This is a genomic window from Kitasatospora sp. NPDC048662 (assembly GCF_055587065.1).
In genome coordinates, this window is record NZ_JBVJHA010000003.1 from 183,582 (window position 1) to 294,823 (window position 111,242).

Below are 111,242 nucleotides of genomic sequence, written 5' to 3' on the forward strand. Positions count from 1 at the left end.
GCCGTCCTCGCGCTGCGGTTCCTGGTCACCGCGGTGGCCATGCTGCCGCTCGCCATGCGCAGACTGCGTGGTGCCGGCCGGGACGAGATCGTCACCGGAACGCTCCTCGGCGTCATCCTCGCGGTGATCTTCCTGTTCGAGACCTTCGGCATCGCCCACACCACCGCGACCAACGCCGGGCTCATCATCAGCCTGACCATTGTGATGACCCCGCTGCTGGAGAGCGCCATGAGCCGCTCGTGGCTGCCCGCCGGGTTTTTTCTGGCCGCGGCCATGGCGGTGGCCGGTGTCGCCCTGCTGGCCTCGCGCAGCGGTCTGCACGCCCCGACGCTCGGCGACTGGCTGATCCTGGCCGCGGCGGCCGTCCGGGCCGTGCACATCACCGTGATGCACCGACGGTCGGCCCGGAAGGCCTACGACTCGTTCAACCTGACCTTCCTCCAGATGGCGACGGCCGCAGTGCTGTTCTGCCTGGCGGGCCCGCTGGCCGGCGACTCCGCCTTCGCGCTGGCCGCGCGGCTCGGACCCGTGCAGTGGGTCGACCTGCTCTACCTCGCGCTGATCTGCACGGTGTTCGCGTTCTTCGTCCAGATGTGGGCGGTCCGCACCACGTCGCCGTCCCGGGTCAGCCTGCTGCTCGGCACCGAACCCGTGTGGGCACTCCTGGTGGGCGTCCTCCTGGGCGGGGACCACATCGGACCCTACGGGGCCGCAGGCGCGGCTCTGATCATCATCGGCGCGAGTTGGGGGCAGCGCATCGAACGCCGACACCGGGAAGGCGAACAGGGCCACCCCGCAACGGATTCCGGGTCGCCGGACCACGACTGCGCCGACCGGCAGTTCGCGCATCCGGCCTGACCTGCGAGCTCCGCCAACAGGCCGATGCGCCCGGCCGGTTGGTGTGAGCGCGGAGGGGAATTCAGGCCGAGGGCTGCACGAAGACCTGCTCGCCCTCCCCGTGCGGTTCCTCGAAGCCGGACAGGTAGCGGTCGAACAGCGGCTCGTCCACGGTGACGCAGTTGGCACCCTGCTCGGCGTTGCGAACTGCCAGGCGGCGCTTCAGGGTTGCCGGCGACGGTGCCAGCCGCGAGGGTTCGGGCCCGGGTCCTGTCGAACGGTGGACAACCCTGCCGCGCACGACGGGGCGCGAGCTGCGTGACGCGGCCCGCCGGCCCGACCTGACCTGCGTCCAGCGCCAGGATGCGCGAGGACCGGGGCCTGCCCGAGGACCGGTGCGAGGGGAGAGGACGGAGGAGGCCTTCAACGCGCGCTTCGAATCGTCCCGGGGCGAAACTGCCGCGCCTGCGGCCTGCTCGCGCTCCCGGTGAGCTCTTCTGACCGGAGATCAGCCGACCGCAAGCCCGATCGCGAGGCCGATGCCGACCAGGATCAGCACGCACGCGAGGAGGCTCACCATCAGCGCCGACTTCACCACCCGCGGAATGGTGCGCGGGTCCTTCTTCTCGAGCGTGTTCCGGGCCCTGAGCCGGACGTACCAGGTGAACCAGCGGAGCCACCGCTTGTCGTCCTTCTGCAGGGCCTTCGATTTGGTGGCGACAAGGGGGCGGGTGACGGCGAGCACCTTGCGCCAGAGTGGGCTGTCGGCCGCCGAGGCCGGTTTGCCCTTGTCGGTGTTGCCCAGCAGCGCGATTGCCGAGCAGATGACGGCCCTCAGGCCGGCCTTGCCCTGGTCGGTTTTGAGAATCCGCCCCAGCAGCTCCGTGTCCGTTGTGGTCCGGAGCTCCTCGAGATTGTGCTCCAGCTGGTCCTTGACGGAGACCTCGGCCGCCCGATCCTGGGCCTCTGCTTCCTGGTCCTCGGTCTGCGCTTCGGTCTGCGCTTCGGTCTCCGCTTCGAGGATGGCGAGGTGGAGCCGCTCCTCCCAGTCCAGGCGTTCCTCGCGGGAGGGGACGAGCAGGGAGAGCAGGTGGTGGGCGGCGTCGAGCCGGCCCCAGACGAAGTCGGAGCGGCGCCATTTGTGGTTGATGAAGGCGCCGAAGTGCTGGAAGCGGATGCCGTAGAGCTTCCGGTCGCCGAGATCGGCGAACCGGTCGACGTTGAACACCGGACTCATGTTGTCCGGGCCGAGCCGCAGGAATTCGAATGCCGGCGTGAGCGGCCCGGCGGCCTTCGACGGGGGTGCGTACATCCTGGTGACCACTTCGACCGCCAGACAGTCGTGCACGACGTCCTCGGGACCTTCCCAGTGGCCGAGGCCGGCCTGCCCGGTCACATAGGCGAACCGTCTGCACGCCTGCAAGACGAGTGCGCCGACCGTGGCCGGGACGTTCAGCTCGTCGAAGACACGGCCGAGGAGCTCGCTCAGTTCCAGGTTCGACAGCTCCAGCCCCGGCCGGTATTCGTCCCGGATCCGGTTTCTGGCGGCCTTTGTGACGGCGAGCGCGCGGCGCTGTTGCTGGCTGATGTCGGTCGCGCCGACGAGCAGTGCGCGCTGTCCGTCGGGATCCGCGCGCAGCTCCTCGGAGTCGAGGCACTGCTGGAGGTAGCCGCCGAGGGTCTCGAAGAGCCGTTCGGCGGTGATGATTCCCCAGGGCCATTTGGACATGTCGGGGTTGTTGATGTCCTGGCTCGGCCACCGCGGGCTCCAGTTGGGGTTCTCCCCGAGGATCCGACCGAGCTCGTCGGAGTCCGCCTCCGGTACGGTGACGAGCGAGGTCACCGTGCCCACCTCGGCGAGCCGCTGGCGGGTCTCCCAGAGCGCTGCGCTGGCCCGGCTCAGCCGGTACTCGCCGAGCATCGTCTCGGCCGCTTCCCGCACGTAGTCGCGGAGAGCCGGGTCCCTGCTCATCCGGTTGAACAGATTCAGCTGTGTGCCGCGAACGCTTGTCCCGAGCCGGGTCGACAGCTCCTGCGTCCCGGACCGGAAGTCCGCCTCCCGCGGGTACTGCAGCGCGTTGAAGGCCGAGGTGACGAAGGAGACGTCACCGCAGGGCGACTGTCCCGCCGTCTTCACCGACTCCAGGCCGACCGAAGGGGTCACGTAGACGACCACCCGGCGCACCCGCTGGTCCCGTCGACGTTCGGTGATCGCCTCGAGAACCGGGCCGAACGGGGCGTTGTTGAGCACACCGCCGTCGATCACGCAGCTCGCCGGAGCCTCGGAGACGCGAGCGGGGAGCTCGCGGAAGTGGACCATCGGCGTCTCGTCGACCGGCGGGAAGGCCACCGGATAGCCGGCGCTCGCCCGCGCCGCCTGAACCAGCGCGTCGTTGTTCACCGAGCGGAAGTCACAACGGCTGTCGGGGGCGAAGCCCATCGTGCCGTCGTCCAGCTTCCGGAAGACTCCCGCGTCCTTGTCGTGCTGGAACCGGTACACGCGCCGGTGGTCACGGACGTCGAACTGGCTGCCGAAGCCGTCCTTGAAGGTGCGCGCCCGGCCGTCCAGCGAGGTGGCCGTCATGAAGAGGGCGATCGGCTGATCGTCCGCTTCGCCCCCGGGCATTGCCTTCAGCTGCGTTTTGATCTTCTCCTCGAAGAAGGTGCCGTCGAGCAGGCTCTGCGGGGAGGGCGATTTCACCAGCTCCGGCAGCGAGGCGGCCTCCTCCCACACCTTGCGCAGCGAGCCCAGGTCCGTACTACGGCCGATCGCGGTGGCCAGCAGGAGCCCGTTGAGGCCGCCGGCCGAGGTGCCCGAGACGATGTCGATCACCACCCGGGCATTCGCCCTCGCCGCGTCGGTGATCTGCTGCCAGATCTCGGCCACCTTCCGGTCGGGCGGGGAGATCGATTCATCGGGTTCGTCGGCAGAAGCGCGGCGCAGCAGGTCGAGCTCGTGCGTGACACCGCCCATCCAAACCGCGAGGCTGACGCCGCCGTTCATCACCAGGGCCAGCCGGACCTCTTCCTTCAGCGCCATGTCTCGCACCGTAGATCGGCGGCCTCCGGGCCGCTCCCGCAGCGCCGGCCGGTTGGTCCACCCGGTCCAGCGCGCGGGCACGGTGAAGACTCACCTCACCTCACCTCGGGCGGCTGCCGGCCAAGCTCGCGGCCCACGACCGGGCCCAACTGGTCGTCGCCGCCCACGAGTCGGGGCCGGTGCAGGCGCGGGCCGTCAGAGTGCCGCGCCGAGGCGGGCCGCGACGGACTGCATCAGGGGGACCAGGCCGGCGGGGCCGGACTGGGCTTCGAGGGAGTGGATGCGGGCCTCGGGGCCGGAGACGGAGAGCGCGGTGGGGGTGGGGGCGCCCGGGACGGCCACGGCGAGGCAGCGGACGCCGATCTCCTGCTCCTGGTCGTCCACCACGTAGCCGGACTCGCGGGCGGTGGCGAGGTGGGCGAGCAGGACGGCGGGGTCGGTGATGGTGTGCGGGGTGTGGGCCTGGAGCGGGCCGGGGCCGAGCAGGGCGCGGGCCTCGTCCTCGGGGAGCTGGGCGAGCAGTGCCTTGCCGACGCCGGTGCAGTGCGGCTGGGCGCGGCGGCCGACCTCGGTGAACATCCGCATGGAGCGCCGGGACTGGACCTGGCCGACGTAGACCACCTCGCAGCCCTCCAGGACGGCGAGGTTGGCGGTTTCGCCGGTGGCTTCCATGAGTTCGGCGAGGAACGGGCGGGCCCAGGAGCCGAGCAGGCGGTTCGCGGTCTCGCCGAGCCGGATCAGGCGCGGGCCGAGGGTGTAGCGGCGGGCGGAGTCCTGGCGGACGTAGCCCTGGGCGAGCAGGGTGCGGACCAGGCGGTGGATGGTCGGCATCGGCAGGCCGGAGGCGGCGGAGAGCTCGCTGAGGGTGGCGATGCCGCCGGTGTCGGCGAGGGCTTCGAGGAGCAGGAAGGCGCGTTCGACGGACTGCACCGAGCCGGTGGTGCGTTCGGTGGGGCTGCTGGCCACGGGGCGGTTCCTTCGTCGGTGGACTTCGCGCGACCTCTCAACGGAGCGTTGAAATTCTGCATCGCGGAAACTAATCTCCACTCTACAGAATGGAACAGCGCACCGGCCCGAGGGGAGTGCCACCCATGGCAGCAGATCAGGGTTCCACTGTTCCGGGAACGGTGGTCGCGGGCCCGCCGGTGGAGCGCGCCGAGGAGGTGCTCACCCCGCAGGCGCTGGCGTTCGTCGCGGGCCTGCACCGCGCGTTCGACGGCCGGCGCCGGGAGCTGCTGGCCGCACGTGCGGCGCGCCGGGCCGAGATCGCCCGCACCGGCACCCTCGGCTTCCGGCCGGAGACGGCGGCGATCCGCGCCGCCGAGTGGCAGGTCGCGACCGCGCCGCGCGCCCTGACGGACCGCCGGGTGGAGATCACCGGCCCGACCGACCGCAAGATGACCATCAACGCGCTGAACTCCGGCGCCCAGGTGTGGCTCGCCGACTTCCGGTGAAGGTCCGGGCCGACAAGGAGCGGGAGGCGGGCGGCGGCTTCGACGGCTCGTGGGTCGCCCACCCCGACCTGGTGCCGGTGGCGCGCGAGTGCTTCGACGCGGTGCTCGGCGAGCGGCCGCACCAGAAGGAGAATCCCGGTCCGGTGGCGGAGGTGACGGCGCAGGAGCTGCTCAACGTGGCCGGAGCGGGCGGCAGTTGTACGTCCACGGGGCTGTGCAACGCCGTTCAGGTCGGCCTCCGGTACATCGAGTCGTGGCTGCGCGGAACGGGCGCGGTCGCCATCTTCCAGCTGATGGAGGATGCCGCCACCGCCGAGATCTCCCGCTCGCAGATCTGGCAGTGGATCCACAACGGCGTGGTGCTCGCCGACACGGGCGAGAAAGTGACGGCCGAGCAGGTGCGACGGCTGCTGGCGGAGGAACTCGCCGGGTTGCGGGCGGAGGCGGTCGCCGGGCGGCGGTGGGAGGAGGCCGCCGCGCTGTTCGAACAGGTGGCGCTCGGTGAGGAGTTCCCGGAATTCCTCACGCTGCCGGCCCTCGCCCTGCTCGACTGAGCCCAGGCCGATGCGGCGGCGGAAAACCCAGGTGCGGGCGGGGGCGGCGGACGGCTAAGGTCGTTCTCGTCCAGGTGCGCAGGCAGGGGTTACTTCCACTTGTAATGGGCAGGTCGCGGGTTCGAGTCCCGCCGCCGGCTTTCGGGCCGGTGTAGCTCAGTCGGTAGAGCAGCTAATGTCACCTCCGCCGCTTCTGTTCTCTGGACACCGAACTTCAGAACGACTGCCACCTCCCGGTGCGCAGACGCCGGTTACTTCCTCCAAAGAACTCCACCGGCGCCACCTTTGATCTCGGGAGGGCAACCGCGCCGGGGCGTCCGGTGCGCAGGCGGGGGTTACTTCCGGATCCGGAGGTTCCGGGTTCGAGTCCCGGCCGACCGTGCGCGAGCACGGCCGGTAGCTCAAGGGAAAGAGCACCGGACTGCTACCTCCGCCGAGGCCGGTCCGCGCGACCGGCAATTCTCGGACGCCCCGGTTCGGCCTGCCCGCCCGCAGGAGGAGTCCGCCATGTCCCGCTTCAACTTTCGCCGTTCGAAGAAGACCGCCCCCGTCGGCCCGAGCTCGCCCGTCGCCACGACCGGGCAGCTCACCGTCAACCACCAGGGCGGGCCGGGACACCTGCGCGACGAGAAGTCCGAACTCTTCCTGCTGGCGGTCGCCAACCTGGTCGGCCAGGACACCTTCTACGAGCACGGCGGCGACCGCGACGACCGCTACACCGCCCTGGTGCGCTCGCTCGCCGTCAGCGACCCCGAGTGGACGCTCGGCCTGCTGCGCTGGCTGCGCCACGGCGCCGCGATGCGCACCGCCTCGCTGGTCGGCGCCGCCGAGTTCACCCGCGCCCGGCTGGACGCGAAGCTCCCCGGCCACTCCCGGCAGGTGATCGACGCCGTCCTGCAGCGCCCCGACGAGCCCGGCGAACTGCTCGCCTACTGGACGTCCCGGTACGGGCGCGCGCTGCCCAAGCCCGTCAAGCGCGGCGTCGCGGACGCCGTCGGCCGGCTCTACAACGGGCGGGCGCTGCTCAAGTACGACACCGCCACCAAGGGCTTCCGGTTCGGCGACGTACTGGAGCTCACCCACCCGGCGCCGCACCCCCAAAAGCCGTGGCAGAGCGAGCTGTTCCGGTACGCGCTGGACCGGCGGCACCGCCCCGAGAGCGCCGTCCCGCCGGCCGGTGACGCCCTGCTGACCGCGCACCACGCACTGATGGCCGTGCCCGTCGCCGAGCGCCGCGCGCTGGTCACCGGCCCCGACGGCGCGCAGCGCCTGGCCGAGGCCGGCCTGACCTGGGAGGCGCTGGCCGGCTGGCTCCAGGGCCCGCTGGACGCCGCCGTCTGGGAGGCCGTCATCCCGTCCATGGGGGCGATGGCGCTGGTGCGCAACCTGCGCAACTTCGACCAGGCCGGGGTGTCGGACGAGGTCGCCGAGCAGGTCGCCCGGCGGATCTCCGACCGGGGCGAGGTCAAGCGTTCGCGCCAGTTCCCGTTCCGCTACCTGGCCGCGTACCGGCACGCGCCGTCGCTGCGCTGGGGCCATGCGCTGGAGACGGCGCTGAAGCACTCGCTGGCCAACGTCCCCGCGCTGCCCGGTCGTTCGCTGATCCTGGTGGACCGCTCCGTCTCGATGTTCGACCGCCCGAGCGCGCAGACCCAGCTCAACCGGGCCGACACCGCCGCCGTGTTCGGCACCGCCCTCGCCCTGCGGGCGGCCGACGCGGACCTGGTCGAGTTCGGGACGGGCAGCCGGGCGATCCCGCTGAAGGCCGGGGACGCGGTGCTCAAGGTGCTGGACCGGTTCGGCAACCTCGGCGGCACCGACACCGCCGGCGCCGTTCGCCAGCACTACCGCGGCCACGACCGGGTGGTGATCGTCACCGACGAGCAGGCGTACGGGAGTTACTCGCACGACCCGCTGGAGTCCGTCCCCGCGCACATCCCCGCCTACACCTGGAACCTGGCCGGCTACCGCCCCGGTCAGGCGCCGTCCGGCGCCGCGAACCGCCACACCTTCGGCGGCCTCACCGACGCCGCGTTCCGGCTCGTCCCGCTGCTGGAGGCCGGGCAGGACGCCGGCTGGCCGTGGGAATGACCACCCCTCACTCCGCGCGCCGGCGCCGGTAGTACGCGAAGGTCAGCGCCAGGAGAAGCGGACCCCACAGCGTCAAGGGGAGCGTGGCCACTGCCGCAAGCGCCTTCCACCAGCCGTTGGAGTACTCGACGAGAGGGACTCCGCCGAGATGGAGGAAGGCCAGCGGCAGCGGGTCCCACAGCACGACCAGGCCCAGCCCGCCCAAGGCGGCCGGGACGATCGCCGCGAACGGCGGGACGCGCCGGCCGCCGATCAACGGGAGCCAGGCCGGGGCCACTTCACCCCACCTGGCCACCAGGCCGAAGGAGAGGTAGGCGAGCCCCTCGGAGAGGACGCTGAGCCCGAAGACGTACAGGATCACCCACCAGTGCCAGGTCTGGTGGACCTCGTAGACCTGGCCCATCTCGAAGTCGAACGCGAACGGCAGCCGCCAGATGCACGACGGCAGCACGGCCAGCGGTATCAACCGGGCCGAGCGGACGGCCCATGGGGGCACCGGCCGGGCGGTGCCACCAAGCCTGGGGGACGGGTGAAGCAGCTCGAATCGCATGCCTCGATCCTCCCGGCCCGGTCGGTGCCGGGGATCGGCCCGAGGGAGTGTCGGATGCTCGCCCGCGCGAGGGAGATCGAGTCCTCCGCCAGGTGGACGGCCGCAGCGCCTTCTCGGCCTCAGGAACCAGCCCTGCTGGCGGTGGCCGGTCCGGGGGTGCCTTCGGCGGCGGTCCGTCAGTCTCCCGAGAAGCCGAACACGCCGAAGTGGGAGGTCTCCTCGCCGGTGTAGAGCACCACGAACCGCCCCGTCCACCGCATGCCCGCCTCCGCGGGCAGCTCGGTGCCCTCCATCGCCCGCCGGTACTGCTCGACACTCGGCCGGTCGGTACCGAAGTGGTGCAGCAACCGCGCATGCGGCAGCGGCCGGACCGTCCCCAGGTCGTCGTACCCCGCCGGTTCGTCGCTGACCAGCACCGCCTTGGGAATGTCCAGGATCGAGTGAGTGCCCTCCTCACCCATGAACTCCTCGTCCTCCCACAGCTCCTCGATCGACTCGTACTCCCCGGCCCCGACCCACCCGCTCCCCGCGAACACCTCCTCGTGCAGCGCGTTCAAGGTCTTCTGCGGAGTCCCCCGGTAGGCCGTCAGGTACTCCCAGCTGCTGGCGCCCATCTGCATGCTCCTCAACTCGTCACAGGCTCCGAACGGCCCGGACGCTACCGCAGGCGACCGACAGGCCGGGGCAGTGCCCGGCCCGGCGACCGGGAATCGGTGGGAGTTACGAGTAGCGCTCGAAGAGGGCCAGGAGGTACTCCTCCAACCGGCTCGCCAGCAGGGCAGGGGTCAGATCCGGGCGGCCGAGCTCCCGCCAGGGGAGGGCGACCTTCTCGGCGTCCGGGGCGAAGGCCAGGGCGTCGATCAGCCGCCAGTACAGATGCGCCGCCCGGTCCTCGTCGAGCCGTCCTCCGGCGGCGGCGTACCGGTCCGCGAAGCTCATTCCCAGCGGGACACCGTGGAGCAGCGCCAGCGCCGTCGAGCAGTGGGCGACGTCCAGGTCGGCCGGGCCCCAGGACGTCTCCACCCAGTCCACGACACCGCTGATGCGGGCATCCTCGCCGACACCTTCGAACAGGACGTTGCCCGGGTGGAAGTCCCGGTGCAGAAAACACGGCCGGTGGGCCGGCGGATCCTGCCGGATGACCTCGACGGCCCGCTGCCAGAGCTCCGGCCGCGCCGAAGACTCGGGCAACCGCACCCGGTCCGGGGCGGTCCACGCCTGCCAGGTCCGCGGCCTCGTCTCCGGCGAGACCTCGACCCGGTGGATGCGCAGCAACTGCTCGGCCAACAAGTCGGCACGGTGCTCGGCGCCCTGGTCGTCCACCGTGACGGCTCCCGGCAGCAGCGACATCAGCAGCGACGGGTGGTCGCAGGAGGCCGCCGTCGAATCCGCGTCCACCAGCGCCGCCGCAGGGACGTCCGTGCCGTCGAGCAGGCGGAGGATCGTGGCCTCGCGCGACAGCAGGCCGTCCGCGTGCTGGACGAAGAACGGCTTGACGAACGAACGCAGCACCAGCGCCCGCCGACCTTGCGGTCCGACGATGCTCAGTCGGCGCATCTCCGAGGTCCAGCCGCCGCGCAGGCGTGCGACACCTTCGATCCGCTCCCCGGCGCCGAGCCGCTGCTCCACCCACGACCTGGTGAGGGCCCAGCCGTGCTCCTCAAGACCGCCACCGACCCGCTCCGCGCCCGCACTCGTGACCATGCGTCGAGGCTATCGGCATCGCGGTCCTCCGGTGTCGATCTCGGGATATCCCGTCAAGGGCAGGCGAGTTGACCGGAAGGGCTCGGGCGGCCCCACCGGCGGGCCGACGGCGTCAGCGGGCTCGTGGACCGCCTCCACGGGAGGCGAGGTCGCGGGCCGCGGCGGCGCAGGTGCGGGCGAGGTGGGTCTCGTCGGCGGTGGTGAGGTGGTCGTGTTCGACGACGGGGGCGCCGTTGACGAGGAGGGTGGTGAGTGGGGGGAGGGCGCCGAGGACGAGGGCGGCGACGGGGTCGGCGATGCTGGAGTGGAGAAGGCCGTCGATCTTCCAGAGGGCGAGGTCGGCGAGTTTGCCCGGTTCGATGGAGCCGATCTCGTGCTGGCGGCCGAGGACTCTCGCGCCGCCCATGGTGGCCAGGCGCAGGGACTGGCGGACGGTCAGGGCGTCGGGGCGGCCGGCGAGGCGGTTGATCAGGAGGGCGTTGCGCAGTTCGGTGCCGAGCTGGCCGGATTCGTTGGAGGCGGTGCCGTCCACGCCGAGGCCGACCGGAACGCCGGCCGCGAGCATGTCGGGGACCCGGGCGATCCCGGCGGCCAGGCGGGCGTTGGAGGACGGGCAGTGGGCGACGCCGGTGCCGGTCTCGGCGAACTTGGCGAGGTCGGAGTCGGTCAGGTGGACGCAGTGCGCCATCCAGACGTCCTCGCCGAGCCAGCCCGTGGACTCGAAGTAGTCGGTGGGGCCCATGCCGAAGAGCTGCCGGCAGAAGCGCGCCTCCTCGGCGGTCTCGGAGCCGTGGGTGTGCAGCCGCACGCCCTTGCGGCGGGCCAACTCGGCGGAGCGGGACATGAGTTCGGTGGAGACGGAGAAGGGCGAACAGGGCGCCAGGGCGATCTGCAGCATCGAGCCGAAGCCCGCGTCGTGCCACCGGTCGATCGCGGCCTCGGAGGCGGCGAGGATCTCGTCGGTGTCCTCCACCGCGTGGTCGGGCGGCAGGCCGCCGTCCTTCCGGCTGCGGTCCATCGACCCGCGCAACGCCGTGAAGCGGAGGCCGAGTTGCCGGACGGCCTCGATGGACGCGCCGAGCAGGTCGCCGGCGCCGCGCGGGAAGACGTAGTGGTGATCGGCGGCCGTGGTGCAGCCCGACTTGAGCAGCGCCGCCGCCGAACCCAGGGTCGCGGCGTGCATCAACTCGGCGTCGATCCGCGCCCAGGTCGGGTACAACGCCACCAGCCAGTCGAACAGGATGTCGTTCTGGGCCAGCCCGCGGGTGAGCCACTGGTAGAAGTGGTGATGGGTGTTGACCAGCCCCGGGGTGAGCAGGTGCCCCTCGCCGTCGATCCGCCGCGCCACGTCGGCGAGCCCGCCCGGCGCGGGCCCGTCGCCGACCGACTCGACGGTGTTGCCGAGGACGACGACGTGCCCGCGCGCGTACTCGGTGCCGTCGGCATCGACGGTGGCGATCGCGGCGTTCTCGATCACGATCCGCCGGTCTGCTGCGCCCGGGGGCCGCACAGGCATGAGAACTCCAGGAGAGAGTCGGCGAGTTGTCAGGAGACGGGGATGACCGGGGTGACGCCCTCGCGGTGCACGGTGCCCTCGATCAGGCCGTACATCCGGTCGGCGGCGAAGTAGACCTCGTTCTCGTTCTTGAGCCCGAACGGCGCCAGATCGACCAGGAAATGGTGCTTGTTGGGCAGCTCCAGCCGGACCTCGTCCACCTCGGCCCGATGGTCCAGCACCCTGGTGCCCATCGCGTGCAACGTCTGCTGCAAGGAGTACGAGTAGGTGTCGGCGAACGCCTCCAGCAGATGCCGCCTGACCTCCTGGTACGAGTCGTTCCACCCCGGCTGCTCCTGCCCGTCGCGGCCGTCGAAGCCGAACGCCCACCGGGCCGTCACCTGGGTGGCCAGGATCCGGTCGTAGGCCTCCTGGAGGGTGGTGTAGCGGTCCTTGAGGTACCCCCAGAACTCCGAGTCGGTGGTGTTCATCACCACCAGGTCCCTGAGCCCGGAGATCACCCGGAACCGCTCGCCGTCGTACACCACCTCGGTGGTGCGCACCTCCTGCCCGGCGCGGACGAAGGAGTGGCCGGACTCCGCCGAACTACCGGACGCGGAAGGGGAGTTGGCGACCGGGATCCGGTTCCAGGCGTACTCCTCGATCCGGATCCGGGCGCTGCGCACCACGCCGCGTTCGGTGTTCTCCACGAAGTGCCGGGCCAGCAGGGCGGCGAAACCCTCGGCGGACTCGATGCCGTGCTGCTTGGCGAACGCGTACACGGTGTTCTTGGTGCTGTCGGTGGGCAGGCAGTTGGCGTTCGAGCCGGTCCGGTGGACGTCCTCGAAATCGCCGCGCAGCGAGACCGAGACGTTCAGGTCCTTGATCTCGTGGCGGGTGGAGTCGCGGCGGACCCGGACGATGCGGTTCTCCGCCTTGCCGTACTGGTTCTGCCCGAGCACGTGGGTCATGACGTGTCTCCTCAGTGGTGGGCCCGGCCCAGGGCGCTGTCCGGCCGGACAGGCCCTAGCTGCCGCGGTAGACCGAGTAGCCGAAGGGGTTCAGCAACAGCGGTACGTGATAGTGGAGTTGGTCGGGTGCGACGATGAAGACGACCGAGACCTCGGGGAAGAACGGCTGCTGTCCCGACCCGGCCCGGTACGTCGCGGTGTCGAACAGCAGCCGGGCGACCGAGCCGCCCGCCACGGCCGGCAGGTCCGCGGCCCGGCCGTCGGCGTCGGTGGCGCAGGCGCCGAGCAGCTGCCAGCCGTCCTCGGTGCGTACGGCCAGTTCGACCGGAACGCCCCCGGCCGGGCGGCCGAGGCTGGTGTCGAGCACGTGGGTGGAGATGCCGGCCATGGACACATCCTTATGGGCAGCGGGTATGCGGCGGGTAGGCGGCGGGTGTCAGGTGGAGAGCAGCCGGTCGAGGCGGAGCTCGTTGATCTCGCGCAGTTCCCGGCGGACGGTCCCGGCCTCGGTGACGGCGTCGTGCGGCAGCCGCTCGCGCAGGGCGGCGAGCAGGTCGGCCGCCGTGCGTCCGCTGGCGCGGATCAGGAAGAGGTGGCCGAACTTCGCCTCGTACGCGGCGCCCGCGGCCGCCAACTCCGCCAGTACGGACGGCTCGGCGCCCCGGACGCCGGACTGCTCGCGCGCGGACGCGGCGTCGCCGGCCCCGGGCGCGCCGATCCGGGCGTGGCCGGCCAGCGCCGCGTGCAGCTCGGCCACCGACAGCTGCGCCGTGGCCTTCGCGTTGGCGGCCAGCAGCTCCGCGCGGTCGGACCAGGGGCGGGAGGCGGCGACGGCGGCGGCCCAGGCCGGGCTGGGACAGATCTCCAGCAGGGTACTTCGCAGTTCGGCGGGATCGAGGGAAGCCAGTGCGGCCAGTGCGGCGGGTGGCTCGGTCACGGAGGGGCCTCCTGGATTCGGTGCCACCCCGACAAGCTAGAGCGAGCCCCGAGGGCCGTCAACGCTTTGTTGAACTGTTGCTGTGGCGGCGGTGGGCGGCGGTGCCTGACGGATCAGGACTTCTCTTGCCGGTTCAGGTAGTTGTACACGGTGAACCGGCTGACACCGAGCGCCGACGCGACGGTCTCCACCCCATGGCGGACGGTGAACGCGCCGCGTTCCTCCAGCAGGGCGACCACCCGCTGCTTCTCCACGCGGTCCAGCTCGGCCAGCGGGCGGCCGTCGAACTGGCGGGCCATCTCGGCCAACAGCCGCTCCAGCGCGCTGCCCAGGTGCGGCAGCCGTACCGCGACGGCCGGTGCGCCGTCCCACTCCAGGACGAGGTCCTCGGCCCGCGCCTCGGCGAGCTCGACGGCGGTGGCGCCGACCGCCTCCAGCAGCGGCTTCAGGGCCGCGGTGAGCGGGTGGTCGGGGGCGTCGTTCACGGCGTGCTTCCTTCGTCGGGCGTCCTCGGTGGGCCGGGTGCGGCCGGGGCCGGGTCGTCGGCCAGCACGCTGACCTGGAGCGAGATCCGGCTCGCGCCGACCGCGAGGGTCTCCCGCAGCAGCCGGGTGACGGCGGCCAGCGCCTGCTCGGCGTCCCCCTCGGCGCTGGTGCCGAACGGCCCCACCGAGACGGCCAGGCCGGCCTCTTCGGCCGCCCGGCGGGCGGTGGCGGCGTGCTCGGGGAAGCCGTCCAGTTGGAACGGTTCGGTCGTGAACTCCACCATCAGTCGCACGTGTTCACCTTATCGAGCGAGCGTCCGGCCGATGGTCGGACGAGACGATTGGATGGAGGTTCAGTGGCGTTCAGCTTTCGGATGGTGGAATTCCGGTGGCGAACTCGGGGTGCTGCCGCTGTTGGCGTGGGCGGACCATGACGGTGAGCCGGGGCGAGCCGGGCGTGGGCGACTGGCCGTTGACCGCCCGACAGCCCCAAGTCTCCTACAGGGAGCGGACCTTGTCGGCCGCGCCGCATTGACGGTCGATCGGGCCGGTCCTACGCTCCCAGAACTCTGCCGACGCTCGGAGGCCCCTGATGCCCCTCGGTGATGATCTGCTGATCCGCTCGCGGCGGGTGGTGCTGCCGGAGGGGGAGCGGGCCGCCGATGTGCTGGTGCGCGGCGGGCGGATAGAGCGGGTCGCCGCGTACCGGACGCTGCCGGCGGGCGGCCGGGAGATGTCCGACCTCGGTGAACTCGCGCTGCTGCCGGGCTTGGTAGACACCCACGTGCACATCAATGAGCCGGGGCGGACCGAGTGGGAGGGCTTCGCCTCCGCGACCAGGGCCGCGGCGGCCGGTGGGGTCACCACGCTGATCGACATGCCGCTGAACTCCGTCCCGCCGACCACCACGGTCGAGGGCCTGGCCGTCAAGCGGAAGGCCGCCGAGGGCAGCATCTGGGTGGACGCGGGGTTCTGGGGCGGGGCGGTGCCCGGCAACACCAGTGGGCTCGAATTGCTGTACCGGGAAGGGGTGTTCGGGTTCAAGTCCTTCCTCGCCCCGTCCGGCGTGGCGGAGTTCCCGCACCTGGCCACGCCCGCCGACCTCGCGGCCGCCCTCACCGAACAGGCCCGGCTCGGCGCCCTGGCCATCGTCCACGCCGAGGACCCGGCGGTGCTGGACGCCGCCCCGCACGTCCCCGGCGTCCGCTACCGCGACTTCCTGGCCTCCCGGCCCGAGCGAGCCGAGACCGCCGCCGTCGCCGCGCTGCTGGCGTGCGCCCGCCGCACCGGCGCCCGGGTGCACCTGCTGCACGTCTCCTCCGCCGCCGTACTGCCACTGCTGCGCCGGGCCCGCGCGGACGGGGTGCAGGTCACCGCCGAGACCTGCCCGCACTACCTGACGCTGGCCGCCGAGCAGGTCCCCGACGGGGGCACCGCGTTCAAGTGCTGCCCGCCGATCCGGGGCGCGGCCAACCGGGAACTGCTCTGGCAGGCGCTCGCGGACGGGGAGTTCGCCGCCGTGGTCTCCGACCACTCGCCGTCCACGCCGGAGCTGAAACTGCCGGGCGGGAGTGGGGACTTCGCGTCCGCGTGGGGTGGCATCGCATCCCTCCAGCTGGGCCTGCCCGCCGTGTGGACGCAGTCCCGGCGGCGCGGGCACTCGCTGGCGGACGTGGTGCGCTGGATGGCCGCCGGCCCCGCCGCGCTGGTCGGTCTGAGCGGCACCAAGGGCGCCATCGCGCCCGGCTGCGACGCCGACCTGGTGGCCTTCGACCCGGATGCCGAGTTCACCGTCCACCCCGAACGGCTGCACCACAAGAACCCCGTCACCCCGTACGCGGGCCGTCCCCTCGTCGGGCAGGTCCGCCGCACCTGGCTGCGCGGGCGGCCGGTCGATCCCGCCGGAGCGCCGCACGGCCGGCAGCTCGTTCGTGGTTGAACTCGCCTGGGAGGAGAGTCGGTTGAGCACGGATCGGCAGTTCACCGAGTTGCTCGACCTGGCCTCCCGGCCGCTCGGCGCGGGCGTGATCGCCACCAACGAGGACACCTTCGCCGACGCCGAGAACCTGCTGGTCACCGCATCCCCCGAGTTCCGTCCGCACACCTTCGGGCACAAGGGCCAGATCATGGACGGCTGGGAGTCCCGCCGCCGACGCGGCGTCAGCGCCGAACAGCCGCACCCCGGCGAGGAGGACCACGACTGGGTGATCGTCCGGCTGGGCGCGGCGGGCGTGGTGCGGGGCGTGGTCGTGGACACCACGCACTTCACCGGAAACCACCCCGAGACGGCGTCCGTGCAGGCCGCGTCCGTCCCCGGCCACCCCTCGCCCGCGGAGGTCGCCGCCGCGCGGTGGACCGAGATCGTCCCGCGCACGCCGCTGCGCGGCGACACCGCGCACGCGTTCCCGGTCGCCGATCCCGTGCGCTACACCCACGTCCGGCTGAACATCTGGCCCGACGGCGGCGTCGCCCGGCTCCGGGTGCACGGCGAAGTCCTGCCCGACCCACGGGAGTTGACCGGTCTGACCTTCGACCTGGCCGCGCAGGAGTACGGCGGCGCCGCCGAGGACGCCTCCGACCGGTACTACTCCTCCCCGCACCACCTGAACGCCCCCGGCCGCCCCGCCGTGATGGGCGACGGGTGGGAGACCCGGCGACGCCGGGACAAGGGCCACGACTGGGTACGGATCGCCCTGGCCGGGGCGGGCCAGGTACTGGCGGCGGAGGTGGACACCTCCTGCTTCCTCGCCAATGCCCCCGGATGGGTGGAACTGGTGGGGCTGGCAGGCGGGTTGGAGACGGTGCTGCTGCCCAGGACCCGCTTGCAGCCCGACACGCGGCACCGCTACCGGCTTCCGGCGGCCGCCGCCGTGACGCACGTACGCGTCAATGTGTATCCCGACGGGGGCTTGGCGCGGGTCCGGCTCGTCGGACGGCTCACCCGGGCCGGGCAGGAGACGATGGCGCTCCGGTGGTTCAACGCCCTGCCGGCGGAGGAGGCCAGGGCGCTGCTCGGGCAGGAGGTGGCGCGGGCGCGGCCGTTGCGGGACGCGGAGGCGATCAGGGCGCTGTACGGCGCGTGACGCGGCAGCGGCATATGCCTGTCAAGGGGAAGTGGCTCTGGCGGGGGAATATCCGCTGAGCGGATGATGGGGTCCCGGCTTGCTGGTTACGCTGGACGGACGGTGGGGTGAGAGGAAAGGGGGGCAGGGGAATGACGATTGTGAGCCGGGGGCGGAGTGATCTGCTGGGGCCGGGTGGTGGCGGGGCGGGGCCGTTCGGGGTGCTGCGCCGGGCGTTGCGGTTGCTCGAGGCCGTGGACCGGTATCCGGACGGGTGCACGACGGGGGAGTTGGCGCGGACGCTGAGCATGCCGGAGACGGCGGTGCGGCTGTTCGCGGAGGAGCTGGAGACCGAGGGGTACCTGCTGCACCTGGACGGGCTGTGGACCCTCGGCGGCGCGTTCACCCTGCTCGGGGCGCAGCACCGGGAGCCGCTGGTGAGAGCCAGACTGCACCACCGACTGGAGGACCTGCGGGACGAACTCGGCGCCGCCGTCTACTTCAGCCGCTACCAGGACGGCGAACTGCTGGTGGAGGCCGTGTGCGACGGCGAGCACGCCCCGGCGGTGCACGAGTGGGTGGACTTCAGGGCCACCGCGCACGCGTCCGCGATCGGCAAGTGCCTGCTCGCCCAACTCGACCACGCGGCACGGCTCGACCACTTCGCCCGGCACCCGGTGGCCCGCCTCACCGCCCGGACCATCACCGAGACGGACCGCCTGCTGCACCGGCTCGACCGGCAGCCCGCCACCGTCCCCGTGCTGGACCTGCAGGAGTACTCGATGGACACGGTCTGCGCCGCCGTCCCGATAGTGGCCGGGAACACGGTGGGCTGCCTGGCCACCTCGCTGCCCGTCGAGCAGGCCCACCGGCTGCGCGAGGCCGCCGAGTTGCTCACCGCCCGAGCCACTCCGCTGATGCTCGCCATGGCGGTGTGAGCCGCGAAGAGCCAGCCGCGTCGTACCCGGCCGCTACCCTCGCGGACGCCGATCGAACCAAAGGGACGACGCGATGCCCCTGTTCACGAACCGCAAACTCCACCGGGCCGGAGAGCTGCTGACGGCCACTCAACACGCCCACCAGGAAGGCCGGTTCGGCGCGGCCGAAGAGCCGGCGCGGGAGGCCGCGAAGCTGTACGCCGGGGCGGGGCGACCGGGCCTGGAGGGCGCGGTGGCAAGCCGGGCGGCCCTCGGCCGGGCGCTCAGGGAGCAGGGCCGCGCCGCCGAGGCGGAGAACGAGCTGCGGACGGCGCTGGCCAGGCCGGGTGTGGCGGGCGCGGCCGAGGCAGTGCTGCGCCTCGAACTGGTCGAGGCCCTGGGGGCGGGCCGGCGGGACGAGGAGGCGCTGGACGAGATCGGACGGGCCGTGGCGGTGAGCGGACCGGACGACCTGCGGCTGACGGCGGGTCACGCGCGGGCGCTGCTGCTGGGCGAGCTGGGCCGGCACCGGGAGGCCGTCTCGGCGCTCGCCGAACTCGCCGACACGGCCCACCGACTCGTCCCGCCGCAGCCGGAGTTCGCGCTCGTGGTGGACAGTGACCGGCTGGCGCAGCTCGCCTGGCTCGGCGAGCACGACGAGGCCGACATCGTCGCGCTGCGGGTGCGGGCGGCCGCCGTCACGGTGGCCGAGCCGGTCGCCGGGCCGATCCGGCGGTGGGTCGGCCACAACCTGGCGGTGAGCCTGTCGCTGCGCGGCCGCCACACCGAGGCCGAGGGCCTGCTGCGGAAGGCGCTGGCGGAGACGGTCGGCACGGACCGGCTGGTGTTCCTGCTCCGCCTCGGCCTGTCCCGGGCCCTGCTCGGCCAGGGCGGGATCGCCGCCGCCCGGGAGGCCGTCGAAACCGCCGGAACGATCGCCGACACCCTGCCCGGCATCACCGAACAGGACCTCTCCCTCTTCGGCCTGGCCGCCGCCACCGTGCACCTCGCCCTCGGCCAGGCGGACGCGGCCGAACGCGAGGCCCAGCAGGCACTGACCCGCTGCGCCGACGCCCCGTCCCACCGGGTGCTGGAGCTGCGCACCGCCCTCGGCATCGCGGAACTGCGGCAGGGCCGGGGCACCGGCCCGCCGGCCGCCGCGGCCGAGGACTGGCGGGCACACTTCGGCGAGCAGCCGGCCGCCGCCCGGCAGGCCCTCGCGGGGTAGCGAACAGGCCCTCGCGGGGCAGCGAACAGAACGGGGGCCGTCGCGCGGATCCGGCGATCCGTTGCGACAGCCCCCATCGGTTTCGACGCGTCCCCCCGCCCCCGGACCGGCGGCCTGGCCGCCGGATCGAAGCAACGTCGAAGGTTCCAGCCCGCCCCCGGAACGGGCTTCCCCCGGTGGCTCCACCGTAGGCCGGGTCGGGCCGCGCGGGTTTGGCAACGGGTGCCCGGCCGCTTGGCGAGGCGTCGCCTCCCGGGAACTGCCTACGGGCAGGCGCGGCGGCGGTGCTCGCGCGGGGCGAGGCCGTACGCGGTGCGGAAGGCGCGGCTGAAGTCGTCGGGGCGGGGGATGCCGCAGCGGGCCGCGATGGTGCCGATCGGGACGGTGCGCAGGGCGGGGTCGGCGAGGTCGCGGTGGGCCTTCTCCAGGCGCAGGCGGCGGATCCAGGCCGCCACGGTGTCGCCGTCGGTGTGCAGGGCGAACAGGCGGTGCAGGTGGCCGACCGAGATATGGTGGGCGGCGGCGATGGTGGCCGGGGACAGCTCCGGGTCGTGCAGGTGGCGGCGGACGAAGGCGCGGACCTGTTCGACGGTGGCGCGCTGCCGGGCGGTCTCGGGCAGGTCGGCCTCGTCCGCCAACTCGTCGGCCAGCCAGGCGGCGACCAGGTCCACCGCGATCGGGCCGAGCCGGTCGGCGACCGCCGGGCCGAGGGTGGGGGCCTGCCGGTCCACGCTGAGCAGGAAGTCCGCGAGCACCGCCGCCGACCCCTCGGACGCCCGGATGCCCCGCCCGAGCAGCGGGCGCAGCCGGTGCGGCGGGATCGGCAGCAGCGCCATCGGGAAGTCGATGCCGACACCCTGGATGCGCGGCGCGCCGTCCGGCCCGGTGCGTTCGCCGAGCGCGCGCAGCTCGTACGGGCGGGAGCTGTCCAGCATGGTCAGCTCGCCGGGCCGGAAGAGTTGGCTCGGTTCGCCGTCGCGCGACAGCGCCAGCGCCCCGTGCTGAACGAAGGTCAGGTGGAACACCCCGGGGTCGGAGCGCCGCACCCGGGCGTCGGTGCGCCGGAACCGGGCGGACGGGAAGGAGGTGCCGAGGAAGGTCACCGGCCCGAGCTCGGAGCGGCGCAGGTCGGCGTCGAAGCGGTCGGTGTCGGGGGTGGTGGCGTCGCAGTCCCTGGTCAGTCCGATCAGCTCGCGCCAGAGCTCGAACCGCTCCTGCGGCCGGAGTTCCGCGAACGGGCCGACGCCCTCCGTCGCCGTGGCCATGCCGTGCCCCACCTTCCGTTGCCCGCCGGCCACTCGCCGTGTCGGCCCCAAGCATCGCAGGTCAGGCACGGTATCCGGGAAGCCCCCCGACAACAGAAGAGGCAGGGAGCCGATGCTCTCCTGCCGCTTCCCAACTTATATCGGACGGGGGGCCTTGCGGCAAGGCCCCCCGTCCGGCGCACAATCGCTGACTGAATCGGGGAACCCGCGCAAACAGCACAAACGGGGCGAAACGCGCGAAGCACCCGGCAGGGGATCGGAGAAGCACCACATGAGCCAGCAGACGACCAGCGCCTTCGAGTTGCCCGAGCGGCTCGCCGCCAAGGCGGACCCCGCCCTGATCGCCGAGGACGAACGGCACTTCGCCGCCGTCGCCGCGACCCTGGAGCAGGACATCGCCGAACTGACCGCCCGCCTCGACCAGGCCCGCCGCCGCCCCGGCGGAGCCGGCCGCGCCGCCCTGGACCGCGACAACGAGGTGCACCAACTCTCCACCCGGCTGCGCACCTTGAGCCGGTTCGGCACCGACCTGTGCCTCGGCCGGATCGTCCACGCGGAAAGCGCCGAGCCGGTGTACATCGGCCGCCTCGGCCTCGCCGACGCCGACGGCCGGCGCCTGCTGATCGACTGGCGATCGCCCGCCGCCGAACCGTTCTTCGCCGCCACCCACGCCAACCCGATGGGCCTCAGCAGCCGCCGCCGCTACCGCTGGCAGCGCGGCAGGATCGGCGACTACTGGGACGAGGTCTTCGCCGCCGAGGCGCTCGATGGTCACGCCGCCCTCGACGACCAGTCCGCGTTCATCGCCAGCCTCGGCTCCGCCCGGTCCGAGCGGATGCGCGACGTCCTCGCCACCATCCAGGCCGACCAGGACGCCATCATCCGGGCCGGCTCGCGCGGCGCCCTGGTCGTAGACGGCGGCCCCGGCACCGGCAAGACCGTGGTCGCCCTGCACCGCACCGCCCACCTGCTGTACTCCGACCCACGCCTCGGCCACCGCAAGGGCGGCGTGCTGTTCGTCGGCCCCCACCAGCCGTACCTGGCCTACGTCGCCGACGTGCTGCCCAGCCTCGGCGAGGAAGGCGTCCAGACCTGCACGCTGCGCGACCTGCTCCCCGAGGGCGCGGCGGTCGCGGAGGAACGGGATCCCGAGGTGGCCAGGCTGAAGTCCGCCGCCGGAATGGTCGGCGCGATCGAACAGGCCGTCCGGATCTACGAGGAACCGCCCACCGAGGCCTGCAAACTCTCCATCGAGTGGTACGAGTTGTCGGTCCAGCCCGAGGACTGGTCCGAAGCCTTCGCCGCCGTCGGCCCCGGCACCCCGCACAACGAGGCCCGCGAGACGATCCTCGACGAACTCATCACCATCCTGATCGACCGGAACGCCGACGCCCTCGACGACGAGGAGCACGGCATCTCGCCCGAGATGCTCGCCCGCGAACTGCGCCGCGACCGCGAACTGCTCGGCGCGCTGCGCCGGGCCTGGCCGATCCTCGAACCCACCGACCTGGTCGGCGACCTGTGGACCGTCCCCGCATACCTGCGGCTGTGCGCGCCCTGGCTGAGCCGCGAGGAGATCCGCACCCTGCAGCGCACCGACCCCGCCGCCTGGACGCTCTCCGACCTGCCGCTGCTGGACGCCGCCCGCCGCCGCCTCGGCGACACCGACGCCGACCGCCGCCAGCGCGCCCAGCGGGCCCGCCTGGCCGCCGAACGCGAACTGATGGACGGCGTCGTCGACCACCTGCTGAACGCCGACGACGACGGCGAGGGCGCGATCACCATGCTGCGCGGCGCCGACCTGCGCGAGGCGCTGATCGACCACGCCGACCCCGAACCGCTCGACCCCGACCTGCTGGCCGGCCCGTTCGCACACATCGTGGTGGACGAGGCGCAGGAACTCACCGACGCCGAATGGCAGATGCTGATCGCCCGCTGCCCGTCGCGCTCCTTCACCATCGTCGGCGACCGCGCCCAGGCCCGGCACGGCTTCACCGAATCCTGGACCGAACGCCTGGAACGGGCCGGCCTGGACCGCGTCACCCTCACCTCGCTGAGCGTCAACTACCGCACCCCCGAGGAGGTCATGGCCGAGGCCGCGCCCGTCATCCGGGCCGCCCTGCCCGACGCCAACGTCCCCACCTCGATCCGCCGCAACGGCCTCCCCGTCCTGCACGGCACCCCCGCCCTGCGGGACGAGCTGCTGAAGCGCTGGCTGGCCAAACACCCCGAGGGCACCGCCTGCGTCATCGGCGACCCGGCCTTCCCCGGCCTGCCCCGGGTCCGCTCGCTCAGCCCCCAGCTGGCCAAGGGCCTGGAGTTCGACCTGGTGGTGCTGGTCGATCCCGAGTCCTTCGGCGAGGGCATCGAGGGCGCGGTGGACCGCTACGTCGCCATGACCCGCGCCACCGGGCAGCTCGCGATCCTGCGCTGACGGCTAGTCGGCGGTGTTCGGGCCGAGCACCCGGTAGCGCAGGTGGGTGACCGTTTCGGAGGGGATCACCTCGACGGGTTCCAGGGCGATCCGGAGGCCGTCGAGGAGGCGCTCGCCGATGCCCAGGGTGACGGGGACCAGGTGCAGGACGAGTTCGTCGAGGAGCCCGGCCCGGAGGTACTGGCGGACGGTGGCGGCGCCGCCGGCGATCTCCACGTCCTGTTCGCCGGCGGCGGCGCGGGCCCGGTCGAGGGCGGCCTCGATGCCGTCGGTGACGAACTCGAAGGTGGTGCCGCCGGCCATCGGGAGCGGCTCGCGCGGGTGGTGGGTGAGCACGAACACCGGTGCGTGGTACGGCGGTTCGGGCCCCCACCAGCCCGTCCAGCTCTCGTCCCAGGCGCCCCGGCCCGGGGTGAACATGTTCCGCCCCATGATGTGCGCGCCGGTGTTCGCGTGCAGCACGCCGAGCAGGTGCGCGTCCTGCTCCCGCCCCGGCCGGTCGGTCTCGAACATCCAGGAGGTCAGGGCCTCCCTGGCGCCGGTGCCGAACGGATGGTCCAGGCTCTGGTGCGGCCCGGCGGTGAAACCGTCCAGCGAGATGGCCATGTTTGCGGTGACGAGTCCCACGAGGGCTCCCGGTGGTTCGACGGCGGTGTTCCCCCGGCGATGCTAGGCAGCGGGGCGGCCGATCAGCGGGAGCCGCGGGGCGGAGTGTCCTGCGGGGTGTCGTCCGGCAGGTCCGGGAGCTCGGGCGGGTCGAGGCTGACGCGGCGGTCGCTCGGATTGTCCTCCAGGTAGCGGACGGTGGCCTTCGCGCCGAGCCGCGGCGGCAGGTGCACCGGGAACTCGTACCTGGCGCGGAAGTCGGGTCCTCCGTCCGCCGTGTCGGTGTAACGCAGCGTCAGCGTGGTGGCCGTCCGGCCCCAGTTGTCGATCTCGTCGAGCGTCTTGCTGATCCCGACCACGACGGCCCGGCGGCTCACCGCCTCGGCGGCGAACCGGCGTTCGTGCAGAGCGCGCTCACGCGGCTGGTTCAGGGAGAACAGCCGCCGCTTGCGGTCCTTCCGGGCGGTGAACACCACCCCGACCGCGGCGGCCACCGCCACCGGCAGCGGTCGGATGTCGGCCATCCCGACGGCCCGACCGACCGACATGGTGATCGCGGCGGCCAGGGTGGCCGTCCACGGCCCGAACACCGGATGGATGTGCTCCAGGGTGTCCAAACCGGCCATCGCGAGGAACATGAACACCCCGTACGTGGCCGCCGCGATCACCAGCGCGGCCCACTGCTGCCGGTGGTTCGCTCCGGTCAGCCATCCGCCGCCCAGCCCGACCGCCAGTGCGATCGCCAGGATCACCCAGCGCGGCCAGAACAGTCGCGGCCACTTCCCCGCCGGGGGTATCGAAGGTTGGTAGTCCATGGGCCGGATGGTAACTGCTCTCCTGCCGAGGGCCGTTGGCGTTCTGCGAGGGTCCTCTGCCAGGTCCGGCCGGCGGTCAGATGTCGCGCAGCATGCAGGTCAGGCGGCAGCTGCTGATGCGCTTTCCGGTGTCGTCGGTGATGGCGATCTCGTAGGTGGCAGCGGTCCGGCCCCGGAAGACGGCGGTCGCGATGCCGGTGACGTGGCCGGAGACGGCCGGGCGGTGGTGGGTGGCGTTGAGGTCGACGCCGACCGCGTACCGGCCGGTCCCGGCGTGGAGGGCCGCGCCGATCGAACCGAGCGACTCCGCGAGCGCGGCCGAGGCGCCGCCGTGCAGCAGGCCGTACGGCTGCTGGTTGCCCTCGACCGGCATGGTGCCCACGACCCGGTCCGGGGTGGCTTCCAGGATGCGGACGCCGAGCCGTTCGGCGAGGTTGCCGATCGGGATGAGGGAGGGGTCCACACCGGATTCGGCGAGCTGCTGGTCGAGGCGGTCGAGGAGGTCCTGGGGCGGGCTGAGCGGGGGTGCCTGGTGCGTCATGGTGTTCCTGTCCTGCGGGGTGTCTTGCGGGGTGAGCGTGGAGCAATTGCTTCAGGACTGTAGCTACAGATGTGTAGCTTTCACAAGATAGGCTGGCGTCATGGCCCGACCCCCCGTACCCGCGAAGCGCCCGTACGCCCCGCGGATGGCCCCTGCCGAGCGGCGGGAGCAACTCCTGGACGCGGCACTGGAGATCATCAACTGCGACGGTGTGGCAGCCGTCTCGGTGGATGCCGTCGCCAAGGCCGCCGGGGTCACCCGGCCCGTGGTCTACGGGCAGTTCACCGACGCGGACCACCTGCTGCGCGCCCTGCTCGAACGCGAAGGGGAGCGGGCCCAGGCCCAACTGGCGGCCACGCTGCCGGGCGACCTCGACGGAGCGGACCCGGTCGAGGTCTTCACCGGCGTCGCCCGCGGCTACTACGACGCGGTGGTCACCGCCCCGAGCCGCTGGCGCGCCATCCTGCTCCCGGTGGACGGCTCACCGCCCGCCGTGCGCAAGTACAAGGAACGCAGCGACGCGCTGATCCGGGAGCAGTTCGCCCAAGTCGTCCGCTGGTTCCTCCGCGACGCCGACGACGCCGCCGAGCTCGACATCGAGCTGCTGATCCGCGTGCTGCTGGCGGCACTTGAGGAAGGCGGCCGGCTTGTCCTCAACGCCCCCGACGAGTACCCGCCCGAGCGCCTCACCGCGATGGCCCGGTTCCTCGCCGAGACCTTCTTCCACCGCTACCCGTACACCGCTCCCTGAGTCGGCGGACGTTCTTCCCGGGACGGGGCGGCTCGTCCAGGTGGGGGAGTCGAACCGCATCGACCTGATGGCGTAGCGCTGCCACTCGTTGGGGGACTCCGCAGGCCGTCCCGGCTGCCCGTGCCGCTGAGCCGTGCGGACCTGGTCGATGATCGCATGCACCGCCCCTGGACCTCGCCCCTGGAGGCCCCGATGACCACCAGCCGTTCGCCCAGGCGCATTCTCGTCGTCTGCCTCGGCAACTACTGCCGCAGCCCGTTCGCCGCCCGGGTGCTCGCGGACCTGGGCGGCGAGGCGGTGGAGGTGCGCTCCGCCGGGCTGATCGGCAAGTGGCAGGAGGCGCACCCGGAGATGGTCGCCGTGGCGGGCTTCCTCGGCTACGACCTGACCGGCCACCGGCCCACCCGCGTCACGGCGGAGCTGATCGAGTGGGCCGACCTGGTGCTCGCCATGGACCACGCCGTGCTGGACCGGCTCTACGCCCTGGTCGGCCCCCACAGCACCACCGAGATGCGCCTCTACCTCGACCACGACCGCGACGTCCCCGACCCGATGGGCCGCTCCGCCGTCGAGTTCGTCTACTGCGCGCTGCTGATCGAGGCGGGCGCGGCCAACCACCTGCCCTGACGGGACGTCAATGCCGGGAGCCGCTAGGTTTCTCCCTCACTGCCGTCGAACGATCACCGGGGGGTGGTTCTGCACATGATGTACAACATTCTCGTGGCGGGGTCGGTGGGCCTGGAACAGCTGAAGCCGGCGCTGGCCGAAGAGTTCACCGTGCCGACCGAGAACATCGACGTGGTTCATTCCGAGGAGACGGAGGCACGCAACTGGGACGCGCAGGTGATCTGCGAGTTCCGCCCGACGAACGGCGACACCAGCCTGGTGCTCGACATTCACGTTGTCGACAGCATCCAGGGTCAACCCGCCGAGCCCGACCTCGCGATCTCCCTTGCCCGGCGGCTTCAGCAGCCCATCCTGTTCCCCGATCCGGACATCGACCCGAGCGCGTACTGGGTCGCCGACCCGCTGGGAAACACGGCGCGTGCGCGCCTGTACGCACCCGACGAGGAGGGCGGGGACCATGTCATCGACGCCGTCGATGCGCCGATTGCGGGCCTGCCGGGTATTCCCGTGCAGAATTTCCCGGAAGCGATCCACATGTTCCGGACGGATACTCCTGTCGCCGAGGAATTCAAGGCCGCTCTCGCGCATCGGGGAGTGAATTTCGCAGAACGGAACGCGTATTTCGACAAGAATCGACTCATCGCGTCGGACATGTGGAGTTGGGAGAATCTCTCTGCGCTGATGGAGCAGGGCTGGCCGCCCTACTCGTGGTTTCCGGCCTCCCTCTACGAGGAAAGCCTGAGCCTGCGCGACCGTCTGGACGACACGGTGAGTACAGCTGATTCGGAGGCTGCCGAGGCGGCACCCGAATTCATTGCGCGAATCGACGAGACATATCGTCGGCTCACCGTCGACGACGGCGGTGCTGCCCTGAGTGCGGCGCTCGGTCTGCCGCAATCCGCCATCGCGGGGCGCAATTGGTGGTGGCACCGTCGTCCGGCCGAAATCCCCTGGGAGGAACAGGCCGGATGAGCCCGGTCAGCCGTCCAGCGGCGAGAGGTGCGGCGCGAGGTGCGGCGAGAGGTGCGGCGAGAGGTGCGCGGACAGGGCGCGCAGGAAGTCCGGGGCGTCGAAGATCGCGCCTGCGGAGGCGACGCCGGTGGTCCTGGTGCGGCCGGTGAGGATGCGGTTGACGGCCTCCACCGCGAGCGGGGCGGTGACGGCGTAGATGTCCTGGCCGGCGACGGACACGCGGCGTTCGGTGCCGCCGGAGCGGACCAGGACGTCGACCACGAAGGTCTGTGCGGAGCGGCCGCGTTCGTCCACGGCGGTCGGCGCCGAGGGGACGGGGGCGGACAGGTCCGCGGCCGCGTTCGCCGTCATGTAGGTGCGCACCTCCGGGACGGCCAGGTGGCTGGGGACGGTGACGACGTCGGCCATGGTGAACTCGCCGAGGACGCGCTGCGGGCCGAGCGGGGCCGGGAAGTGCCAGTCGAGGGTCGGCAGGGCGTCGTCGTGGTACTCCAGCCGTCCGTTGGTCCAGCGGACCCGGCGGCCGGCGCGGCGCTGCGCCGAGACCGCGCCCGCGGCGAGCGTTCCGGCCGTGGGGTGCCAACTGCTCAGCCCGTAGGGGATGTGCGCCTCGTCGGCCGCCGTCCAGTCGCCCATCGCGGCCGTCACCAGCAGGTCGCCGAGGCCGCCGTAGAAGGCCATCGCCGGTACCACCGCAGTGCCGGCGGCGCGGGCGCGGTCCGCGAACCGCGCGAAGGTGTCGAGGTTCGCCTCGATCTCGGCCGCCACATCGACGTACGGGAGGCCGGCCCGCAGCGCCGCCTCGATCAGCGGGGCGGCGGTGGTGGCGAAGGGCCCGGCGCAGTTGATCACGGCGGCGGCGCCGCGCAGGGCGCGGTCGAGCGCGGCCGGATCGTCCACCGAGGCCTGCCGCGCCTCGCAGCCCGGTGGAACCAGCGCCGCCAGCTTGTCCCGGTCGCGGCCGACGGGCAGCGGGACGTACCCGCGCTCGCGCAACTCCGCGACCACGAACCGCCCGGTGTGCCCGTAGGCCCCGTACACCGCCACGATGTTCCCGCCCGACACCATCCGTCTGCTCCCGCGTGCTCGAAGTGACCCACCGGGAAGATCCTGTCCGGTTCGGTGATCGGCGCCCAGTGTCCGGAACGACACGACCCGTACAATTTCCGACATGGGTTCTGCCGCGCGCTCCGTCGCGATCGCCGCCACGGACGGCATGCTGCACTTCGAACTCGCCCTCGCCCAAGAGGTGTTCGGCTCGTGCCCGGACGCGGTGCCGGGCCCCTGGTACGACGTCAGGGTGTGCGGCCCGCAGGCCGTCCGGGTCGGCCGGTTCCTGCTGGAGCCGGACTGCGGACTCGACCGGCTGGCGGACGCCGACACCGTGATCGTCCCCGCCCTGGCGGACGTCGAGCAGGACCCGCCGGCCGAACTGGTCGAGGCGGTGCGCGCGGCCCACGCGGTGGGGGCGCGGATGGTCTCGCTGTGCACCGGCGTGTTCGCGCTCGCCGCCGCCGGAGTGCTGGACGGGCTGCGCGCCACCACGCACTGGGCGCACACCGGCGAACTGGCCAGGCGCTACCCCCGGGTGGAGGTGGACCCGGACGTGCTCTACGTCGACAACGGCCAAGTGCTCACCTCCGCCGGGAAGAGCGCGGCGATGGACCTGTGCCTGCACCTGGTCCGCCGCGACCACGGCTCGGCGATCGCCAACGTGACCGCCCGCCGCCTGGTCGTCCCGCCCCACCGGGCAGGCGGCCAGGCCCAGTTCGTCACCACACCGGTGCCCGCGCAGGACGACCACCCCATGGCCGAGCTGCTCCCGTGGGCGATGCGGCGGCTGGACCGGCCACTCACCGTGGAGGACCTGGCCCGGCGGGCGAACTTGAGCTCGCGCCACCTGGCCCGCCAGTTCCGCTCGGTGACCGGAACCACCCCGCTGCGGTGGCTGCTGACCCAGCGGATCCGGCGCGCGCAGGAACTGCTGGAGACCACGGACGACAGCATCGACACCATCGCCGCGGCCTCGGGCCTGGGCACCTCGACCACCCTGCGCCGCCACTTCCACCGCACGCTCGGCGTGCCGCCGGACACCTACCGCCGCACCTTCCGGGCGTGAGGCCGCGGGGCTGCCGCCGCACGTGCCGGGCGTGAGGCCGACTATTCGCGGCGGGCCACCGACAGCACGACGTCCACCAGCCGCTCCGCCGCGTCCGGGCGGCCGTGCTCGCGGGCCCGCGCGGCCATCGCGGCCCGCCGGGCGTCGTCCTCCAGCAGGGGGCCGAGCGCTGCGCGGAGGTCGTCCGGCGTGACGGTGCCGAGCAGGGCGACGGCCGCTCCGGCCTGCTCCAAGTGGGCGGCGTTGTGGGCCTGTTCGTTGCCCGCCGCCGACGCCAGCGGGACGAACACCGCCGCCTTGCCCAGTGCCGTCAGCTCCGCGAGGGTGCCCGCGCCGCTGCGGCTGACCACCACGTCCGCCAGGGCCAGCACGTCCGGCAGTTCGGCGCCCATGAAGCCGGTGAGGAAATAGCGGCCCATCAGGTGGGCGGGCAGCCGCGCCGCCCGGGCATGCAGGTCGGCCTCGTTCGCCGGGCCGCACTGGTGGACGACGTTCGCCCGTTCCAGCAGCCACGGGAGGATGCCGGACACCAGGTCGTTGATCTGCGCCGAACCCTGCGCGCCGCCCGTCACGTACACCGTCGGCAGCGAACGGTCGAAGCCGTGCAGCCCGAGCGCCGTCACCGCCTTGTCCGGGTGGCCCGTCAGGACCGCCGGGCGGACCGGGTTGCCCGTCACCACGGCGGTGCTGCGGGCGGATTCCGGCAGCAGCGGGAGCGTCGATTCCGAGGAGACCGCGACCCGGGTCGCCGCCCGGGCCAGCACCTTGTTCGCCAGCCCCAGCCGCACCGTCTGCTCGTGCACCACCAGCGGGGCCCGGCAGGAGCGGGCGGCCAGGCCCACCGGCACCGCGACGTACCCGCCGGTGGCCAGCACCACGTCCGGCCCGAACTTCCGGATCAGCGACCGGGCCTGGACGGCGCCCCACGGCACCCGCAGCATGTCCCGCACGTTCGCCGGGGACAGCAGCTTCAGCGGATTGCTCGACCGCCGGACCTTGCCCGTGGCGACCGGCTCGAACCTGATCCCCTCCGCGGGCGCGATCCGCGCCTCCAGGCCCTTCGCGGTGCCCACCCACAGCACGTCCACGCCGCGGTGCTCGGCCGCCAGCCGCTGCTGCAGGGCCCGCACCGCCGTCAGCGCCGGGTACGTGTGCCCGCCGGTGCCGCCGCCCGTCACCACCAGCCTGAGCGCCCTCTGTTCGCCGGCCATCCTCGTCCTCCTCCAGCTCGGTTCTGTGCTGTGCTCCAGGGTGCACGCTTACCTGGTGGGTCGTCACATTCCGTGGCGGATCGATGAGAAGGGTGGGGAACGGGTGCGCGAGGCGTACATGGATCGTGAGGTGGCGGCGGCCGTGGCGGCCCGGGGCGGGGTCCCGGCGCCGTTGACGCCGGAGCGGCTGCGGGAGTGGCAGCGGGCGGACGCGGCGGTCCGGCCACGGCCCGGGCTGCGGGAGTTGACGGACGGGGGCCGGTACGAGGCGGGCGTCGGCGAGGGGGTGGTGTGGGCGCGGCCGACCGGGCTTCGCGGGCGGCTGCCGGTGCTGTGCTACCTGCACGGGGGCGGGCTGATCGGCGGCAACGCGTACTCCGTACTGCCGCGCGTGCTACGGGAGTTGGCGCAGCCGTTGGGCCTCGCGGTGGTGTCGGTCGAGTACCCGCTCGCACCGGACGCCACGTACCCGCAGCCGCTGCACGCCTGCCGGGAGGCGCTGCGCTGGACGGTCGCCAACGCCGACGTGCTGGGGATCGACCCCTCGCGGGTGGTCCTCGCCGGCAAGAGCGCAGGCGGCGGCCTCGCTGCCGCGCTCGCACTGCTGCTGCGCGACGAGGGCGGGCCGGTGACGATCGGTCAACTCCTGCTCAGCCCGATGCTCGACGACCGCGGCGACACCGCGTCCGCCCGCCAACTGGCCGGCCACGACACCTGGGACGCCACCTCCAACGCCACCGCCTGGCAGGCGGCCCTCGGCCCCCGCTACGGCACCCCCGACGTCCCGCCGTACGCGGCGCCCGCCCGCGCCACCTCGCTGGCAGGGCTGCCACCCGCGTACCTGGAGGTCGGCTCGGCGGAAACCTTCCGCGACGAGGTGGTGGCCTACGCGAACGCCCTCTGGCAGTGCGGCGGCAGCGCCGAACTGCACGTCTGGCCGGGCGCCTGCCACGGCTTCGACACCCTCGCCCCGCACGCGGCCGTCAGCCGCACGGCGGCGGCGGCCCGGCGGGAGTGGCTGCGGCGGCTGCTGGCGGAGTGACGGGGCGTCGGACGGCAGGTGGGTGCCGTCAGTCCGCTCGCAGGATGCGTGAGACGTAGATCCGCGGTGGGTCCGTGTCATCGTTCACCACGTACTCCACCAGCCCGAGATCACGGCGCAGCGGTGCCGAGTGCATCCCGGGCCGTCCAGGCACCGGCATGCTCAGGTGGGGGCAGGGGTTCTCGCGCAGGTCGACCAGGAACGCCACCACGGCGGAGAACACGTCGGCCGGCGTGCCCGGATCGTCGAGCGACTCCTCGACGGCCGGAGAGAGGATGAGCGGATCGTCCTCGAACTCGCTGTGGTCGCTCACCGGGCGTCGAGGCGGCGCAGCACCGCGGACGCCGGGGCGCCGGGTGCGGTGCCGGCCTGCACGGCGGCGTGGATGCGGTCGCCCTCCGGGTCACGGTAGAGCTCGGCCCGCAGCCACCACCGCCGCAGAACGCCGCCGATCGTCGTGTCGTCGGCCTCGCCCATCTCCCGGTAGAACTCCATCCGCTGTGCCGGAGGCAGCGCGGCGGCGACGGCGTCCTGCGTGCGCGGGATGGGCTGGGTGCCGTCGTGGTGGCCGTGCAGGGATGCGGCGCTCACCGTGTCCTCCGGGAGTCTCGAGCGGGCGGGACCACCACCAGTGTGCTCTCCCCGCGGCACCGGTCGGAACTCGGGGCGCGGGCTTGGCAGGTCAGCCCGGGATGTCGGTGGGGGTCCAGCCGGTGGAGGTCCAGCCGGTGGCGGTGCGGGAGAAGCGCAGACGGAGGTGGTGGCGGTCCGGGCCTGCCTGCCAGAACTCGGCGGTGGTGGCGTGCAGGGCGTAGCAGTGCAGGGCGGGGGAGGGGGTGGTGCGGTCCGGTGCGGGGTGGACGGGGCCGCGGAGGCGGACCTGGCGGCCGGGGCGGGGCCAGTAGACGGTGAGGGCGGCGTCCGGGTGGGCGGTGAACTGGCGGGCCTTCGGGGAGTCGGGCTCGGTCCAGAAGTGCCAGGCGCCGGCGGCCGGGTCGATGTCGCGCAGGACGAGCACCCGGGCGTCCGGGTGGCCCTCGGCATCGACGGTGGAGAGCGTCATCACCTGCGCGTCGGGTACGCCTGCCGCGAGGGCGTCCAGCAGCCAGGCGGTGAACAGGGTGGCCGGGTCGGCAGGGGCGGCCGGGTCCGGGGCCGGGTAGGCGGTGGCGGCGAGGACCGGATGGGCGATCAGGGCCCGGACCAGCGGGCCGGGTGCGGTGCGGTCGGTCAAGGCGTCTCCCCGGGGTGGCTTCGGGCCACCCTATCGAGCGGCTTATTAGACTCAATGTTGATAAGAACGGCCGAACCTCTTGTCGGGCCCGCTACCCGCGAGTAGTTTGCCCCTGTGCCCAACGGGCCCACGGGCCCCACCGGAACTCCGCCGGAGGCCGGCCCGCCGCCCGCTCACCCCCGGTCGCAGTCCAGCCGCAGGTCCAGTCGCAGGTCCCGCCGTACGTCCAGTCGCAGGTACAGGAGGCACCCCCATGCCGCGCCCCACCCCCTCCCGCAGCCTTCGGCCCGGGCAGCCCGCGTCCGTGCACGACAACCTCGTCCTCGAACCGCGTGACGTCCACTTCGACTGGTCGCAGCTGCCCCTGCACTGGATCCCCGACGAGCCGATGGCCACCCACACCATCAACGTCCTGCACCTGCTGCTCCCCGAGGGCGAACGGTGGTTCGTCAAGGTGTTCAAGGAGGCGCTGCCGCTGATCCGGGACGACCAACTGCGCGAAGAGGTACTCGGGTTCATCGGCCAGGAGGCGATCCACGCCGAGGCCCACCAGGAAGTCCTCGACCACCTGCTCGGGCAGGGCCTCGACCCGCGACCGTACGTCCGGCAGATCAGCTGGCTGTTCCGCCGCGTCCTCGGCGACAAGCCCGGACTGACCGCGCGCCAGCGCCGCGAGAACATCATCGAACGAGTCGCCTTCATCGCCGCGATCGAACACTTCACCGCCTTCCTCGGCAACTGGGCCCTCAACTCGCCCGGCCTCGACCGCGCCAAGGCCGACCCCACCATGGTCGACCTGCTGCGCTGGCACGGCGCGGAGGAAGTCGAACACCGCAGCGTCGCCTACGACTTGATGCGGCACCTCGACCCCGGCTACCTGCGACGCATCCGCGGCATGGCCGTCTCCGGGCCGCTGCTGGTGCACCTGTGGATCCGTGGCGCCCGGTTCATGCTCGCCGCCGACCCCTCGCTCAACGGCAGCGTGGTGCCGACCTGGCGGGAGGCCCAGAAGGCCGCGAGGCGGGGACTGCTCCCCGAACCGGGCCGGTTCGTCCGCTCGGCCCTGCGGTACTTCGGCCCCGGGTACCACCCGACGAACGAGGGCAGCTCCTCGCAGGCGCTCGCGTACCTGGCCAAGTCGCCCGCGGCGAGAGCTGCCGCGGCGCGGTGACAGGGGGCGAACGCAGGCGAGCGCGAAATCAGGGGCGCGGGGAACTGCGCGACAAGCGCGAAGCCCGTCCGCAAGGTCGCGATCAAGTGCAAGTCACTGTCCTGCGTCGCGATCTTGCGGTTGGGTGCGTTCCCCTTCGCGCAGTTCCCCGCGCCCCTGTCTTCGCGCCCACCCGCGTCTCGCACTCTCCCGCGCTTTCCCTTCCCGAAAACGGAGCCGTACCCCCATGGATCTCGAAACCCCGCCCCCCGACCTGTACGGCCGCCCCCGGGCCGACCGGATGTTTGCCCGGCTGACCGCGTTCGGGGATTGGTACAGCCCGGCGCTGGGGCGGCCGGGGTTGCGGCGGAGTCCGAGGCGGGGGGATTCGCGGGGGGTGCCGCCGTTGTCCTTGGTGGTGACCTCGCATCAGCTCATCGCCGACGACGTGGTCGAGTTGCGGCTGGCCGACCCCTCGGGCGGGACGCTGCCGCAGTGGCAGCCGGGTGCGCGGGTGCTGGTGACGCTGCCCTCGGGGCGGGAGCGTCACTACTCCTTGTGCGGGGATCCGGCCGATCGGCACGGGTACCGGGTCGCGGTGCGGCGGATCGCCGAGGGTGGTGGCGGGTCGGTGGAGGTCCACGACGAGTTGCACGTGGGGTTGCGGCTGCGGGTGCGCAGGCCCCGGAACGGGTTCGCGTTCTGTGGGGAGCCGCAGGTGCTGTTCCTGGCCGGCGGGATCGGGATCACGCCGCTGCTGCCGATGGCCCGGGCCGCCCAACACGCGGGAATCGACTGGAGGTTGATCCACACCGGCCGCACGGCCGGCGCACTCCCGTTCACCGCGGAACTGAAGGCGCTCGACCCGAACCGGGTGGAGCTGCGCACCGACGAGGTGCACGGAGTGCCGGACGCGGCCGAACTGCTCTCGCACGCCTCGCGGGGCGCCGCCGTGTACGTGTGCGGACCGGCGCCGATGCTCGGCGCGGTGCAGCGGGCGCTCGACGCCTCACCGGCGGCGTCCTTGCACTTCGAGCGGTTCGGCGCCGCGCCGATCCTGGACGGCCGGCCGTTCGCGATCCGGCTGGGGGAGGGCGGGGAGCAGGCGACCGTCCCGGCGGACCGCTCCGCGCTGGACGTGGCACGGGAGTTGAAGCCGGACCTGGCGTACTCCTGCAAGCAGGGTTTCTGCGGGACGTGCGTGCTGAAGGTGACCTCCGGGACGCCCGAGCACCGTGACCGCAGGCTGACCGAGGAGCAGCGGGCCGAGGGCCTGATGCTGCCGTGCGTGTCCCGAGCCGCCGAGGGCGAGACCCTCGTCCTGGAGGTGTGAGCGATGAAGCAGCGCGGGCAGTTGCCCCGGTTCCCGTTCGACGAACGGGACTTGGCGAAGTTCCGGGAGGTGCAGCAGCTGGCGTACCACTGCGCGGAGCAGGTCGCGGCGTGGATGGAGCCCGGCGTCACCGAGCGTCAGGCGACCGCGAAGCTGCGGCGCAGCCTGGTGCAGGCCGGGGTGCAGGACTTCTTCCACGTACCGTTCGCCTGGTTCGGCGACCGCACCGCGTTCCGGCACTTCCACACCCCGCTGCAGTTCTTCGCCGGCTCACGGGTGCTGAAGGAGGGCATGCCGTACGTGCTGGACTGCGCGCCGGTGGTGGACGGGTACACGGCCGACATCGGGTACGGCGGCAAGGTCGGCGAGAACCCGGTGTGGGACAAGCTCGCGCAGGACCTGCGGGTGTACCGGGAGCTGATCCTGCGCGAGGTGAAGGCACGCAGGACGCTCGACCAGGTGTACGCGGCGGTGGACGCGCAGATCGCCGAGCACGGCTACGACAACCGGCACCAGGTGTACCCGGGTCGGGTGATCGGCCACCAGGTGACCAGGACGACCGCCCGCGGCCCGGCCGGGGTCAACCTGTTCGGCTTCGGCGTGCGCACGCTCCAGACCCTCGGGCGGGAACTGGTGAAGGAACGCCTGGAGGGGCGCTCCCCGCTGTGGGCCGGCGGCCGCGCCTCCCGGCACGCCCCGACGCCCGGACTGTGGGCGGTGGAACCGCACATCGGTTTCCGCGAGGTGGGCATCAAGTTCGAGGAACTCCTCGTGGTCACCGACGAGGACGCGTACTGGCTCGACGACGACCTGCCGCACGTGCGGCGCTGGGCACTCCAGGAGGGCACCGTATGACCGGCCGCAGCACCGAGATCCGTCGCCGCACCGTCGACTCCGGCGGGCTGAAGCTCGCCGTGTACGAGCAGGGCGACCCGGCGAACCCCACCGTGCTGATGGTGCACGGCTACCCGGACGACCACAGCGTCTGGGACGACGTGGCCGCCGACCTGGCCGCCGACCACCACGTGGTGCGGTACGACACCCGCGGCGCCGGCGCGTCCGGGGTGCCGGCCCGGCGGGAGGACTACCGGCTGGAACTGCTCGGGCAGGACCTGTTCGCCGTCGCCGACGCCGTCAGCCCCGACCGGCCGGTGCACGTGGTGGCGCACGACTGGGGCAGCGTGCAGTCCTGGGAGGCGATCACCGCCCCCGGCTCGTACCGGCGGATCGCCAGCTACACCACCATGTCCGGCCCGTGCCTGGACCACATGGGCCACTGGATCCGGCACCGGCTGCGCCGCCCGACGCCCCGGCACCTCTCCCAACTGCTGCGCCAGGGCCTGCACTCCTGGTACATCGGCCTGTTCCACCTGCCGGTGCTCGCGCCCGCCGCGTGGAAGCTCGGCCTGGCCCGGCTGTGGCCCCGGGTGCTGAACGACCTGGAGGCCGTCCGCCCGCGGCCCGGCCACCCGCAGCGGACCCTCGCCAAGGACGCCGTGCACGGCATAGAGCTGTACCGGGCCAACATGCGCCCCTCGGTCGCCCGGCCGCGCGAGCGCCACACCGAGGTGCCCGTCCAGCTGATCACCCTGCAACGCGACAACTACGTCTCGGAGTTCCTCTCCGAGGGCCTGGAGCAGTGGGTGCCCCGGCTGACCCGCCGCACCCTGAACGCCACCCACTGGTCGGCGCTGCTGGAGAAGGGCCCGGCGGTCGCCGCGCTGGTCCGCGAGTTCGCCGCCCGCGACCACGGCGCGCTGCGCCAGGAGCCGTCCGGGAGCGGCGAGTTGGTGGTCGTCACCGGCGGCGGCAGCGGCATCGGCCGGGCCACCGCGCTGGCCTTCGCCGACCAGGGCGCCCGGGTGGTGGTCTGCGACCGCGACCTGCCCGCCGCGCAGCGCACCGCCGAACTGTGCGCGCTGTCCGGCGTCAAGTCCGGCGCGTACCAGGTGGACGTGAGCGACGGCGCGGCCGTGGACGCGTTCGCCAAGCAGGTCGCCGCCGACTTCGGAGTGCCCGACGTGGTGGTCAACAACGCCGGCATCGGCCACTCCGGGACGTTCCTGGAGACGACCGAGGAGGAGTGGCGGCGCGTCCTGGACGTCAACCTGTGGGGCGTCATCCACGGCTGCCGCGCCTTCGGGCAGCTGATGGTCGACCACCGTCAGGGCGGACACCTCGTCAACCTGGCCTCCGCCGCCGCCTATCTGCCGTCCAAGGTGCTGGCCGCGTACGCCACCTCCAAGTCGGCGGTGTACATGCTGTCCGACTGCCTGCGGGCCGAACTCGCCCCGCACCGGATCGGCGTGTCCACCATCTGCCCCGGCATCGTCAACACCAACATCACCCGCACCACCACCTTCTCCGGTCTCGGCGCGGACGAACAGGCCGCCAAGCAGGCCAAGGTGTCCAAGATGTACGCCCGCCGGGGCTTCCCGCCCGAGAAGGTCGCCGCCGAGATCGTCCGCGCCGTCCGCACCGGCCGGGCCGTCGTCCCCGTCACGGTCGAGGCCAAGGCCGCCCGGCTGCTCGGCCGGCTCAGCCCCGGCCTGCTCCGCCGGGCCGCCAGGATCAACGCGGGCTGACCGCAGCGCAGTTGGGCTTCGTGGCCGAACAGTGCGGCGCGGCCGGTGACGAGAACCGGCCGCGCCGCACGCGCGTGCCCGGGGAAAACCGGCTGCGCCGCGCTCGCGGTGGGCGGGAGACTGCCGTCCATGGACACACCCGAAGCCCGAGCCCTGCGGCACGTCGCCGCCCGCAGCAGCGGCGACCCGCTGCCCGCCGGGATCGACATCACCCTCAACTTCCACCCCGACCGCGAGCTCGACGGGGTGCCGATCCTGGAGTCGCTGGCCCGGGACGGCGTGTACCGCTCCCAGTTCTCCACCGGCACCAGCAACGGCGGACTCACCGCCCACCCCGGCGGCGACCGGTGGACGTGGGAGAGCCGGATCTTCGGCGGCGCCTACGACGACGCCCCCGCCGAGCGCCGCCCCGTCTACGGCGCGCTCAACCACCTCCGCAGCCCCTACGGCGGCGCACCCCGCTTCGGCTCCGCACACTTCCGCCTCGCGCCCGAGGCGCTGCACCGGGCCACGTTCTGCTACCCCGACAGCGTCTTCGAACCCGAACACTTCGGCACCGCCGAGGCCATGGCCCTGCTCACCCTTCTTGAAGCCGACGAACAGGACCTGCTGGACGCCTACATCGAAGCCCAACTGCACGGCACAGTACGGCTGTTGGACCACCTTGACGCGCTCGTCCTGGACCCCTGCTACCGGGGCACCGCCGTCGAGACCGCCGCCCGCGCCCTGCCCTGCCGCCTCGAATGGCACCCCGGCCACCGGCTCGCCGCACAGGAGTTGGAACAGTACGCCGACTACCGGGGCCCGCACATCACCGCCCTCGGAGCGAAGATCGCCCACGACGGCGTCCTCGACCCCGCCGTCATCGGCGCCGCCGTCCGCAGCGGGCAGTACGACCCGCAGGAGCTGAAGAAGGTCTGGCACTGCCTGGCCCGATTCGGCCGGCCCGTAGACTGACATCCCATGGACCTGACTCCGATGGCCACCCCCCTCGCCTCCTTCGCCCTGGTCGTGGGCCTGCTCACCCTCACCCCCGGCCTCGACACCGCCCTCATCCTGCGCACCGCCGCCCTCGGCCGGCGCCGGCAGGCCTGGGGCGTCGTCCTCGGCATCCAGACCGGCACCATGATCTGGGGCACCGCCTCCGCCGCCGGCCTCAGCGTGCTGCTCACCGCCTCCCGCCTCGCGTACGAGACGCTGCGCTGGGCCGGCGTCTGCTACCTGCTGTGGATGGGCGTGCAGCTGTTCCGCAACCGCCACCAGGACTCGCCGGACGAGCCGGAGGCGGCGGACAACTCCGGTGGCCTGTGGGCCGGTTGGCGGCGCGGCACGGTCACCAACCTGCTCAACCCGAAGGTCGGCGTGTTCTACGTCGCCGTGCTGCCCCCGTTCATCCCCGCCGGAGTCCCGCACCTGCCCGCCGGCGTGCTGCTCACCTCCGTGCACGTGGCCGAGGGCATCCTGTGGTCCGCCGTCCTGATCGGCTTCGCCCACACCCTGCGCACCTGGCTGCGCCGCCCCGCCGCACGCCGGGCGCTCGACCGGGTCACCGGGGCCGCCGTGGTCGGCTTCGGCGTCAAGCTCGCGCTGACCGACTGAGGTCCTGGAAGACTGCCGCACGGACCTCTCCTGCTTCCACGACGTGATCACGGGTTCGATCAAGGCCCACTGATCATCCGTCAGACCACCGGATACGCCCTCTGAGGCCCGGCCCCGGCGTGGTGGTACTGGGTTCACCATGGATGCGGATACAAGAGCCATGGCAGGCCCGTGTTGAGGTGCTCTAACGTCGAGCCATGACGATTCCACCCCGGTTGGGGCTCCTGGCACGGCGGGCGCGGCGGGACACCGGCTTCCTGGCCACGGGTGTCCCGCTGCACCTGGCGCTGGTGCCCGTGTGGGCCTGGGCCGCGACGACCACTGCCAGGACGGGGAACTGGGCGCTCACGCTCGCGGTGTCTGTCGCCCTGGTCCTGAGCGGCGTCCCGGTGCTGACGGCGGTTCAGCGGTACCGGCACCGGGCGCTGCTCGGGGTGGACATCCGCCGCTCGGCGCCCGTGCCGCAGCGATGGTCGCCGACCACGGCCCTGCGGTGGCTCTGCTCGGTGCGCGCCTGGCGGCAGGTCGGGTACCACCTGGTGCTGGGCCCGCTGGCGGCCCTGTCGGAGCTGTTGGTGCTGATGGCGGCGGTGGCGGGTCTGGCGGGCGCCACCGGGTACGGCTGGGTGTGGGCGCTGCCGGTCGGGGTGCGGCACGACTGGTTCGGCTGGGCGACGCTGATGCCGTGCTACACCGTGCTCGGCCTCTTTCTGCTGTCCCTCCTGCCCTGGCTCGCCGGGGTGGTGGCCCGGGCGGAGTCGCGCTCCGCCGCGGCGCTGCTCGGACCGAGCCGGGCCGATCGGCTCCAGGAGCGGGTCGCGTACCTGGCGGGCAGCCGTACCGGCCTGATCGAGGCGGTCGATGCCGAGCGCCGCCGAATCGAGCGCGACCTGCACGACGGCACCCAGCAGCGGCTGGTCTCGCTGGCGGTCAACCTGGGACTGGCCATGGCCACCCGCCCCGACCTGTCGGGCGAGGCCCGTGAGGTGCTGGCAGAAGCACACCTGGAGGCGAAGGCGGCGATCGCCGAACTCGCCGATCTGCTACGCGGGTTGCACCCTGCGGTGCTCGAGGACCGGGGCCTGGACGCGGCGTTGTCCGGACTGGCCGCCCGAGTTCCGCTGCCGGTGCGCCTGCGGGTCGAGCTGCCGGAACGGGCGGCGCCCGCCGTGGAGTCGGTTGCGTACTTCGTGATCTCCGAGGCGCTGGCGAACGTGACCAAGCACGCCGGCGCCTCGCGGGTCGAGGTGACGGTCCGACGGGTCGGGACGGTCCTGCGGGTGAACGTCACCGACGACGGGCTGGGCGGCGCCGACCCCTCCGGTGGTACGGGGTTGAGCGGGCTGGCCAAGCGGGTGGGCTCCGTCGACGGCAGCTTCCGGCTCAGCAGCCCCGTCGGGGGACCGACGACCGTGACGGTGGAGCTGCCGTGCGTGCGGTGATCGCCGAGGATTCGGTGCTGTTGCGGGTCGGCCTGGTCAAGGTGCTGGAGATGGGCGGCTTCCAGGTCGTCGCGGAAGTCGGCGATGCGGAAGCGCTGTTGGCCGCCGTCGAGGAGCACCAGCCCGAACTCGCTCTGGTGGACGTCCGGATGCCGCCCACCTTCACCGACGAGGGCGTGCGGGCGGCCGCGGTGATCCGCCGCGACCGGCCGCGCACGGCGGTGGTCCTGCTCTCGCAGTACGTGGAGGAGCGCTACGCCGCCGACCTGTTGGCGACCAACACGAGCGGAGTGGGCTACCTGCTCAAGCAACGCGTGGCCGATGTCCAGGACTTCGCAGCAGCGGTACGGCGGGTGGCCGAGGGGGGAACGGCGCTGGACCCCCAGGTCGTCGCCCAACTTCTGCTCCGCCGCAGCGACCCCCTGGCCGCCCTGACCCCGCGCGAGCGGGAGGTGCTGGCCCTGATGGCGGAGGGCCGGTCCAACGCCGGCATCGCCGAGGCACTGACGGTCAGTGAGAGCGCGGTGGCCAAGCACATCAACAACATCCTCGCCAAACTCGACCTGCCGGTGGCCGATGCGGACCACCGCCGGGTGCTCGCCGTGCTGCGCTTCCTGGGCGCGTCCAGGGGCTGAACCCAGGGGGGCCACGCCTGCCGTCATCACGGCGACGGGCCCGGCGCCGGCCCACGCTGCGCCGCGTCCGGGGGGCGCGGGGACGCCGACCGCGGTGGCGTTGGCGTCCCGGCTGCCGTTGGAGGCGTTTCCCGAGGCGGGCCGACCAGCAACTCCACCTGGCCGTCGACGGACTTGGCCGACGGTTCGGCCGGGCGGGAACCGCCCGAGCGGCGTCAGGCGTCGATCGGACGCAGCACCGCGTAGTACGCGAACGGCGGACCGTACAGCCGGGCGACCCGCAGCCCGGCTCCCTCCGCCAGGCTGATCAGCGAGGCCGGCCGGATCTGATGCCGGTCGAAGAACTCGCCGACCACCAGCCGCCCGAACGGCTTCAGCGCCCGGCGCAGCTCGGCCAGCGTACGTGCCGGATCCGGGATCTCGCCCAGCGCCGTCACCAGGTAAGCCGCATCGAACGAGCCATCCGCAAAAGGAAGTTCATGTGCGTCGACGCAGTTCGGCACGATGTTGTCGATGCCCTGCTCCTTGGCCCGGCGGCCCACGTGGTCGAGCATCTCCTGCTGGATGTCCACGATGTCCAGCCGGCCGTTCGGGCCCAGCTGCGGTGCGACGTGCAGCGACTGCAGGCCGGTTCCGGGGCCTATCTCCAGGATCCTCTCGCCCTCCCGGGCCTGCAGCACGTGGTCCAGACGCTTCAGCGTCAGGAACGGCAGCGGCAGGTCGAGCAGCCAGCGCTGAGAGTACGGGTACGGCGCGGTGTCGGTGAACCACCAGGTGGCGACGGCGGCGGCAGCGCCCGCGCCGATCAATGCCCGCGAATTCCTCATAATTCCTCCCCAAATGTCCGATTGGGCCATCGAGGCTTGTCCGATGGTCAATCAGTGGTGTTTGTGTGCAATCTGTTTGTGTCGCCGCCGACTCTGTCGGCAATCGACCCGAGCGGGCCGAACGAAGCGCCCGTGGACCGCCGTTGCGGCAGGCCGGGGACTTCCCGAAACGGACCGGACCGCAAGCGCCGATCACGTCACGAGCATTTCCGCTCAGCGGCCCGGCCGAGGGAAGGTCCGGGTCGCGAGAACCGCGCAGGCCACCGCCAGTGGCAACTCGGCGAAGACGGCCATCAGCACCGCCGGCTCGAGGTCCGAACCCGGGGCAGCCGTCATGGTGTCGAACCAGGCATCCACCAGCAGCAGGGTCGAGGTCGCGGCGGAGGTCAGGCAGGCCCGGCGGTCGCCGCGCCTGAGGAGCAGTCCGGTGGAGAGCAGGCCGAGCGCCTCAAAGCTGTCCAGACCCGTCCACGTCCAGGCCCAGTGCGAGGCCTGAGCGGTGGCCGGCAGCCCGGTGTGCAGGAAGACCAGCCAGGGAATCATCGCCAGCCCGAGCACGGTGAGGACCGTGGCCGCCCGGCGAAGCAGCAGCGGGAACGTCGAAGCGGCCGCGGCCTTCGGAAGGATCCGCGGGACACCGGGGCCCGAAGCGGCGTCCACGCGGACCAGGCTGAGCGAATGAACGCCGGTCAGCCGAGTGCTCGCCATGACACCTGACTCCCTCCCGTGCCCGCCCCTCGGGCACAACATCAGCATGTCGTTCGCGCGCGCCCGAGGCAGTAGCGCTCCCATCCGACTTGATGGTGGTGCCAGGTACACCTTCCGCGTCCGGCGACACTGCGAGGAGATCCGGCCTGCCTCCGCCGGAGCCAGTTCCGGCCGGCCTTCGTCGCCATCGGCTGCACGCGCGGCCCGGTCCTGCTGCCGGCCGCTCCACCGCTCGCCGCCGTCGTGACCCGGGAACGCAGCGCCGATGTCCTGCGATTGACCGTGATCGACGACGGATCAAGGACTCAGGACACTAGGGTCCCGCCACGGCGGCGGCCAGCCGGGCCGCTGCCGTGGCCACCGCCGACCGCAGCTCCGGGCCGCCCAGCACCCGGAAGTCGAACGGGACGGCGGCCAGCCACTGGGCGTACATCGCCGGGTTGCGGGTGCTGCCGAGCAGGACGCAGCGCTCACCCGCCGCCTCCAGCCGGCCCATCGGGGCGCCGATCCACGGCGCGGCCTGCGCGAGCGGGGCGTCGAACTCCACCTGCGTCGGGAAGGCCCAGCCCGAGCCGAGATGCGCCTCCAGCAGGGCCACCGGGTCGAGGTCCGCGGGCATCCGGAAGCCCGTCGTGGTCTCCTCGGCCGCCTGCACCCGGTCGATCCGGTAGGTGCGCATCGCGCCCGCCCGATGCGCATGGCACAGCAGGTACCAGCGGGCCCGGCGCACCACCACCGCCCACGGATCCACCTCCGCCCGCCACTCGTTGCCCGCCTCGCTCCGGTACGTGATCACCACGCGCCGCCGCGCCGCCACCGCCTCCACCAGCGTGTTCGTCACCGCCGGATCCGGGTACACGGCCCCCGGGTCCGGTGCGGCCGCCGCATGCTCGCGCAGCGCCGCCGCCTGCCGCCCGACCTCCTCCGGCAGCACCCGGACCACCTTGTCCAGCGCCGCCCCCACCGGGTCACCCGGCTCGCCCGCCGCCGGCCGCCCGTCCAGCACCGCCATCACCAGCCCCAGCGCCTCCGCCTGCGTGAACGCCACCGGCGCCAGCCGCGTCCCGCGCCGCAACCGGTAGCCACCGTGCGGGCCGCGCTCCGACTCCACCGGGATCCCCGCCTCCCGCAGGATCGCCACATAGCGCCGCGCCGCGCGATCCGTCACCCCCAGCTTCTGCGCCAACTCCTCGGAGGTGGTGCCCGGCCGGGCCCGCAGGATCTCCAGGGTGCGCAGTGCGCGGGCGGTGGGGCTGGTTCCGGTCGACATGTCGGCCAGCGTATGCGGATGCCGCGACAACCAGGAAGCAGATCGTCCTGAACCGCCCCTAGCCTGGGGACACGCCCGCTTTTCCGCCTCTATTTTTCGGGAGCACCCCCGTGGACATCCTGCTCATCGGCGGCCTCTGGCTGGACGGCACCGCCTGGAACGCGGTGACCCCCACCCTCCGCGAACTCGGCCACCACCCCCGGCCGTTGACCCTGCCCGCCACGCCCAGCACGACCCTGGACGAGCAACTCGCCGCCGTCCTCGCCGCGGTGGACTCCGCTGCCGATCCGGTCATGCTGGTCGCCCACTCCGCCAACTGCACCCTCGGCTGGCTGGCCGCCGACGCCAGGCCCGAGCGGATCGCCGCACTCGTCCTGATCGGCGGCTTCCCGGAGCAGGACGGCCGGCCCTACGCCGACCTGTTCGACATCCGCGACGGCGTCATGCCGTTCCCCGGCTGGGCGCCGTTCGAAGGCCCCGTCAGCGCCGACCTGGACGAGAGCATGCGGCAGCAGATCGCCACCAACGCCATCCCCGTCCCCGAACGCGTCGCCCGGGCCCTCGTCCGCCTGACCGACGACCGTCGCTACGACGTCCCGATCGCCATGGTCTCCCCCGAGTACACCCCGGACCAGGTGCGCGCCTGGGTCGCCCAGGGCCAGGCCCCCGAACTCGCCCACGCCAAGCACGTCGAGTACCTGGACTTCGACTCCGGCCACTGGCCGATGTTCACCAAGCCCACCGAACTCGCCCGCCTCCTGGACACCCTGGCCTGACGGGCAACCAGCGCTTTGGTGGCCCCCTGCCGGACGACGCGGCAGGGGGCTTCGACCTTCCGTCGCCGGCAGGCCCACGCCGCGCGTACCCGTCCCGGGTGCGCTCATCGCGGCCAGAGATGACAGTTGTCGTCGATCATCGCAGCCGGACGGGAAGCGCGAGCCGGACCCCGGGCGCTCACACCTGTGCGCTGCGATCGTCGCAGCCGCCGAACGCGACCACCCCGGAAGGCAGCCATGGCCACTTCACCGAGCACCGGCCCGACCATCACCACCACCCCGACGACACCGGACGGCATACCGGGCCGGCTCGTCGCCCTGCTCGCCGTCTCCACCGGCATGACGGCCGCCAACCTGTACTACGCGCAGCCGCTGCTGGCGAAGCTGGCCGAGGTGTTCCAGGTCGGGACGACCACGGCGGGTGCGCTGGTGACGGTCACCCAGATCGGTTACGTGCTCGGGATGCTGTTTCTGGTGCCGCTCGGCGACCGGATCGAGAAGCGGCGGCTGGTGGCGCTGCTGCAGGCGGTCATCACCGTCTCGCTGGCGGTGGCCGGTACGGCGAGCAGCTTCGCGGTGCTGCTGGTCGCTTCGCTGGTCAGCGGTGCGACCTCGGTGGTGGCGCAGATCCTGGTGCCGTTCGCGGCGAGCCTGGCCCCGGACCACGCGCGCGGCCGGATCGTCGGCCGGGTGATGGCCGGGCTGCTCACCGGGATCCTGCTCTCCCGCACCCTGAGCAGCCTGGTGGCGGGCGCCGCCGGCTGGCGGGTGGTGTACCTCGGCTCCGCCGTTCTGACCGCGCTGCTCGCCGTCGCCCTGTACCGGGCGCTGCCGGCGCACGCGGCCACCACCGATCTGCCGTACCGCCAGGTGCTGCGCTCCACCGTGCAGTTGGTGCGCACCCACCCGGCGCTGCTGAAGCGCGGGTTGTACCAGGCGGCGGTGTTCGGGTCGTTCAGCGCGTTCTGGACGGCGGTCTCGTTCCAGCTCACCGGCCCGGCGTTCGGGTACTCGGAGGCGGGCGTCGGGATCTTCGCGCTGGTGGGCGCCGCGGGCGCGCTGGTCGCCCCGCTGGCGGGACGGTGGGCGGACCGAGGACTCGGACGGCGGCTGACCGGGGCGGCCCTGCTGGTGGCGTCCGGAAGCGCGGTGCTCGCGGGTCTGGGAGGGCACCGCATCGTGCTGCTGGCGCTGGCCGCGATCGTGCTCGACGTCGCCGTGCAGACCACGCTGATCCTCGGTCAGCACGTGGTCTACCAGCTCGACCCGGGCGCCCGGGCCCGGCTGAACAGCGTCTTCATCGCCACTTTCTTCCTGGGCGGCGCACTGGGTTCGGAGTTCGGCACCGTCGCGTACCACGCGGGTGGCTGGTGGGCGGTCGCCGGGCTCGCCGCGGTGCTGCCGCTGCTGCCGCTGGCGCACTGGGCGGCCGACCGGAAGGCCGTGGCGGGCTGAGGCCCCGTCAGCCGAGGTGGCGCAGCAGCGCGGCCACGGCCGGCGCGGGCTCCCCGGCGGGGCAGACCACCGCCACCTCCCACCGGGGCTGCCCGCGGGTGAACCGGCGCAGGGCGAGGTCGGGGAAGTGGGCGGCGATCGACTCGGGCAGGACGCACACCCCCAGGTCGTGGCGGACCAGTTCGGCGGCGGCCACGATGTCGTTCACCTCGAAGACCGCCGCCCGCTCGACGCCGGCGGTCCGGAACGCCCGGTCCACCGCGGAGCGGACCGCCCAGCCCGGGGCGAAGTCGACGAACGGCAGCCCGGGGAGCTCCTCGAAGCGCACCCGGTCCGGGTGGGCGAAGGCGCGGCCCGGCGCGGCGGCCAGCACCATCGGCTCGCAGGCCAGCGAACGCACCGTCAGACCGCGCTGCTGCTGCCGGTCGAACGCGACGATCGCGGCGTCCACGGTGCCGTCCCGCAGCCCGGCGCGGATGTCCACGGCCGCCGCCTGGCGCAGCCGGATCGTCAACCCCGGGTGTTCGGCGCGCAGTTCGCCGAGCACCCGGTCGAGGCCGAGCCAGACGCCCTGCATGGTGCCGATGGTCAGCACACCCCGCAGCACCCCGCGCGACTCGTCCGCCGCCGCCCGGGCCAGCTCCGCCGCCCGCAGCGCGGCCCGGGCCGCCGGTACGAACGCCGCACCGGCAGAGGTCAGGCCGACCCGGTGCGTGGTGCGCTCGAACAGCTGGACGCCGAGCTCCTTCTCCAAGGTCCTGACCGTGCCGGACACCGCCGACTGCACGAGGTGCAGCCGCCGGGCCGCCGCAGTGAAACCGCCTTCCTCGGCCACCGCGACGACGACCTCCAGCTGCCGCAGTTCCATCCCGCCCCATCCCGTCGTCGCAGCTCGGCCCGCCTTCCGGGGCCTGTTCGAGGTCAAGGCTAGGCCGCCGGGAAAGGCCCGGGCCCGCGACAGGTGTGCACGGACCGTGCGGGGCGGGTGCGTCGTCGGGCAAGTGGGGGTGCGTGGCGTTCCTAGGGTGGGGCGAGATCCAAGCCCAACTTCGAGGGAGCGCGCCGTGACCGACACGAACGCGGTCGGCCGGCGGCCGGTCCTGGAACCGCAGGCGCAGGCTTTCGCGGAGGCGACGGCGAACCCGCCGTACCTGTTCCAGCTGACGCCGGCCGAGGGCCGCCGGGTGGTGGACGAGGTCCAGTCCGGGGAGATCGCCAAGCCGGCGGTGGACGAGGAGTGGCTCACCGTCCCGGGCGGCCCGACCGGCGCCGTCGAGGTGCGCGTCGTCAGACCCGCCGGGGCGAGCGGCCCGCTGCCCGTCGTGCTGTACCTCCACGGCGCGGGCTGGGTGTTCGGCAACGCGCACACCCACGACCGGCTGGTCCGCGAACTCGCCGTCGGCGCCCACGCCGCCGTGGTCTTCCCCGAGTACGCCCGCTCGCCCGAGGCCCGCTACCCCGTCGCGATCGAGCAGAGCTGGACGGTGGCCCGCTGGGTGGTCACGGACGGCCGCGGCAAGGGGCTGGACGCCGAGCGGATCGCCGTCGCGGGCGACAGCGCGGGCGGCAACCTGGCCGCCGCGCTGACCCTGATGGCGAAGAAGCGCGGCGGCGTCCCGCTGGTGCACCAGGTGCTGTTCCACCCCGTCACCGACGCGTCGTTCGACACCCCGTCGTACCGCGGCTTCGCGACCGGGTACTTCCTGCGCCGCGACGCCATGCAGTGGTTCTGGGACCAGTACACCGCCGACCTCACCCAGCGCGCCGAGATCACCGCCTCCCCGCTGCGCGCCACCGTCGAGGACCTGAAGGGCCTGCCGCCCGCGCTGGTCGTCACCGCCGAGGCCGACGTGCTGCGCGACGAGGGCGAGGCGTACGCGGCGAAACTCCGCGAGGCGGGCGTCCAGGTCACGGCGGTGCGGTTCCAAGGCGTCATCCACGACTTCGTGATGCTGAACGCGCTGCGCCCGACCCGGGCCGCCGGGGCCGCGATCGGGCTGGCCGTGCAGGTCCTGCGCGACGCCCTGCACCAGGGGTGAGGCCGCGATGAAGCCGCCGATCACCGCGCCGCTGCTGAGCGAGTGGGGCTGGCAGGCCCGGGCGGCCTGCCGGGGCATGGACACCGCCGTGTTCTTCTCGCCCTGCGGCGAACAGGGCGAGGCCCGCCGCAGTCGCGAGCGCCGGGCCCGGTCCGTCTGCGGCGCCTGCCCCGTCCGCCCGGCCTGCGCGTCCTTCGCCGTCCGCACCCGCCAGGACTTCGGCATCTGGGGCGGACTCACCGAGGCCGACCGGCAGGTGACCAGGACAGGTTGAGATCACCCGCTCCGGCGCGGGTCAGGCGGCGCCGCTGTCGGGCAGGGCGGCGAGCCGGCCGCGCCGGCTGCGCCACTCGCTCGGGGTGACACCGTACGCGGCCCGGAAGGCGCGGCTGAAGTGCGAGGCGCTGGCGAAGCCGTGCCGCCGGGCCACCTCGGCGAGGGTCGGGCCGTACGGGCCGTGCCGTTCCAGGGCCCGCGCGCAGGCCTCGACGCGGCGCTGCTGGATCAGCCGGGTGACGGTCAACTCCTCGTCCTCGAACAGGCGGTGGAGGTAGCGGACGGAGATCCGCAGCGCCCGGGCCACCGACTCCGGGCCCAGGTCCGGCCGGCCGAGGTGGGCATCGACGTGGGCCAGCGCCCGGGCCACCAGGAGTTCGCGGGCGGTGGCCGGTTCCCGTTCCTCGTCGAAGGCGATCGCGTCCACCAGGTCCGCGACGTGCCCGGCCAGCCGTGCGGCCGCGGTCGGACCGAACTGCGCGGCGTCGCTCAGCACATGGGTCAGCAGCAGGCCGAGCATCGTCACCGCCCCGTCGTCCGGCCGGAGCGTCGAGCCCGCCAGCCGCGACAGCGTCCGCGGGCCGCTGAGGGTGCGCTGCGGCAGGTGGATCAGGTGGAGCCGGAACGGCTCGGGGAAGTGGAGGGCGAACGGCCGGGCCAGGTCCACCACCATGATCTCCTCCGGCCCGGGCCGCAGCGAGGGCCCGGACTGCGAGAAGACCGCCTCGCCCCGCAGGCACAGGGCCAGTGCGAAGCGCTCGGCGGGTTCCGGGCGGCACAGGCTCGGCGGGCGGCTGATCCGCTGCGGACCGGCGTCCAGCGACACGGTGCGCAGGTGGCCCAGGCGATGGGAGCGGACCCGGCCGCGCGGCCCGCCCGGCGCGCCGGCCGTCACCCTGACCGGGACGAGCGCGCGGGACAGCGCCTCGCTCCACACCTCGTGGCGGGTGTCCTCGGGGAAATCGCGGGTGTCCAGGACGAGGGTCATGGGTGTCCCCACCTTCCGTCGTTGCCTGACCGGACGCCCACGGCTGCGGGGCGCGGTCCTCGTTCGCCACCCAGCGTCCCCCGGCCGATCCGCCCGCCCGGCCGTCGCGGGTCCGGCCGGGCACGGCGTGCACGGTGCTGTGCGCGCTCAGGCATGCGGGCGGTGGCGGTCTCGACCGCCCGTGGCCGCCCGCCGACGGAGGGTCACCCCGAGAGGGCGTCCCGGAGTTGGGCCCGGGACTTGATGCCCAGCTTCGGGAAGATCTTGTGCAGGTGGTAGCCGACGGTGCGCGGCGAGAGGTACAGCCGGGAGGCGATGTCCCGGTTGGTGAGCCCCTGCGCCGCCAGCTCCGCTATCTGGAACTCCTGCGGCGTCAGTTCGGCCTTCGCCGCAGGCTCCGGGCCCTGCGGGACGGCGGCGCCCGCCGCGCGCAGCTCCGCCGCGGCGCGCTCGGTCCACGGCCGGGCGTCGAGCCGCCGGAACGTCTCCAGCGCGGTGATCAGCAGCCCGCGGGCCTCGGCCGAGCGCCGCCGGCGGCGCAGCCACTCGCCGAAGTCGAGCTGGGCGAGGGCCCGTTCGAAGGGCCACCGGCCGCCGGCGGGATCGGCCAGCGCGGAACGGAAGTGCCGCTCGGCGGCCTCGTCGCTCTCCCCGACCAGGGCCGCCGCGCGCTGCGTGACGGCGTGCAGGCGCGGCGAGATTCCGTCGCCGAGGGTGCGCTCCGCCGCGGCCAGCACATCCCGGGCGTCCTCGGTCCGCCCCGCGCGGACAGCGGCGGCGGCGAGGTCGGCCAGGTAGTAGAGCGAGGTGTGGTAGTGCACCGGGGCGGGCCGGTAGTCGTGGGTGAAGGTGTTGCGGAGCTCCACGTAGGCGCTCTCGTGGTCGCCCTCGACCACCTTCGCCATGCCCAGCGCGTAGTGGTAACGGGCCCGCAGGCTGCGGGAGTTGCGCAGATCCACCCCGCACAGGGCTTCCTGCGCGCGGGCGCAGGCGCCCTGGTGGTCGCCCCGGAACGCGCCGAGGGTGGCCTGGAGGATCAGCGAGCCGAAGGTGACGTTGTCCGCCCCGGCCTCGGCGGCCATCCAGTACGCGTCCTCGGCCGCGGCCTGCGCCGCCGCCCAGGCCCCCGACTCGCCCTCGGCGAGGGCCAGCGCCTGGGTGAACGTGGCGTTCGAGCCGGCCGTACCGGCCCGGCGCAGCAGGTCCGTCGCGTGGCACAGGATCCGGACCGCCTCGTCCGTCTCGTCCAGCACCCAGGCCGTGGCACCGAGGAAACCCAGATCGGCGAGCGAGTCCGGGGCCGCCAGCGCCAAGGCGCGACGGAACTGCCAAAGCGCCTGCCGGCGGTCGCCGAACGGCCGCACGGCGGTCGCCGACCAGACCCGCTCGGCCGGGTTCGCCTCCTGCGGGATCAGCCGGCCGATCCGCAGCAGCTCGTTGCCGTAGAACGGGTCGCCCGTGTTGTACGCCGAGGTCGCGGCGGTGGCCAGGGCGCCGACGCCGAGCGACGGCTCCAGTTCGACCATCGACTCGGCGACGTGCAGCGACGCCGCCAGCGACTCCTGGTGGCGCAGCGTCAGACCCAGCGCCCACCCCCGCATCAGCTCGCCCTCGGCCCGGGCGACCGGGTCCGCGGTCAGGCCGCCGATCCGGGCGGTGAGGTCGCCCGCCCACTGCGGGTGCCCCGCGAGCATCGCCGCGGTACCCGCGGCCAGCAGGCGCCGCGCGTGCAGCTCCGGGTCCGGGGTGAGCTCGGCGGCCCGCTCCAGCGCGGCCGCCGCGGCCGCGAAGCCGCCCCGGGCACGGGCCCGCTCGGCGGTCTCGGCGAGCGCCTGCGCCACGGCCGCGTCCTGGCCGACCGTCCCGGCGGCCAGGTGCCAGGCCCGCCGGTCGGGCTCGGCGCCGGCCGCGTCGGCCAGCGCCAGGTGCGCCGCCCGGCGCTCGGCGAAGCTCGCCGCCTGGTAGACGGCGGAGCGCACCAGCGGATGACGCAGCAGCACCTGCCCGCCTTCCAGCCGCAGCAGCCCCGCCTCCTCGGCGGGCAGCAGCGCCCCGACCACGTCGCTCCCGGCGGACGCGTTCACGATGTCCCCGAGCCCGGTGGTTCCGGCGGCCGCGACCAGCAGCAGCGCGGCGCGGGTCTTCGGCGGCAGGCCGGGGAGCTCGGCGGCGAACAGGTCCTCCAGCCGGCGGGTCAGCGGTAGGGTCTGCGCCGCCCCCGGCCGGCCCGCCCCCCGGGCGACGGCCCGGGACAGCTCGATCAGCGCCAGCGGGTTGCCCGCCGCCTCCTGGAGCACCTGCGCCCGGGCCCGCCCGGTCGGCGGGACAGGCTGGGCGTTCAGCAGCAGCCCCGCGTCCGCCCTGGCCAGCGGACCGGCCGTCAGGTGCGGGAAGTCGCGGTCGAACCGACCCGGCACGCCCGCCTCGCGCGCGGCCAGCAGCATCACCGCGGCCTCCCCGTCCAAGCGGCGGGCGACGAACGCCAGGATGTCCAGCGAGCCGAGGTCCAGCCACTGGAGGTCGTCCACCAGCAGCAGCAGCGGCTGCCGGGCGGCCGCCTCGGTGATCAGCGTGGTCACCCCCACGCACAGGTGCAGCGGATCGGCGGGCGCCGCGTCCTCGCCGGCCAGCCCGAACGCGCACCGCAGCGCCGCACGCTGACGCTCCGGCAGGTCGTCCAGACCCGCCAGCAGCGGACGGAGCAGCTGGTGCAGTCCCGCCAGCGCCAGCCCGTTTTCCGCCTCGCTGCCGCGCACCCGCAGCGTCTGCAACCCCCGGGCGGCGCCCTGCCCGGCGGCCCAGTCGACCAGCGTGCTCTTCCCCGCACCCGGCTCCCCGGTCAGCACCAGCACATGGGTGCCCTCGCCCCGCACGGCATCGAGCAGGCCATCGATCCGGGCCAGCTCCGACGCCCGCCCGAAGATCGCCGGCGCGGCCGGCCCGTTCCCGCCCGTGTGCACCATCTCGTCCCGTCCTGCCAGGTCAGGGCCCTGATACCCCGACGCGGTGCGGCCATCCTGTCAGCCCCGGGGACGGGCCCGGAGGCCGGTGTCCGGACGACGACCGGTCATTTGACAGAAGCGCGACCGGCCGGGCCCCCGACAGCATCGGCAGGGAGGGGGGAGAAGTGCCGTGACGACCACGGCAGGCACAGCGGAGTGGACATGACGAGCACCGGGACGCACCGGGACAACCCCGAGGACTTCGGCGACCGGGCGGCCTCCACCCACTCCACCCACGCCTCCACCCACGGCATCGACCGGCTGGTCGGACGCGGCGCCGAACTGGCGGCGCTGCGCCGCTGCGTCCGGCACGAACCCGGCGCGCCCCGGGCGCTGGTGCTGCTGGGCGAGGAGGGCATCGGCAAGTCCCGGCTGCTGCGCTCCGCCTGCGAACAGGCCGCGCAGGCAGGGCAGTCGGTGCTCACCGCCCAGGGCTGGGCACCCGAGCGCGAGGTGCCCTACGGGCTGCTCCGGCAGCTGCTCGCGTCCTCGCCGGAGCGGATCCAGGCCCCGGCCGCACTCGACGCCGGCACGCCGGCCGGGCCCGAGCCGGCGGCCGCCGTCGCCGCCCTGCTGGACGGCGCACCGGTGCTGATCGCCGTGGACGACGCACACGCCTGCGACCGCCCCACCCTGGAACTGCTGGGCTCGCTGGTCCGCCGCCCCGGCGGCCGCATCTCGGTGCTGCTGGCCGCCCGCGACCAGGAGGCGCTGCGGACGCTGCCCGCCGACACCGCCGTGCTGCACCTGGACCCGCTCCCGCCGAGCGCCTGCGCCGAACTGCTGGACGCGGTACCCGGCGCACCCGTCGGACGCACCCGCCTGGAGGTGCTGGAGGAGGCCGAGGGCAACCCCTCCGCCCTGCTGGAACTCTGCCGCCGACGGTCCTTCCGGACCGACCCGGCCGCCGCCCGTCCGCGCACACCCCGCCTGCACACCGTCCGGACCAGGTTCGACACCCTGCTCGGCCGGCTGCCCGCACCGACCCGCCACGCCCTCGTCCACGCCGCGCTCGCGCTGCCCGGTGACGACGCCTCGGCCGTGATGGCCGCCCTGGGCACCACCGACCTGGGCATCTGGGCCCCCGCCGAGGAAGCCGGGATCCTCGCCCTGACCGACGGCCGGCTCGTCTTCCGGCACCCGTTGGCCCGGGTCGCCGCCGTCGGCGGCCAGCCCGCCGTCCTGCTCACCCGGGCCCACCGGGCCCTCGCCGAGCGGGCCTCCGCCCGCCCGCTCGACCGGGTCCGCCACCTGGTCGCCGCCACCGTCGGCCCGGACGCCGCGTTCACCGAGAACCTGCGGCCCGCCGTCGAACGCGCCACGGACGAGTTCACCCTCGCCCAGGCCCTGGAGGACGCCGCCCGGGTCAGCACCGACCCCGACGAACAGGCCCGCCTGCTCACCGAGGCCATGGCCGCGGCCGCCGCCGTCGGCGACCCGGACTGGGTCCGCAACCTGCACACCCGCTTCCGCAGCGTCAACAGCGACCCCCGGCTCGCCCGCCGGGCCGCCGTCGCCGCGGCGGCCGCGCTCTCGCACACCTCCCGGCAGAAAGAGGCGTTCGACCTGCTGCTGGACGCCACGGCCGAGCCCACGGCCGATCCCACGGCCGACACCGCACTCGACACCGCGCACGACACGAAACTGGCCGCCCTGGCAGCGGCCATCGCCGACCAGTCGGGCCTGCCGGAGCACCGCAACCGGCTCGCCGAGCTGCTCGCCGCCCTCCGCGCACCCGGACCGGAGGCGCGGCCCGGCACCGAGGAGCCCGGCGTGCTCGCGGGCTTCGTGCAGGCCCTGACCACCCGGCCCGCAGGCGCCCGCCGAGCCCCCGCCCGCCGCAGCACCCCCGCGATCGGCAGCACCCCCGCGATCGGCAGCCCGGAACCGCTGATCCGCCGCCTCGCCGTCGCATCCGTCGCCTACCTCTCCGACGAACCCGACGACTGCCTGGCACACTTCCGCGCCGCCGACAGCCACCTGCGCGGCCGCCGCGCCTTCGGCCTCCGCGCCTGGTACGCGGCGCCCCTGCTGGACACCCTGCTGGCCACCGGTCAGTGGCCGGAGGCAGCCGCCCTGCTGGACGAGGCCAAGGACCGGGCGGCCGTGCTGCGCCTGACCCGGATCCGCGCCGACCTGGAGGCCCTCGACCTGTCGCTGCGTGCCCTGCGCGGCACCGCACCCGCCGACGCGCCCCTGCGGCCGGCCGTCCCGCTCGACCTGCACGAGAACCTCGCCACCCAGGTCCGGGCGGTGCGGGCCCGCGCCCAGGTCGCGATGGCCCACGGCGAATGGGCCGACGCCTACCGCCGGCTGCGCACCCTGTTCGCCGAGGACGGCACCCCCCGCCACCCCTTCCTCTCCTCGCGCTGCCTGGCCGACCTCGCCCTGGCCGCTCACCGGGCCGGCCTCGCCGACCGGGCGGCACCGGTCCTGCACCGGGTGCGAGACGCTCACGAGGAACGGCCGACCACCCGGATGACGCTCCTGCTGCACCACGCCACCGCGCTGCTCGATCCCGGCCCCGACCCGGAACACCACTTCCGCCTCGCCCTCGTGAACGCGGACGGCGAACGCTGGCCGCTCGAACGCGCCCAGGCCCGGCTCAGCTACGCGATCCGGCTGCGCCGCGACCGGCGGCCCTCGGAGGCCCGGCAGCAACTCGTCGCGGCGCTCGAAACCGCCGAGACCCTCGGCTCCCGGCCGCTCGCCGAGGCGATCCGCCACGAACTGCGCGCCACCGGCGTCGCCACGGCCACCGGCTCCGGCGCGGCGCTGGGCGGGCTCACCGCCCAGCAGCAGCAGATCGTCCGGATGGCCGCCCGGGGCCTGTCCAACCGCGAGATCGGCGAACAGCTCTTCCTCTCCCCGCGCACCGTGGGCACCCACCTGTACAACGTCTATCCCAAACTCGGCGTCAGCAGCCGCCACCAACTGCGCGACCTGCTCCCCAGCGCCTGAGCAGCCCCTGGTCGTTCACCGTGGGCACGGCTACGGTGTCACCCGGCGACGCCGGACACGGCGCACCGACCGCGGTGGCACAGCAGAACGAGAGATGAGGTGGCGTGGAGCCCGACGCGTGGCCGGAGGAGGACCTTCTGCGGCCTTCCCGGATCGTGCTGGACCCGGCGGTGGCGCGGCTGGTCGCGGCCTCGGCCGTCCCGCCCGGGCTCGACGAGCTCGGGCCGGTGACCGGCCGTCAGGCCCTGCTGGAGTCCCAGGGCGACCTGATCGAGGACTGCGAGGTGGACGCCGAATTCCGGGTCGCACCCGTCGGGCCCTGCGGACTGGTCGGCTTCTGGACCTTCCGCCCGCTCGGCGCCGAGGGCCCGCTGCCCGCCGTGCTCTACGTCCACGGCGGACGCTGGATGCTCGGCGACGCCCAGACCCACGCCCGCCTGATCACCGACCTGGTCAACGGCAGCGGCGCGGTCGCCGTCGTCCCCGAGTACAGCAGGACCCCCGAGGCCCGCTACCCCGTCGCGCTGGAGGAGTGCTACGCCCTGCTCCGGTGGATCGCCGCCCGCCCCGAACCGCTGGGCATCACCGCCGACCGCATCGCCGTCGCGGGCGACTGCGCCGGAGCCACCCTGGCCACCGCCGTCGCGATGCTCGCCACCACCCGCGGCGGCCCCGCCCTGCGCGCCCAACTCCTCTACTACCCGCTGGTGGACCCCGCCTGCGGCAGCGCCGCGCAGCGCCGCTTCGGCGCCGGCTACCTGCTCAGCCGCCAGGGCATGCGCCGCTACTGGCAGGAGTACCTCGGCTCGCCCGAGGACGGCGACCGGCCGACGGCCAGCCCGCTGCGGGCCGGCCCCGACCTGCTCGCCGCACTGCCGCCGGCCCTGGTCGTCACCGCCGAGGCGGACGTCGTCCGGGACGAGGGTGAGGAGTACGCCGCCCGCCTGCGCGCCGCCGGTGTGCCCACCACCGCCGTGCGCTTCCTCGGCACCGTCCACGACTTCGTCTCGCTGAACGCGCTGCGCGACAGCCCCCCGACGCTGGCGGCCGTCCAGCAGGGCTGCGACTTCCTGCGCGCGCACCTCGCCTGAGCAGCATCACCCCGGCAGACCAGTCGTCCGACTCATGCGCCGGAGCCCACTGCCCCGGCATGCTGGCCGCATGCCAGCTCCCACCTCCCCGACCGCGCCCGCCCGGCTGCTGACGACCCGTTCGGTCCCGGCGGCCGAGAGCCTGGAGTACTGGCACGACGCGGTGCTCGCCAGCCTGGTCGGCATGGACATCCGCACCGACGGCCACAGCTACGACGCCGCCATGCACAACCGGACGGTCGGCGACCTGCGGATCAGCACCCTCGAATGCGACCCCGCGGACGTCCGCCGCTCGCCGCGTTCCATCGCGCGCGGAGACGGACAGTACGTGTTCGTCGCGCTCCAGAGCACCGGCATCGCCCAGGTCGAACAGGACGGCCGCACCGACGAGTTGAGGGCCGGCGACATCGGCTTCTTCGAGACCATCCGGCCCTTCCGCAGCCGCTACCCCGAGCGCTTCCGGCTCAAGCTCTTCACCCTGCCGCGCGCCCTGCTCTGCCAGGACGAGGGCGACCTGCGCCGGCTCACGGCCCGGCCGCTGCACAGCGGCCACGCCCTGGGCCGGCTGCTCTCGCCGTTCCTCGAACGGCTGGCCGACACCGCGGACGCCCACGCCGCGCCGCTGGCCGAGAAACTGGCCCGGGGCGCCATCGACCTGATCGCCGCCACCGCCGCCCAGCAACTCGGCCGGCCCGTGCAGGACCTGCCCGGCGCGCACAACGCCGTTCTGCTGCGCGTGCAACAGTACGTCCGCTGGCACCTGGCCGACCCCGGACTGACCCCGGCGGCCATCGCCCGGGCGCACGGCATCTCCGTGCGGTACCTGCACCGGCTCTTCGAGGGCGAGGGCCGGACGCTGTGCCAGTGGATCCGCGGACAGCGCCTGGAGGAGTGCCGCCGGGCGCTCGCCACCGCCCCGGCCGACTCGGTCGACCTGGGACGCATCGCCCGCCGCTGGGGCTTCACCAGCGGCGCGCAGCTGAGCCGGGCCTTCCGCAGCGCCTACGGCCAGTCGCCGACCGACTGGCTGCTGACCGAACGCCACCGCCGCGCGACCGGGGAGCTCCGGTGACGGCCCCCGACCCGGCGCGGCGGGCGGCCGCCTGGCAGCTGGCGCTGTCGCGGGCCTTCGCCCGGGTCGAGGTGGCCGTGCACGACCCGGCCTGGACGGGCTCGCTGGCCACCGTGCGCCTGGGCAGCCTGCAAATGTCCGAGGAGAGCTCCGGGCCGGCCACCGTCCTGCGGGACGCGGCGGCCGTCGCGGCCGACCCGTGCGGGGACGTCGCCGCCCGGCTGCAACTCGACGGCACCGCGCGGGTGTTCCAGGGCGGCCGGGTGGTCGAGCTGCCGCCGTGCTCGCTCACCTTCCTCGACCTGAGCCGGCCCTTCCGGCTCGTCCTCCCGCCGCTCCAGCGGGCCAGGACCCTGCTGGTGCCGAGGTCCGTCCTCGGACTGGAGGAGAGCGCACTGCGCCGGTTCACCGCGACGCCGGTCGATTCGGCCGAGGGGAGTGCCGGGGCCCTGCTGCTGCCGTTGCTGGCCAACGCGGGGGCGGCGCTCGGCGGAGCGTCGTTCGCGGTGCAGGAGCAGATGGCGCGCGCCGTGGCCGAGTTGCTGGCCGCGCTGGCCGCCGACCACGCGGCCCGGACCGGCCCGGACGGGCGGTTCGCCGCGCCCTCGCTGTTCGAGCGGATCACCGCCTCGGTGGAGGCCTCGCTGGGGGATCCCGAGTTGTCCCCGCAGTCGATCGCCGACCGGCACGGCGTCTCGCTGCGCTACCTGCACCAGCTGTTCCAGCGCCGGGGCGAGACGGTCGGCGGGTGGATCCGGGGGCGCCGACTGGCAGGGGCGCAGCGGGAGTTGGCCCGCCCCGACGCGCCGGGCCGGACGATCGCCGCGGTCGCCGCGCACTGGGGCTTCGCCAGCGCCTCGCACTTCAGCCGTGCGTTCCGGGAGACCTACGGAATGTCCCCGAACCAGTGGCGAGCCGATCGGTCGGCCGCCGGTCGGCCGGCCGCCGGAACACCGGAGTGCTTGGCGCAAAGTCGACTTGGCGAGGATGCCACTCTTTGACAGCGGCCCGGCCGGACCGTGATGATCTGCGGTCGTGCACGCCCGGCGTCCCCGGGAATTCGGCGGCGGGGGATTTCCGGCCGTGCGCCGGGCGTGCGGGAATCGGGGGAGGGCGCGGCAGGGGCAGCGCGCGCCCTGGTCGGGAGTCCAGGGCCACAGGTGCGGCCACCTGGGGGCGGTGGCCGGAAAGCGCACGTCGGCGAGGTGCCGGGGCTCGGCCCGAGGGCGTGAAACAGGGCGCGCGGCCGGGTTGCCGGGGCGTGGGGAGCGCACGGAACCCATCGCTCGTGCTCCATGACGGGACGTCAATTTGGTGGCCTGGTAAGCATGATGTGTCCATTCCGCTTACTATTCGGCCAAACGAGGGGCGCGCGGGACCGAATCGGTGATCTTACTGCGGGGGTTCGGCGTGCCTTCCTGACGACGAGAGCAGGGCATGACCCACACAGAACAGGAAACCCGAGCGTCCGCGCCCCGCGCGGGCCGGCGGACGGCCGAGCGGGCCGCCGCCGTGGTGGCGGCCCTCGCCGCCGCCACCGCTGTCGCCGCCCCCTCCGCCTCGCCCCAGACCGTCGACGGTTCGGTGACGGTGCAGGTGGTGCGGACGGTCGACGAGAGCGGAACGTGGTCGGGCCCGGCGCTGGAGCCGGGCATGGCCGGAGTGACGGTCACCCTGACCGGCGAGGACGGCGCGGTCAGCGCCGCCGTGACCGCCGCCGACGGCACGGTCACGCTCAAGCCGTCCAAGTCGACCGCCGGCGGCAAGTACCGCGTCCAGGTGGTCAATCCGAAGCCGGGCGTGCTGTTCCCGGCCTTCGCCTCCCGCGAGGGCCTGACCGGCGCGCCGGACAAGCTCAGCAGCAACGAGGAGTTCGTCGACCTCTCGGCCGGCAAGCAGGCCAAGCTCACCACCGGCTTCTGGAACCCCGCCGACTACTGCCAGCAGAACGCGCCCCTGGCCACCGCCTGCCAGCCGGCCTCCCTCGACCCGGCGGGCAAGCGCACCCTGCTGACCTTCCCGTACCGCTCCCGCGGCGTGAACAAGGACGTCACCGACATCAGCACCACCGGTGACACCGGCAACGTCTTCGGCATCGCCTGGAACCGGGACGACCGGCGCCTGTTCAGCTCCGCCCAGGCCAAGCGCGCCACCGTGTACGGCCCCGGCGGACCGGGCGCGATCTACGTCACCGACCCGGCGACGAAGGCGACTTCGCTGTTCGCCACCGTCCCCGACGCCGGCAGCACCGCGCACGCCGGCAACGCCCAGGACGACGCCTTCGTGGCCCCGGTCGGCAAGGAGAGCCTCGGCGGGCTGAAGCTCACCGAGGACGGCCGCGACCTGTACGTGGTCAACCTCCACGACCGCAAGCTGTACCGCTACGACGCCACGGCGAAGACCGCCGCCGCGCCCAAGGCCGTGTACAGCATCCCGACCCCCGACTGCCCGTCGGCGGACGACTGGCGGCCCTTCGGCCTCGGCATGCAGGACGGCGTCGGCTACGTCGGTGGCGTCTGCTCCGGCCAGTCCACCCAGAAGATCGGCGATCTGCGGGCGATCGTGCTGCCCTTCGACCCGGCCACCGGGAAGTTCGGCGCCGCCGTCCTCAACCAGCCGCTCGACTACCACGGCACGCCGGCCGGCTGCAACGGCTACTTCTGGTACCCGTGGCAGGACACCGTGCCGAGGACGCCGAACGGCGACGTCTGCGGGCTCAACCCGGAGCCCGAACTCGGCGAGATCGGCTTCGAGACCGACGGTTCCATGCTGCTCTCGTTCCGCGACCGGTACGCCGACCAGGCCGCCGCCGCCCCGCCCGAGGGCCCGCTGCCGAACGGCTTCGTCTACGTGCTCGCCTCGGCCGACCTCAACAAGGCCTGCAAGTCCGGCGACACCTACGTGATGGACATCAATCTCGGCTGTGGGATCACCACCAAGGGCAAGGGCTTCTTCAACCTGAACCGCCCCGCCCCGGCCGGCCATCCGTACGCGTCCTTCGCGGGCATGGCGCTGTCAAAGGTCGAGAACTCCATCGCCACCTCGGGCTACGACGTCTCCAACAACGTCGTCACCGCCGGCACCATGTTCACCCTGCGCACCGGCGGGATCGACCCCGGCTTCGGCAACGAACTCTCCGACGGCCGCTCGCGCTTCGGCAAGGGCGCGGCGATGGCCGACCTCGAAGTGCTCTGCGACCGGGCGCCGCTGCAGATCGGCAACCGGGTCTGGTACGACCCGGAGCGCTCCGGCCTCCAACTGCCGCAGCAGAAGCCGGTTCCGGGCGCGACCGTCAACCTGTACGACGCGGACGGCAAGAAGGTCGGCACCACCAGGACCACCCCGCGCGGCGAGTACTACTTCGACAACAGCAACGTCACCGGCGGGCTGAAGCCGAACACCAAGTACACCATCCGCCTCGACAACCCCGCCGACTACGCCAAGGGTGGCCCGCTGTACCACTGGGTCCCGACCAAGGACAACGTCGGCGACAGCCGCCTGCTCGACTCCGACGGCACCGTCCCCAAGGGCGGCACCTACGTCGAGCGCGCCCTGACCACCGGCGGCCCGGGCCAGAACGACCACAGCTTCGACTTCGGCTTCATGCAGCAGCAGGGCGCGCTGCGCCTGGTCAAGCACGACCAGGACGGCAAGCCGCTGCCCGGCGCGGTGTTCCAGCTGTGGCGCGAGACCAACGGCACCGACGGCCTCCAGGCCGACGGCGACAAGGCGGACACCAAGGTCGGCGACCCGTGCACCACCGGCGACGACGGCAGCTGCGCCAGCACCGCCGACAAGGGCACCTACTACTGGCAGGAGGTCACCCCGCCCAAGGGCTACCAGGCCCCGGAGCAGCCGGTCCTCGGCCCGGTCGTGCTGGACGACGAGCACCTGGAGGACGGCATCACCACCACCGCCGTCAACCGGCTGATCCCGCCGCCGCCCAGCACCCCGGCGCCCACGCCCACCCCGGAGCCGTCGTCACAGCCCTCGGGCGGCCTCGCGTACACCGGCACGAACGACACCGTGCTGACCTACGCCCTGGTCGGCGGAGCGATCCTGCTGGTGGTCGGCGCCGGACTGCTGATCGCCGTCCGCAAGCGCCGCGACAGCTGACGCCACAACAGCTGACGCCGCGACAGCAGCGACAGCAGTGAACGGGGCCCCGGGATACTCTCCCGGGGCCCTTCCCACAGAACTTCCCGCACCGAGGAGCGAGACGACCCGATGGCATCCGACAAGAAGCGCCCGTCCCGGCGCACGCTGATCGTCACCGCCGTGGCGGCGGCCGTGCTCGCGGGCGGCGGCGTGACGGCCTGGCAGCTGGTGGGCGGTCAGGAGGAGAGCCGTCCGCTGTCCACCGAGGAGGCGTCCCGGCTGGCGCTGTCCCGGCTGAAGGCCTATCAGGCCAGCCCGCTGCGGGTGACGCTGAAGGCGCAGGAGGGCGACGGCATGGTGGTCGAGGTGCAGGGCGTGGTGGACTACCGCAGCAAGCACGCGGCGGGCAGCTACACCGTCACCAAGAAGGGCAGCACCCTCGACCAGGGGCTGGTGGTGTGGGACGCCGGCGGGCTGGGCCTGGCCAAGGCGCCCGCAGGGGTGGACGGTTCGGCCTGGGAGCAGGCCGAGCACGTGCCGCGCGCCGGCTGGACCTCGCGCAGCTACGGCACCGACCCGCTGGACGCCGGGCTCCAGATGCTGATCCAGCTGGGCGCGGACCGGCCCGACAACCCCCTGCTGCTGGCCCAGGCAGGCCCGCGTTGGCTCGGCCGGGACCGGATCGACGGCCGCGACTACGACCGGATCGCGGGCCCGCGCCCGCGCGACGCCGCCGACAAGGACAGCGGCGCCACCTCGCCGATCACCTACTGGATCGACTCCGAGGGCGGCCTGCGCCGGGTCACCATGCGGATGGCCGGCCTCGGCACCCCGACCACCCTGGAACTCGGCGGTCAGGACGCCGGGGCCAAGCTCCCGGAAGCGCCCTGGGCGACGGCCGGCTGAGCTGCCGTCAGACGGCCGTCGGCAGCGGGTAGCTGTCCGGATCGACCTTGCCCGGCAGATCGACGGCGGGAACGGCGGGCGCGTTCGGGTCGGCCATCGACGGCTGCGCGGGCGGCACCGGCACGGCGTTGAACGGCATCCCCGGCGGCGCCTGCACCCCTGCGGCCCGGCCCGCCGGGACCTTGCCGCCGCCGCTCGCCCCGCACGCGGCCAGCCGCTCCAGCTCGGCGGGGCTCTGGGTGCCCGGGCTGTTGTCGGAGAAGCAGTTGCCCGGGTCGGCGGCCGAACTGACCAGGTCCACACCGTTGCCGGTGGCCTTGTTCCCGGTCACCCGGTTGTTGGAGGCGGGATGCCCCGGCGGGTCGGTCACCACCACGCCCGCCGCCCGGTTGCCCTGGACGAGGTTGCGTTCGACCCGGTTGTCGGTGCCGCCGCCGATACCGATCCCGATGCCGAAACCGCCGTCGGCCTGCTGCGGCGAGTCCGCCGAGTTGTTGTTCGCGACCACGTTGCCGGCGATCACCGCGGCGTGCTGCGGGGCCAGCGACTCCAGGTCGTTGGAGTTGATGGTCACGCCGACCCGGTTGTTGACCGCCCGGTTGCCCACCACCGTCAGGTTCTCCGAGGCGTTGGTGATCTCGATGCCGACCGCGTTGCGCTCCACCGTGTTGCCCCGCACCAGCGTGTTGCACGGCCTGCACTGCCCGACGTAGATCCCCGAGTCGGCCTGCCCCGAGGCGTAGGACTCCTCGATGATCCCGTCGCGCGCGTCGAACGCGTAAATGCCGTACAGGGCGTTCCCGTACGAGGTCACCTTGCTCGCCCGGAAGCCCTGCACCGCGGGAAAGCGGGTGGTGTCCAGCGGGTCGTACGCGGAACCGCCCGCGCCGTGACGCTGGAGCTTCTCGTCCGTGACGCCGGTGAACAGCACGCCGTTGGCCAGGAAGCCGCGCACGGTGAGGTTCTCGACCACGGTGCCCGCGCCGGTCGCGGTGATCCCGTTGATCAGCTTCAGATCGCCGTCGAAGATCACCGTGTTGCGGTCCGAACCGCGAAGCACGATACGGGGCTTGGTGATCCGCACGCTCTCCTTGTACACGCCCGGGTGCACCAGCACCAGGTCACCGGGGTTGGCGACATCTACCGCGCGCTGCACCGTCGGGACGTCCTCGGGCACCTGGATCACCGTGCCCGGCGGGTGACGGTCGGCGGACGGCGACGCCGAGGAGGAACAGGCGGCGAGCGCCGGAAGCAGCAGCCCCAGCGCCATCAGGCCGGTCCGGAACCGGCGCGGACCGGTCCGTCGGCGTACCAACAGGTGGAAACCATGGAGGAGTTGCATGAAACGTGTTCTATCGTCTCCAATAGCGCCCATGCACATCGAATCGGGGAACCCGCAGGACACCACCGCGTCTGCTCGGCCCCGGATCGGCCGCCGGGCACTGCTCTCGGCCGGCGCCGTCCTGGCCGCCGGAGCGGGCGCGGCCGCCGCCACCGCCCTCGGCCGTGACCCGGGCCGTGGGCCTGCCACCGCTCCGCCACCCGCCGCCGTCCCCCACCACGGCGCGCGACAGTCCGGCCTGACGTACCGTCAACTCCCCGCCACCAGGCTGCTCGCCCTCGACCTCCCCGCCTCCGCCGACCGCGAGGCGCTGCGCGGCCTGCTCGCCGGGCTCGACAAGGTGCTCGCGGCCGCCTCCGACGGCAGCCTCGCCGACCCGCGGCTGTCCGCCACCCCGATCTCCTCGCTGGCCGCGATCGGCCCGGCGCCGGCCGCCCGGCTGAAGCTCCCCGTGCCCGCCGAACTCGCCGAACTGCCTTCGTTCGCCGGCGATCAGCTCGACGCCAAGCGCAGCGGCGGTGACCTCCTCCTCCAGGTCTCGGCCGAACACCCGTGGACCACCGGCGTCCTGACGGAACATCTGCTCGCCGCCGCCAAGCCCTCCGGGGCAACCCTCCGCTGGAACCAGGCCGGGTTCCTGCCGTCCGTCCCCGACGGGGAGACCCCGCGCAACCTGTTCGGCTTCAAGGACGGCAGCGCCAACCCCGACCCCGCCGACCCCGGCCTGTGGAACGCCGACGGCACCATCCTGGTCTACCGCCGGATACGCATGGACACCGCCGCCTTCGCCGCCCTCCCGACAGACCGTCAAGAACTCGCCATGGGCCGCCACCTCACCTCCGGCGCCCCCCTCAGCGGCGCCGCCGAGCACGACGACCCCGACATCTACATCAAGCACCCCGACGGCTCCTACGTCATCCCCGCCACCGCCCACGTCCGCCTCAGCAGCCCCCGCCTCGACGGCGGCGCCCGCATGCTCCGCCGCGGCTACTCCTACGACGACGCCCCCGACGACCGCGGCCTCCTCTTCTGCGCCTTCATGCGCGACCCCGCCCTCTTCACCCGCGTCCAGAACCGCCTCGCCGAGAACGACGCCCTCAACCCCTTCCTCACCCACAACGCGTCAGCAGTGGCCTGGGTCCTCCCGGGCTCCCACCCGGACCGGCCACTGGGAGCGACGCTGTGAAAACGCGGTCACCAGGTCGTGGGGCGGCCGGTGTGCGGGGCGCGGCCGGCGGCGGGGTCGTGGTGGATCGGCCCCGTCGTCGTGGTGAGCGGGAGGTGGGTGCCGCCTCGGGTGTGGGCGACGAGTTCGGCGGCGATGGAGATGGCGGTCTCCTCCGGGGTGCGGGCGCCGAGATCGAGGCCGATGGGGGAGTGGAGGCGGGCCAGCTCGGCTTCGGTGAGGCCGGCTTCGCGGAGGTGGGTGAGGCGGTCGGTGTGGGTGCGGCGGGAGCCCATCGCGCCGATGTAGGCGACGGGGAGGCGCAGGGCCCGTTCCAGCAGGGGCAGGTCGAACTTGGCGTCGTGGGTGAGGACGCACAGGGCGGTGCGGGCGTCGAGGTGGGGGGCCTGGGCGTCGAGGTAGCGGTGGGGCCAGTCCACGACGATCTCGTCCGCGTCGGGGAAGCGGCGGCGGGTGGCGAAGACCGGCCGCGCGTCGCAGACCGTCACGTGGTAGCCGAGGAACTTGCCGATCCGGGCCAGGGCGGTGGCGAAGTCCATGGCGCCGAAGATCAGCAGGCGTGGCGGTGGGACGTAGGACTCGACGAACAGGGTGGCGGAGCCGACTCGCAGGAGGCCGGTGCGGCCGGCGGAGAGCATCTCGCGGGTCTCGGCGACCATCGGCGCTGCCAGGGGGAGGGAGCCGTACTCGTCCGAGGGGGTGACAGTGAGGGTGGCGCCGAGGAGGGCTGACGGCCCTTCGACGATCCGGGCCACCGCCACGGGTGTGCCGGAGCGGACCAGGGGGACGGCGGCGTCCAGGCCGGGGGAGGAGCCCGGGACGACGGGGTGGACGAAGACGTCGAGGGAGCCGCCGCAGGTCAGTCCGACGGCGAAGGCGTCCTCGTCGCTGTAGCCGAAGTGCTGGAGGACCGGGGTGCCGGAGGCCAGCGCTTCCTGGCAGGCCTCGTACACGGCGGCTTCCACGCAGCCCCCGGAGATCGAGCCGACCGCCTCGCCGTACGCGTCCACGGCGAGCGCCGCGCCCGGCCCGCGCGGGGCGCTGCCCGAGGCGCGGACCACGGTGGCCACGGCGAACGGGCGTCCGGTGGTGTGCCAGGTGTGGAGTTGCGCGGCGATGTCCTGCACGAGTGCTCCCTAGTGGACGCCGAGCCAGGTCTTGATCGGGGCGAGGGCGAAGTAGACGACGAACACGAAGGTGAGGATCCACATCAGCGCCCCGGGCTCGCGCCACTTGCCGGTGCCGGCCTTGACCACGGTGTAGGAGACGACGCCGGCGCCGACGCCCGCGGTGATGCTGTAGGTGAACGGCATGACCACGCTGGTGAGGAAGGCGGGGACGGCGATCTCGCTGTCCGCCCAGTCGATGAGCCGGGCCTGGCTCATCATCAGCGAGCCGATCACCACCAGTGCGGCGGCGGCGACCTGCACGGGCACCACGGCGGCGACGGGCGAGAAGAACAGCATCAGGGTGAACACGCCGCCGGTGACGATCGAGGCCAGTCCGGTGCGGGCGCCGTCGCCGACGCCGGTCGCGGACTCCAGGAAGACGGTCTGCCCGGACGCCCCGGCGACGCCGCCGATCGCGCCGCCCGCGCCGTCGATGAACAGCGCCTTCGACAGGCCCGGCATCCGTCCCTTGGAGTCGGTGAGTCCGGCTTCGGTGCCGACGCCGATGATGGTGGCCATCGCGTCGAAGAACCCGGCCAGCACCAGGGTGAACACCGCGACGGAGGCGCTGATCGCGCCCATGCTGTGCGCCCCGAAGGCGCCGAACAGGTCGACGTGGCCGAAGAGTCCGAAGTCGGGTGCGGCGACCGGCGATCCGGGCCAGACCGGCGCGGAGCCGCCCCAGTCCTCGGCGGTCAGGTCGGCGACCTGGTTGACGATCATCGCGGCCGCGGTGCCGAGCGCGAGGCCGAGCAGGATCGCGCCGCGCACGCGCCGGGCCAGCAGCACGAAGATGGTGAGCAGGGTGAGGCAGAAGAGCAGCACCGGCCAGCCCTCGAGTTCGCCGGCCGGGCCGAGGGAGAGCGGGGTGGGCCCGCCGGTGTGCACGAATCCGGCCTTGACGAAGCCGACGATCGAGATGAACAGGCCGATGCCGATGGTGATCGCGAACTTCAGCGGCAGCGGAATGCCGTGCATGATCCGCTCGCGCAGGCCGGAGACCACCAGCAGCACGATCAGCAGGCCGTAGATCACGCACAGGCCCATCGCCTGCGGCCAGGTGGAGTGCGGCACCACCAGCGCGGAGATCACGCCGGAGACGGACAGGCCGGCGGCGAGCGCGAGCGGCACATTGCCGACCACGCCCATCACGATCGTGGTGACGGCGGCGGCGAGCGCGGTGGCGGTGGTCACCTGGGCGTGGTTCAGCCGGTGGCCGGTGATGTCGGCGCCGCTCAGGATGACCGGGTTGAGCAGGATGATGTAGGCCATCGCCATGAAGGTGGTGAGGCCCCCGCGCAGTTCGGTGCCCACGGTGGATCCGCGCGCCGAGAGTTTGAAGTACCTGTCCAGCGCGCCGCGCGAGGTGGGGCCGGGCTCCGCAGGGGTCTGTGCCATGTCGTGTCCCAAGGGTCAGGGCGTGTCGGTGAGGTGCTCCGGTCGGACCGGGATGCGGGTGAGGGCTTTCCCGGTGGCCTGTCGGATCGCCGCCACGATCGAAGGGGTCGCCGAGACGGTGGGGGCCTCGCCGACACCGCGCAGCCCGTACGGGGCGTGCGGGTCGGGGAGTTCGAGAAGGTCCACCGGGATCGGCGGGGTGTCGAGGACGGTCGGGATCAGGTAGTCGGTGAAGGAGGCGTTGCGGATCTTGCCGTCGGCGAGCACGATCTCCTCCATCACCGCCAGGCCCAGCGCCTGCGTGCAGGCGCCCTGGATCTGGCCGACCACGGCGAGCGGGTTGAGCGCCCGGCCGACGTCCTGAACGGCCGTCAACTCGACCACCTTGACCAGTCCCAGCTCCACGTCCACGTCCACCACGGCGCGGTTCGCGCAGAAGGAGTACTGGACGTGGCCGAAGCCCTGGCCGGTCTCCGGGTGCAGCGGCACGGTGGGCCGGTGGCGGTGCACCCGGGTCTGTTCGACGGGCTCGTCGCCGAGCAGCGCGGCCAGCGGGGCCAGCACTCCGGCGGAGGCGGAGACCACCTGGCCGCCGACCAGCGCCAGGTCGGGGTGCGTCCAGCCGTGGCGGCGCCGGCCCCGTTCCAGCAGTTCCTCGCGGACCGCCTCGGCGGCGAGCTTGACCGCGCCGCCGGTCATGTAGGTCTGCCGGGAGGCGGAGGTGGAACCGGCCGAGCCGATCTCGGTGTTGGCGGGGTGGATGGTGACGTGCTCGACGCCCAGTTCGGTGCGGGCGATCTGGGCGTGCACGGTGACGCCGCCCTGGCCGACCTCGGCCGCCGCGGTGTGCACCAGGGCGACCGGCTCGCCGCCGATCAGCTCCAGCCGCACCCGGGCGGTGGAGTAGTCGTCGAAGCCCTCGGAGAAGCCGACGTTCTTGATGCCCACCGAGTAGCCGACGCCGCGCACCACGCCCTCGCCGTGCGAGGTGTTGGACAGCGCCCCCGGCAGTGCGCGCTGGTCGGACGGGTCGAGCGGCGGCGGCAGCGGTCGCTCCTTGACCCGCTGGAGCAGCTCGGCGACCGGCGCGGGCGCGTCGATCTGCTGCCCGGTCGGCATCAGGTCGCCCTGCGCGAGGGCGTTCAGCTGCCGCAGCTCCACCGGGTCCATGCCGAGCGCCTCGGCCAGCCGGTCCATCTGCGACTCGTAGCCGAACGCGGCCTGCACCGCGCCGAAGCCGCGCATCGCCCCGCACGGCGGGTTGTTGGAGTACAGCGCCAGGGCGTGCATCCGTACGTTCGGGATGACGTACGGGCCGTGGCCGAGCGAGGCGGCGTTGCCCGCCACGGCGGGGGAGGTGGAGGCGTACGCGCCGCCGTCCAGCACGATCCGGCAGTCCGCGAACACCAGCCTGCCGTCGCGGGTGGCGCCGTGCTCGTAGCGCATCCGGGCCGGGTGGCGGTGCACGTGTCCGAAGAACGACTCGTCGCGGGAGTACACGATCTTGACGGGCCGTCGGGTGTGCAGCGCCAGCAGGCAGGCGTGGATCTGCATCGACAGGTCCTCGCGGCCGCCGAACGCGCCGCCCACCCCGGCCAGCGTGAGGCGGACCTTCTCCTCCGGCAGGGCCAGCACCGGCGCCATCTGCTGCCGGTCCACGTGCAGCCACTGGGTGGCGATGTACAGGTCCACGCCGCCGTCCTCGGCGGGCACCGCCAGGCCCGACTCCGGGCCCAGGAACGCCTGGTCCTGCATGCCGACCTCGTACTCGCCCGCTACGATCACGTCCGCCAGCGCCCGCACCTCGTCGGTGACGCCCCGGCCCGCCACCAGCCGCTGCTCGTGGCAGAGGTTGCCGTGCGCGCCGGCCTTGTACTCGTGCGGCTCGTGGACGTAGCCGTAGGTCTGCGGATCGAGGCACTGCCGCTCGGTGGTGATCGGGGCGAGCACCTCGTACTCGACGGCGATCTTCTTCGCCGCCCGGCGGGCCGTCTCCGGATGGTCGGCGGCCACCAGCGCGACCGGCTCGCCCTGGTAGCGGACCTTGTCGATCGCCAGGGCCGGCTGATCGGCGATGTCCAGGCCGTAGAACTTGCTGCCCGGGATGTCCTCGTGGGTGAGCACCGCGTGCACCCCGGGGACGGCGAGGGCGGCGGAGATGTCGACGGAGCGAATGGTGGCGCGCGGGTGCGGGGAGCGCAGCGCCGTGCCCCACAGCATGTCCTCGTGCCACAGGTCGGAGGAGTAGGCGAACTCGCCCTTCACCTTCAAGGTGCCGTCGGGGCGCAGCGGGGACTGCCCGATGCCGTCCCGGGAGGCCTGGTTGATCTTCTGCAGGTTCTTCTCGGCCTGGATCGAACGGGTCGTCATTCCCCGCCCTCCGCCCCCGCGATGCGGGCCGAGGCCAGCCGCACCGCGTCCATGATCTTCTCGTAGCCGGTGCAGCGGCACAGGTTGCCCGACAGCGCCTCGCGGATGTCGGCGTCGGACGGCCGCGGGTCCCGGGCCAGCAGGGCGTCGGTCTGCACCAGCAGGCCGGGCGTGCAGAAGCCGCACTGCACGGCGCCCGCGTCCAGGAACGCCTGCTGGACGGCGCCGAGTTCGCCGTCCGGGCCGGTCAGGCCCTCCACGGTGCGCACCTCGCGGCCCTGCACCTGGCCGGCCGCCACCAGGCAGGCGCAGACCGGGACTTCGTCCAGGTACACGGTGCAGGAGCCGCACTCGCCCTGCTCGCAGGCGTTCTTCGAGCCCGGCAGGCCGACCCGCTCGCGCAGCACGTACAGCAGCGACTCGCCCTCCCACACGTCCTCGGCCTCCACCGGCCGCCCGTTCGCGGTGAACACCACCCTCATGCCGCCCTCCCCAACTGCTCGCGGTAGTCGTCCCAGCACCAGGTCAGGGTGCGCCGGGCCAGCACGGCCAGGGCGTGGCGCCGGTACGCGGCCGTGCCCCGGACGTCGTCGATCGGATCGGCCGCGGCCGCGACCAGCTCGCCGAAGCGCCGCACCACCCGCGGAGCCGGCGGGTCGCCGGACGCCCAGTCCAGGACGGCCGCCAGGTACGCCTCGGCCTGCTCCGCGCGGCGCGGCGTCGGCGCGGCCGAACCCAGGCCGGTGCCGACCGTGCCGTCCTTCGGGTGCAGCGCGAGAGCGAACGCGCACACCGCGATCACCATCGCGTTGCGGGTGCCGACCTTGGAGAACTGCTGCGGGCCGTCGGCGACCGGGATCCGCACCGCGCGGATCAGCTCGTCCGGGGCCAGGCAGTGCCGCTTCACCCCGAGGTAGAACTCGTCGATCGGGATCAGCCGCACCCCGCGCACCGAATGCGCCTCCACCCGCACCCCCCGCCCGGCGGCCAGCAGGGCCGGATGGGCGTCGCCGGCCGGCGAGGCCGCGCCCAGGTTGCCGCCGACACTTCCCCGGTTGCGGATCTGCGGCGAACCCACCGTCCGCGCCGCCAGCGCCAGCCCCGGCAGCGGGCCGGACAGCTCCTCGATGATCCGGGTGTACGGCACCGCCGCGCCCAGGCGCACCGACGCCCCGTCACTGCTCCACTCGGTCAGTTCGGTGATCCGGTTCAGGTCGAGGATCGCGGACGGCCGGCGCAGGTCGAAGTTCAGCTCGACCATGACGTCGGTGCCGCCGGAGACCGGCAGCGCCCCCGGGTGACCGGCCATCGCCGCGAGGGCCTCTCCCCAGCTCGCGGGTCGAAGGAACTCCATGCGGTGCCTCCTCTCTTCGCCGACGGACGAGAGCCCGGCGCCCTGGCCGGGTGCCCGGTGGCGTGCAGGCCAGTGAACCGCCGTCACCGGGGCCACGGGCAGTCACCGATGGCATGAGGGCCGACGGTGACCTGCCGCGCTGTCCTGTACGTTCGTCCAATGTGGACGATCCTCCAGCCCACCCGGGTCACCCTGGGCCGTCCTCGCCCCGGAATCACCCCCACGAATCACCCGCAGCACCCGCCGCACCGTCACGAAGGGCCCCGTCCATGCGCGTCCGCGACCTGCTCGCCCCCGGCGCACCCCGGCTGCGCCTGCTCGCCGGCGAGGAGGAGCTCGACCGGCAGGTCACCGGCGTGATGACCACCGACCTGCAGGACCCGGGCCGGTTCCTGCACGGCGGTGAGCTGGTGCTCACCGGCATGCTGTGGCGCACCACCCCCGCCGACTCCGCGCGCTTCGTGCGGACCCTGGTGGCCGGGGGCGCCGCCGCGCTCGGCGCCGGCGAGGTGGAGGTCGGGCCCGTCCCCGGCGACCTGGTCGAGGCCTGCCGCCGGCACCGGCTGCCGCTGCTCGCCGTCCCCGACGACATCGCCTTCGGCACCGTCACCGAGTACGTCGGCCGGCACGTCTCCGCCGGGCGGGCCGCCGACCTCGCCGCCCTGGTCGACCGGCACCGGCTGCTGGTCTCCGCGGCCGGCGCGGGCGGCCTGGACGCCGTCCTCGACCTGCTCGGCGGCGACCTCGACCTGGACTGCTGGGTGCTCACCCCCACCGGCCAGGTCATCGCCGGACCGGCCGACCGCCTCGCCCCCGCCGACCGCGACCGCCTCGCCCGCGCCCACCTCACCGCCCAGCAGCGCGGCCACCGGCCCCCGCACCGGGTCCAACTCGCCGACGGCGCCTACTCGTTGCTGCCCGCCGCCGAAGGCGCCGGCGGCACCCCGCTGGCCGACTGGATCCTCGCCGTCGCGGGCGACCTCACCGAATGGCCCGCCAAACGCCGCCAGCTCGCCGAGAACCTGGCCCGCCTGGTCGCCGCCGAACGCACCCGCCGCGACGAAGGCCGCCGACTGCGCCGCCGGCTCGCCGAGGAACTCCTCGACCTGCTCCGGCACGGCACCGACCCCGCCGAGACCGTCCGCGCCCTGCGCGCCTCCACCACCGACGGCGCGGGCCACCCGCAGTGGCTGGTGCTGTCCGCCGACGCGACCGGCCTGCCCGACGGCGCGCTGCGCCCGGTCCTCGAAGAGGCGCTGCCCGGTACGGCCCTGGTCGCCGCCCGCGGCCGGACCGGCGCCGTCGCCGTCCTGCCCGCCCCCGACGCCGCCGTTCCCGCCGACGCGGTGCGCGCGCTGCTGGCCCCGCTGGAGGCCGGACTCGGCGCCGACGGGCGGATCACCGTCGGCGTGTGCGCCCCCGCCGCCGAGCCCGGCGGCCTGCGCGGCGCCCTGGAGGAGGCCCGGCACGCCCGCCGGATCGCCGCCGCCCGGGCCGGGCGGATCCGGGTCGCCGGCGCCGAGGAACTCGCCTCGCACGTCCTGCTGCTGGCCGCCGTCCCCGACGAGGTCCGGCGCGCCTTCCGGGCCCGGCTGCTCGACCCGGTGACCGCCTACGACCAGGAACACCAGGCCGACCTGCTGCACACCCTGGCCGCGTTCCTGCGCTCCGACGGCTCCTGGACGCGCTGCGCCGCCCAGCTGCACGTGCACGTCAACACGCTGCGCTACCGGATCGGCCGGATCGAGGAACTCACCGGCCGCGACCTGTCCCGGCTGGAGGACCGGGTGGACTTCTACCTGGCGCTGGAACTCGCCTGACGGGACGTCAGGCGGCGTTCCGGCGCCGGCCGCGCGGGCGGCGCGGGTACGGGAACAGCCGCGGCCTGCGCTTGGCCGCCACGTCCTCGACCCAGCCGAGGGCCGTCACCAGCACGGCGAGCAGCGGGATCGCCACCAGCAGGCTGAACCACTGGCTGGTCAGCAGCCACCGCAGGTGCTGGTAGAAGAAGTCGATGTTCCACAGCGGGTCGATCAGCGGGAAGGCCAGCACCAGCGCCGGCACGTGCCACAGGTAGACCGTGACGGCGCGCGAGTTGAGCAGGCTGATCAGGCCGTTCCAGCGCTCCAGCCGCGGCGGCCACTGCTCCCAGGACGGGCTGATGTGCAGCAGCAGCGCGACGAAGCCGAAGGACCACAGGGCCTGGGCGATCGGCCAGACCTCGATGTCGGTCGGCTGGGTCGGATCGACCGGCCGGGTCTGCAGGTACCAGAAGCCCGCCACCATGATCAGCGGCGCGATCGACGGCAGCACGTACTGCGGGATCCGCCGCAGCAGCCCCTCCTGGTGGGCCATGCCGAGGATCCAGCAGGAGCCGAACACCGCGAAGTCGTTGACGGTCTCCCAGACGCGGCCGTAGGGGAAGTCCTGGCCGGTGAAGAACGCGTTCATGACGATCACCAGCGCCAGCGGAGCGAACAGCGTCACCACCGGGAAGCGGCGCAGGGCCCTGAGCATCAGCGGCGACAGCAGCACGTACCAGAGATAGGCCCGCAGGTACCACAGCGGCACCACCAGCTGGGAGGCCCAGCCGGTCTCCAGGTGCCCGCCGAAGCCGTGCAGCTCCGTCGCGTACGGGGGAGTGCTCAGCGGCAGCACCCAGAACGCCAGCTTCGCCCACCACCAGGTGGGGTGGCCGTCGGAGCCCGGGCCGCCGCCGTCGAGGACCTGGAGGGTGACCACGACGGCGCCGAACAGCCACATCGGCGGCAGCAGGCGGCGCAGCCGGCCGCGGATCACGCCGAGGGCGGGGCGGCTCAGCGAACGCGTCATCAGCGAGCCCGCCAGCGCGAACATCACGCCCATCGACGGGAACACCAGTGGCAGCCAGAACCACTCGAAGTGGTGGTAGAGCACCACGCGGACCAGCGCCATCGCGCGCAGCAGGTCGAGGTAGCGGTCCCGGCCGGCCTTGCGCACGGACGAGACGAGCGTGTCCGGGGCGGCTTCGCGGCGCAGCTGCTCGGGGATCCGCAGCCGGATGGTGTCGCTCATGGTCAGGCCTCCACGGGGATCCGCAGCCGGATGGTGTCGCTCATGGTCAGGCCTCCACGGGGACAGCGACCTCGCCGGTGCGCCGGAGCTTGTGCCAGCGCAGCCGGCCACCCGTGAGCGCGGTGATCGTGGACTGCAGCAGGACGATGTACATCAGCTGCCGGTACACCACCTGTTGCAGCGGCAGGCTGATCAGGTGCCAGGGCTTCTCGCGGTCGAGCCGGAAGGCGTACCAGGACAGCAGTCCCTGGAGCGCGATGAACCCGCCCCAGCTGGCCAGCGTGATCGGGGCGTCCGTGAACAGCACGCCGTACAGCAGGAACAGGTCCACCAGCGGTGCCAGCAGCGGCGCGACCACGCCGAACAGCACCACCATCGGCAGCCCGATCCGGCCGAAGCGCCCGGCCGGGCCGCGGGAGATCACGGCGCGGCGGTGCTTCCACATCGCCTGCATGGAGCCGTAGCTCCAGCGGTAGCGCTGCGACCAGAGCTGCTGGAGGCTCGCGGGCGCCTCGGTCCAGGCGCGGGCGCGCTCGGCGTAGACGACCCGCCAGCCCTCGCAGAGCACCGCGATGGTGATGTCGGTGTCCTCGGCGAGGGTGTCGTCGCTCATCCCGCCGACCTGCCGCAGCGCCTCCTTGCGGAAGGCACCGACCGCGCCGGGGATGGTCGGGATGACGTTCAGCACGTCGTACATCCGGCGGTCCAGGTTGTGGCCGAGGACGTACTCGATGTGCTGCCAGGCGCCGATCAGGCTGTCCCGGTTGCCGACCTTGGCGTTGCCCGCGACGGCCCCGATCCGCGGATCGGCGAACGGCTGGACCAGCTCCCGCACCGTGGACGGCTCGAACACGGTGTCGCCGTCCATCATCACCACGATGTCGTACGAGGCGGCCGCGATGCCGGCGTTGAGCGCGCTGGGCTTGCCGCCGTTGACCTTGCGGATCAGCCGGACGAACGGCAGGTCCATCGCCTCGACGATGTCCGCGGTGCCGTCGGTGGAGCCGTCGTCGATCACGATCACTTCGATCGGATAGTCGCTGGCGGCCAGCGAGTTCAGGGTGTTCGCGATGCACTCGAGCTCGTTGTACGCGGGGACGAGCACGGTGACCGGCTCGGTGACGGGCGGCCCCCAGGCGTCCTTCCGCTTGGAGCGGCGGGCGTGCACCGGGGCGAGGACGATCATCAGCGCGAACCGGCCGAAGTTGAGGAAACCGACCAGCGCCAGCAGCCCGACCAGCACCGGCAGGGTGTACACGGCGACCTGAGTGGCCCAGATGAACCCCTTGCCCGCCCACAGCTGGAAGCCGTGCACCGGCACCATCGCGCTGGAGGCGCCGAGCGCGTCGGAGATGGTGGTGAAGCGGTAGCCCTCGGCCTGGAGCTTGACGATGATCTGCTCCAGCGCGGCGACCGTCTCGGCGCGGTCACCACCCGCGTCGTGCAGCAGGATCAGCTCGCCCGCGCCCGGCTTGGCCGGCATCGCGGCCTTCACGATCTCCTCGACGCCGGGGCGCTTCCAGTCGTCGGTGTCGCGGTCGATGAACGCGGTCAGGTAGCCGTGCGCGCCCACGTACTGGATGACCGGGTAGTTCCAGTCGTCCATCGCCGCGGCCTCCGAGGAGTACGGCGGCCGGAACAGCGAACTGTGCACGCCCGCGACGCCGGCCAGTGCCAGCTGGGTCTGCGCCAGCTCCCAGCCGACCCGGGAGTGCGACTGGTACACCAGGTCGGGGTGGGTGAAGGTGTGCAGGCCGATCTCGTGGCCGCCCGCGACGATCTTCCGGATCAGATCCGGGTTGCGGGTGGTCATCGCGCCGGTCACGAAGAAGTCCGCGCGGACGTCGTGGGCCTTCAGCACGTCCAGGATCTTCGGCGTCCACTCCGGCGAGGGGCCGTCGTCGAAGCTCAGCACCACCGTCTTGTCGGGGATGCGGTAGCTGACCGGGTTCGCCTTCTTGTCGCCGCGCGCGTCGATCACCGGGCCGCCGTTGAGCAGGTTCTCCGGCACGGTGTCCTTGTCCACCGAGGTCGCGATCCGGGTGTCGTGGAACACCTCGTTGGTGGCCAGCCCGCGCAGCACCAACAGCGCCAGCAGACACGCCAGCAGGGACAGCGGCATGACGAAGCGCAGCGGCGGCGCGGCCAGTCGGCGCGGCCTCAGCAGGGAATGCCGGCGGCGCTGGTGGCGGGACAAAGGGCGCTCCTGGAGATGCGTGGTGCGAAGGATCAGGGGTGTTTGCTCGACTTGCCGCCCGAGGGCGTCGCCCCGGTGGTGGGCTTCGAACCGGCGGCCGAGCTGCCCGGCTTGGGCGAGGTGGAGCGGGAAGGCGCCCCGGACGAGGAGGAGGACGCGGACGGCGAGGCCGAGGGCGAGGCCGACGGCGACACCGAGGGCGCGGCCGCCGGGGCCGGCTGCTGGGGGATCACCATCGGCGGGGCGTCCGCCTGCACGCCGATCAGGCTGCCGCCCATCGCGACCGCCAGCACCGCGCCCACCACCGAGACCGGCCAGCCGAGACCGCGCAGCAGTCGCCCGCGCAGTCCGGACTCGTCGACGAACACCGGTTCGGGCAGCGGCTCTTCGACCTCCGGAAGATCCGGGCCGGGCCCGCCGGGCGGTGCCGGGTGCGCCGGTCCGGAACCGGACGACGTCATGACAGGGCGCACCGGGCGAGGCCTTTCAGGGCAGGGAGGGCAGGACAGGAAGACCGCGGGAGCGTGGATCGAACGCTAGTGCACCGACCTGGGCCGTCCTGGGCCGAATTGGGCCTGATGCCCAGTTTCGACGCGTTCTCGGTCAGGGTTGTGATCGGATCGAGATCCCTACCGGCGCGTACATGTTTAACCCGTGCACAGACCGTTCGACCTCGGTGGATGTGAACCGTCCCGGCGCCGCCGCCACCTGTGAGCCCCGTTAGGATGACCGCCTCCGACCGGTCGTCGATCCCCGCGCAGAGGGGCGTGTCCCAACTACCGCCGCTGCGCCCCAAGGAGCTTGTGTGCGCCAGTCCCGCCGCCTTTCCTGCCGTCGCGCGTGGAGCGTGATCGCGCTGCCGACCCTGCTGTGCACGCTGGCCGCGTGCAACGGCGACCCAGCCGCCGGTGGGGACACCGCCGCGAAGCACGGGTCCTCCAGCGCCTCGCCGACGCCGTCCGGGCCGCCGGGAACGATGTTCGACACCTTCCACTACACCGGCCCCGGCGACCCCGCGTTCGCCGCGCACGGCTGGCAGGTCCGGGAGGGCGGGGGCGGCCCCGGCATCAAGGACACCTGGACCACCGCGGGCGCCGCCTTCCCCGAGGACCCGACCGCGCAGGGCGGCCGGGTGCTGCAACTGCGCTCCACCACCGACGGCACCAAGCAGGGCACCCAGCAGGTCGAGGTGCAGAGCACCGCCGCCAACCTGTTCCACGGCACCTTCGCCGCCCGGATCCACTTCGGCGAGAAGCCCTCGACCGGCCGCACCGGCGACCATGTCGTGCAGACCTTCTTCCCGATCTCGCCCGAGGACTCCTCGGCGAACTACAGCGAACTCGACTTCGAGTACCTGCCGAACGGCGGCTGGGGCGCGCCGGGCCCGAAGCTCGACACCACCAGCTGGTTCAAGGCCGACCCGCCGGATCGCGTCACCCGCGCCGCCAAGCAGCGCCTCGAGGGCTGGCACACCCTGATGATCACCGCCATGGACGGGAAGGTCACCTACTCGCTGGACGGCAAGGAGATGTTCACCAGCTCCGACAAGTACGTCGCGCGCGAGCGGATGGACATCCACTTCAGCAACTGGTTCATCGACCTGCTGCCCTCGATCAGCGGGCAGCGCAGCTGGGACATGAAGGTCAACTGGTTCTACTACAAGGCCGACCAGGCGCTCTCCCCGGCGGACGTCCAGCAGACGGTGGACGGCTTCTACGGCGCCGGCACCGAGTACGTCAACACCCTGCCGAAGTCCTGACCTTGCCCAGGCGAAGGGCCCGGCCGCTGCGGCGGCCGGGCCCTTGTCCGTGCGATGGGTCAGTGCTGGGCGGGGATGATCGTGGTCAGCCAGGTGAAGATGCCCGGGACCAGCGGCTTCCAGACGTCGCTGCTGTGCGCGCCGGTGGTCTCCTGGATGGTCACCGTGGTCGGGGCCTTGGCAGCCGCCTTCAGCGCCTCGCCGCCCTCCAGGCCGTCACCCTTGTTGCCGGTGACGTACAGCGCGGTCTTCGGCGGAGTCTTCGCGGACTTCAGGATGTTCAGCGGGTTGGAGATCTCCTTCAGGTGCGGGTCCTTCGCGGTCAGCGACTTCTCCTCCGCCCCCGGGTCGTTGTAGCCGGACAGGCTGATTCCCGCGCGGTAGGCGTCCGGGTGCTCCAGCGCCAGCTTGGCCGCGCAGTGCCCGCCCGCCGAGTAGCCGGCCACCGCCCAGCGGTCGGCCGAGGCATCGACGCGGAAGTTGTCCAGCACCATCTGCCGCACGTCCTTCGACAGCCAGGTGTCGGCGTTGACCTTGCCCGGGACGTCCGCGCAGCCGGTGTCGGTGCTGTCGCCCAGCAGGTTGGTGCGCGGCGAGACCAGGATGAACGGGGCGACCTGCCCGCTCTGCATCATCGGCTTCAGCTGCTCGGAGACCCGCAGGGTGCCGAACCAGGTCTTCGAGGAGCCCGGCCAGCCCGGCAGCAGCTCGACCACCGGGAAGGTCTTGTCCTTGTACGCCGGGTCGTTGTACTGCGGCGGCAGCCAGACCAGCACCTCGCCGTCCACGCCGGAGACCGCGCCCTTCAGGTCGGTGGTCTGCACGTCGTTCGGCACCTTCGGGTCACCGACCGGCTTGAACTGCTGGACCACCTTGTTGTGTTGCTTGTTGTCGCTGCTCCCGCTGCCGCCGCCGCCCTCGTTGGCAGCCACGTTCGGCACCGAGCGCACGTGGTTGCCGGTGCCCAGCAGGTCGTCCCAACTGCCGTAGATCAGGTTGGCGTTGTTGACCATGACGAAGACGGTGGTGACGGCGGTGATCTGACAGAACAGCAGCATCACGATCCGGGACAGCATCTGGACCGGCTTCGGTCCGCGCACCCGGCCCCACAGCAGCAGGGCCGCCGCGATGGAGATCGGCACCAGGATGATCGTCAGAATAAGAAAAGGGGTGCCTGTCAGCTGCATCAGGTCTCTCGAATCAGGTCGTCCGGCCGTCCGGGGCACGGTCCCCCGGTTCGCACATCACACTTGTCAGACTGCGTCAAACACACGATCAGTTGCTGGCGACACCCGCAGAAACCTGAGAGGAACATCACGTTTTCGTGAGAATCCGCTGTGCGTTCGCGGCCTAGTCTGCCAGTTCGTCCGGACCCCTCCGGCACCAGCCCGGAGCTTTTACCGAAACCAGGAGCATTCATTCCGTGACCAGTGCCAACGGCCCCGCCCGCCCCGCCCTGCCCAGCCTGCTGGGCCTCGGCCCGCGCGCCGAACGCCGCCGCCGCACCCTGCCCGCCGGAGTGCTGCGGCTGCCCACCATCGGCGTGGACATCGGCGGCACCAAGGTGGTCGCCGGAGTGGTCGACGGCGAGGGCCGGGTCCTGGAGCGGCTGCGCACCGAGACACCCCACAAGAGCAAGAGCCCCAAGGTGGTCGAGGACGTCATCGTCGAGCTGGTCCTGCAGCTCGCCGACAAGCACGACGTGCACGCGGTCGGCGTCGGCGCGGCCGGCTGGGTCGACTCCGAACGCTCCACCGTGCTGTTCGCCCCCCACCTGAACTGGCGGAACGAACCCCTCCAGCAGGCGCTCAGCTCCCGGCTGCGCTTCCCCGTGGTGGTCGAGAACGACGCCAACGCCGCCGCCTGGGCCGAATGGCGCTTCGGCGCCGGCCGCGGCGAGGACCACATGGTGATGATCACACTCGGCACCGGGATCGGCGGCGCCGTCGTCCGCGACGGATACGTGGACCGCGGCAAGCACGGCCTGGCCGGAGAGTTCGGCCACATGCAGGTGGTGCCCGGCGGCCACCGCTGCCCGTGCGGCAACCGCGGCTGCTGGGAGCAGTACTCCTCCGGCAACGCGCTGGTCCGCGAGGCCCGCGAACTCGCCGCCGAGGAGTCCCCGGTGGTCCAGCCCCTGCTCGCCAGGGCCGGCGGCACCCCGCTCGGCATCACCGGCCCGCTGGTCACCGAAGCCGCCCGCGACGGCGACCCGGTCGCCACCGAACTGCTCTACGAGGTCGGCCGCTGGCTCGGCGTCGGCATCGCCAACCTCGCCGCCGCGCTCGACCCCGGCCGCTTCGTCATCGGCGGCGGCGTCAGCGAAGCCGGCGAGCTCCTCCTCGGCCCCGCCCAGGACGCCTTCCGCCGCACCCTCACCGGCCGCGGCTTCCGCCCCGAGGCCGAAATCGTCCACGCCGCCCTCGGCAACGAGGCCGGCCTGGTCGGCGCCGCGGACCTGGCCCGCCAGGTCGCCCGCCGCTTCCGCACCGTCAAACGCCGCCGCGTGGAACGCGCAGCCACCCGCTGACCCGGGGTCTGCCGTGGCGCTGAGGGGCGCTGGTGGGGGGCTGCTCCGTGGCGTCGTGAGCCGCTGGCGCGGGGCCGTTGGCGGGGCGCGGAGAGGTGCAGGTGCGGGGCAGTTGGCACGGGGCCGTTGGTGTGGCGTGGCGTTGCGCTTCGCTTGCGCGGGGTCTGCCGTGGCGCTGATGGGTGGTGGGGTGCTGCTGGCGTGGTGTCGTGAGCCGCTGGCGCGGGCCTGCTGCCGCCAGCGGCCGGGACGTGTCGCCGGTCGGTGTGCGTGAGCCGCTGGTGCGCCCCGAGCGGTTGGCCCTGCTGCTGACGTGCTGCGGGCCGCCGCCGGGGTTCGCTTTCGGCGGGCCGGGAGATGGTGGTCGGGGCGGCAGCAGGCTTGTGGTGTGCGGCAGTTGGCCGAACGTGGCGTTGTCGGGTGTGTGGTGGGTGTGGGAGAACGGGAGACCGTCGCCGTCCCAGGGAGATCGTATGAGAACCCTCGTTCGTCTCGTTCCCGCGCTCGCGGTTGTCACCGGACTGCTCTGTACCGCCGCGCCCGCCCAGGCCGATCCGTTCGCCGCCGCGGGGAAGCAGCCGGAGGCGGTGGGGTGGGGTGGGGCGGTGAGCAGTGTGGATGCCGATGCCACCGCTGCCGGGCTGGAGGTGTTGCGGCGGGGCGGGAACGCGGTGGATGCCGCGGTTGCCACCGCGGCCGCGCTCGGGGTGACCGAGCCGTACTCGGCGGGGATCGGTGGTGGCGGGTACTTCGTGTACTACGACGCCGGGACCGGGAAGGTCTCCACGCTGGACGGGCGGGAGACCGCGTCCCGGACGGCCGACAGTTCGCTGTTCCTGGAGAACGGGAAGCCGCTGGCCTTCGCCGACGCCGTCACCAGCGGCCTGTCGGTGGGCGTCCCCGGTACTGCCGCCACCTGGGAGCAGGCGCTGCGCCGGTGGGGCAGCCGGGATCTTGCCGAGGTGCTGAAACCGGCCGAGCGGATCGCCGATCGCGGGTTCACCGTCGATCAGACCTTCCAGGACCAGACCGCCCTCAACCAGGCCCGGTTCCAGGACTTCCCGGCCAGCCGCGCGCTGTTCCTGCCGGACGGGAAGCCGCCCGCCGTCGGTTCCACCCTGCGCAACCGCGATCTCGCCGCCACCTACCGCGAGTTGGGACGCAAGGGCACTGCCGCGCTGTACCGCGGCCCGATCGGCGCCGACATCGTCCGGACCCTTCAGCACCCGCCCGTCGATGCCGCCTCCGGCCGCAACGCCCGGCCCGGGAAGGTGGATGCCGCCGACCTGGCGGCCTACCAGGTGCGGCAGCAGGACCCGACGCATGTGAACTACCGGGGCCTGGACGTGTACGGCATCGCCCCGTCCTCCTCCGGCGGGACGACGGTCGGCGAGGCGCTGAACATTCTCGGCACGAGCAGCCCCGCCGACCCCGTCCAGTACGACCACCGGTTCCTGGAGGCCAGCCGGATCGCCTTCGCCGACCGCAACCGCTGGGTCGGCGACCCGGGCTTCACGCAGGTGCCGACCCGTCAGCTCCTCGACCCGGCGTACGCCGCCTCCCGGGCCTGCCTGATCGACCCCCAGCACGCGCTGACCAGCCCGCTCGCCCCCGGTGACCCGTATCACCCGGCGGCCTGCGCGAGCAGCGGGCAGCCGGTCGTCGAGCCGTACGAGGGCCAGAGCACCACGCACCTGACGGTCGCCGACCGGTGGGGCAACGTGGTCGCCTACACACTCACCATCGAGCAGACCGGCGGCAGCGGCATCACCGTGCCCGGCCGGGGCTTCCTGCTCAACAACGAACTGACCGACTTCAACTTCGCCCCGCTCACCCCCGGCGTCCCCGACCCCAACCTGCCGGGCCCCGCCAAGCGTCCGCGCTCCTCGATCTCCCCGACCGTCGTGCTGAAGGACGGCAAGCCGTACCTGGCGGTCGGCTCGCCCGGCGGCGCCACCATCATCACCACCGTGCTGCAGGTCCTGACCGGGCGGATCGACCGGGGCCTGACGCTGGAACAGGCCATCGCAGCGCCCCGGGCCAGCCAGCGCAACACCGCCGCCACCCAGGCCGAACCGGCCTTCCTCGCCTCGCCCGAGGCGGCGGAACTCCAGGCCATGGGCCACGTGTTCAGCGCAACCCCGGAGATCGGCGCCGCCACCGGCATCGAGCGCCTCCCCGACGGCCGCTGGCTGGCCGCCGCCGAACCCGTCCGCCGCGGCGGGGGCTCGGCCGCCGTGGTGCGCCCCTCGCGTTAGGTTCTGTGCGGCCGGCCGGTCAGGGCAAACCGAACCGGCCGGCCGGTCCGGGCAACCCGATGGACCCGAACTCCCGTGTCTGCCAGAATCCTTCGGTGATCGCACCGGGACGCCTCGGCCACGTCCTGGCCGCCCCGCTGCTCCTCGCGGCCCTGACGGCCTGCACCAGCTCCACGCCTGCGGCATCCCCGGCGCCGGCCGGCTCCACGCCCGCGACCATCTCCGTTGCCGAGGCCGGTGAGAAGTTGACGCACTACCGCCCGGCCGGGCCGGAGGGTTCGACGCAAGCGGGCGGGGTTCTCGATCTGGACGGCACGGTGGATGTCCTGATCGGCGCGTCGGGGACGGACGCGAAGGCCGACATGCAGCGCCGGCTCGCCCAGCGCGGCTTCGTCGTGGCGGCCCGCCGCTCCTGGACCGCCCCCGACGGGCGCCGGGCCGACACCCTGCTGATGCGCTTCTCCGCCGACGCGGGCGCCGAGGGCCTGGCGGGCACCCTCGCCCAGGACCTGCGGAGCATCAACCCCGACACTGCCTTCACCGACCCCAGCGATCTGTCCACCGGTGTTGTCGTCAACACCCCCGACAGCCGCGGCAGGGCGCGCGTCGCTCTGGTCGCCCCCGTGGCGATGTCGTCGTCGTCCTGAACTACCTCACACCCGCGACCCCCGACAAGAGGACGGCCATGGTTCTCTTCCACACGGAGCTCGGGCTCCTGCCCACCCCCGGAATTCCCTGGTAGGTCCGCTCCGGCGGATCGGCCGGGTGCTGTCGGTGCCGGGCGGTATGTTCGGAGGGGGTGCCCGGCCCGCTGCCGTGCCCTGTCCGTCCGTACCGCCGAGGGAAGGCCGCCGTGACCGTCCGCATCGCCACCTGGAACATCAACTCCGTCACCGCCCGGCTGCCCAAGCTGCTGGAGTGGCTGGAGTCCGCCAAGCCGGACGTGCTGTGCCTGCAGGAACTCAAGTGCGGCACCGAGGCGTTCCCCGCCGAGGCGATCGGCGAGCTCGGGTACGAGAGCGCCGCGCACGGCACCGGCCGGTGGAACGGCGTCGCCGTGCTGTCCCGGATCGGCCTGGACGAGGTGGTCCGTGGCCTGCCCGGCCAGCCCGGCTACCTGGCCGAGGACGCGATGCTCCCGGTCGTCGAGCCGCGCGCGGTCGCCGCTACCTGCGGCCCGGTCCGGGTCTGGTCGGTGTACGTGCCCAACGGCCGCGAGGTCGATCACGCGCACTACCGCTACAAGCTGGAGTGGCTGGCCGCGCTGCGCGACGCCGTCCGCGAGGACGCGGCGGGGGAGCGCCCGTTCGCCGTTCTCGGCGACTACAACATCGCGCCCACCGACGCGGACGTCTTCGACATCGCCGCCTTCGAGGGCCTCACCCATGTCACCGCCCCCGAGCGCGCCGCGCTGACGGCCCTCCAGGAGATCGGCCTCCAGGACGTGGTCCCGCGCCCGCTCAAGTACGAGCACCCGTACACCTACTGGGACTACCGCCAGCTGGCCTTCCCGAAGAACCGGGGCATGCGGATCGACCTCACCTACGCCAACAAGGCGTTCGCGGACGCGGTCTCGGACAGCTACGTGGACCGCGAGGCCCGCAAGGGCAAGGGGACGTCGGACCACGCGCCGGTGGTGGTCGATCTGGACCTCTGAGCGAGGTCGGCCCAGACGGCCGGGCTGCCCGAACCGGGGCAGTCCGGCCGCTTCTTCGTGAACTCCACGGCTTCGTCCGCTTGTTTGCGAAACCCCAGGTCAAGGCTGGTGGGCGGAAATCCCTGCCCAAGTATTCTCTGAGTGTATAGACGTGGAGTACACCCCCGGCGTACTCTTTCGATCATGAGCGTTCCATTCACCCTGCTCGGGCTGCTCGAACGCGAGCCCAGCCACGGCTACGACCTCAAACGCGACTACGACGCCTTCTTCGGGCGCGGCAAGCCGCTCCCCTTCGGCCAGGTGTACGCGACCCTCGGGCGGCTCGCCCGGGACGGGAAAGTCGTCGTCGGCGAACCCGAGGCCGGCGACGGGCCCGACCGCAAGCGTTACGTCATCACCGAGACCGGCGCGACCGAGTTCGAGGACTGGCTGCGCGAGCCCGTCGCCGCCGAACCCCACCTGCAGACCGTGCTGTTCAGCAAGGTCGTGCTCGCCCTGATGCTCGGCCGCGACGCCGAGCTCTACCTCGACACCCAGCGCTCCGCCCACCTGAAGCGGATGCGCGAACTCACCGAGATCAAGCGCTCCGGCAGTCTGGTCGACGCACTCCTCGCCGACCACGGCCTGTTCCACCTGGAGTCCGACCTGCGCTGGATCGACCTGACCGCCGCCCGACTCGACGCCCTTGCCGCAGAGGTGGCCAAGCGATGACCGACCCCCTGATCCACGCCCGCGACGTCACCCTCGCCTTCGGCGAGACCCCCGCGCTGCGCGGCGCCGAACTCGCCGTCGAAGCAGGCGAGATCCTCGCCATCATGGGCCCCAGCGGCTCCGGGAAATCCACCCTGCTGCACTGCCTGGCCGGCATCCTCACCCCCGACAGCGGCGAGATCCACTTCGACGGCCGCCGGATCGACAACCTGGACGAGCAGGAACGCAGTACCCTGCGCCGCGACAGCTTCGGCTTCGTCTTCCAATTCGGCCAGCTGGTACCGGAGTTGACGGCCGAGGAGAACGTCGCTCTGCCGTTGCTGCTCGGCGGGCAGCGCCGCACCGCCGCGCTGCAGCGGGCCCGCGGCTGGTTCCCGAAACTCGGCCTGGACGGCCTGGAGGCCCGCCGCTCCGGCGAACTGTCGGGCGGTCAGGCCCAGCGCGTCGCCCTCGCCCGCGGACTGGTCGCCGAACCGCGCGTCCTGTTCGCCGACGAACCCACCGGCGCGCTGGACTCCCTGACCGGCGAGCAGGTGATGGACCTGCTGGTCGGCTGCGCCCGCGAACAGGGCACCACCGTCGTCCTGGTCACCCACGAAGCCCGGATCGCCGCCTACGCCGACCGCGAGGCGATCGTCCGCGACGGCCGCGCCACCTCGATGAGCGGACGGCTGACCTCATGATCCGGTTCGGACTGCGACTGGCCGTCAGCGGCGGCCGCGAAGCGCTCGTCCGCCTCGCCATCACCGCGGGCGCCGTCGCCATCGGCGTGGGCCTGCTGCTCACCACGCTCGCCGCGATCAACGGCGTGCACGCGCAGAACGCGCGCAACGCCTGGCTCAACACGCCGTTCGCCAAGCAGCAGGTCCCCGCGAATCGGGAGGTTGCGGGGAGCTCCGGCGGGGGCGGGACGGCGAATGCCCCCGGCAGTGCGGCGGGGGCAGCGAGTTCCGGGGTCGATCCGATGTGGTGGGCGACCCGGCGGGACACCGTGCAGGGCAAGGAGATCGGACGGGTCGACGTCGCACTCACCGGGCCGCGGGCGGCACTCTCGCCCGGGGTGCCGCGGATGCCCGGGCCCGGCGAGTACTACCTGTCGCCCGAGTTGGCCCGGATGGTCGACGAGATGCCGCCCGCGCAACTGGGGGACCGCTTCCCCGGGCACCGGATCGGCATCCTCGGGGACGCGGCGCTGCCCACGCCCGACAGCCTGCTGGCCGTGGTCGGCCGGAGCCCTCAGGAGATGGCGGAGCTGAGCGGGGCCACGCTGGTGGACAAGGTCGCCACCACCAGGCCCGACAAGTGCGCGGACTGCGTGGTGGGCATCAAGTCCGACGGCGTGGACCTGATCCTCACCGTGGTGAGCGGCGGGCTGGTCTTCCCCGTACTGATCCTGATCGGCACCGCCACCCGCCTGAACGCCGCCCGCCGCGAGCAGCGCTTCGCCGCGATGCGACTGGTCGGCGCGACACCCCGTCAGGTGTCGGTGGTGTCCGCGGTGGAGGCGGCGGTCGCCGCCGCGGCCGGAGTGGCACTCGGCTTCCTGCCGTTCCTGGCGGTACGCGGCCCGGTCGCGGGCATGGCGCTGACCGGCTCCAGGTTCTTCACCTCCGACATCTCCCTGACGCCGCTCCAGATCGCCGCCGTCGCCCTGGGCGTCCCGCTGGCCGCCGCCGTCGCCGCGCGGATCGCGCTGCGCCGGGTGCAGATCTCCCCGCTCGGGGTGACCCGCCGGGTGACGCCGAAGCCGCCCCGGGCCTGGCGGGTGATCCCCCTGGTGGCCGGGCTGGTGGAACTGGTCGGATTCCTGATCTGGCATCCCGAGACGGTGCCCGGGCAGATCAAGGGCTACCTCTCCTCGTTCCTGCTGATCGCGATCGGCCTGGTGCTGTCCGGCCCCTGGCTGACCATGACGGGCGCCGGCCTGATCGCCCGCCGCACCCAGCGGCCGGCCACCCTGATCGCGGTGCGCCGGCTGGCCGACAACCCCACCGCCGGGTTCCGGGCCGTCAGCGGACTGGTGCTGGCGCTGCTGGTGATGACCGCGACGCTCGGCGTGATCACCACGATGACCGACGAACGCGACCACCCGCACGGCGGCCCGCAGTTCACCAACGTGCTGGTGAACGAGCTGAGCCAGGGCTACCGCGACGACTACAAGCCGGTCTCCACGGGCAGGCCCGCCCCGCCCGAACTGATCGAGCGGCTGCACGCCGTTCCGGGCGTGCGGAACGTGCTGCTGGCGCACCCGGCCGACAGGTCCGTGGAGGTGCAGGCCGCCGACGGCCTGGCCACCACCCGGCAGGTCGTGGCCTGCGCCGAGCTGGAACCGCTCAGGATCTACGGCCACTGCGCGCCCGGCGCGCAGAGCGCCTACGTCCCGAGCCTCTGGTGGGGCGGGCAAGACCAGCACACCAGCGAGTGGCCCGCCGCCCCGTTCACAGCCGAACAGCTCGCCACCACGGGCGTGCTGAACGTGGTCGTGGAGACCGACGGCTCGACCGCCGCCGTCGAGCAGACCCGCACCATGGTGGACGCCGCCTACCCGGCGGACCGGCAGGCGATGACGCTGGGCGAGGCGTGGAACCTGGCCGGGGCCGAACTGCGCGGCTACCAGCAACTGGCCAATGTGGTGATCCTGGCGACCTTCCCGATCGCCGGATGCAGCCTGGCCGTCAGCGTGGCCGGCGGCCTGAGCGAACGCAAACGGCCCTTCAGCCTGCTGCGCCTGACCGGCGTGTCGCTGGGCACGCTGCGCCGGGTGGTGGCGATGGAGTCGGTGGTGCCGCTGCTGGTGATGGCCGCGGTGGCGATCGGCGTCGGGCTGCTCGCCGCCGACCTGTTCCTGCGCTCGCAGCTGAAGTACTCGCTGCACGCGCTCGGCGCCGGCTACTACCTGGCGGTGATCGCCGGCCTGACCGCCGCGCTGGCGATCATCGGGGCGACCATGCCGCTGCTGCGCCGGATCACCGGACCGGAGACCGCCCGCAACGAGTAGCGGCCGAACCCAAGGGGCCGTTCGGGTCCGGAGCAATCTCCGCCCGAACGGCCCCTGAGGTGTCGCCGGGCCCGGCGGTGCTGCCTAGCGTGGTCGGCGACCAGGAGTAGCGGAACGGACACGCAGCCGCTGCCCCCGACCCCGACCCCCTGGAGGTACGGCATGCGCCCGACGCGCACCGCCGCCGCCGCCCTGCTCGGCACCACCGCCCTGTTCGGCCTGGCCACCGTCGTCCCCGCCCCCGCGTCCGCCAAGGGCAGCCAACCCGCCTGGGTCAGCCCCGCGCAGGCGCAGCCCGGGCAGTCCGTCTCGGTCAGCGTGAGCTGCGCCGGCAGTTCCACGAAGTCCGTCACCGCGAGCTCGCTGGCCTTCGCCGGTGGCTCGACCACGCTCAGCGTCGGCCCTGATGGCAAGTACTCGGGCACCGCGACCGTCATCTCCGAGCAGGAGATGGCCGGTGCCGCCGCCAAGCGGACCACCGGCAACGACTCGTCCTGGGGCATCGACGGCAAGTGCCCGAACGGGGACAGCTTCGTCGGCGCGGTCGCCATCGCGGCTGCCTCGGCCGGTGGCGGCACCAGCACCAGCACCAGCAGCAGCACCGGCACCGGCGGCGAGTGGGAGGGCGCGCAGCTCCCGCACGGCGGGGTGGAGACCGGCGTGGGCGGCTCGGTCGGCATGGACGCCGGCCGGCTGGTCGCCGGGGCCGGGCTGGTGGCGGCCGGCGTGACCGGGTTCTGGCTGCTGCGCCGGCGCGGGGCGGGCACCGGCCGGGAGCTCTGAGCGGGCCCCGGGTACGACCGAGGGCGGCTTCCACCGGCGAGGTGGGAGCCGCCCTCTCGGGTGCTCAGGCCGCGACGGGCGCGGTCTGCGGAGCGGGCGCGGCGTCGGTGCGCCCCAGGGTGCCGATGGTCAGCAGGTACTGGCCGACGATGTAGGTGAGCATGATCAGGAAGCCGTGCGCGGGCAGCAGCTTCCAGTGCGCCAGGTCGGTGGCGATCAGGGTGTCCGAGAGCAGGAACAGCGCGCCGCCGATGCCCGCCCGCCAGTCGATCCGGGAGGACGTCACCGCGGTGGCGGCCAGCAGCAGGCTGTAGCAGGCCATCGGGATCCGCATGCCGGCCTCCAGGTCGGGCAGCAGCAGCGAGATCAGCGTCGCCCAGGCCACCGCGTAGCAGGCCGCGGTGATCGCGGTGCGGCGGCGGTCGGCGAGCGCGCCGAGCTTCACGAACATCGTCACGTAGCAGGCGTGGCCCGCCGCGAACGAGCCCATGCCCGCCAGGAACCCGACGGTGCCGCCGACCTGCAGCAGGATGTCCCCGCCCGCGCCGAACAGCAGCGCCGGTATCAGCAGCTTCGGCGTGCCGGGCCGCGCCGACGCCCACACCCAGGCCGCCAGCAGCGGCATCAGCAGCGGCTTGGTGGAGTACCGCAGGACCGGCAGGTGAACGGCGATCGCCGTCAGGTGCGCCACCGAGACGACGACGAAGGCGATCAGCAGGGCCCGCGTGATGCGCGGGTCTCGGGCGGGGCTCATGCGGTGGCACTCTCCGGTGAGGCGGCGGGGGACTCGGGACGCGGCGCGGGCTGCCAGCCCGGGCCCTTCGCCAGGTGGCGCAGCCGGTCGCCCCACGTGGTGGCACGGGCCACGTCCCGGGCGATCGCCGCGTACTCGTGGGTGGCGACCCTCAACGGATTGTAGGTGGTGATGTTCTTGGTCAGGCCGTACACCGGCTGCTCGGCCTCCGCCGCGAAGGAACCGAACCACCGGTCGAAGACGATCAGGATGCCGCCGAAGTTGCGGTCCAGGTAGCCGCCCTGCGAGGCGTGGTGCACCCGGTGGTGGGACGGGGTGTTGAAGACGTACTCGATCGGGCGGGGCAGCTTGCCGATCCGCTCGGTGTGGATCCAGAACTGGTACACCAGGTTCACCGAGCCGCAGAACGCCACCGCCGCCGGGTGCACGCCCGCCAGGATCATCGGCAGGTAGAAGATCCAGGTGGTGGCGGACGTCCACGGCTGACGCAGCGCCGTCGACAGGTTGTAGTGCTTGCTGGAGTGGTGCACCACGTGGCAGGCCCACAGCACCCGGATCACGTGGTGGCCGCGGTGCGACCAGTAGTAGAAGAAGTCGTAGGCGAGCACCATCAGCGGCACCGTCCACCACAGCACCGGCACTCGAAGCGGCGTCAACTCGTACAGGAACGAGTAGATCCACACGATCGGGATCTTCCACCCGGCGTCGAACAGCAGCGAGCCCACGCCCATCGACAGGCTGGTCGCCGTGTCCTTCGCGGCATAGCCCTGCTCGTCCTCGTCCGGGTGGAACCGGTAGGACACGATCTCCAGAACGGTGAGCAGCACAAAGGCCGGTATCGACCAGAGCACGACATTGGGTAGGTCAGGCATGCCCGGAACCATAAGGGACGGTGGCGGGCGACGGAAGAGGTAGTTACCGACGCGTAGTGTTTGCGGCGGCGTCTAGGCTTGGGGGCGACATGGAGCGGCACGAAGCAGCCACCGGCGCCCTCGCGGCCACCGGCGGTACGGGGATCGGACGCACGGGCGGGGCGAACAGGCCTGCGGCCCCGGCACGGCAGTACCCCGGATACGCCGGTACCGGAACCGAACTCGCCGATTCCGCCCGGAAGTTGGCCGAACGCTTTGCCGTCGCCGAACCCGCCGGGGCCGAGCTGCTGGCCTCCGCCGCCTTCGGCGTGCACGGCGCGCGGCACCTCGGCGGCGCACCCCAGCAGGCCGAACCCGCGCCCGGCACCAGCTGGTGGCACGGCCCGAGCGTCCACCACAGCACCTCGCCGCTGTTCCGGCCGCCCGGCTACCGCCGGATCCGGCGCGAAGCCCCCGCACTGCCCGACCCCCGCCCCACCGGCGGCGGCCGACATCGCAAACCCGAACGCCCCACCACCGAACTGCGCATCGCCGCCCGGCTGCTGCTCGCCCACCCCCTGGTCACCGCCGACGGCCCGCACGGCGCCGCGCTCCCGCTGATCCGCCGTCACGCCGGCACCCTCGCGGAACGCTTCCACACCCTGCTCGGCTACCGGCTCACCCTCGGCCCCGCCCACGCCCGCCTGCACAAGGCCGCCCTGCCCGGCCGGGGCCTGCCCGGCCTCGACCCCGCCGGGTACGCGGCACTCGTCCACGCGCTCGCCGCGACCGCCCGCGGCGAGGAACCGTCCCAGCCGCCCGGGCCGGTACGGGCGCTGCTGGACCAGTGGCGGCTGCCCGCCGAACTTGCCGCGGACCTGCTCACCGCACCCGAACTGCCACCCGCCGGGCCCGAATTGACCGTCCGCCGGCTGCTCGCCGAAACCCCCGTCGTGCTGCTCGACGACCTCGCGCCCGCCGAACGCGCCCACCTGCGCGAGGCCGCCCCCACGGAGACGGAACGATTCGCCGAGGTACTCGGCCTCACCGCCGAGATCCGCGCCGAAGGCATCGCCCTGTTCGACCCCGCCGACGAACTCACCGACCTCGCCCTCCCCGGCACCGGCACCCTCGCCCAGGCCGCGCTGCTCCTCGCCGAACGCCTGGTCGAGGACCTCCGCCCGGTCGAGGCCGACGGCGCCCCGCCCGCCGTCCTCATCCCCGACGCCCTCATCGACGGCACCCTCGGCGACATCACCGACGACTACGGCATGAGCGCCGGCTGGGACGCCGGTTACCTCGCCGACCTCGCCGCCTTCCGCCGCGACGCGCTCGACCTGCTCCACCGGATGGGCCTCGCCGCCCCCGCCGGCCGCAACTGGCTGCTCCGGGCCCCCGCCGCCCGCTACGCCCCCCGCGCCGAACTCCAGCCCGCCGAGGGCTCCGGCCGCCACTCCCGCCCGGCGAAGGGCCGCGACCGGCAGGCGGTCTAGCCGGTCAGGGCGTCAGCGGGCGGACGTGTTCGGCGACCGGGCGGAATTCCTGGATCGTGCTGTCGTACTGGACGCGCTGACCCTCGTGGAGGAAGCGGTTGTCCTCGGGGGCGAGGACGGAGTCGTAGTAGACGGCGACGTCGGGGCCGCCGGCGTCCGGGGCGATGTAGCCGTAGGCGTGGTGGATGTCGAACCAGCGCACAGTGCCGGTCTCCATGGCAGGACTCCCTTCGGGCCGGTCGCCCTCAGTGTCGCCCTCAGTATCGGACGCGGCCCGGGGGCCCACCACTCGTTCGGCCCAGTGTCAGCGCTGTGCGGCGCTCACGGCATGGCCCTGGCGGACGGTCTCCACGGTGGCGGCGACGCCGAAGGAACCCAGGGCGACGGAGGCCGCGACGGCGGCGCAGGCGAGCATCCGGCGGTGGCGCTTGGGCAGGGGGAAGCGCGGACCCGAGGCGGACGCGGCAGTGCGGGCGTTCATGGCAGGGAGCCTGACAGCTTGGCGTTACGCGGTCACGAAACGCGGGTGAAATCCCGACGGGATCTTGGCATCGGAACCTCCATGACGGCATCGCCGCAGGTCGGGCGGGTGATACGTGGGGTACGCAGCAGGCGCGGCAGGAAGGAGGCCAGCACCTGCTGGGCCGCGCCGTAGAAGAAGATCGGCAGCAGTACGGCGGGGTGAGCGCCGAACTGGGTGCCGGCCAGGGCGGCCGCCGCGCTGGTGTTGTTCAGCCCGGAGGCGAGGGTGAGTGTGGTGCGGGCGGCCGGCGCGGTGGGGGAGCGGCGGACGGCCAGCCAGCCCGCCAGGAACGGCCCCGCGCAGACCAGCGCGCCGCACCCGGCGGCGACCGCGACCAGCCGGGGCTCCGGCCGCAGCTCGATCTCCCGGGCCACGCCGGCCGCGTTCAGGTAGGTGAGGGCGAGCGCGATCAGCAGGCCCGCCAGCCGAAGCCGGGGCAGCAGCGCGGCGCGCAGGCGGCCGCGCAGCGGGCGGCGGGTGATGCGGCGGGCGAGCAGACCGGCCAGGCAGGGCAGCGCCACCCACAGGGCCATGAACCGGCAGGTGGCGTCGGAGTGGGCGAGCGTGTCGAGGATCCGGCGCGGGCCGCCGCTCTCCGGGCCCTCGGCGAGGGCCAGGCCGAGCGGGGTGGTGAGCGGGCTGAGCAGCGTGGTGGACAGGACCAGGCCGAGTCCGAGCGGTGCGTCCCCGCCGACCCGGGCGCCCCAGGTCTGCGCGGCGCCCGCCACCGGCATCGCGGCGGTCACCGCCAGCCCGACCACCAGCCAGCGCGCCTCCCCGACGTCCGGCCAGCAGCCGGCGGCGGCCCGCTCCGCGCCGAGCAGCACCACCGCCCGCAGCACCAGCGCCACCCCCAGACCCGCCAGCAGCAGCCCCGGCCGCAGCAGCGCCCGGCCGACGTCCGCCGCGCGGGTCTCGAACCCGCCGATGAACATCGCCGCCAGCAGCATCAGCATCGGCACCGTCACCCCGTCCGCCCGGCAGTGCCGGATCGCCCCCGCCGGGTCCGGCAGCAGGGCGCCGAGCAGGCAGGCGGCGAGGGTGGCGGTGGCGAGACGGCGGCGCAGGGCGCGGTCGAGGGCGGTGCAGAACGGGCGCATGGGGGCGGGGCTTTCGGACGGGCGCGAGGGGGATCAGTGGGCGCGGACGGCGGGCCCGGTGCGGCAGAGGCGGGCAGGTGGTCAGGTGGTCAGGTGGTCAGGTGGTCAGGTGGTGGTCAGGGTGGTGGGTGCATCGGGGGTCGGGCTTTCGGGCGGCGCGGGAGGAGGAAGGACCGGCCGTTGCGGCGGGCCGGCGGACTGTCGGACCGGCTCCGGCGGGCGCGGGCGGATGACGGCCGCCCGGCCGCCGCTCGGCGTGGAGTCCGACCCGGCCCACCTTGCCACCCTCAGGGGGCGGCCCCGAACATTACGAACTCTTGGTAAAGGCAGGCGAGTTGCCGCCCCGCCCAGACGCCGCACGGGGCCCGGGCCGCACGGCCGGGAGCTCGCGGCGCGGCCGTTTCACTCCTGCGGGCGAGACCGCCCGTGGTATTCCTCGCCGACGGCCGTGCCGACCGCCTCGCGCAGCCCGTGCGCGGCATGCGCCCGCGGGGGCCCCGCCGCCGGGTCGGTGCGCAGCTCGCGCACCAGCGCCACGCACAGCGCCAGCATCACCAGCACGAACGGCAGCGCCACCAGGATCGTCGCGTTCTGCAGCGCCGTCAGCCCGCCCGCCAGCAGCAGCGCCGCCGCCACCGCCGCCATCAGCGCCCCCCACACCACCACCAGCCAGGTCCGCGGGTGCAGCGAGCCACCCGAGGAGAGCGAACCCAGCACCAGCGACGCCGAGTCGGCGGACGTGACGAAGTACAGCATCACCAGCAGTACCGCGATCACCGAGGTCAGCGAGCCCAGTGGCAGCGCCTTCAGCATCTCGAACAGCCCGGCGTCCGCGCCGCGCGGAATGGTCGCCACCAGGTCGGCCGCACCGGTGGACTGCAGGCGGATCGCCGAGGCGCCCATCACCACGAACCACACCGTGGTCGCGCCGCTCGGCACCAGCAGCACCCCGACCAGGAACTGACGCACCGTCCGGCCGCGCGAGATCCGGGCGATGAACGTGCCGACGAACGGCGCCCAGGACAGCCACCACGCCCAGTAGAAGATCGTCCAGGAGCCCAGCCAGTCCTCATTGGTGAACGCCCCCGTCTGGGTGGCCAGCACCGCCAGGTCCGACAGATAGCCGCCGACCGTGGACGGCAGCGCGTCCAGCACGAACACCGTCGGGCCGACCACGAACACGAAGGCCATCAGCGCCGCCGCCAGCACCACGCTGGTGGTGGACAGCCACTTCACGCCCCGGTGCACACCCGACATCGCCGACAGCACGAAGGCGCCGCCGAGCGCCGCGATGACCACCAACTCCACGCCCTGGGTGGCCCGGATGTCCGTCACGTACCCCAGACCGCCCGCCACCTGGATCGCGCCCAGGCCCAGACTCGTCGCCGAGCCGAACACCGTCGCGAACACCGCCAGCAGGTCGATCGACCGCCCCGCCCAGCCGCGCGCCCGGCGCTCGCCCAGCAGCGGCACGAACGCCTCCGACATCCGGTTGCCCCGGCCCTTGCGGAACGTGGTGTACGCCAGCGCCAGGCCGCCCACCGCGTAGATCGCCCACGGGTGCAGCGTCCAGTGGAACAGCGAGAACTCCAGCGCCCGCTGCGCCGCCGCCGGCGTCTGCGGCGCGATGTCCGAACCCGGCTGCGGCTGCGCGTACAACTGGAGCGGCTCGCCGACGCCGTAGAACAGCAGGCCGATGCCCATGCCGGCGCTGAACATCATCGCCACCCAGGCCAGCGTGGAGAACTCCGGCCGCTCGCCGTCCCGCCCCAGCGGCACCCGGCCGAAGCGGCTCACCGCGATCACCACCGCCAGCACCAGGAACACGTCCGCGGCCACCACGAACAGCCAGCCGAAGGAGTGCAGCACCCAGGACAGCGCGGTGCTGGACGTCCGGCCCAGCGAGTCCTTCGCGAACACCCCCCAGGCGACCACCCCCAGTACGGCGGCCGCGCCGATGCCGAACACCACCCGGTCCACGGGGAAGGCGTCCGGCGGCGCGGACCGGCCGTCCGGCGAGAACTGACGATTCGGCGAGGACGGACGGTCCGGCGACGGCTGACGATCCGGCGGCGGCTCCGAAGGCGTGGGCATACGAGGCACTATGTCCACAAACGTCCGACCGCCGGGGGCGGCACGCCGAGAGCCGGCAGGGGTGCCGGGCGTCGGGCGATGGCGTCAGGCAGCCGGTGGCGTCGGGCGGTCGGTGGCGCCGGGGGGCGGTGGCGTCAGACGGTCGGTGGCGCCGGGCGGGCGGTGGCGTCAGACGGTCGGTGGCTCGTACGGCGCCAGCACCAGGCGGACCATCTCCTCCAGCCGGGTGCGGGCGTCGTCCAGGGTGGACCGGCCCGTCACCCAGGCCGTCAACTCGCCCTGCCAGGCGTGCCCCACCATGTGCCGCACCAACTCCGCGGAAGCCGGCGGAACCTCCGGCAGCACCGCGCCCAGCGCCGCCCGGTCCGCCCGGGCCAGCCCCTGCAAGGCCTCACTGGCGAACGGATCGGTGGACGTCGCCACCGCCACCCGCAGCCGGGCCAGTTCGGGCTGCCGCTGGTACGCCCGCATCCCCCGGCGCACGAACCGCACCGCCCGCTCGGTCGGCGAGGCGCTGCGCGCCGCCCCCACCTCGCCCACCAGGTCGGCGAGCAGCAGACGGTGCCAGTCCGCCATCGCGGCGGCCAACAGGTGGTCCTTGGACGAGAAGTAGCGGTAGGCGGTGCCGAGAGCCACCCCCGAACGCTCCGACACCTGCTTCATCTGGAGCCGCTCCACGCCGATCTCGGTCACCAGAGCCAGGGCGGCGGACAGGAGGGAGCCGCGGCGTTCGAGCTGACGGGGGGACATCGCCTCCACCGGACGAGGTGACAGGTCAACCTTGGTCACCCGAACCATGATAGGGGGCGGGCCCTTGCCGCGGTATGACGCGACAGGTCACCGCTCAGTGACGGTTGATCACCGGGGGCGGCAGGGCCGACGGGGCCGGCGGGGTCAGCGGGGCGATGGGGTCAGCGGGGCCGGCGGGGTCAGCGGGACGATGGGGTCAGCGGGGTCAGCGGGGCGACGGGGCTTGGGGTTTGGCGGGCAGCTCGCGCAGCAGTGTCTCCTGGACGGCTGACGCCACCAGCGCCCCGTCGCGGTCGTAGAACTCGCCCATCGCCAGCCCCCGCCCGTCCGCCGCCGACGGGCTGCGCTGTGCGAACAGCAGCCACTCGTCGGCGCGGAACGGCCGGTGGAACCACATCGCGTGGTCGAGCGAGGCCAGCGCCACCCGTGATTCCGCCACCCGGTGCACCGGGTGCGGCTGGAGGTGCAGTGCGGTGGTGGACGCCAGCGTCAGGTCGGAGAGGTAGGTGAGCGCGCACACCTGCAGCAGCGGGTCGTCCGCCGGGAGCCGGGCAGCCGTCCTCAGCCAGACGAACTGCTGCGGCACGCCCGGCAGTTCGGGCGGCAGGCCCGGGGCACCGGCCGGGACGAAGCGCATCTGCAGGGCGTGGAAGATCGCGGACCGTTCGTACTCCTGGGGCGCGTCGCGCTGCCAGGCCGGGTACGGGTCCGGCAGGTCCTCCGGGCCCGGCACCGGCGGCATGGTGCGCTGGCGGTCGCCCGAGGCCTCCGGGCGCTTGAACGAGGCCGCCATGGTGAAGATCGCCTCACCGCGCTGCACCGCCGTCACCCGCCGCGTCGCGTACGACCTCCCGTCCCGGGCCCGGTCCACCTGGTAGACGATCGGCCGCCGCGGATCGCCCGGCCGCAGGAAGTACCCGTGCAGGCTGTGCACTCGCCGCGCCGCCTCCACCGTCCGCCCCGCCGCCGTCAGCGCCTGCGCCGCCACCTGCCCACCGAACGCGCGCAGTGGCGCACCCGCGTGGCAGTGGCCCCGGAACAGGTTCTCGTCCAGCTCCTCAATGCCGAGCAGATCGACGAAGGACGGCGGTTCGGGTAGGGAAACTGGCGACAGAGCGGCGGAAGCGGTCACGCGGCACATGCTAGAACACGTTGCAGTACAGGACGGATGTGGAACGGGTCACGTCGGGGCCGCGTCGGGGCCGCGTCGGCTGTCGGTGGTGATCGTTGGCGTTCGCCCCATGACCACGGCCGTCCACACCTTCCGGTACCCGAGGCCCTCCGCGCTGCGCCCGCACCGGCTCGGGGCGATCGGGGGAAGTGCAGCCGGATGGTGGCGGTGCGGATGACGGCGGGGAGGGGCGGCAGTGACGCGGTCGGAGCGGGACCTGGTGGTGGCGGTACGCCGTGCCGACTTCGGCGAAGTCGCCCGGCTGGTCGGTGTCTTGACGGCGCAGGAGCGCCGGGGCGAGGTGCCCGGGCTGAAGGCCCTGCGGCGGGAGCTGCGCGATGGCACGCACTCCCGGGCCGGGGCCTGGACCGCGCTGCTGGTTGCCGGGGCACCGACCTGTACGAGCGGCTCGCGCAGGACAGCTTCATGCCCGTCCTCGCTCCGCTGATCTTCGACGCCGACACTGCCGGGCAGCTCTACGGCCCGTGGGCCGCCAAGGCGGATTCTCGGCGCTGGCCCGCCGTTCTCGCTCGGCTCGCCGCTGAACGGGGCATTGACCGGGGCGAGTTGATCGCCCGCGGGTTCGCCCGGCTGGTGCGCGGCGGTGGCCGGTTCGGAGCCCGTCCGGGGCAATCCCCAACTGCTTCCGCTGCTTGCCGAGATGGGAGGTCCGGCCGGGTCCGCCGTGCACCAGGCCCTCGCCTGCGGGCTGGGCGCGGCCTTCGCGGAGGGCTGTGCGGCGGTCGTTGACGCGCTGTTGTCGTTGGCGGCGCAGGGTGCGTTCGAGGTGGGATTGCTCGGGGGGAGGTTGGGGAGTTGTTGCGGGTCGGTGCGGTCAAGCCGGGTCGCCTGGCTGCGACGTGTGCCGAACTGGCCGACGCGGGCGCGCCGAGGCTGGCCCGGGCGGTGCTGGCGGCGGCAAGTGGTGGGCGCAGCGAGCTGGTTGCGGAGGCGCGGGCGCTGGTCGGACTGCGGGGCCAGGTCTGACGACCACCGCCGGGCTCGGGATCCCGCCAGCGGTCACCCCTTCGCCGCCCCGGAGTGCTCGCGCAGCGTTTTGGAACGGTCGTTCTTGACTGGGCGTTCTCGAATCCTTAGGGTCGTGGCCATGGGAAGACCACGGGCCTTCGACGAGGCCGAGGCGGTTCGGGCGGCGGCGGTGTTGTTTGCCGAGCGCGGGTACGAGGGCACCTCGGTCGACGATCTGGTGCAGCGGCTCGGTGTGCACCGGGGCAGTTTGTACAAGGTGTTCGGCAGCAAGCGCGGGCTCTACCTGGCTGCGCTGCGGCACCACTTGCAGGACGAGGTGCTGCCGACCGTGGCCGCGCTGACCGTCGCCGGTGGGCCGGCGGCGGCTCTCGGGCAGGCGGCGGGCGGGTTCGACGGCGGGGCGGCGGCCGGGTTGTTGTTGTCTGCGGCGGTCGAGCAGGCCCCGGAGGATCCGGACGTCGCGGCGTTGGTGGCCGAGGCCCTGCACGCGCTCGAACGGGCGCTCGCGGTGGTGCTCGGCGAGCCCGCCGACAGTCCGCTGGTCGGCGCGCTGGGTGCGAGCGTTCTCGGGCTGCGGTTGCGCGACCGGGCGCTCGGGCCGGGGTCGTCCGCACTGGCGGTCCGTGCGCTGACCGACCGGCTGGTCGGCTGACCGGCCGTCACATCACTGTTTCTCACCGTACGAGGGAGGGTTCACCGACATGGCCAAGGTGGCTGTCGACAACGGAACGCTGATCGTGGAGATCGAGGGCCTGGACAAGCTCTGGGCGATCAAGAGCCGGATCGAGATACCGCTCGCCAATGTTCGCGGGGCGACTGCGGACCCCGGAGTCGCCGCGGAGCCCAAGGGGCTCAAGGTCGGCGGCACCCAGTGGCCGGGGCTGATCACGGCCGGGCGGTTCCGCCGCCACGGCGAGCTGGTGTTCTGGGACGTGAAGAATCCGGCGAAGGCCGTGGTGATCGAACTCGCCGACGAGCAGTACGCCCGGGTGATCGTCGAGGTGGAGGACCCGAGGGCCGCAGTGGCCCTGATCGAGGGCGCGCTGCGGCACTGAGCGCGGGTCGGGTTCGGAAGAGCGAGCCGGTTTCAGAAGAGTGGGACCTCGCCGCTGTCCGGGCCGCCGGGAGGCGGTGCGGACCTGGCGGCGCGGGGCCCGGAGGTGCGGGGCCTGACGGCAGGTTTCGCGGCGGGCCTGGCCTCGGCCAGCGGTGCGTCCGGGCGCGGAGTGGGGGCGAGGACCGCCGGGGTGTCCGGGGCGGCGGTGGTGGGCGGGGTGAGGCCCTCGGGGGCGAGGACGTCGGCGCCGGACGGGGTGGCCGCGACGGCGCGCCACCAGAGCTTGACGGGCGGCGGGTCGGCCGGTTCGAAGGGCTTGCCGGGGCGGGGGACGACCAACGTGACGCCGGCGGCGTGCGCGGCGGCCAGCGTGCGTTCGGCGGGCTCCTCCCAGGGGTGCGGGGCGAGGTCGAAGGTGCCCCAGTGCATCGGGAGCAGCACCTGGCCGCCCAGGTCGCGGTGCGCCTGCACCGCCTCCTCGGGCGTCAGGTGGACCTCCGGCCAGTGCTCGGAGTACGCGCCGACCTGCAGCATGGTGGCGTCGAACGGCCCGAATCGGTGGCCGATGTCGGCGAAGCCCGGGAACCAGCCGGTGTCGCCGCTGTGGAAGAGCCGGTGCCGCTTGCCCTCCACCACCCAGGACGACCAGAGGAACTTGCCGCTGGGGCGCGGGCCGCGCGAGCAGTAGTGGCGGGCGGGGGTGGCCGTCAGCCGCAGGCCGTCCAGTTCGGCGGACTCCCACCAGTCGAGGTCGACGATCCGGTACGGCTCGACACCCCAGTGCTCCAGGTGCGCGCCGATGCCCAGCGGCACCGCGAACACCGCGTCACCGGCGGCCAGGGTGCGGATGGTGGTCATGTCCAGGTGGTCGTAGTGGTCGTGCGAGATCACCACCACGTCCACCGGCCCGAGTTCGGCCAGCGGCAGGGGCACCGGGTGCAGCCGCTTGGGGCCGATCCAGCCGAAGGGCGAGACGCGTTCGCTCCACACCGGGTCGAACAGCACCCGTACGCCGTCCAGTTCGGCCAGGACGGTGGCGTGGCCGAGCCAGGTCAGGCGCAGGCCGGACGCGGGCGGGGTGGCCAGTTCGACGGGCAGCAGCCGGTGCACCGGTACCGCGGCGGCCGGGCTGCGGCGGCCGCCGTCCGCCGCCAGCTTGGTGCGCATCAGCGCGAGCGGGGTGTGCGCGTACCTGAGCCGGCGGGTCGGGACCGGGTTGCGGAACGAACCGTCCACGAAATGCGGTGAGTTGCGCACCTGGTGCCAGCGGCCGCCCTGCGGGTCGGCGCCGAACGCCTCGGTGCGCATCCGGTGCCAGCTCTCCCGGGGCAGCGTCCGGTACGAGCGCTTCGCGTCGCGCAGGGCGAGCCCGGCCTCGGCGGCCAGCTCGCCGGCGCGGAACAGCCAGGAGACGGGACGGGACAAGGCACCTCCACGGTCGAGCAGTTGAACGGGGGCGCTGCCGGGACGGGATGGGGCGCGGGTGGTGCCCCGGACGGGTCGACGGCAGGCCGGACGGCGCCGTCCGGACGGCCGGGGACCCCGGCGGGGACAACGCGTGTCGAATCTGGACATTACCGTCGCAAACCGGACGCAACCAGCCGAACGGGTCGGCGGCGCGCCGGTCGGGGGGGCATGGGAACGGACCGTCCCGGCAGGCGGGGCGGTCCGTCGGAGAAGTGCGGTAAGGCGCTGATCAGGCCGGGTAGAAGCGGGTGATGGTCTCCGCGACGCAGTGCGGCTTGGTGCTCGCCTCACTGGAGATGGTGAAGCGGACCACCGCCTGCACCCCGCCCGGCACCTCGTCGGCCGACACCAGCACCGCCGTCGCCCGGACCGCCGTGCCCACCGGCAGCGGGGCCGGGAAACGGACCTTGTCCGAGCCGTAGTTGAGAGCCATCGCGATGTTCTCCACCGCGTAGCACTCCTTCGCCAGCACCGGCAGCAGCGACAGCGTCAGGTAGCCGTGCGCGATCGTCCCGCCGAACGGCGAGTCCTTGGCGCGCTCCGGGTCCACATGGATCCACTGGTGGTCGCCGGTCGCCTCCGCGAACAGGTTCACCCGCTCCTGGTCGACGGTGTGCCAGGCGCTGGTACCGAGTTCGGTACCGACGGCGGCGGTCAGGTCGGCGAGCGAGGCGAAGGTCGTCACGGGGCGCTCCACAGGTGCGACGGGGCAGGGGACGGCCCGTCCGGGCCGCCCCGCAGAGTATGCCTACTCGCCGGTCACCTGTCAGTGGGGTCCGGCCGTGCGGTCAGAGCGCGAGGTCGGGCACCAGGCGGCGGCCGGAGACCAGCTCCGGGGTGATCGCCACGTACTCCGGGCCCGGCTCCGGGATCCACGGGCGCAGACCGTCCGACTCCAGTGCGGCGCGTTCCTCCGCGTCGCGCACCACCTCGGCGCGCCCGTGCACCAGCACGCTCCAGCCGCAGCGACTCTCCGGGTCGAAATCGTCCACCTGGAACGCCGCCACCGTCCCGTCCAGGGCCCGCGCCACCCGGGTGCCGGTGCGCAGCGCCAGGATCACCCGGCCGTCCTCGGCCAGCCGGAAGGCCACGGGCAGCACCGCCGGCAGCGCGTGCTCGGTGTACACCACCCGTCCCAACGGCACGGCGCCGAGCAGGCGCAGGCACTCGGCCTCGCTCAGGGTCTCCACCCGGTCGTCACGGTCCATGAGGCCGATGATGCCCCGCCCGTACCGCCCACGAACAGGGCCCATGGTCCCTGAGCTGGGGCTCATCGGGCCTATTTGGTTCCGCGCCGACACCGCTCGGCGATACCTTGGCTCCGGCCGCAGCACTCACTGGTGGCCGAAAATGGCAGGCGAGGGGGTACACGGTGAGCGGTGGCATCGAACTGGTGGTGATCGGCGCGGACGGCGGCCCCGAACGCGGCCACGGCGGCTCCGCCCGCGCCGCCGACGGCGCCCGCACCCTCGCCGCCGCCCTGCCCGGCCGCACCTTCGACGCCGGCACCCGCGGCAGCACCGTCACCCGGCCGCCGGCCGACGGCGACGCCAACACCCTGCTCACCGCCCTGCGCCAGGCCGCCCAGCGCCCGGCCCGCTGGCTGGTGGTGTGCCTGCTCGGCCAGCTGATCGCCGACCCGCGCGGGCGCCGGGTCGCGCTGGTCACCGCCGGCTCCACCCCCGACAACGCCTACCGGCGCGGCCTCGCCTGGGACTGGATCACCAGCGCCATGGTGCACGGAGAACAGGAGGAGACCCTCCTGATCGTGGACGCGGTCGCCGACCGCGACACCTGGGCCGCGCTGCTGCGCGAGGACGGCGCGGGCGAACTGCTCGGCCACTCCCGGGTGCCGCTGTGGGGCCGGATCGGGCGCTGGAGCGCCGGGCGGCGGGGGCGTGACGGCGTACTGCCCGGCGCGGAGGGCTCGTTCAGCTGGGCGCTCGGCCGGGTGCTGGAGTACGGCGTGCCCGGCGCGCCCGCCGCCGTCGGCCCGCTCGACCTCCAACCCGCCATCGAGGGCCAACTCGGCTGGGGCGAACCGGCCTCCGCGGGCGAGGCCAGACTGCTGGTACCCCGTGACGGAGGGAGACTCCTGATGCGCAACCGGGCCGCTGTGCGGGGAGCGCTCGCCGGACTGCCGCTTTCCGATGAACTTTTGGCGGTTCTGTGGCGAGAAAGTGCCCCAACGGATCCGCCTTCCGCGTAAGGTCAGGACGCCCCGGGTGTTGCCGTGCCGGGGTGGGTTGGCGAAGAATCGACCTCCGAGCCACCCGGAATCACCACAGGGGACGGCAGACGAGATCGGCGGCCCGGACCCACCACAGTTCGGCCGCGACAAGGTGGGGCTATGCGGCAGCGCGGAATTCCGGTGCGCCCTATGGGAGTTGGGATCAGCGGGCTGCTTCTGCCATTCCTGCTGACGGCCGTCACGGCGTGCGGCGCCACCGAAAAGGGCTCCGCCGACCGCCTCGGCACCCCCGCCTCCGGCCTTCCCCGCGCCACCAGCTCCGCCACCGCCCAAACCGACCCCAGCCGCAGCCCCGTACCCGACCAGGGCGACCAAGGGCTGGAGGCACACAGCGCGGTGACGGCCTATCAGGCCTGGTGGGACGTCCGGATCGCGGTGTTCGAACGATCGAATTCGGACGGAACGGCGCTCGGCCAGTACGCCACCGGACCGGCGCTCAGCGAGGCGCTGCTCTCACTCACCCAACTCCACGACGCCAAGCTCGTCATGACCGGCCGGCCCAGGACCTCGCCTGTCGTCAGAAGCATGGACCTGCAGGCGAGTCCGCCCACCGCGACGATCGAGGACTGCCTCGACGTCAGCGGCTGGCACCAGGCGGACGCCGGCACCAAGCAGATCAAGGATCCGCAACAGCGGCTGACCCGCTACCCCGCGACCGCTGTCCTGAAGAGATACGGAAACCGCTGGCTGATCGCCGACTTCACCCGTGAGGTGACCAAGACATGCTGAACTCCGCCTGGCGCGCCGCAATTTGTGCACTGACCGGAATCGGACTGACGGTCGCGTTCGTCCCGTCGGCGAGCGCCGACGTGACGCCCTGCGCCGACGACATCATCTGCACGGGCGTCCACGAGCCCGGCAGCACGGGCGGCTCCGGCGGCGGGTCGGGCGGCGGCGGAGGGGACTCCGGGTCGGACACGTGCAGCTGGAACGGCGAAAAGGTGCCGTGCTGGCTCGACGACCTGGGCTGGTTCTCGGACGGCTGCTACTACCGGCCGGCGAAGCCGCAGCCGCTGGAGAACGAGGACGTCTGGGACGGCAAGACCAGCAAGGACGGCGCGATCTACGACCGGTCCTGCCTCGGCATCGAAGGGCCCGGCCAGGTCTTCCTCGCCCAGCCCCCCGGCCCGATGAAGCCCCCGACGCCCCGGCAGCTCGCCTTCGACGCACTCGACCAGATCAAGGTCGCCCGCCCCGTGCTGCACGCCGCCCCGAAGACCGACGCCGTGGTCGGCTCCCCGGTGTGGTTCTGGTTCGACGCCACGCCGCAGTCCGCCGGCCCGATCAGCCACACCATCGCCGGGCCCGGCTACGACGTGACCACCACGGTGACCCTCAAGCAGGTCGTCTGGTCGGTCGACGACGGCCCCGCCGGCGCCCGCTCCCGCGAGTTCACCTGCGCCGACCCCGGAACCCCGTTCGCCGCCGGGCAGAGCCCCAGCTGCAGCCACATCTTCGCGAGCAGCTCGGCCGGCATGAAGGACCACGTCTACACCCTGCGGGTCGCGCTGCTGTGGCGGGTCACCGCCAAGACCTCGAACAACGCCGACATCGACATGGCGGACTTCACCTGGCGCAGCGAATTCCCCGGCCTGACGCTGCAGATCCCGGTCAACGAGGTCCAGGTACTGAACTGACCGGGCCGACAGCCCCGGGCCGGACCAGCATTGACGTTCCATCACGAGTGAGAGGCCGCGAAGCGGTGGAGAACCGAAGCATGCCGACCCCGCCGCGCCGCCTCGGCGTCCGCCGCCGCCGGCCCGCCGTGCTGGCGATGGCGACCGCCCTGATCGCGGCCGGCGGCCTGGGCGGCGCGGTGCTGTACAACAGCAGCGGCCAGCGGATCGCCGTCCTGGCGCTGGCCCGCGACGTTCCGATGGGCCAGGTCATCAGCAACGACGACCTGGTGGTCGCGCACATCGCCGGCGACCCCGCACTGCACCCGCTGGACGCCCGCGACCTGCCACGCACCGTCGGACTGCGCGCCACCACCGACCTCAAGCGCGGCGCCCTGCTGGTCAAGTCCGACCTGACCAGCGACCCCGCCACCCAGCCCGGCCAGCAGATCGTCGGCGTCGCCGCCAAACGCTCCCAACTGCCCGCCACCCGGCTGCAACCCGGACTCCAGGTCCTGATCGTCTACACCCCCGACAGCACCAAGACCGACGGCAGCACCCGCACCCCCGACACCATGACCGCCACCGTCTCCGCCGTCGGCCGCGCCGACCCCGACGGCACCACCGTCATCGACGTCGCCATCGGTCCCGCCGACGGACCCCGACTCGCCTCCTGGGTGGCCGGCGGCAAGTTCCAGGTGATCCTCGCACCCCGAAACGCCGGGGGCTCCTGATGACCGTGGTGGCCGTCCTCGGCGGGCCGGGGGCGCCCGGGGCCACCAGCAGCGCCCTCGCCCTGCTGCTGTCCTGGCCGCTGCGCCCGGGCCGCCGGGTGCTGCTCGCCGAGTGCGACCCCGACGGCGGCGCGATCCTGGCCGGCGCCCTGGAAGGCCGCGTCGAGGCGGTGTACGGACTGCGCAACCTCGCGGTCGCCGACCGGCGCGGACTGCTCGCCCAGACCCTGTGGGAACAACTGCTGGACGTCTCCCCGCAGGGCTCCGGCGAGCGCCTGCTGCTGCCCGGACTCACCGACCCCGCCCAGGCCCCCGGCCTCGCCTACACCTGGGAACCCCTGGTGGAGGCGCTGCGCGCGCTCGAACCCGAGGGCTACGACGTGATCCTCGACCTCGGCCGCTCCGGCGCCAACGGCCCGATGGCGGTCCTCGCCCGGCGCGCCGACGTGGTCGCCGCGACCGTCCGCACCACCCTGCGCGGGCTGTCCGCCGCCCGGCCCCGGCTGGCCGCGCTGCGCGAGGACCTCGACACCCACGGCACCGGCTCGGACAGCCTCGGACTGCTGCTGGTCGCCGAAGGCCCCTACCCCGACCACGAGGTGTCGCGGCAGTTCCAGCTGCCCGTCCTCGGCACCCTCACGCACGCACCGCGCACCGCCCGGGTGCTGTCCGACGGCGGCGACACCACCGACCGGCGGTTCATCCGCTCCGAGCTGATGCGCACCGCGCGGACCACCGCCGACCGGATCCAGCACCACGCGGAGGGGCGCCGGCGACGTCTCGGGCCGCAGGGACAGCAGCAGGTTCCGCCGCAGCAGCTCCCGAGGCCGCAGGCGCAGCCCGTCCAGCCGCCGCCCCAGCCGCAGTCGCTGACGTACCAGGTACCGGCCCCGCAGCCGCCCGTTCACCAGCAGGCCGTACCCTCGCAGCAGATGACGCAGCAACAGATGACGCCCCCACAGGCGGCGCCCCCCGCAGCCCCGTTCGCGCAGCAGCCGTTCACGCAGCCGCCGTTCGCCGCCGGGCCGGTGGGCGGACGCCCGGCCCAGCCGTACCCGCCGCAGGCCCACCAGCCACCGGCTCAGCAGCCGTACCCGCAGCAGCAGTACCCGGCCCAGGCCCAGCCGTTCCTGCCACCGCCCGTCCAGCCACCGCCCGTCCAGCCGCAACCCGTGCAGCCCCAGCCGGTGCAGCCACAGCGGCCGCAGGGGAGCGGGCAGTTCACCGGGGAATGGCCGATCCGGGTGGAGAGCCAGCCGCAGATCTCCTACACCGCTCCGTACATCGCGCCGCCCGTGGTGCCGCAGCCGCCCGCGCCCGCGCCGTTCCCCGGGCAGGACGACGGGCCCGAGGACGGGCGGGGGGAGGTGCACCGTGCGCGCTAACCCCTACCAGGGGCCGCCACCCCACCAGGTCGGGCAGCCCGTCAACGGGCAGGTGGTGTACGGCGGTTCGCCGAACGCCGCCGGGCTGCCGTGGGCCACCCCGGCCGTCCCCGCGCCGATGCCCGCCGCACCCGTGCCCCCGACCGGCCCGGTGGCGGCCGTGCCCGCCGCCGTGCCCGCGCTCGCCCCGGCCGGGGCGGTGCCCGCCGTGGACCCGCAGGTCGCACGGGAGTTGAAGCGGCAGGTCGCGGCCGAGCTGCACCAGCAGCTGTCCCGGCTGCACGAGGCGTCCGGCACCGAGGCCGACCGGGCCACCCGGCGCCAGCGCGGACGGGCCCTGATCGAGGAGGCGGTGGCCCGCTGGTCCGACGCCTACGCGCAGACCCACGGCATCCCGCCCACCCGCGAGCAGGACCGGGCGCTCGCCGAGGCCGTCTACGACCTGCTGTTCCGCGCCGGGCGGCTCCAGCCCTACCTGGACGACCCGGAGATCGAGAACATCCTGATCAACGGCTGCGACGACGTGTGGGTCTCCCGGGTGCACCAGCCGCTGCGGCAGGTCCCCCCGGTCGCCGACACCGACGAGGAACTGATCGAGCTGCTCCAGGACCTGGCCCGCCAGCACGGCGGCGGCGAGCGCAGCCTGTCCACCGCCAGCCCGATGCTCGCGCTGCGCCTGGAGGGCGGCATGCGCCTGCAGGCGATGACCGAGGTCACCCCGCGCCCCTACGTGGCGATCCGCCGCCACCGGGTGGCCAGCGCCAACCTCCGCGACCTGGTCCAACTCGGCACCGTGGACACCACCTTGGCCGCGTTCCTGGCCGCCGCCATCCGGGCCCGGAAGAACGTGATGATCACCGGCACCCAGGGCGTCGGCAAGACCAGCCTGCTGCGCGCGATGGCCGCCGAGATCCCGCCGGACGAGCGGATCGGCACCCTGGAGTCCGAGTTCGAACTGTGGCTGCACACCCTCGGCCACCTGCGCCAGGTCGTCCCGATGGAAGCCCGCGAAGGCAACGGCGAACGGGTGGACGGCCGCCTCGCCGGAGAGCTGACGATCGGTGAACTCATCCCCGCCGCACTGCGGATGACACTCTCCCGGATCATCGTCGGCGAGGTCCGCTCCGGCGAAGTGGTGCCGATGCTGCGGGTGATGACCAACGGCGAGGGCGGCTCGATGTGCACCCTGCACGCCCGCGGCCCGCACATGGTGGTCGACCGGATCGCCGAACTCTGCCTCGAGTACGGCTCCCACATGACCGACAGCCTGGCGTACCGGCTCACCGCCAACGCCATCGACTTCATCGTGCACGTCACCATGGTCGACGAGACCGCCGTCGGCGGCCGCCGGCACCGGTTCGTCTCGCACGTCCTGGAAGTGGCCGGCCTCGGCGAGTCCGGACGGCCCGCAATGAACACCGTCTTCGGGCCGCGCCCGGAACTCGGCGAGGTACGGGCCGTCCCCGTCACCCCGCCGCACTGCCTGGACGACCTGCGCCGGGCCGGCTTCGACGCGGGACTGCTCGCCTCCCCCTACGGGACCTGGGGCGCGCCGCTGAACCTGCGGATCGGGGGGATGCGCTGATGCTCCTGTACGTGCTGTGCGGACTGCTCACCGCCGGCGGACTGGTGGCCCTGGTCACCGGACTGACCGGACGGCAGGCCGACCCCGAGGAGCGGGCCAACCCGCTGGAAGGAAGGCTGCACACCCTCTGGTACGGCGCACCCGGCACCGCCTCGCCCGGCGTCGCCCGGCTGCGCCGCATCCAGCTCGCACTGGCCCTGCTCGGCGGCCCGGCCGGCTGGCTGTTCACCGGCATCCCGCTGGTCGCCCTGCTGGTGCCCGCCGCCGTCTTCGGCCTGCCCTGGCTGTTCGACGCCACCCGCTCCGACACCCGCCGGATCGAACGCCTGGAAGCCCTCGCCGAGTGGACCCAGCGCCTCGCCGACGTCCTGCTGCTCGGCGTCGGCCTCAACCAGGCCATCGTGACCAGCCGCCGCACCGCACCCGCCGCCCTGGAGACCGAGATCACCGACCTCGCCGCCCGCTTGCAGGCCCGCTGGCGCCCCGAGGACGCGCTGCGTGCCTTCGCCGACCAACTCGCCGACGCCACCGCCGACAAGGTGCTCGCCGCACTGCTGCTGCGGGCCGGCGACAGCGGCCCCGGCCTGGCCCGCGCCCTCGCCGACATGGCCGAATCGGTGCGCGAGGAAGTCCGCCAGCGCCGCACCATCGAAGCCGACCGCGCCAAGCACCGCACCACCATCCGCTGGATGGTCGGCATCATCCTGCTGGTGATCGTGCTCGGCTCCTTCAACTCCACCTACACCCAGCCCTACACCACCGGCATCGGCCAACTCGTCCTCGCCGTCGTCGCGGTGGCCTTCGTACTGGTGATCGCCTGGATGCGCAACCTCGCCTCCTACACCCCGCTGCCGCGGATCCTCGAACAGGACCGGCGCTCCAAAGCCGGCCGGATGCCCGGACAGCGCACCGGCGAGGAGAACACCGCCGAGAGCACCGGCGACGACACCGACCCGCTGGTCAAGGGGGCCCGATGATCTCCCCCTGGGCCGTCCTGGCCGGCGCCGCCGCGGCCGGCGGCCTCGCCCTGCTGCTCGCCGAACTCCGGCCCGCCCCACCCGACCTGGGCCAGGCCCTGGACCGGCTGCACCGCACCCCCGAACCGCGCCGGGACGCGGCCGACGACGCCGCCGACCCCTGGTACGACCGGGTCGGCACCCGCACCCTCCACCTGCCCGGGATCCGCATCCCCCAGCAGGAACTCGCACTGATCGGCCGCAGCCCCGCCCGATTCATGGCACACAAGGTGCTGTTCGCCGTCCTCGGCCTCGCCCTGCCCGGCTGGTTCGCCGCACTGGCCGCGCTGATCGGCGACGGACTGCCGATCGCCGTCCCGCTGCTGGTCGGACCGCTGCTCGGCGCGCTGCTCTGGTTCGTCCCCGACGGCATCGTGTCCGGCGAGGCCAAGGAGGCCCGCACCGAGTACCTGCACGGCATCGCCGCCTACCTGGAACTCGTCGCCCTGGAACGCGCCGCCGACTGCGGACCCGCCGAAGCCCT

At 73.3% G+C, this 111,242-nt stretch carries 100 protein-coding genes, 1 tRNA gene and 1 pseudogene (2 of these 102 cut by a window edge); 55 read left to right on the forward strand and 47 right to left on the reverse strand.

Annotated features, from left to right (window positions below; genetic code table 11):
• Positions 1–858 carry the 3' portion of a DMT family transporter gene (locus ACZ6R9_RS11415; RefSeq protein ID WP_465537953.1) on the forward strand. Its footprint begins 117 nt before the window's first position, so only the last 858 of its 975 coding nucleotides appear in the window; its start codon lies off the left edge, out of view; it ends in the stop codon at positions 856–858.
• Between the two features lie 487 nt (positions 859–1,345).
• Here ACZ6R9_RS11415 and ACZ6R9_RS11420 read toward each other — a convergent pair whose 3' ends face one another.
• A complete protein-coding gene (locus ACZ6R9_RS11420) occupies positions 1,346–3,877 on the reverse strand; it encodes a DUF3376 domain-containing protein (protein WP_465537954.1) in 2,532 nt (843 codons plus the stop codon).
• Positions 3,878–4,072: 195 nt separating this feature from the next.
• A complete protein-coding gene (locus tag ACZ6R9_RS11425) occupies positions 4,073–4,843 on the reverse strand; it encodes an IclR family transcriptional regulator (RefSeq protein WP_380484751.1) in 771 nt (256 codons plus the stop codon).
• Between the two features lie 125 nt (positions 4,844–4,968).
• On the opposite strand from ACZ6R9_RS11425, the pseudogene ACZ6R9_RS11430 reads away from it, so the two are divergent.
• The 3 genes and pseudogenes from ACZ6R9_RS11430 to ACZ6R9_RS11440 all read left to right on the forward strand — a co-directional run bounded on the left by ACZ6R9_RS11430 (position 4,969) and on the right by ACZ6R9_RS11440 (position 7,976).
• Positions 4,969–5,885 (forward strand): annotated as a pseudogene (locus tag ACZ6R9_RS11430) (hypothetical protein).
• A gap of 78 nt (positions 5,886–5,963) precedes the next feature.
• Positions 5,964–6,025: transfer RNA gene (locus tag ACZ6R9_RS11435), tRNA-Ser, on the forward strand.
• 367 nt (positions 6,026–6,392) lie between these two features.
• The gene (locus ACZ6R9_RS11440) at positions 6,393–7,976 is read left to right on the forward strand and encodes a TROVE domain-containing protein (RefSeq protein WP_465537957.1); all 1,584 of its coding nucleotides are present in this window, start codon (positions 6,393–6,395) and stop codon (positions 7,974–7,976) included.
• Between the two features lie 7 nt (positions 7,977–7,983).
• Here the strand turns inward: ACZ6R9_RS11440 and ACZ6R9_RS11445 are convergent, their stop codons facing one another.
• The 9 genes from ACZ6R9_RS11445 to ACZ6R9_RS11485 form a co-directional block, all read right to left on the reverse strand.
• Positions 7,984–8,526, reverse strand: a complete 543-nt coding sequence (locus tag ACZ6R9_RS11445) for a hypothetical protein (protein WP_465537959.1) — start codon at positions 8,524–8,526, stop codon at positions 7,984–7,986.
• 176 nt (positions 8,527–8,702) lie between these two features.
• Positions 8,703–9,140, reverse strand: a complete 438-nt coding sequence (locus ACZ6R9_RS11450) for a hypothetical protein (protein WP_465537961.1) — start codon at positions 9,138–9,140, stop codon at positions 8,703–8,705.
• A 106-nt stretch (positions 9,141–9,246) separates the two neighbouring features.
• Positions 9,247–10,230, reverse strand: a complete 984-nt coding sequence (locus tag ACZ6R9_RS11455; RefSeq protein WP_465537963.1) for a phosphotransferase family protein — start codon at positions 10,228–10,230, stop codon at positions 9,247–9,249.
• A gap of 112 nt (positions 10,231–10,342) precedes the next feature.
• A complete protein-coding gene (locus tag ACZ6R9_RS11460; RefSeq protein ID WP_380484762.1) occupies positions 10,343–11,746 on the reverse strand; it encodes an 8-oxoguanine deaminase in 1,404 nt (467 codons plus the stop codon).
• A gap of 29 nt (positions 11,747–11,775) precedes the next feature.
• The gene (pucL, locus tag ACZ6R9_RS11465; RefSeq protein ID WP_465537965.1) at positions 11,776–12,696 is read right to left on the reverse strand and encodes a factor-independent urate hydroxylase; all 921 of its coding nucleotides are present in this window, start codon (positions 12,694–12,696) and stop codon (positions 11,776–11,778) included.
• A 55-nt stretch (positions 12,697–12,751) separates the two neighbouring features.
• The gene (gene uraH / locus ACZ6R9_RS11470) at positions 12,752–13,084 is read right to left on the reverse strand and encodes a hydroxyisourate hydrolase (protein WP_465537967.1); all 333 of its coding nucleotides are present in this window, start codon (positions 13,082–13,084) and stop codon (positions 12,752–12,754) included.
• A gap of 48 nt (positions 13,085–13,132) precedes the next feature.
• On the reverse strand, positions 13,133–13,633 hold the full coding sequence (uraD, locus tag ACZ6R9_RS11475; RefSeq protein WP_465537969.1) for a 2-oxo-4-hydroxy-4-carboxy-5-ureidoimidazoline decarboxylase: 501 nt from the start codon (positions 13,631–13,633) through the stop codon (positions 13,133–13,135).
• A 113-nt stretch (positions 13,634–13,746) separates the two neighbouring features.
• Entirely contained in the window at positions 13,747–14,118 is a 372-nt protein-coding gene (locus ACZ6R9_RS11480) for a helix-turn-helix domain-containing protein (RefSeq protein ID WP_380484770.1), read from the reverse strand.
• Positions 14,115–14,402: a thiamine-binding protein gene (locus tag ACZ6R9_RS11485; RefSeq protein WP_380484841.1), complete on the reverse strand. Its 288-nt coding sequence runs from the start codon at positions 14,400–14,402 to the stop codon at positions 14,115–14,117. The genes ACZ6R9_RS11480 and ACZ6R9_RS11485 overlap by 4 nt, the downstream gene beginning before the upstream one ends.
• A 308-nt stretch (positions 14,403–14,710) precedes the next feature.
• Here ACZ6R9_RS11485 and allB point away from each other — a divergent pair, with 308 nt between their 5' ends.
• The 4 genes from allB (at position 14,711) to ACZ6R9_RS11505 (ending at position 19,325) form a co-directional block, all read left to right on the forward strand.
• On the forward strand, positions 14,711–16,057 hold the full coding sequence (gene allB, locus ACZ6R9_RS11490; RefSeq protein ID WP_465537972.1) for an allantoinase AllB: 1,347 nt from the start codon (positions 14,711–14,713) through the stop codon (positions 16,055–16,057).
• A gap of 22 nt (positions 16,058–16,079) precedes the next feature.
• Positions 16,080–17,201 carry an allantoicase gene (gene alc, locus ACZ6R9_RS11495; RefSeq protein ID WP_465537974.1) on the forward strand — a complete coding sequence of 374 codons (1,122 nt, stop codon included), beginning with the start codon at positions 16,080–16,082 and terminating at the stop codon, positions 17,199–17,201.
• A 131-nt stretch (positions 17,202–17,332) separates the two neighbouring features.
• The gene (locus ACZ6R9_RS11500; RefSeq protein WP_380484776.1) at positions 17,333–18,118 is read left to right on the forward strand and encodes an IclR family transcriptional regulator; all 786 of its coding nucleotides are present in this window, start codon (positions 17,333–17,335) and stop codon (positions 18,116–18,118) included.
• Positions 18,119–18,191: 73 nt separating this feature from the next.
• A complete protein-coding gene (locus tag ACZ6R9_RS11505) occupies positions 18,192–19,325 on the forward strand; it encodes a tetratricopeptide repeat protein (RefSeq protein WP_465537976.1) in 1,134 nt (377 codons plus the stop codon).
• A gap of 263 nt (positions 19,326–19,588) precedes the next feature.
• Here ACZ6R9_RS11505 and ACZ6R9_RS11510 read toward each other — a convergent pair whose 3' ends face one another.
• Positions 19,589–20,590 carry a helix-turn-helix domain-containing protein gene (locus tag ACZ6R9_RS11510; protein ID WP_465537978.1) on the reverse strand — a complete coding sequence of 334 codons (1,002 nt, stop codon included), beginning with the start codon at positions 20,588–20,590 and terminating at the stop codon, positions 19,589–19,591.
• Positions 20,591–20,861: 271 nt separating this feature from the next.
• Between ACZ6R9_RS11510 and helR the strand changes: the two genes are divergently transcribed.
• A complete protein-coding gene (gene helR, locus ACZ6R9_RS11515; protein ID WP_465537980.1) occupies positions 20,862–23,024 on the forward strand; it encodes an RNA polymerase recycling motor ATPase HelR in 2,163 nt (720 codons plus the stop codon).
• Positions 23,025–23,027: 3 nt separating this feature from the next.
• Here the strand turns inward: helR and ACZ6R9_RS11520 are convergent, their stop codons facing one another.
• From ACZ6R9_RS11520 to ACZ6R9_RS11530, 3 genes are all read right to left on the reverse strand, one after another.
• Positions 23,028–23,651, reverse strand: coding sequence for a dihydrofolate reductase family protein (locus ACZ6R9_RS11520; RefSeq protein ID WP_465537982.1), 624 nt, complete (start codon positions 23,649–23,651; stop codon positions 23,028–23,030).
• A gap of 62 nt (positions 23,652–23,713) precedes the next feature.
• Positions 23,714–24,445: a hypothetical protein gene (locus tag ACZ6R9_RS11525; RefSeq protein ID WP_465537984.1), complete on the reverse strand. Its 732-nt coding sequence runs from the start codon at positions 24,443–24,445 to the stop codon at positions 23,714–23,716.
• Positions 24,446–24,521: 76 nt separating this feature from the next.
• On the reverse strand, positions 24,522–24,986 hold the full coding sequence (locus ACZ6R9_RS11530) for a PaaI family thioesterase (RefSeq protein WP_380484788.1): 465 nt from the start codon (positions 24,984–24,986) through the stop codon (positions 24,522–24,524).
• Between the two features lie 100 nt (positions 24,987–25,086).
• On the opposite strand from ACZ6R9_RS11530, the gene ACZ6R9_RS11535 reads away from it, so the two are divergent.
• From ACZ6R9_RS11535 to ACZ6R9_RS11545, 3 genes are all read left to right on the forward strand, one after another.
• Positions 25,087–25,737, forward strand: coding sequence for a TetR/AcrR family transcriptional regulator (locus ACZ6R9_RS11535; RefSeq protein WP_380484790.1), 651 nt, complete (start codon positions 25,087–25,089; stop codon positions 25,735–25,737).
• Between the two features lie 192 nt (positions 25,738–25,929).
• Positions 25,930–26,364, forward strand: a complete 435-nt coding sequence (locus ACZ6R9_RS11540; RefSeq protein ID WP_465537988.1) for an arsenate reductase/protein-tyrosine-phosphatase family protein — start codon at positions 25,930–25,932, stop codon at positions 26,362–26,364.
• Between the two features lie 75 nt (positions 26,365–26,439).
• A complete protein-coding gene (locus tag ACZ6R9_RS11545) occupies positions 26,440–27,336 on the forward strand; it encodes a hypothetical protein (protein WP_465537990.1) in 897 nt (298 codons plus the stop codon).
• 6 nt (positions 27,337–27,342) lie between these two features.
• On the opposite strand, the gene ACZ6R9_RS11550 is transcribed toward ACZ6R9_RS11545, so the two are convergent.
• Entirely contained in the window at positions 27,343–28,404 is a 1,062-nt protein-coding gene (locus ACZ6R9_RS11550; protein ID WP_465537991.1) for a saccharopine dehydrogenase family protein, read from the reverse strand.
• A 103-nt stretch (positions 28,405–28,507) separates the two neighbouring features.
• Here ACZ6R9_RS11550 and ACZ6R9_RS11555 point away from each other — a divergent pair, with 103 nt between their 5' ends.
• Positions 28,508–29,455 carry a GlxA family transcriptional regulator gene (locus tag ACZ6R9_RS11555; RefSeq protein WP_465537993.1) on the forward strand — a complete coding sequence of 316 codons (948 nt, stop codon included), beginning with the start codon at positions 28,508–28,510 and terminating at the stop codon, positions 29,453–29,455.
• 41 nt (positions 29,456–29,496) lie between these two features.
• Here the strand turns inward: ACZ6R9_RS11555 and ACZ6R9_RS11560 are convergent, their stop codons facing one another.
• Positions 29,497–30,666 carry a UDP-N-acetylglucosamine--N-acetylmuramyl-(pentapeptide) pyrophosphoryl-undecaprenol N-acetylglucosamine transferase gene (locus tag ACZ6R9_RS11560; RefSeq protein ID WP_465537995.1) on the reverse strand — a complete coding sequence of 390 codons (1,170 nt, stop codon included), beginning with the start codon at positions 30,664–30,666 and terminating at the stop codon, positions 29,497–29,499.
• Positions 30,667–30,784: 118 nt separating this feature from the next.
• Here ACZ6R9_RS11560 and ACZ6R9_RS11565 point away from each other — a divergent pair, with 118 nt between their 5' ends.
• Positions 30,785–31,708, forward strand: coding sequence for an alpha/beta hydrolase (locus ACZ6R9_RS11565; RefSeq protein WP_465538258.1), 924 nt, complete (start codon positions 30,785–30,787; stop codon positions 31,706–31,708).
• Positions 31,709–31,736: 28 nt separating this feature from the next.
• Here ACZ6R9_RS11565 and ACZ6R9_RS11570 read toward each other — a convergent pair whose 3' ends face one another.
• From ACZ6R9_RS11570 to ACZ6R9_RS11580, 3 genes are all read right to left on the reverse strand, one after another.
• Positions 31,737–32,021, reverse strand: coding sequence for a hypothetical protein (locus ACZ6R9_RS11570; RefSeq protein ID WP_465537997.1), 285 nt, complete (start codon positions 32,019–32,021; stop codon positions 31,737–31,739).
• Positions 32,018–32,299 carry a hypothetical protein gene (locus ACZ6R9_RS11575; protein WP_380484804.1) on the reverse strand — a complete coding sequence of 94 codons (282 nt, stop codon included), beginning with the start codon at positions 32,297–32,299 and terminating at the stop codon, positions 32,018–32,020. Before ACZ6R9_RS11575 ends, ACZ6R9_RS11570 begins: the two co-directional genes overlap by 4 nt.
• Positions 32,300–32,390: 91 nt before the next feature.
• Positions 32,391–32,942, reverse strand: coding sequence for a pyridoxamine 5'-phosphate oxidase family protein (locus ACZ6R9_RS11580; RefSeq protein ID WP_465537999.1), 552 nt, complete (start codon positions 32,940–32,942; stop codon positions 32,391–32,393).
• 253 nt (positions 32,943–33,195) lie between these two features.
• Between ACZ6R9_RS11580 and ACZ6R9_RS11585 the strand changes: the two genes are divergently transcribed.
• The 8 genes from ACZ6R9_RS11585 to ACZ6R9_RS11620 all read left to right on the forward strand — a co-directional run bounded on the left by ACZ6R9_RS11585 (position 33,196) and on the right by ACZ6R9_RS11620 (position 41,686).
• Positions 33,196–34,113, forward strand: a complete 918-nt coding sequence (locus tag ACZ6R9_RS11585) for a metal-dependent hydrolase (RefSeq protein WP_465538001.1) — start codon at positions 33,196–33,198, stop codon at positions 34,111–34,113.
• A 394-nt stretch (positions 34,114–34,507) separates the two neighbouring features.
• Positions 34,508–35,425: a PDR/VanB family oxidoreductase gene (locus tag ACZ6R9_RS11590; protein ID WP_465538259.1), complete on the forward strand. Its 918-nt coding sequence runs from the start codon at positions 34,508–34,510 to the stop codon at positions 35,423–35,425.
• A gap of 3 nt (positions 35,426–35,428) precedes the next feature.
• Positions 35,429–36,280, forward strand: coding sequence for a M24 family metallopeptidase (locus tag ACZ6R9_RS11595; protein ID WP_380484809.1), 852 nt, complete (start codon positions 35,429–35,431; stop codon positions 36,278–36,280).
• Entirely contained in the window at positions 36,277–38,010 is a 1,734-nt protein-coding gene (locus tag ACZ6R9_RS11600) for an SDR family oxidoreductase (RefSeq protein WP_380484810.1), read from the forward strand. The genes ACZ6R9_RS11595 and ACZ6R9_RS11600 overlap by 4 nt, the downstream gene beginning before the upstream one ends.
• A 129-nt stretch (positions 38,011–38,139) precedes the next feature.
• Positions 38,140–38,967: a DUF3626 domain-containing protein gene (locus ACZ6R9_RS11605; protein WP_465538004.1), complete on the forward strand. Its 828-nt coding sequence runs from the start codon at positions 38,140–38,142 to the stop codon at positions 38,965–38,967.
• 6 nt (positions 38,968–38,973) lie between these two features.
• Entirely contained in the window at positions 38,974–39,609 is a 636-nt protein-coding gene (locus tag ACZ6R9_RS11610; RefSeq protein WP_465538006.1) for a LysE family translocator, read from the forward strand.
• 197 nt (positions 39,610–39,806) lie between these two features.
• Positions 39,807–41,051, forward strand: coding sequence for a sensor histidine kinase (locus ACZ6R9_RS11615; RefSeq protein ID WP_465538007.1), 1,245 nt, complete (start codon positions 39,807–39,809; stop codon positions 41,049–41,051).
• Entirely contained in the window at positions 41,039–41,686 is a 648-nt protein-coding gene (locus tag ACZ6R9_RS11620; RefSeq protein WP_380484817.1) for a response regulator, read from the forward strand. The genes ACZ6R9_RS11615 and ACZ6R9_RS11620 overlap by 13 nt, the downstream gene beginning before the upstream one ends.
• A 215-nt stretch (positions 41,687–41,901) precedes the next feature.
• Here ACZ6R9_RS11620 and ACZ6R9_RS11625 read toward each other — a convergent pair whose 3' ends face one another.
• From ACZ6R9_RS11625 to ACZ6R9_RS11635, 3 genes are all read right to left on the reverse strand, one after another.
• Entirely contained in the window at positions 41,902–42,513 is a 612-nt protein-coding gene (locus tag ACZ6R9_RS11625; protein WP_380484820.1) for a class I SAM-dependent methyltransferase, read from the reverse strand.
• Between the two features lie 213 nt (positions 42,514–42,726).
• Positions 42,727–43,221, reverse strand: a complete 495-nt coding sequence (locus ACZ6R9_RS11630; protein ID WP_465538010.1) for a hypothetical protein — start codon at positions 43,219–43,221, stop codon at positions 42,727–42,729.
• Between the two features lie 313 nt (positions 43,222–43,534).
• Positions 43,535–44,491 (reverse strand): helix-turn-helix transcriptional regulator, encoded by a 957-nt coding sequence (locus ACZ6R9_RS11635; protein WP_465538011.1) that lies wholly within the window; start codon positions 44,489–44,491, stop codon positions 43,535–43,537.
• 110 nt (positions 44,492–44,601) lie between these two features.
• Between ACZ6R9_RS11635 and ACZ6R9_RS11640 the strand changes: the two genes are divergently transcribed.
• Positions 44,602–45,267, forward strand: a complete 666-nt coding sequence (locus ACZ6R9_RS11640) for an alpha/beta fold hydrolase (RefSeq protein WP_465538014.1) — start codon at positions 44,602–44,604, stop codon at positions 45,265–45,267.
• Between the two features lie 237 nt (positions 45,268–45,504).
• Entirely contained in the window at positions 45,505–46,722 is a 1,218-nt protein-coding gene (locus ACZ6R9_RS11645) for an MFS transporter (RefSeq protein WP_465538016.1), read from the forward strand.
• Between the two features lie 7 nt (positions 46,723–46,729).
• On the opposite strand, the gene ACZ6R9_RS11650 is transcribed toward ACZ6R9_RS11645, so the two are convergent.
• The gene (locus ACZ6R9_RS11650) at positions 46,730–47,590 is read right to left on the reverse strand and encodes a LysR family transcriptional regulator (protein ID WP_465538018.1); all 861 of its coding nucleotides are present in this window, start codon (positions 47,588–47,590) and stop codon (positions 46,730–46,732) included.
• Positions 47,591–47,786: 196 nt separating this feature from the next.
• Here ACZ6R9_RS11650 and ACZ6R9_RS11655 point away from each other — a divergent pair, with 196 nt between their 5' ends.
• Together ACZ6R9_RS11655 and ACZ6R9_RS11660 are read left to right on the forward strand one after the other, a co-directional pair.
• Positions 47,787–48,761 (forward strand): alpha/beta hydrolase, encoded by a 975-nt coding sequence (locus tag ACZ6R9_RS11655; protein WP_465538020.1) that lies wholly within the window; start codon positions 47,787–47,789, stop codon positions 48,759–48,761.
• Between the two features lie 7 nt (positions 48,762–48,768).
• Positions 48,769–49,035 (forward strand): WhiB family transcriptional regulator, encoded by a 267-nt coding sequence (locus ACZ6R9_RS11660; RefSeq protein ID WP_465538022.1) that lies wholly within the window; start codon positions 48,769–48,771, stop codon positions 49,033–49,035.
• A gap of 21 nt (positions 49,036–49,056) precedes the next feature.
• On the opposite strand, the gene ACZ6R9_RS11665 is transcribed toward ACZ6R9_RS11660, so the two are convergent.
• Complete coding sequence (locus ACZ6R9_RS11665; protein ID WP_380483819.1) at positions 49,057–50,025, reverse strand: AraC-like ligand-binding domain-containing protein; 969 nt, start codon at positions 50,023–50,025, stop codon at positions 49,057–49,059.
• A 203-nt stretch (positions 50,026–50,228) separates the two neighbouring features.
• Positions 50,229–52,988 carry a helix-turn-helix transcriptional regulator gene (locus tag ACZ6R9_RS11670; protein ID WP_465538024.1) on the reverse strand — a complete coding sequence of 920 codons (2,760 nt, stop codon included), beginning with the start codon at positions 52,986–52,988 and terminating at the stop codon, positions 50,229–50,231.
• Between the two features lie 201 nt (positions 52,989–53,189).
• Between ACZ6R9_RS11670 and ACZ6R9_RS11675 the strand changes: the two genes are divergently transcribed.
• From ACZ6R9_RS11675 to ACZ6R9_RS11700, 6 genes are all read left to right on the forward strand, one after another.
• On the forward strand, positions 53,190–55,988 hold the full coding sequence (locus ACZ6R9_RS11675) for a helix-turn-helix transcriptional regulator (RefSeq protein ID WP_465538026.1): 2,799 nt from the start codon (positions 53,190–53,192) through the stop codon (positions 55,986–55,988).
• Between the two features lie 104 nt (positions 55,989–56,092).
• Positions 56,093–57,079 carry an alpha/beta hydrolase gene (locus tag ACZ6R9_RS11680; protein ID WP_380483826.1) on the forward strand — a complete coding sequence of 329 codons (987 nt, stop codon included), beginning with the start codon at positions 56,093–56,095 and terminating at the stop codon, positions 57,077–57,079.
• Positions 57,080–57,149: 70 nt separating this feature from the next.
• Positions 57,150–58,151: an AraC-like ligand-binding domain-containing protein gene (locus ACZ6R9_RS11685; RefSeq protein ID WP_380483828.1), complete on the forward strand. Its 1,002-nt coding sequence runs from the start codon at positions 57,150–57,152 to the stop codon at positions 58,149–58,151.
• Positions 58,148–59,152 carry a helix-turn-helix domain-containing protein gene (locus tag ACZ6R9_RS11690; RefSeq protein ID WP_465538029.1) on the forward strand — a complete coding sequence of 335 codons (1,005 nt, stop codon included), beginning with the start codon at positions 58,148–58,150 and terminating at the stop codon, positions 59,150–59,152. The genes ACZ6R9_RS11685 and ACZ6R9_RS11690 overlap by 4 nt, the downstream gene beginning before the upstream one ends.
• Before the next feature lie 436 nt (positions 59,153–59,588).
• Positions 59,589–62,267 (forward strand): SdrD B-like domain-containing protein, encoded by a 2,679-nt coding sequence (locus ACZ6R9_RS11695; protein WP_465538031.1) that lies wholly within the window; start codon positions 59,589–59,591, stop codon positions 62,265–62,267.
• 111 nt (positions 62,268–62,378) lie between these two features.
• A complete protein-coding gene (locus ACZ6R9_RS11700; RefSeq protein ID WP_465538033.1) occupies positions 62,379–63,155 on the forward strand; it encodes a hypothetical protein in 777 nt (258 codons plus the stop codon).
• A gap of 7 nt (positions 63,156–63,162) precedes the next feature.
• On the opposite strand, the gene ACZ6R9_RS11705 is transcribed toward ACZ6R9_RS11700, so the two are convergent.
• Entirely contained in the window at positions 63,163–64,497 is a 1,335-nt protein-coding gene (locus tag ACZ6R9_RS11705) for a right-handed parallel beta-helix repeat-containing protein (protein WP_380483835.1), read from the reverse strand.
• Between the two features lie 31 nt (positions 64,498–64,528).
• Between ACZ6R9_RS11705 and ACZ6R9_RS11710 the strand changes: the two genes are divergently transcribed.
• On the forward strand, positions 64,529–65,683 hold the full coding sequence (locus ACZ6R9_RS11710) for a Dyp-type peroxidase (RefSeq protein WP_380483836.1): 1,155 nt from the start codon (positions 64,529–64,531) through the stop codon (positions 65,681–65,683).
• Positions 65,684–65,691: 8 nt separating this feature from the next.
• Here ACZ6R9_RS11710 and ACZ6R9_RS11715 read toward each other — a convergent pair whose 3' ends face one another.
• Genes ACZ6R9_RS11715 through ACZ6R9_RS11735 form a run of 5 tightly spaced genes read right to left on the reverse strand, consistent with a single transcriptional unit; the run spans position 65,692 to position 71,974 of the window.
• Positions 65,692–66,810, reverse strand: coding sequence for an XdhC family protein (locus ACZ6R9_RS11715; RefSeq protein ID WP_465538035.1), 1,119 nt, complete (start codon positions 66,808–66,810; stop codon positions 65,692–65,694).
• Between the two features lie 9 nt (positions 66,811–66,819).
• Complete coding sequence (locus tag ACZ6R9_RS11720) at positions 66,820–68,250, reverse strand: NCS2 family permease (RefSeq protein ID WP_465538037.1); 1,431 nt, start codon at positions 68,248–68,250, stop codon at positions 66,820–66,822.
• A 15-nt stretch (positions 68,251–68,265) separates the two neighbouring features.
• Positions 68,266–70,620, reverse strand: a complete 2,355-nt coding sequence (gene pucD, locus ACZ6R9_RS11725) for a xanthine dehydrogenase subunit D (RefSeq protein WP_465538039.1) — start codon at positions 70,618–70,620, stop codon at positions 68,266–68,268.
• Positions 70,617–71,102 (reverse strand): (2Fe-2S)-binding protein, encoded by a 486-nt coding sequence (locus ACZ6R9_RS11730; RefSeq protein WP_465538041.1) that lies wholly within the window; start codon positions 71,100–71,102, stop codon positions 70,617–70,619. The genes pucD and ACZ6R9_RS11730 overlap by 4 nt, the downstream gene beginning before the upstream one ends.
• Positions 71,099–71,974, reverse strand: a complete 876-nt coding sequence (locus ACZ6R9_RS11735; RefSeq protein ID WP_465538043.1) for an FAD binding domain-containing protein — start codon at positions 71,972–71,974, stop codon at positions 71,099–71,101. The genes ACZ6R9_RS11730 and ACZ6R9_RS11735 overlap by 4 nt, the downstream gene beginning before the upstream one ends.
• 269 nt (positions 71,975–72,243) lie before the next feature.
• Here ACZ6R9_RS11735 and ACZ6R9_RS11740 point away from each other — a divergent pair, with 269 nt between their 5' ends.
• Entirely contained in the window at positions 72,244–73,794 is a 1,551-nt protein-coding gene (locus ACZ6R9_RS11740) for a PucR family transcriptional regulator (RefSeq protein WP_465538045.1), read from the forward strand.
• A 7-nt stretch (positions 73,795–73,801) separates the two neighbouring features.
• On the opposite strand, the gene ACZ6R9_RS11745 is transcribed toward ACZ6R9_RS11740, so the two are convergent.
• From ACZ6R9_RS11745 to ACZ6R9_RS11755, 3 genes are all read right to left on the reverse strand, one after another.
• Positions 73,802–75,028, reverse strand: a complete 1,227-nt coding sequence (locus tag ACZ6R9_RS11745; RefSeq protein WP_380483850.1) for an acyltransferase family protein — start codon at positions 75,026–75,028, stop codon at positions 73,802–73,804.
• Between the two features lie 46 nt (positions 75,029–75,074).
• A complete protein-coding gene (locus ACZ6R9_RS11750; RefSeq protein ID WP_380484130.1) occupies positions 75,075–77,162 on the reverse strand; it encodes a bifunctional polysaccharide deacetylase/glycosyltransferase family 2 protein in 2,088 nt (695 codons plus the stop codon).
• Between the two features lie 95 nt (positions 77,163–77,257).
• Positions 77,258–77,686: a hypothetical protein gene (locus tag ACZ6R9_RS11755; RefSeq protein ID WP_465538047.1), complete on the reverse strand. Its 429-nt coding sequence runs from the start codon at positions 77,684–77,686 to the stop codon at positions 77,258–77,260.
• A 344-nt stretch (positions 77,687–78,030) separates the two neighbouring features.
• Between ACZ6R9_RS11755 and ACZ6R9_RS11760 the strand changes: the two genes are divergently transcribed.
• Positions 78,031–78,984, forward strand: a complete 954-nt coding sequence (locus ACZ6R9_RS11760) for a glycoside hydrolase family 16 protein (RefSeq protein ID WP_465538049.1) — start codon at positions 78,031–78,033, stop codon at positions 78,982–78,984.
• Between the two features lie 59 nt (positions 78,985–79,043).
• Here ACZ6R9_RS11760 and ACZ6R9_RS11765 read toward each other — a convergent pair whose 3' ends face one another.
• Positions 79,044–80,126, reverse strand: coding sequence for an alpha/beta hydrolase (locus tag ACZ6R9_RS11765; RefSeq protein WP_380483856.1), 1,083 nt, complete (start codon positions 80,124–80,126; stop codon positions 79,044–79,046).
• 323 nt (positions 80,127–80,449) lie between these two features.
• Here ACZ6R9_RS11765 and ACZ6R9_RS11770 point away from each other — a divergent pair, with 323 nt between their 5' ends.
• The 8 genes from ACZ6R9_RS11770 to ACZ6R9_RS11805 all read left to right on the forward strand — a co-directional run bounded on the left by ACZ6R9_RS11770 (position 80,450) and on the right by ACZ6R9_RS11805 (position 89,921).
• The gene (locus tag ACZ6R9_RS11770; protein ID WP_380484132.1) at positions 80,450–81,514 is read left to right on the forward strand and encodes an ROK family glucokinase; all 1,065 of its coding nucleotides are present in this window, start codon (positions 80,450–80,452) and stop codon (positions 81,512–81,514) included.
• 473 nt (positions 81,515–81,987) lie between these two features.
• Positions 81,988–83,772 (forward strand): gamma-glutamyltransferase, encoded by a 1,785-nt coding sequence (ggt, locus tag ACZ6R9_RS11775; protein WP_465538052.1) that lies wholly within the window; start codon positions 81,988–81,990, stop codon positions 83,770–83,772.
• 95 nt (positions 83,773–83,867) lie between these two features.
• A complete protein-coding gene (locus ACZ6R9_RS11780; RefSeq protein WP_465538054.1) occupies positions 83,868–84,419 on the forward strand; it encodes a hypothetical protein in 552 nt (183 codons plus the stop codon).
• 206 nt (positions 84,420–84,625) lie between these two features.
• Entirely contained in the window at positions 84,626–85,429 is an 804-nt protein-coding gene (locus tag ACZ6R9_RS11785) for an exodeoxyribonuclease III (RefSeq protein WP_380483862.1), read from the forward strand.
• A gap of 183 nt (positions 85,430–85,612) precedes the next feature.
• Positions 85,613–86,140, forward strand: coding sequence for a PadR family transcriptional regulator (locus ACZ6R9_RS11790; RefSeq protein WP_465538056.1), 528 nt, complete (start codon positions 85,613–85,615; stop codon positions 86,138–86,140).
• Positions 86,137–86,823 carry an ABC transporter ATP-binding protein gene (locus ACZ6R9_RS11795; protein WP_380483866.1) on the forward strand — a complete coding sequence of 229 codons (687 nt, stop codon included), beginning with the start codon at positions 86,137–86,139 and terminating at the stop codon, positions 86,821–86,823. The genes ACZ6R9_RS11790 and ACZ6R9_RS11795 overlap by 4 nt, the downstream gene beginning before the upstream one ends.
• The gene (locus ACZ6R9_RS11800; protein WP_465538058.1) at positions 86,820–89,138 is read left to right on the forward strand and encodes an ABC transporter permease; all 2,319 of its coding nucleotides are present in this window, start codon (positions 86,820–86,822) and stop codon (positions 89,136–89,138) included. The genes ACZ6R9_RS11795 and ACZ6R9_RS11800 overlap by 4 nt, the downstream gene beginning before the upstream one ends.
• A 162-nt stretch (positions 89,139–89,300) precedes the next feature.
• The gene (locus tag ACZ6R9_RS11805; RefSeq protein WP_465538060.1) at positions 89,301–89,921 is read left to right on the forward strand and encodes a hypothetical protein; all 621 of its coding nucleotides are present in this window, start codon (positions 89,301–89,303) and stop codon (positions 89,919–89,921) included.
• 64 nt (positions 89,922–89,985) lie between these two features.
• Here the strand turns inward: ACZ6R9_RS11805 and ACZ6R9_RS11810 are convergent, their stop codons facing one another.
• Together ACZ6R9_RS11810 and ACZ6R9_RS11815 are read right to left on the reverse strand one after the other, a co-directional pair.
• A complete protein-coding gene (locus ACZ6R9_RS11810) occupies positions 89,986–90,675 on the reverse strand; it encodes a lysoplasmalogenase (protein WP_380483872.1) in 690 nt (229 codons plus the stop codon).
• Complete coding sequence (locus tag ACZ6R9_RS11815) at positions 90,672–91,547, reverse strand: sterol desaturase family protein (RefSeq protein ID WP_465538061.1); 876 nt, start codon at positions 91,545–91,547, stop codon at positions 90,672–90,674. The genes ACZ6R9_RS11810 and ACZ6R9_RS11815 overlap by 4 nt, the downstream gene beginning before the upstream one ends.
• Positions 91,548–91,636: 89 nt before the next feature.
• On the opposite strand from ACZ6R9_RS11815, the gene ACZ6R9_RS11820 reads away from it, so the two are divergent.
• The gene (locus ACZ6R9_RS11820) at positions 91,637–93,019 is read left to right on the forward strand and encodes a DUF2398 family protein (protein WP_465538062.1); all 1,383 of its coding nucleotides are present in this window, start codon (positions 91,637–91,639) and stop codon (positions 93,017–93,019) included.
• A gap of 4 nt (positions 93,020–93,023) precedes the next feature.
• Here the strand turns inward: ACZ6R9_RS11820 and ACZ6R9_RS11825 are convergent, their stop codons facing one another.
• The 6 genes from ACZ6R9_RS11825 to ACZ6R9_RS11850 form a co-directional block, all read right to left on the reverse strand.
• Positions 93,024–93,236, reverse strand: coding sequence for a cold-shock protein (locus tag ACZ6R9_RS11825; RefSeq protein WP_380483877.1), 213 nt, complete (start codon positions 93,234–93,236; stop codon positions 93,024–93,026).
• 87 nt (positions 93,237–93,323) lie between these two features.
• On the reverse strand, positions 93,324–93,500 hold the full coding sequence (locus ACZ6R9_RS11830; protein ID WP_380483879.1) for a hypothetical protein: 177 nt from the start codon (positions 93,498–93,500) through the stop codon (positions 93,324–93,326).
• Between the two features lie 32 nt (positions 93,501–93,532).
• Positions 93,533–94,642: a hypothetical protein gene (locus tag ACZ6R9_RS11835; protein ID WP_380483881.1), complete on the reverse strand. Its 1,110-nt coding sequence runs from the start codon at positions 94,640–94,642 to the stop codon at positions 93,533–93,535.
• A gap of 402 nt (positions 94,643–95,044) precedes the next feature.
• Positions 95,045–96,736, reverse strand: a complete 1,692-nt coding sequence (locus ACZ6R9_RS11840; RefSeq protein ID WP_465538063.1) for a BCCT family transporter — start codon at positions 96,734–96,736, stop codon at positions 95,045–95,047.
• A 168-nt stretch (positions 96,737–96,904) separates the two neighbouring features.
• Positions 96,905–97,525 carry a TetR/AcrR family transcriptional regulator gene (locus ACZ6R9_RS11845; RefSeq protein WP_380483885.1) on the reverse strand — a complete coding sequence of 207 codons (621 nt, stop codon included), beginning with the start codon at positions 97,523–97,525 and terminating at the stop codon, positions 96,905–96,907.
• A 166-nt stretch (positions 97,526–97,691) separates the two neighbouring features.
• On the reverse strand, positions 97,692–98,627 hold the full coding sequence (locus tag ACZ6R9_RS11850) for an acyl-CoA thioesterase (RefSeq protein ID WP_465538064.1): 936 nt from the start codon (positions 98,625–98,627) through the stop codon (positions 97,692–97,694).
• A gap of 846 nt (positions 98,628–99,473) precedes the next feature.
• Between ACZ6R9_RS11850 and ACZ6R9_RS11855 the strand changes: the two genes are divergently transcribed.
• From ACZ6R9_RS11855 to ACZ6R9_RS11865, 3 genes are all read left to right on the forward strand, one after another.
• Positions 99,474–99,644, forward strand: a complete 171-nt coding sequence (locus ACZ6R9_RS11855) for a hypothetical protein (protein WP_465538065.1) — start codon at positions 99,474–99,476, stop codon at positions 99,642–99,644.
• Between the two features lie 121 nt (positions 99,645–99,765).
• Positions 99,766–100,299, forward strand: coding sequence for a TetR/AcrR family transcriptional regulator (locus ACZ6R9_RS11860; protein ID WP_380483890.1), 534 nt, complete (start codon positions 99,766–99,768; stop codon positions 100,297–100,299).
• Between the two features lie 49 nt (positions 100,300–100,348).
• Complete coding sequence (locus ACZ6R9_RS11865; protein WP_380483892.1) at positions 100,349–100,702, forward strand: hypothetical protein; 354 nt, start codon at positions 100,349–100,351, stop codon at positions 100,700–100,702.
• Positions 100,703–100,734: 32 nt separating this feature from the next.
• Here the strand turns inward: ACZ6R9_RS11865 and ACZ6R9_RS11870 are convergent, their stop codons facing one another.
• The 3 genes from ACZ6R9_RS11870 to ACZ6R9_RS11880 all read right to left on the reverse strand — a co-directional run bounded on the left by ACZ6R9_RS11870 (position 100,735) and on the right by ACZ6R9_RS11880 (position 103,379).
• On the reverse strand, positions 100,735–102,012 hold the full coding sequence (locus ACZ6R9_RS11870) for an MBL fold metallo-hydrolase (protein WP_465538260.1): 1,278 nt from the start codon (positions 102,010–102,012) through the stop codon (positions 100,735–100,737).
• A gap of 388 nt (positions 102,013–102,400) precedes the next feature.
• Positions 102,401–102,856, reverse strand: a complete 456-nt coding sequence (locus ACZ6R9_RS11875; protein ID WP_380483894.1) for a MaoC family dehydratase — start codon at positions 102,854–102,856, stop codon at positions 102,401–102,403.
• Between the two features lie 103 nt (positions 102,857–102,959).
• Positions 102,960–103,379, reverse strand: a complete 420-nt coding sequence (locus ACZ6R9_RS11880; RefSeq protein ID WP_465538066.1) for a pyridoxamine 5'-phosphate oxidase family protein — start codon at positions 103,377–103,379, stop codon at positions 102,960–102,962.
• A 164-nt stretch (positions 103,380–103,543) separates the two neighbouring features.
• Here ACZ6R9_RS11880 and ACZ6R9_RS11885 point away from each other — a divergent pair, with 164 nt between their 5' ends.
• From ACZ6R9_RS11885 to ACZ6R9_RS11920, 8 genes are all read left to right on the forward strand, one after another.
• Positions 103,544–104,380 (forward strand): hypothetical protein, encoded by an 837-nt coding sequence (locus ACZ6R9_RS11885; protein WP_380483898.1) that lies wholly within the window; start codon positions 103,544–103,546, stop codon positions 104,378–104,380.
• Positions 104,381–104,551: 171 nt separating this feature from the next.
• Positions 104,552–105,151 carry a hypothetical protein gene (locus ACZ6R9_RS11890; protein ID WP_465538067.1) on the forward strand — a complete coding sequence of 200 codons (600 nt, stop codon included), beginning with the start codon at positions 104,552–104,554 and terminating at the stop codon, positions 105,149–105,151.
• Positions 105,145–106,059 carry a hypothetical protein gene (locus tag ACZ6R9_RS11895; protein ID WP_380483902.1) on the forward strand — a complete coding sequence of 305 codons (915 nt, stop codon included), beginning with the start codon at positions 105,145–105,147 and terminating at the stop codon, positions 106,057–106,059. Before ACZ6R9_RS11890 ends, ACZ6R9_RS11895 begins: the two co-directional genes overlap by 7 nt.
• A gap of 80 nt (positions 106,060–106,139) precedes the next feature.
• The gene (locus tag ACZ6R9_RS11900) at positions 106,140–106,772 is read left to right on the forward strand and encodes an SAF domain-containing protein (RefSeq protein ID WP_465538068.1); all 633 of its coding nucleotides are present in this window, start codon (positions 106,140–106,142) and stop codon (positions 106,770–106,772) included.
• Positions 106,772–108,157 carry a CpaE-like family protein gene (locus ACZ6R9_RS11905; protein ID WP_465538069.1) on the forward strand — a complete coding sequence of 462 codons (1,386 nt, stop codon included), beginning with the start codon at positions 106,772–106,774 and terminating at the stop codon, positions 108,155–108,157. The genes ACZ6R9_RS11900 and ACZ6R9_RS11905 overlap by 1 nt, the downstream gene beginning before the upstream one ends.
• Positions 108,147–109,742: a CpaF family protein gene (locus tag ACZ6R9_RS11910; RefSeq protein WP_465538070.1), complete on the forward strand. Its 1,596-nt coding sequence runs from the start codon at positions 108,147–108,149 to the stop codon at positions 109,740–109,742. Before ACZ6R9_RS11905 ends, ACZ6R9_RS11910 begins: the two co-directional genes overlap by 11 nt.
• On the forward strand, positions 109,742–110,719 hold the full coding sequence (locus ACZ6R9_RS11915) for a type II secretion system F family protein (protein ID WP_465538071.1): 978 nt from the start codon (positions 109,742–109,744) through the stop codon (positions 110,717–110,719). Before ACZ6R9_RS11910 ends, ACZ6R9_RS11915 begins: the two co-directional genes overlap by 1 nt.
• On the forward strand, positions 110,716–111,242 hold the 5' portion of the coding sequence (locus ACZ6R9_RS11920) for a hypothetical protein (RefSeq protein ID WP_465538072.1). It continues 361 nt past the right edge of the window; 527 of the gene's 888 nt are visible here — the first part of the coding sequence; it begins with the start codon at positions 110,716–110,718; its stop codon lies off the right edge, out of view. Before ACZ6R9_RS11915 ends, ACZ6R9_RS11920 begins: the two co-directional genes overlap by 4 nt.

Excerpts from the sequence above, each read along its gene's own strand:
- ACZ6R9_RS11820 (WP_465538062.1), top strand. The coding sequence starts at position 91,637 with ATGGAGCGGCACGAAGCAGCCACCGGCGCCCTCGCGGCCACCGGCGGT.
- ACZ6R9_RS11710 (WP_380483836.1), top strand. The coding sequence starts at position 64,529 with ATGCACATCGAATCGGGGAACCCGCAGGACACCACCGCGTCTGCTCGG.
- ACZ6R9_RS11890 (WP_465538067.1), top strand. The coding sequence starts at position 104,552 with ATGGGAGTTGGGATCAGCGGGCTGCTTCTGCCATTCCTGCTGACGGCC.
- ACZ6R9_RS11835 (WP_380483881.1), bottom strand. The coding sequence starts at position 94,642 with ATGCGCCCGTTCTGCACCGCCCTCGACCGCGCCCTGCGCCGCCGTCTC.
- ACZ6R9_RS11650 (WP_465538018.1), bottom strand. The coding sequence starts at position 47,590 with ATGGAACTGCGGCAGCTGGAGGTCGTCGTCGCGGTGGCCGAGGAAGGC.
- ACZ6R9_RS11790 (WP_465538056.1), top strand. The coding sequence starts at position 85,613 with ATGAGCGTTCCATTCACCCTGCTCGGGCTGCTCGAACGCGAGCCCAGC.
- ACZ6R9_RS11670 (WP_465538024.1), bottom strand. The coding sequence starts at position 52,988 with ATGGTGCACACGGGCGGGAACGGGCCGGCCGCGCCGGCGATCTTCGGG.
- ACZ6R9_RS11900 (WP_465538068.1), top strand. The coding sequence starts at position 106,140 with ATGCCGACCCCGCCGCGCCGCCTCGGCGTCCGCCGCCGCCGGCCCGCC.
- ACZ6R9_RS11740 (WP_465538045.1), top strand. The coding sequence starts at position 72,244 with ATGCGCGTCCGCGACCTGCTCGCCCCCGGCGCACCCCGGCTGCGCCTG.
- ACZ6R9_RS11810 (WP_380483872.1), bottom strand. The coding sequence starts at position 90,675 with ATGAGCCCCGCCCGAGACCCGCGCATCACGCGGGCCCTGCTGATCGCC.
- ACZ6R9_RS11525 (WP_465537984.1), bottom strand. The coding sequence starts at position 24,445 with ATGGACTACCAACCTTCGATACCCCCGGCGGGGAAGTGGCCGCGACTG.
- ACZ6R9_RS11745 (WP_380483850.1), bottom strand. The coding sequence starts at position 75,028 with ATGAGCGACACCATCCGGCTGCGGATCCCCGAGCAGCTGCGCCGCGAA.
- ACZ6R9_RS11630 (WP_465538010.1), bottom strand. The coding sequence starts at position 43,221 with ATGGCGAGCACTCGGCTGACCGGCGTTCATTCGCTCAGCCTGGTCCGC.
- helR (WP_465537980.1), top strand. The coding sequence starts at position 20,862 with ATGAGCCAGCAGACGACCAGCGCCTTCGAGTTGCCCGAGCGGCTCGCC.
- ACZ6R9_RS11795 (WP_380483866.1), top strand. The coding sequence starts at position 86,137 with ATGACCGACCCCCTGATCCACGCCCGCGACGTCACCCTCGCCTTCGGC.
- ACZ6R9_RS11505 (WP_465537976.1), top strand. The coding sequence starts at position 18,192 with ATGCCCCTGTTCACGAACCGCAAACTCCACCGGGCCGGAGAGCTGCTG.
- ACZ6R9_RS11850 (WP_465538064.1), bottom strand. The coding sequence starts at position 98,627 with ATGTGCCGCGTGACCGCTTCCGCCGCTCTGTCGCCAGTTTCCCTACCC.
- ACZ6R9_RS11860 (WP_380483890.1), top strand. The coding sequence starts at position 99,766 with ATGGGAAGACCACGGGCCTTCGACGAGGCCGAGGCGGTTCGGGCGGCG.
- ACZ6R9_RS11510 (WP_465537978.1), bottom strand. The coding sequence starts at position 20,590 with ATGGCCACGGCGACGGAGGGCGTCGGCCCGTTCGCGGAACTCCGGCCG.
- ACZ6R9_RS11880 (WP_465538066.1), bottom strand. The coding sequence starts at position 103,379 with ATGGACCGTGACGACCGGGTGGAGACCCTGAGCGAGGCCGAGTGCCTG.
- ACZ6R9_RS11445 (WP_465537959.1), bottom strand. The coding sequence starts at position 8,526 with ATGCGATTCGAGCTGCTTCACCCGTCCCCCAGGCTTGGTGGCACCGCC.
- ACZ6R9_RS11660 (WP_465538022.1), top strand. The coding sequence starts at position 48,769 with ATGAAGCCGCCGATCACCGCGCCGCTGCTGAGCGAGTGGGGCTGGCAG.
- ACZ6R9_RS11595 (WP_380484809.1), top strand. The coding sequence starts at position 35,429 with ATGAAGCAGCGCGGGCAGTTGCCCCGGTTCCCGTTCGACGAACGGGAC.
- ACZ6R9_RS11460 (WP_380484762.1), bottom strand. The coding sequence starts at position 11,746 with ATGCCTGTGCGGCCCCCGGGCGCAGCAGACCGGCGGATCGTGATCGAG.
- ACZ6R9_RS11895 (WP_380483902.1), top strand. The coding sequence starts at position 105,145 with ATGCTGAACTCCGCCTGGCGCGCCGCAATTTGTGCACTGACCGGAATC.
- ACZ6R9_RS11565 (WP_465538258.1), top strand. The coding sequence starts at position 30,785 with ATGGATCGTGAGGTGGCGGCGGCCGTGGCGGCCCGGGGCGGGGTCCCG.
- ACZ6R9_RS11635 (WP_465538011.1), bottom strand. The coding sequence starts at position 44,491 with ATGTCGACCGGAACCAGCCCCACCGCCCGCGCACTGCGCACCCTGGAG.
- ACZ6R9_RS11800 (WP_465538058.1), top strand. The coding sequence starts at position 86,820 with ATGATCCGGTTCGGACTGCGACTGGCCGTCAGCGGCGGCCGCGAAGCG.
- ACZ6R9_RS11560 (WP_465537995.1), bottom strand. The coding sequence starts at position 30,666 with ATGGCCGGCGAACAGAGGGCGCTCAGGCTGGTGGTGACGGGCGGCGGC.
- ACZ6R9_RS11805 (WP_465538060.1), top strand. The coding sequence starts at position 89,301 with ATGCGCCCGACGCGCACCGCCGCCGCCGCCCTGCTCGGCACCACCGCC.
- ACZ6R9_RS11585 (WP_465538001.1), top strand. The coding sequence starts at position 33,196 with ATGCCGCGCCCCACCCCCTCCCGCAGCCTTCGGCCCGGGCAGCCCGCG.
- ACZ6R9_RS11440 (WP_465537957.1), top strand. The coding sequence starts at position 6,393 with ATGTCCCGCTTCAACTTTCGCCGTTCGAAGAAGACCGCCCCCGTCGGC.
- ACZ6R9_RS11700 (WP_465538033.1), top strand. The coding sequence starts at position 62,379 with ATGGCATCCGACAAGAAGCGCCCGTCCCGGCGCACGCTGATCGTCACC.
- ACZ6R9_RS11455 (WP_465537963.1), bottom strand. The coding sequence starts at position 10,230 with ATGGTCACGAGTGCGGGCGCGGAGCGGGTCGGTGGCGGTCTTGAGGAG.
- ACZ6R9_RS11825 (WP_380483877.1), bottom strand. The coding sequence starts at position 93,236 with ATGGAGACCGGCACTGTGCGCTGGTTCGACATCCACCACGCCTACGGC.
- ACZ6R9_RS11830 (WP_380483879.1), bottom strand. The coding sequence starts at position 93,500 with ATGAACGCCCGCACTGCCGCGTCCGCCTCGGGTCCGCGCTTCCCCCTG.
- ACZ6R9_RS11915 (WP_465538071.1), top strand. The coding sequence starts at position 109,742 with ATGCTCCTGTACGTGCTGTGCGGACTGCTCACCGCCGGCGGACTGGTG.
- ACZ6R9_RS11550 (WP_465537991.1), bottom strand. The coding sequence starts at position 28,404 with ATGGTGTCGGGCGGGAACATCGTGGCGGTGTACGGGGCCTACGGGCAC.
- ACZ6R9_RS11605 (WP_465538004.1), top strand. The coding sequence starts at position 38,140 with ATGGACACACCCGAAGCCCGAGCCCTGCGGCACGTCGCCGCCCGCAGC.
- ACZ6R9_RS11705 (WP_380483835.1), bottom strand. The coding sequence starts at position 64,497 with ATGCAACTCCTCCATGGTTTCCACCTGTTGGTACGCCGACGGACCGGT.
- ACZ6R9_RS11840 (WP_465538063.1), bottom strand. The coding sequence starts at position 96,736 with ATGCCCACGCCTTCGGAGCCGCCGCCGGATCGTCAGCCGTCGCCGGAC.
- allB (WP_465537972.1), top strand. The coding sequence starts at position 14,711 with ATGCCCCTCGGTGATGATCTGCTGATCCGCTCGCGGCGGGTGGTGCTG.
- ggt (WP_465538052.1), top strand. The coding sequence starts at position 81,988 with ATGAGAACCCTCGTTCGTCTCGTTCCCGCGCTCGCGGTTGTCACCGGA.
- ACZ6R9_RS11870 (WP_465538260.1), bottom strand. The coding sequence starts at position 102,012 with ATGCGCACCGAGGCGTTCGGCGCCGACCCGCAGGGCGGCCGCTGGCAC.
- ACZ6R9_RS11625 (WP_380484820.1), bottom strand. The coding sequence starts at position 42,513 with ATGAGGAATTCGCGGGCATTGATCGGCGCGGGCGCTGCCGCCGCCGTC.
- ACZ6R9_RS11720 (WP_465538037.1), bottom strand. The coding sequence starts at position 68,250 with ATGGCACAGACCCCTGCGGAGCCCGGCCCCACCTCGCGCGGCGCGCTG.
- ACZ6R9_RS11535 (WP_380484790.1), top strand. The coding sequence starts at position 25,087 with ATGGCCCGACCCCCCGTACCCGCGAAGCGCCCGTACGCCCCGCGGATG.
- ACZ6R9_RS11665 (WP_380483819.1), bottom strand. The coding sequence starts at position 50,025 with ATGACCCTCGTCCTGGACACCCGCGATTTCCCCGAGGACACCCGCCAC.
- ACZ6R9_RS11615 (WP_465538007.1), top strand. The coding sequence starts at position 39,807 with ATGACGATTCCACCCCGGTTGGGGCTCCTGGCACGGCGGGCGCGGCGG.
- ACZ6R9_RS11610 (WP_465538006.1), top strand. The coding sequence starts at position 38,974 with ATGGACCTGACTCCGATGGCCACCCCCCTCGCCTCCTTCGCCCTGGTC.
- ACZ6R9_RS11540 (WP_465537988.1), top strand. The coding sequence starts at position 25,930 with ATGACCACCAGCCGTTCGCCCAGGCGCATTCTCGTCGTCTGCCTCGGC.
- ACZ6R9_RS11420 (WP_465537954.1), bottom strand. The coding sequence starts at position 3,877 with ATGGCGCTGAAGGAAGAGGTCCGGCTGGCCCTGGTGATGAACGGCGGC.
- ACZ6R9_RS11485 (WP_380484841.1), bottom strand. The coding sequence starts at position 14,402 with ATGGTGGAGTTCACGACCGAACCGTTCCAACTGGACGGCTTCCCCGAG.
- ACZ6R9_RS11905 (WP_465538069.1), top strand. The coding sequence starts at position 106,772 with ATGACCGTGGTGGCCGTCCTCGGCGGGCCGGGGGCGCCCGGGGCCACC.
- ACZ6R9_RS11695 (WP_465538031.1), top strand. The coding sequence starts at position 59,589 with ATGACCCACACAGAACAGGAAACCCGAGCGTCCGCGCCCCGCGCGGGC.
- ACZ6R9_RS11730 (WP_465538041.1), bottom strand. The coding sequence starts at position 71,102 with ATGAGGGTGGTGTTCACCGCGAACGGGCGGCCGGTGGAGGCCGAGGAC.
- ACZ6R9_RS11645 (WP_465538016.1), top strand. The coding sequence starts at position 45,505 with ATGGCCACTTCACCGAGCACCGGCCCGACCATCACCACCACCCCGACG.
- ACZ6R9_RS11500 (WP_380484776.1), top strand. The coding sequence starts at position 17,333 with ATGACGATTGTGAGCCGGGGGCGGAGTGATCTGCTGGGGCCGGGTGGT.
- ACZ6R9_RS11735 (WP_465538043.1), bottom strand. The coding sequence starts at position 71,974 with ATGGAGTTCCTTCGACCCGCGAGCTGGGGAGAGGCCCTCGCGGCGATG.
- ACZ6R9_RS11545 (WP_465537990.1), top strand. The coding sequence starts at position 26,440 with ATGATGTACAACATTCTCGTGGCGGGGTCGGTGGGCCTGGAACAGCTG.
- ACZ6R9_RS11675 (WP_465538026.1), top strand. The coding sequence starts at position 53,190 with ATGACGAGCACCGGGACGCACCGGGACAACCCCGAGGACTTCGGCGAC.
- ACZ6R9_RS11600 (WP_380484810.1), top strand. The coding sequence starts at position 36,277 with ATGACCGGCCGCAGCACCGAGATCCGTCGCCGCACCGTCGACTCCGGC.
- ACZ6R9_RS11685 (WP_380483828.1), top strand. The coding sequence starts at position 57,150 with ATGCCAGCTCCCACCTCCCCGACCGCGCCCGCCCGGCTGCTGACGACC.
- ACZ6R9_RS11450 (WP_465537961.1), bottom strand. The coding sequence starts at position 9,140 with ATGGGCGCCAGCAGCTGGGAGTACCTGACGGCCTACCGGGGGACTCCG.
- ACZ6R9_RS11865 (WP_380483892.1), top strand. The coding sequence starts at position 100,349 with ATGGCCAAGGTGGCTGTCGACAACGGAACGCTGATCGTGGAGATCGAG.
- ACZ6R9_RS11815 (WP_465538061.1), bottom strand. The coding sequence starts at position 91,547 with ATGCCTGACCTACCCAATGTCGTGCTCTGGTCGATACCGGCCTTTGTG.
- ACZ6R9_RS11755 (WP_465538047.1), bottom strand. The coding sequence starts at position 77,686 with ATGACGTCGTCCGGTTCCGGACCGGCGCACCCGGCACCGCCCGGCGGG.
- uraH (WP_465537967.1), bottom strand. The coding sequence starts at position 13,084 with ATGGCCGGCATCTCCACCCACGTGCTCGACACCAGCCTCGGCCGCCCG.
- pucL (WP_465537965.1), bottom strand. The coding sequence starts at position 12,696 with ATGACCCACGTGCTCGGGCAGAACCAGTACGGCAAGGCGGAGAACCGC.
- ACZ6R9_RS11555 (WP_465537993.1), top strand. The coding sequence starts at position 28,508 with ATGGGTTCTGCCGCGCGCTCCGTCGCGATCGCCGCCACGGACGGCATG.
- pucD (WP_465538039.1), bottom strand. The coding sequence starts at position 70,620 with ATGACGACCCGTTCGATCCAGGCCGAGAAGAACCTGCAGAAGATCAAC.
- ACZ6R9_RS11530 (WP_380484788.1), bottom strand. The coding sequence starts at position 24,986 with ATGACGCACCAGGCACCCCCGCTCAGCCCGCCCCAGGACCTCCTCGAC.